The organism is Promicromonospora sp. NPDC023987 (assembly GCF_040639055.1).
In the GTDB taxonomy this organism is placed as follows: Bacteria; Actinomycetota; Actinomycetes; order Actinomycetales; family Cellulomonadaceae; genus Promicromonospora.
In genome coordinates this window covers 1-113895 of record NZ_JBEZZF010000009.1, presented here as the reverse complement: position 1 = coordinate 113895, position 113895 = coordinate 1, and the positions used below count along the sequence as shown (strand labels likewise).

The 113895-nt window shown below is 69.8% G+C and carries 102 protein-coding genes, 3 tRNA genes and 2 riboswitches (1 of these 107 only partly in view); of the genes, 38 read left to right on the top strand and 67 right to left on the bottom strand.

The window, feature by feature from the left end; all coding sequences use genetic code 11:
- The 4 genes in view from AB0F40_RS06925 to AB0F40_RS06910 are tightly spaced (at most 48 nt apart) and all read right to left on the bottom strand, a layout consistent with a single transcriptional unit that may run on beyond the window.
- On the bottom strand, window positions 1-570 hold the 5' portion of the coding sequence (locus AB0F40_RS06925; RefSeq protein WP_357465386.1) for a DinB family protein. It extends 54 nt beyond the left edge of the window; only the first 570 of its 624 coding nucleotides appear in the window; its start codon is at window positions 568-570; its stop codon lies off the left edge, out of view.
- A 29-nt stretch (window positions 571-599) separates the two neighbouring features.
- Entirely contained in the window at window positions 600-842 is a 243-nt protein-coding gene (locus AB0F40_RS06920; protein ID WP_357465385.1) for a hypothetical protein, read from the bottom strand.
- 48 nt (window positions 843-890) lie between these two features.
- Complete coding sequence (locus AB0F40_RS06915; protein ID WP_357465384.1) at window positions 891-1658, bottom strand: ABC transporter permease; 768 nt, start codon at window positions 1656-1658, stop codon at window positions 891-893.
- Window positions 1655-2620 carry an ATP-binding cassette domain-containing protein gene (locus AB0F40_RS06910; RefSeq protein WP_357465383.1) on the bottom strand — a complete coding sequence of 322 codons (966 nt, stop codon included), beginning with the start codon at window positions 2618-2620 and terminating at the stop codon, window positions 1655-1657. Before AB0F40_RS06910 ends, AB0F40_RS06915 begins: the two co-directional genes overlap by 4 nt.
- Before the next feature lie 131 nt (window positions 2621-2751).
- Here AB0F40_RS06910 and AB0F40_RS06905 point away from each other — a divergent pair, with 131 nt between their 5' ends.
- Both AB0F40_RS06905 and AB0F40_RS06900 read left to right on the top strand, forming a co-directional pair.
- Complete coding sequence (locus AB0F40_RS06905) at window positions 2752-3618, top strand: TetR/AcrR family transcriptional regulator (protein ID WP_357465382.1); 867 nt, start codon at window positions 2752-2754, stop codon at window positions 3616-3618.
- Between the two features lie 120 nt (window positions 3619-3738).
- On the top strand, window positions 3739-4383 hold the full coding sequence (locus AB0F40_RS06900) for a DNA-3-methyladenine glycosylase I (protein ID WP_357465381.1): 645 nt from the start codon (window positions 3739-3741) through the stop codon (window positions 4381-4383).
- A gap of 3 nt (window positions 4384-4386) precedes the next feature.
- On the opposite strand, the gene AB0F40_RS06895 is transcribed toward AB0F40_RS06900, so the two are convergent.
- Together AB0F40_RS06895 and AB0F40_RS06890 are read right to left on the bottom strand one after the other, a co-directional pair.
- Window positions 4387-5259, bottom strand: coding sequence for an LLM class F420-dependent oxidoreductase (locus AB0F40_RS06895; RefSeq protein WP_357465380.1), 873 nt, complete (start codon window positions 5257-5259; stop codon window positions 4387-4389).
- A 46-nt stretch (window positions 5260-5305) separates the two neighbouring features.
- The gene (locus AB0F40_RS06890; protein ID WP_357465379.1) at window positions 5306-5923 is read right to left on the bottom strand and encodes a TetR family transcriptional regulator; all 618 of its coding nucleotides are present in this window, start codon (window positions 5921-5923) and stop codon (window positions 5306-5308) included.
- A gap of 191 nt (window positions 5924-6114) precedes the next feature.
- Here AB0F40_RS06890 and AB0F40_RS06885 point away from each other — a divergent pair, with 191 nt between their 5' ends.
- Window positions 6115-7401, top strand: a complete 1287-nt coding sequence (locus tag AB0F40_RS06885) for an NYN domain-containing protein (RefSeq protein WP_357465378.1) — start codon at window positions 6115-6117, stop codon at window positions 7399-7401.
- Between the two features lie 47 nt (window positions 7402-7448).
- On the opposite strand, the gene AB0F40_RS06880 is transcribed toward AB0F40_RS06885, so the two are convergent.
- The 4 genes from AB0F40_RS06880 to AB0F40_RS06865 are packed head-to-tail and all read right to left on the bottom strand — an operon-like array spanning window position 7449 to window position 11789.
- Window positions 7449-8519, bottom strand: coding sequence for a phosphatase domain-containing protein (locus AB0F40_RS06880; RefSeq protein ID WP_357465377.1), 1071 nt, complete (start codon window positions 8517-8519; stop codon window positions 7449-7451).
- 15 nt (window positions 8520-8534) lie between these two features.
- On the bottom strand, window positions 8535-9446 hold the full coding sequence (locus AB0F40_RS06875; RefSeq protein WP_357465376.1) for a carbohydrate ABC transporter permease: 912 nt from the start codon (window positions 9444-9446) through the stop codon (window positions 8535-8537).
- A 1-nt stretch (window position 9447) separates the two neighbouring features.
- Complete coding sequence (locus tag AB0F40_RS06870; RefSeq protein ID WP_357465375.1) at window positions 9448-10416, bottom strand: sugar ABC transporter permease; 969 nt, start codon at window positions 10414-10416, stop codon at window positions 9448-9450.
- Window positions 10417-10430: 14 nt separating this feature from the next.
- Window positions 10431-11789 (bottom strand): extracellular solute-binding protein, encoded by a 1359-nt coding sequence (locus AB0F40_RS06865; protein ID WP_357465374.1) that lies wholly within the window; start codon window positions 11787-11789, stop codon window positions 10431-10433.
- Window positions 11790-11935: 146 nt separating this feature from the next.
- Between AB0F40_RS06865 and AB0F40_RS06860 the strand changes: the two genes are divergently transcribed.
- The 3 genes from AB0F40_RS06860 to AB0F40_RS06850 all read left to right on the top strand — a co-directional run bounded on the left by AB0F40_RS06860 (window position 11936) and on the right by AB0F40_RS06850 (window position 15773).
- Entirely contained in the window at window positions 11936-12973 is a 1038-nt protein-coding gene (locus AB0F40_RS06860) for a LacI family DNA-binding transcriptional regulator (RefSeq protein WP_357465373.1), read from the top strand.
- Between the two features lie 129 nt (window positions 12974-13102).
- On the top strand, window positions 13103-14977 hold the full coding sequence (locus AB0F40_RS06855; RefSeq protein WP_357465372.1) for a sugar-binding domain-containing protein: 1875 nt from the start codon (window positions 13103-13105) through the stop codon (window positions 14975-14977).
- Between the two features lie 151 nt (window positions 14978-15128).
- Window positions 15129-15773 (top strand): lysophospholipid acyltransferase family protein, encoded by a 645-nt coding sequence (locus tag AB0F40_RS06850; RefSeq protein ID WP_357465371.1) that lies wholly within the window; start codon window positions 15129-15131, stop codon window positions 15771-15773.
- Between the two features lie 111 nt (window positions 15774-15884).
- On the opposite strand, the gene AB0F40_RS06845 is transcribed toward AB0F40_RS06850, so the two are convergent.
- From AB0F40_RS06845 to AB0F40_RS06820, 6 genes are all read right to left on the bottom strand, one after another.
- Entirely contained in the window at window positions 15885-16829 is a 945-nt protein-coding gene (locus AB0F40_RS06845) for a methylenetetrahydrofolate reductase (protein ID WP_357465370.1), read from the bottom strand.
- Between the two features lie 4 nt (window positions 16830-16833).
- Window positions 16834-16949: riboswitch (SAM riboswitch) on the bottom strand.
- A gap of 82 nt (window positions 16950-17031) precedes the next feature.
- Window positions 17032-17955, bottom strand: coding sequence for a carbohydrate ABC transporter permease (locus AB0F40_RS06840; protein WP_357465369.1), 924 nt, complete (start codon window positions 17953-17955; stop codon window positions 17032-17034).
- Window positions 17955-18830 (bottom strand): sugar ABC transporter permease, encoded by an 876-nt coding sequence (locus AB0F40_RS06835; RefSeq protein ID WP_357465368.1) that lies wholly within the window; start codon window positions 18828-18830, stop codon window positions 17955-17957. Before AB0F40_RS06835 ends, AB0F40_RS06840 begins: the two co-directional genes overlap by 1 nt.
- 45 nt (window positions 18831-18875) lie before the next feature.
- Window positions 18876-20120: an extracellular solute-binding protein gene (locus AB0F40_RS06830; RefSeq protein ID WP_357465367.1), complete on the bottom strand. Its 1245-nt coding sequence runs from the start codon at window positions 20118-20120 to the stop codon at window positions 18876-18878.
- 202 nt (window positions 20121-20322) lie between these two features.
- Window positions 20323-20541, bottom strand: a complete 219-nt coding sequence (locus AB0F40_RS06825) for a hypothetical protein (RefSeq protein WP_253874006.1) — start codon at window positions 20539-20541, stop codon at window positions 20323-20325.
- A complete protein-coding gene (locus AB0F40_RS06820) occupies window positions 20538-24218 on the bottom strand; it encodes a phosphodiester glycosidase family protein (RefSeq protein WP_357465366.1) in 3681 nt (1226 codons plus the stop codon). Before AB0F40_RS06820 ends, AB0F40_RS06825 begins: the two co-directional genes overlap by 4 nt.
- Window positions 24219-24373: 155 nt before the next feature.
- On the opposite strand from AB0F40_RS06820, the gene AB0F40_RS06815 reads away from it, so the two are divergent.
- Window positions 24374-25195, top strand: coding sequence for a 2-phosphosulfolactate phosphatase (locus AB0F40_RS06815; RefSeq protein ID WP_357465365.1), 822 nt, complete (start codon window positions 24374-24376; stop codon window positions 25193-25195).
- Between the two features lie 18 nt (window positions 25196-25213).
- Here the strand turns inward: AB0F40_RS06815 and AB0F40_RS06810 are convergent, their stop codons facing one another.
- The 6 genes from AB0F40_RS06810 to AB0F40_RS06785 all read right to left on the bottom strand — a co-directional run bounded on the left by AB0F40_RS06810 (window position 25214) and on the right by AB0F40_RS06785 (window position 32559).
- A complete protein-coding gene (locus tag AB0F40_RS06810; protein ID WP_357465364.1) occupies window positions 25214-25639 on the bottom strand; it encodes a (deoxy)nucleoside triphosphate pyrophosphohydrolase in 426 nt (141 codons plus the stop codon).
- Between the two features lie 100 nt (window positions 25640-25739).
- Window positions 25740-25964, bottom strand: a complete 225-nt coding sequence (locus AB0F40_RS06805; protein ID WP_129789475.1) for a helix-turn-helix transcriptional regulator — start codon at window positions 25962-25964, stop codon at window positions 25740-25742.
- Window positions 25965-26165: 201 nt separating this feature from the next.
- Window positions 26166-26537 (bottom strand): glycine cleavage system protein GcvH, encoded by a 372-nt coding sequence (gene gcvH / locus AB0F40_RS06800; protein WP_357465363.1) that lies wholly within the window; start codon window positions 26535-26537, stop codon window positions 26166-26168.
- A gap of 54 nt (window positions 26538-26591) precedes the next feature.
- Window positions 26592-27761 carry a glycine cleavage system aminomethyltransferase GcvT gene (gene gcvT / locus AB0F40_RS06795; RefSeq protein WP_357465362.1) on the bottom strand — a complete coding sequence of 390 codons (1170 nt, stop codon included), beginning with the start codon at window positions 27759-27761 and terminating at the stop codon, window positions 26592-26594.
- Between the two features lie 87 nt (window positions 27762-27848).
- Window positions 27849-30818 (bottom strand): aminomethyl-transferring glycine dehydrogenase, encoded by a 2970-nt coding sequence (gene gcvP, locus AB0F40_RS06790; protein WP_357465361.1) that lies wholly within the window; start codon window positions 30816-30818, stop codon window positions 27849-27851.
- Window positions 30819-31062: 244 nt separating this feature from the next.
- Window positions 31063-31180: riboswitch (glycine riboswitch) on the bottom strand.
- Window positions 31181-31653: 473 nt separating this feature from the next.
- Window positions 31654-32559 (bottom strand): LysR family transcriptional regulator, encoded by a 906-nt coding sequence (locus AB0F40_RS06785; RefSeq protein ID WP_357465360.1) that lies wholly within the window; start codon window positions 32557-32559, stop codon window positions 31654-31656.
- Between the two features lie 189 nt (window positions 32560-32748).
- Between AB0F40_RS06785 and AB0F40_RS06780 the strand changes: the two genes are divergently transcribed.
- Window positions 32749-33132 carry a hypothetical protein gene (locus AB0F40_RS06780; protein ID WP_357465359.1) on the top strand — a complete coding sequence of 128 codons (384 nt, stop codon included), beginning with the start codon at window positions 32749-32751 and terminating at the stop codon, window positions 33130-33132.
- 123 nt (window positions 33133-33255) lie between these two features.
- Entirely contained in the window at window positions 33256-33666 is a 411-nt protein-coding gene (locus AB0F40_RS06775) for a VOC family protein (protein ID WP_357465358.1), read from the top strand.
- Between the two features lie 13 nt (window positions 33667-33679).
- Here AB0F40_RS06775 and AB0F40_RS06770 read toward each other — a convergent pair whose 3' ends face one another.
- Together AB0F40_RS06770 and AB0F40_RS06765 are read right to left on the bottom strand one after the other, a co-directional pair.
- Entirely contained in the window at window positions 33680-34516 is an 837-nt protein-coding gene (locus tag AB0F40_RS06770) for an endonuclease/exonuclease/phosphatase family protein (RefSeq protein WP_357465357.1), read from the bottom strand.
- 77 nt (window positions 34517-34593) lie between these two features.
- Complete coding sequence (locus AB0F40_RS06765) at window positions 34594-35280, bottom strand: PAS and ANTAR domain-containing protein (RefSeq protein WP_357465356.1); 687 nt, start codon at window positions 35278-35280, stop codon at window positions 34594-34596.
- A gap of 145 nt (window positions 35281-35425) precedes the next feature.
- On the opposite strand from AB0F40_RS06765, the gene AB0F40_RS06760 reads away from it, so the two are divergent.
- Window positions 35426-36286 carry an SDR family oxidoreductase gene (locus AB0F40_RS06760; protein WP_357465355.1) on the top strand — a complete coding sequence of 287 codons (861 nt, stop codon included), beginning with the start codon at window positions 35426-35428 and terminating at the stop codon, window positions 36284-36286.
- A 19-nt stretch (window positions 36287-36305) separates the two neighbouring features.
- Here AB0F40_RS06760 and AB0F40_RS06755 read toward each other — a convergent pair whose 3' ends face one another.
- Together AB0F40_RS06755 and AB0F40_RS06750 are read right to left on the bottom strand one after the other, a co-directional pair.
- Window positions 36306-38900: a PEP/pyruvate-binding domain-containing protein gene (locus tag AB0F40_RS06755; RefSeq protein ID WP_357465354.1), complete on the bottom strand. Its 2595-nt coding sequence runs from the start codon at window positions 38898-38900 to the stop codon at window positions 36306-36308.
- Window positions 38890-39657: a helix-turn-helix domain-containing protein gene (locus AB0F40_RS06750; RefSeq protein ID WP_357465353.1), complete on the bottom strand. Its 768-nt coding sequence runs from the start codon at window positions 39655-39657 to the stop codon at window positions 38890-38892. Before AB0F40_RS06750 ends, AB0F40_RS06755 begins: the two co-directional genes overlap by 11 nt.
- Before the next feature lie 200 nt (window positions 39658-39857).
- Between AB0F40_RS06750 and AB0F40_RS06745 the strand changes: the two genes are divergently transcribed.
- Together AB0F40_RS06745 and AB0F40_RS06740 are read left to right on the top strand one after the other, a co-directional pair.
- Complete coding sequence (locus AB0F40_RS06745; RefSeq protein ID WP_357465352.1) at window positions 39858-40388, top strand: SigE family RNA polymerase sigma factor; 531 nt, start codon at window positions 39858-39860, stop codon at window positions 40386-40388.
- Entirely contained in the window at window positions 40385-40756 is a 372-nt protein-coding gene (locus AB0F40_RS06740; RefSeq protein WP_357465351.1) for a hypothetical protein, read from the top strand. The genes AB0F40_RS06745 and AB0F40_RS06740 overlap by 4 nt, the downstream gene beginning before the upstream one ends.
- A gap of 124 nt (window positions 40757-40880) precedes the next feature.
- On the opposite strand, the gene AB0F40_RS06735 is transcribed toward AB0F40_RS06740, so the two are convergent.
- Window positions 40881-42428, bottom strand: a complete 1548-nt coding sequence (locus AB0F40_RS06735; RefSeq protein ID WP_357465350.1) for a hypothetical protein — start codon at window positions 42426-42428, stop codon at window positions 40881-40883.
- A gap of 165 nt (window positions 42429-42593) precedes the next feature.
- On the opposite strand from AB0F40_RS06735, the gene AB0F40_RS06730 reads away from it, so the two are divergent.
- Entirely contained in the window at window positions 42594-43058 is a 465-nt protein-coding gene (locus tag AB0F40_RS06730; protein WP_357465349.1) for a DUF6328 family protein, read from the top strand.
- A 30-nt stretch (window positions 43059-43088) separates the two neighbouring features.
- Here the strand turns inward: AB0F40_RS06730 and AB0F40_RS06725 are convergent, their stop codons facing one another.
- The gene (locus AB0F40_RS06725) at window positions 43089-44258 is read right to left on the bottom strand and encodes a pyridoxal phosphate-dependent aminotransferase (protein WP_357465348.1); all 1170 of its coding nucleotides are present in this window, start codon (window positions 44256-44258) and stop codon (window positions 43089-43091) included.
- 79 nt (window positions 44259-44337) lie between these two features.
- Here AB0F40_RS06725 and AB0F40_RS06720 point away from each other — a divergent pair, with 79 nt between their 5' ends.
- Window positions 44338-44979: a DUF1992 domain-containing protein gene (locus tag AB0F40_RS06720; protein ID WP_357465347.1), complete on the top strand. Its 642-nt coding sequence runs from the start codon at window positions 44338-44340 to the stop codon at window positions 44977-44979.
- Window positions 44980-44994: 15 nt separating this feature from the next.
- Here the strand turns inward: AB0F40_RS06720 and AB0F40_RS06715 are convergent, their stop codons facing one another.
- The 3 genes from AB0F40_RS06715 to AB0F40_RS06705 all read right to left on the bottom strand — a co-directional run bounded on the left by AB0F40_RS06715 (window position 44995) and on the right by AB0F40_RS06705 (window position 47546).
- On the bottom strand, window positions 44995-45288 hold the full coding sequence (locus AB0F40_RS06715) for a hypothetical protein (RefSeq protein ID WP_357465346.1): 294 nt from the start codon (window positions 45286-45288) through the stop codon (window positions 44995-44997).
- A gap of 111 nt (window positions 45289-45399) precedes the next feature.
- Window positions 45400-46614, bottom strand: a complete 1215-nt coding sequence (locus AB0F40_RS06710; RefSeq protein ID WP_357465345.1) for an alpha/beta hydrolase — start codon at window positions 46612-46614, stop codon at window positions 45400-45402.
- Entirely contained in the window at window positions 46611-47546 is a 936-nt protein-coding gene (locus AB0F40_RS06705) for an NAD(P)H-binding protein (protein ID WP_357465344.1), read from the bottom strand. The genes AB0F40_RS06710 and AB0F40_RS06705 overlap by 4 nt, the downstream gene beginning before the upstream one ends.
- Before the next feature lie 423 nt (window positions 47547-47969).
- Here AB0F40_RS06705 and AB0F40_RS06700 point away from each other — a divergent pair, with 423 nt between their 5' ends.
- Complete coding sequence (locus AB0F40_RS06700; RefSeq protein WP_357465343.1) at window positions 47970-48803, top strand: alpha/beta fold hydrolase; 834 nt, start codon at window positions 47970-47972, stop codon at window positions 48801-48803.
- Here the strand turns inward: AB0F40_RS06700 and AB0F40_RS06695 are convergent.
- Window positions 48781-49629 carry a class I SAM-dependent methyltransferase gene (locus AB0F40_RS06695; RefSeq protein WP_357465342.1) on the bottom strand — a complete coding sequence of 283 codons (849 nt, stop codon included), beginning with the start codon at window positions 49627-49629 and terminating at the stop codon, window positions 48781-48783. The genes AB0F40_RS06700 and AB0F40_RS06695 overlap by 23 nt on opposite strands.
- A gap of 72 nt (window positions 49630-49701) precedes the next feature.
- On the opposite strand from AB0F40_RS06695, the gene AB0F40_RS06690 reads away from it, so the two are divergent.
- The gene (locus tag AB0F40_RS06690; protein ID WP_357465341.1) at window positions 49702-50979 is read left to right on the top strand and encodes an anhydro-N-acetylmuramic acid kinase; all 1278 of its coding nucleotides are present in this window, start codon (window positions 49702-49704) and stop codon (window positions 50977-50979) included.
- Between the two features lie 9 nt (window positions 50980-50988).
- Here AB0F40_RS06690 and AB0F40_RS06685 read toward each other — a convergent pair whose 3' ends face one another.
- Together AB0F40_RS06685 and AB0F40_RS06680 are read right to left on the bottom strand one after the other, a co-directional pair.
- On the bottom strand, window positions 50989-52653 hold the full coding sequence (locus AB0F40_RS06685; RefSeq protein ID WP_357465340.1) for an RNA-binding domain-containing protein: 1665 nt from the start codon (window positions 52651-52653) through the stop codon (window positions 50989-50991).
- A gap of 127 nt (window positions 52654-52780) precedes the next feature.
- A tRNA-Leu gene (locus tag AB0F40_RS06680) sits at window positions 52781-52864 on the bottom strand.
- Window positions 52865-53102: 238 nt separating this feature from the next.
- On the opposite strand from AB0F40_RS06680, the gene AB0F40_RS06675 reads away from it, so the two are divergent.
- The 7 genes from AB0F40_RS06675 to pknB are packed head-to-tail and all read left to right on the top strand — an operon-like array spanning window position 53103 to window position 62752.
- The gene (locus tag AB0F40_RS06675; RefSeq protein WP_020017306.1) at window positions 53103-53819 is read left to right on the top strand and encodes a DUF3662 and FHA domain-containing protein; all 717 of its coding nucleotides are present in this window, start codon (window positions 53103-53105) and stop codon (window positions 53817-53819) included.
- Window positions 53820-53829: 10 nt separating this feature from the next.
- Window positions 53830-54321, top strand: a complete 492-nt coding sequence (locus AB0F40_RS06670; protein WP_357465339.1) for an FHA domain-containing protein — start codon at window positions 53830-53832, stop codon at window positions 54319-54321.
- 7 nt (window positions 54322-54328) lie between these two features.
- Complete coding sequence (locus AB0F40_RS06665; protein ID WP_357465338.1) at window positions 54329-55837, top strand: PP2C family serine/threonine-protein phosphatase; 1509 nt, start codon at window positions 54329-54331, stop codon at window positions 55835-55837.
- Window positions 55834-57315 (top strand): FtsW/RodA/SpoVE family cell cycle protein, encoded by a 1482-nt coding sequence (locus AB0F40_RS06660; RefSeq protein ID WP_357465337.1) that lies wholly within the window; start codon window positions 55834-55836, stop codon window positions 57313-57315. Before AB0F40_RS06665 ends, AB0F40_RS06660 begins: the two co-directional genes overlap by 4 nt.
- Window positions 57312-58847 (top strand): penicillin-binding protein 2, encoded by a 1536-nt coding sequence (locus AB0F40_RS06655; RefSeq protein WP_357465336.1) that lies wholly within the window; start codon window positions 57312-57314, stop codon window positions 58845-58847. The genes AB0F40_RS06660 and AB0F40_RS06655 overlap by 4 nt, the downstream gene beginning before the upstream one ends.
- Window positions 58844-60706: a protein kinase gene (locus AB0F40_RS06650; protein WP_357465335.1), complete on the top strand. Its 1863-nt coding sequence runs from the start codon at window positions 58844-58846 to the stop codon at window positions 60704-60706. The genes AB0F40_RS06655 and AB0F40_RS06650 overlap by 4 nt, the downstream gene beginning before the upstream one ends.
- Window positions 60707-62752, top strand: a complete 2046-nt coding sequence (gene pknB / locus AB0F40_RS06645; protein WP_357465334.1) for a Stk1 family PASTA domain-containing Ser/Thr kinase — start codon at window positions 60707-60709, stop codon at window positions 62750-62752.
- Window positions 62753-62806: 54 nt separating this feature from the next.
- Here pknB and AB0F40_RS06640 read toward each other — a convergent pair whose 3' ends face one another.
- Genes AB0F40_RS06640 through AB0F40_RS06625 form a run of 4 tightly spaced genes read right to left on the bottom strand, consistent with a single transcriptional unit; the run spans window position 62807 to window position 65300 of the window.
- Window positions 62807-63484 carry a gamma-glutamyl-gamma-aminobutyrate hydrolase family protein gene (locus AB0F40_RS06640; RefSeq protein ID WP_357465333.1) on the bottom strand — a complete coding sequence of 226 codons (678 nt, stop codon included), beginning with the start codon at window positions 63482-63484 and terminating at the stop codon, window positions 62807-62809.
- Window positions 63485-63493: 9 nt separating this feature from the next.
- Window positions 63494-63652: a hypothetical protein gene (locus tag AB0F40_RS06635; RefSeq protein WP_357465332.1), complete on the bottom strand. Its 159-nt coding sequence runs from the start codon at window positions 63650-63652 to the stop codon at window positions 63494-63496.
- Complete coding sequence (locus AB0F40_RS06630) at window positions 63652-64488, bottom strand: class E sortase (protein WP_357465331.1); 837 nt, start codon at window positions 64486-64488, stop codon at window positions 63652-63654. The genes AB0F40_RS06635 and AB0F40_RS06630 overlap by 1 nt, the downstream gene beginning before the upstream one ends.
- Window positions 64485-65300, bottom strand: a complete 816-nt coding sequence (locus AB0F40_RS06625) for a DUF881 domain-containing protein (protein ID WP_357465330.1) — start codon at window positions 65298-65300, stop codon at window positions 64485-64487. The genes AB0F40_RS06630 and AB0F40_RS06625 overlap by 4 nt, the downstream gene beginning before the upstream one ends.
- A 145-nt stretch (window positions 65301-65445) precedes the next feature.
- On the opposite strand from AB0F40_RS06625, the gene AB0F40_RS06620 reads away from it, so the two are divergent.
- Entirely contained in the window at window positions 65446-65718 is a 273-nt protein-coding gene (locus AB0F40_RS06620) for a cell division protein CrgA (protein WP_357465329.1), read from the top strand.
- 158 nt (window positions 65719-65876) lie between these two features.
- On the opposite strand, the gene AB0F40_RS06615 is transcribed toward AB0F40_RS06620, so the two are convergent.
- Both AB0F40_RS06615 and AB0F40_RS06610 read right to left on the bottom strand, forming a co-directional pair.
- Entirely contained in the window at window positions 65877-66758 is an 882-nt protein-coding gene (locus AB0F40_RS06615) for a rhomboid family intramembrane serine protease (RefSeq protein WP_357465328.1), read from the bottom strand.
- A gap of 82 nt (window positions 66759-66840) precedes the next feature.
- Window positions 66841-67380: a peptidylprolyl isomerase gene (locus AB0F40_RS06610; RefSeq protein WP_357465327.1), complete on the bottom strand. Its 540-nt coding sequence runs from the start codon at window positions 67378-67380 to the stop codon at window positions 66841-66843.
- 123 nt (window positions 67381-67503) lie between these two features.
- Here AB0F40_RS06610 and AB0F40_RS06605 point away from each other — a divergent pair, with 123 nt between their 5' ends.
- Window positions 67504-68508 carry a hypothetical protein gene (locus AB0F40_RS06605; protein ID WP_357465326.1) on the top strand — a complete coding sequence of 335 codons (1005 nt, stop codon included), beginning with the start codon at window positions 67504-67506 and terminating at the stop codon, window positions 68506-68508.
- Between the two features lie 84 nt (window positions 68509-68592).
- Here AB0F40_RS06605 and AB0F40_RS06600 read toward each other — a convergent pair whose 3' ends face one another.
- On the bottom strand, window positions 68593-69795 hold the full coding sequence (locus AB0F40_RS06600; RefSeq protein WP_357465325.1) for a beta-1,3-glucanase family protein: 1203 nt from the start codon (window positions 69793-69795) through the stop codon (window positions 68593-68595).
- A 395-nt stretch (window positions 69796-70190) separates the two neighbouring features.
- Between AB0F40_RS06600 and AB0F40_RS06595 the strand changes: the two genes are divergently transcribed.
- Complete coding sequence (locus AB0F40_RS06595) at window positions 70191-71051, top strand: GNAT family N-acetyltransferase (protein ID WP_357465324.1); 861 nt, start codon at window positions 70191-70193, stop codon at window positions 71049-71051.
- A 64-nt stretch (window positions 71052-71115) separates the two neighbouring features.
- Here AB0F40_RS06595 and AB0F40_RS06590 read toward each other — a convergent pair whose 3' ends face one another.
- Window positions 71116-71817, bottom strand: coding sequence for a VOC family protein (locus AB0F40_RS06590; RefSeq protein ID WP_357465323.1), 702 nt, complete (start codon window positions 71815-71817; stop codon window positions 71116-71118).
- 46 nt (window positions 71818-71863) lie between these two features.
- On the opposite strand from AB0F40_RS06590, the gene AB0F40_RS06585 reads away from it, so the two are divergent.
- Window positions 71864-72472 carry a PadR family transcriptional regulator gene (locus AB0F40_RS06585; RefSeq protein WP_357465322.1) on the top strand — a complete coding sequence of 203 codons (609 nt, stop codon included), beginning with the start codon at window positions 71864-71866 and terminating at the stop codon, window positions 72470-72472.
- A 65-nt stretch (window positions 72473-72537) separates the two neighbouring features.
- On the opposite strand, the gene AB0F40_RS06580 is transcribed toward AB0F40_RS06585, so the two are convergent.
- The 6 genes from AB0F40_RS06580 to gyrB form a co-directional block, all read right to left on the bottom strand.
- Window positions 72538-72610, bottom strand: a tRNA-Ala gene (locus AB0F40_RS06580).
- A gap of 12 nt (window positions 72611-72622) precedes the next feature.
- Window positions 72623-72742, bottom strand: a complete 120-nt coding sequence (locus AB0F40_RS06575) for a DLW-39 family protein (protein WP_253874143.1) — start codon at window positions 72740-72742, stop codon at window positions 72623-72625.
- A gap of 36 nt (window positions 72743-72778) precedes the next feature.
- Window positions 72779-72852: transfer RNA gene (locus AB0F40_RS06570), tRNA-Ile, on the bottom strand.
- A gap of 148 nt (window positions 72853-73000) precedes the next feature.
- Window positions 73001-74299 carry a DUF3566 domain-containing protein gene (locus AB0F40_RS06565; protein ID WP_357465321.1) on the bottom strand — a complete coding sequence of 433 codons (1299 nt, stop codon included), beginning with the start codon at window positions 74297-74299 and terminating at the stop codon, window positions 73001-73003.
- Window positions 74299-76938 (bottom strand): DNA gyrase subunit A, encoded by a 2640-nt coding sequence (gyrA, locus tag AB0F40_RS06560; RefSeq protein ID WP_357465393.1) that lies wholly within the window; start codon window positions 76936-76938, stop codon window positions 74299-74301. The genes AB0F40_RS06565 and gyrA overlap by 1 nt, the downstream gene beginning before the upstream one ends.
- Window positions 76939-77164: 226 nt before the next feature.
- On the bottom strand, window positions 77165-79246 hold the full coding sequence (gyrB, locus tag AB0F40_RS06555; RefSeq protein WP_357465320.1) for a DNA topoisomerase (ATP-hydrolyzing) subunit B: 2082 nt from the start codon (window positions 79244-79246) through the stop codon (window positions 77165-77167).
- Between the two features lie 570 nt (window positions 79247-79816).
- Here gyrB and AB0F40_RS06550 point away from each other — a divergent pair.
- Complete coding sequence (locus AB0F40_RS06550; protein ID WP_357465319.1) at window positions 79817-80440, top strand: PT domain-containing protein; 624 nt, start codon at window positions 79817-79819, stop codon at window positions 80438-80440.
- Between the two features lie 125 nt (window positions 80441-80565).
- On the opposite strand, the gene AB0F40_RS06545 is transcribed toward AB0F40_RS06550, so the two are convergent.
- The 5 genes from AB0F40_RS06545 to dnaA form a co-directional block, all read right to left on the bottom strand.
- Window positions 80566-81060 carry a DciA family protein gene (locus AB0F40_RS06545; RefSeq protein ID WP_357465318.1) on the bottom strand — a complete coding sequence of 165 codons (495 nt, stop codon included), beginning with the start codon at window positions 81058-81060 and terminating at the stop codon, window positions 80566-80568.
- Between the two features lie 40 nt (window positions 81061-81100).
- Window positions 81101-82339 (bottom strand): DNA replication/repair protein RecF, encoded by a 1239-nt coding sequence (gene recF, locus AB0F40_RS06540; protein ID WP_357465317.1) that lies wholly within the window; start codon window positions 82337-82339, stop codon window positions 81101-81103.
- A 26-nt stretch (window positions 82340-82365) separates the two neighbouring features.
- Window positions 82366-83262, bottom strand: coding sequence for a phosphogluconate dehydrogenase (NAD(+)-dependent, decarboxylating) (gnd, locus tag AB0F40_RS06535; RefSeq protein WP_357465316.1), 897 nt, complete (start codon window positions 83260-83262; stop codon window positions 82366-82368).
- Between the two features lie 132 nt (window positions 83263-83394).
- Window positions 83395-84525 (bottom strand): DNA polymerase III subunit beta, encoded by a 1131-nt coding sequence (dnaN, locus tag AB0F40_RS06530; RefSeq protein WP_357465315.1) that lies wholly within the window; start codon window positions 84523-84525, stop codon window positions 83395-83397.
- Between the two features lie 638 nt (window positions 84526-85163).
- A complete protein-coding gene (gene dnaA / locus AB0F40_RS06525) occupies window positions 85164-86600 on the bottom strand; it encodes a chromosomal replication initiator protein DnaA (protein WP_357465314.1) in 1437 nt (478 codons plus the stop codon).
- 430 nt (window positions 86601-87030) lie between these two features.
- Here dnaA and rpmH point away from each other — a divergent pair, with 430 nt between their 5' ends.
- From rpmH to rsmG, 6 genes are all read left to right on the top strand, one after another.
- The gene (gene rpmH, locus AB0F40_RS06520; RefSeq protein WP_108493057.1) at window positions 87031-87168 is read left to right on the top strand and encodes a 50S ribosomal protein L34; all 138 of its coding nucleotides are present in this window, start codon (window positions 87031-87033) and stop codon (window positions 87166-87168) included.
- A 3-nt stretch (window positions 87169-87171) separates the two neighbouring features.
- The gene (gene rnpA, locus AB0F40_RS06515; protein ID WP_357465313.1) at window positions 87172-87549 is read left to right on the top strand and encodes a ribonuclease P protein component; all 378 of its coding nucleotides are present in this window, start codon (window positions 87172-87174) and stop codon (window positions 87547-87549) included.
- The gene (gene yidD / locus AB0F40_RS06510) at window positions 87546-87854 is read left to right on the top strand and encodes a membrane protein insertion efficiency factor YidD (RefSeq protein ID WP_357465312.1); all 309 of its coding nucleotides are present in this window, start codon (window positions 87546-87548) and stop codon (window positions 87852-87854) included. Before rnpA ends, yidD begins: the two co-directional genes overlap by 4 nt.
- 82 nt (window positions 87855-87936) lie before the next feature.
- Entirely contained in the window at window positions 87937-89091 is a 1155-nt protein-coding gene (gene yidC / locus AB0F40_RS06505; RefSeq protein WP_357465311.1) for a membrane protein insertase YidC, read from the top strand.
- A gap of 12 nt (window positions 89092-89103) precedes the next feature.
- Window positions 89104-89658, top strand: coding sequence for a R3H domain-containing nucleic acid-binding protein (locus AB0F40_RS06500; protein ID WP_357465310.1), 555 nt, complete (start codon window positions 89104-89106; stop codon window positions 89656-89658).
- A 166-nt stretch (window positions 89659-89824) separates the two neighbouring features.
- Window positions 89825-90445, top strand: coding sequence for a 16S rRNA (guanine(527)-N(7))-methyltransferase RsmG (gene rsmG / locus AB0F40_RS06495; RefSeq protein WP_357465392.1), 621 nt, complete (start codon window positions 89825-89827; stop codon window positions 90443-90445).
- A gap of 664 nt (window positions 90446-91109) precedes the next feature.
- Here the strand turns inward: rsmG and AB0F40_RS06490 are convergent.
- The gene (locus AB0F40_RS06490; RefSeq protein WP_357465309.1) at window positions 91110-91373 is read right to left on the bottom strand and encodes a hypothetical protein; all 264 of its coding nucleotides are present in this window, start codon (window positions 91371-91373) and stop codon (window positions 91110-91112) included.
- A gap of 660 nt (window positions 91374-92033) precedes the next feature.
- Here AB0F40_RS06490 and AB0F40_RS06485 point away from each other — a divergent pair.
- On the top strand, window positions 92034-93236 hold the full coding sequence (locus tag AB0F40_RS06485; RefSeq protein ID WP_357465391.1) for an AAA family ATPase: 1203 nt from the start codon (window positions 92034-92036) through the stop codon (window positions 93234-93236).
- A gap of 97 nt (window positions 93237-93333) precedes the next feature.
- Window positions 93334-94608, top strand: coding sequence for a ParB/RepB/Spo0J family partition protein (locus AB0F40_RS06480; protein WP_357465308.1), 1275 nt, complete (start codon window positions 93334-93336; stop codon window positions 94606-94608).
- 85 nt (window positions 94609-94693) lie between these two features.
- On the opposite strand, the gene AB0F40_RS06475 is transcribed toward AB0F40_RS06480, so the two are convergent.
- The 8 genes from AB0F40_RS06475 to AB0F40_RS06440 all read right to left on the bottom strand — a co-directional run bounded on the left by AB0F40_RS06475 (window position 94694) and on the right by AB0F40_RS06440 (window position 105588).
- Complete coding sequence (locus AB0F40_RS06475; RefSeq protein WP_357465307.1) at window positions 94694-95731, bottom strand: D-alanine--D-alanine ligase; 1038 nt, start codon at window positions 95729-95731, stop codon at window positions 94694-94696.
- 46 nt (window positions 95732-95777) lie between these two features.
- Window positions 95778-97088, bottom strand: coding sequence for a PLP-dependent aminotransferase family protein (locus tag AB0F40_RS06470; protein ID WP_357465306.1), 1311 nt, complete (start codon window positions 97086-97088; stop codon window positions 95778-95780).
- 175 nt (window positions 97089-97263) lie between these two features.
- A complete protein-coding gene (gene trxA / locus AB0F40_RS06465; protein WP_357465305.1) occupies window positions 97264-97590 on the bottom strand; it encodes a thioredoxin in 327 nt (108 codons plus the stop codon).
- 70 nt (window positions 97591-97660) lie between these two features.
- Complete coding sequence (gene trxB, locus AB0F40_RS06460) at window positions 97661-98656, bottom strand: thioredoxin-disulfide reductase (RefSeq protein ID WP_357465304.1); 996 nt, start codon at window positions 98654-98656, stop codon at window positions 97661-97663.
- Window positions 98657-98840: 184 nt separating this feature from the next.
- Window positions 98841-100715, bottom strand: a complete 1875-nt coding sequence (locus AB0F40_RS06455; protein WP_357465303.1) for a hypothetical protein — start codon at window positions 100713-100715, stop codon at window positions 98841-98843.
- Between the two features lie 179 nt (window positions 100716-100894).
- Window positions 100895-102622 (bottom strand): murein biosynthesis integral membrane protein MurJ, encoded by a 1728-nt coding sequence (gene murJ, locus AB0F40_RS06450; RefSeq protein WP_357465302.1) that lies wholly within the window; start codon window positions 102620-102622, stop codon window positions 100895-100897.
- A gap of 84 nt (window positions 102623-102706) precedes the next feature.
- Window positions 102707-104956 (bottom strand): DUF6049 family protein, encoded by a 2250-nt coding sequence (locus tag AB0F40_RS06445; protein ID WP_357465301.1) that lies wholly within the window; start codon window positions 104954-104956, stop codon window positions 102707-102709.
- Entirely contained in the window at window positions 104953-105588 is a 636-nt protein-coding gene (locus AB0F40_RS06440) for an NUDIX hydrolase (RefSeq protein WP_357465300.1), read from the bottom strand. Before AB0F40_RS06440 ends, AB0F40_RS06445 begins: the two co-directional genes overlap by 4 nt.
- A 149-nt stretch (window positions 105589-105737) precedes the next feature.
- On the opposite strand from AB0F40_RS06440, the gene AB0F40_RS06435 reads away from it, so the two are divergent.
- Window positions 105738-107177: a CCA tRNA nucleotidyltransferase gene (locus AB0F40_RS06435; protein ID WP_357465299.1), complete on the top strand. Its 1440-nt coding sequence runs from the start codon at window positions 105738-105740 to the stop codon at window positions 107175-107177.
- A gap of 15 nt (window positions 107178-107192) precedes the next feature.
- Here the strand turns inward: AB0F40_RS06435 and AB0F40_RS06430 are convergent, their stop codons facing one another.
- Window positions 107193-108143, bottom strand: a complete 951-nt coding sequence (locus AB0F40_RS06430) for a ribose-phosphate pyrophosphokinase (protein ID WP_357465298.1) — start codon at window positions 108141-108143, stop codon at window positions 107193-107195.
- 53 nt (window positions 108144-108196) lie between these two features.
- On the opposite strand from AB0F40_RS06430, the gene AB0F40_RS06425 reads away from it, so the two are divergent.
- The gene (locus AB0F40_RS06425) at window positions 108197-109462 is read left to right on the top strand and encodes an SMI1/KNR4 family protein (RefSeq protein ID WP_357465297.1); all 1266 of its coding nucleotides are present in this window, start codon (window positions 108197-108199) and stop codon (window positions 109460-109462) included.
- Between the two features lie 336 nt (window positions 109463-109798).
- On the opposite strand, the gene AB0F40_RS06420 is transcribed toward AB0F40_RS06425, so the two are convergent.
- The 4 genes from AB0F40_RS06420 to AB0F40_RS06405 form a co-directional block, all read right to left on the bottom strand.
- Window positions 109799-111328 carry an MDR family MFS transporter gene (locus AB0F40_RS06420; RefSeq protein WP_357465296.1) on the bottom strand — a complete coding sequence of 510 codons (1530 nt, stop codon included), beginning with the start codon at window positions 111326-111328 and terminating at the stop codon, window positions 109799-109801.
- A 143-nt stretch (window positions 111329-111471) separates the two neighbouring features.
- Complete coding sequence (locus AB0F40_RS06415) at window positions 111472-112782, bottom strand: M23 family metallopeptidase (RefSeq protein WP_357465295.1); 1311 nt, start codon at window positions 112780-112782, stop codon at window positions 111472-111474.
- Entirely contained in the window at window positions 112779-113408 is a 630-nt protein-coding gene (locus AB0F40_RS06410) for a hypothetical protein (protein ID WP_357465294.1), read from the bottom strand. Before AB0F40_RS06410 ends, AB0F40_RS06415 begins: the two co-directional genes overlap by 4 nt.
- Window positions 113408-113895, bottom strand: a 488-nt coding sequence (locus AB0F40_RS06405; RefSeq protein WP_357465293.1) for a hypothetical protein, incomplete at its 5' end; no start/stop codon positions are given. The genes AB0F40_RS06405 and AB0F40_RS06410, both read right to left, overlap by 1 nt.

Sequence of the window (113895 nt, the reverse complement as noted above, 5' to 3'; positions counted from 1 at the left end):
CTCGCCGGCCTGCCAGTCCGGCATGTTGGTGTTGTCGGGCCGGAGGCCCACGGACCGGTCGGTCAGCTCGCGCAGGATGTCGGCGTGGCCCGCGTGCCTGGTGATGTCGTTGGCCACGTGCGTGATGATGCGGAACAGCGTGACCTCGCGGTTCCCCCACCAGGGCACGTGGCCGACCGTGTCCAACGGCAGCGTGTCGATGGTCTCGTCGCAGAACGCCCAGGCACGTCGGTAGAGTCCGACGACCGAGGCGATCGACTCGTCCGCGGTCGCGTACCAGTCCGCCTGCGGGTCTGCCTCCAGCGCCTGGTCGGACGGGAGCTCCTCCGGGGTGGGCCAATCCCGGCCGAAGCAGGTCCCGAAGTAGCCGATCTCGGTGCTGGCGCAGTGCTTCACCAGGCCCAGGAGATTGTTGCCGGAGGGCACGAGGGGCCAGCGTGCCTGCTTCTCCGTGAGGCCCTCGAGCTTCCAGACGAGGGCCTCACGGGTTTCGTTCAGGTACTGCTTCAGGACCTGCTTCTGCTCGAGCTCGTCCGGGTTGCCGGTCGTACTGCCAGTCGTCTGCGCCATAGGGACAGTGTGTCCCTCGCCACCGACATCTATCGAGCCCGTTGCGCCCGGGCGCGCTTCTTGGGCTTGCGCTGGAGCCACCACTCGGCGAACAGCAGGTTCACCACCCAGGAGAGCCATGCGGAGCTGACCGCAACCGCCCGGATCTCGGATGATGCGCCCGCAGCCACGGCCAGAGCTGCAGCACGGCGGCGCTCAGCATCACCGAACCCGTGAAGATGTGGATCACGAGCGCCGGGAGCCGGGGTGGTGGTCGTCGTGTCGGTCGCCATGTCTTACCTGCTTTCGTCAGGCCGGAAGGTCAGGACGGGTGTGCCACGTCAGCGCCGCGCACGGAACGCGAGGCCTGCCGCCGTCGCGAAGACGAGCCCGAGGCCCAGGCACCAGACGATGGCGAGCACACCGACGCCGACCGGGTCGGCGACGCCCGCGACGTCACCGGCGAGCAGGTTGCGCACCGTCTCGATCACCGGCGTCACCGGCTGGTGCTCCGCGAACCCGCGCAGCCAGCCCGGCAGGGTGTCCACGGGTACGAACGCGCTCGACACGTAGGGCAGGAACATCACGAAGAACGAGAAGCCGCTGGCGGCTTCTGGCGATCGGACCAGCACTCCCACCAGGGCGGCGAGCCAGGTGATCCACCCGACGAAGAGCAGGATCATGCCGACGGCGGCGAGCCACTCCAGGGCGGAGGCCTCCGGGCGGAAGCCCATCAGGATCGAGACGCCGAACACGATGGCGGTGGTGACGAGGTTCTTCGCGAGGCTCGCGACCACGTGTCCTGACAGCACGGTCCAGGCGGTGACGGGCATCGACCGGAGTCGTTCGACCATGCCGCTCGACATGTCGTGCTCGACGGCCGCGGCCGTGCTCGCGGCGCCGAACCCGGCCGCCAGCAGGATGACGCCCGGTGTCACGTAGTTGATGTAGCCGGTGCCGGTGTCCATGGCGCCGCCGAAGACGAGCACGAACATCAGCAGGATGATCACCGGCAGCACCACCGCGGTGATCATGGCGTCCAGGTCGCGCGAGACGAGGCGCAGGCCGCGGACCGTCATGGTCGAGATGTCTCTGAGCAGGTACGTCATGCCGCCGCCTCCGCCGGTCGTGCCGAGCGTTCCTGGCCGACGTGGCCGGTCAGGGCGAGGAAGACGTCGTCGAGGGTGGGTGCGCGCACCTCCCAGTGGTCGGGCGTCACCCCCGTTGCCTCGACCACGGACAGCACGGACCGCACGTGGGCGACCGAGCCGTCGGTGGGGACCCGCACCCGCGCGCCGTCGGCGGTGGCCGCGAGCGCCAGGGCGACCCTGTCGGCGTCGGACACGGTGGCGAAGGCGAGCTCGACGCCCGCCTCGCCTACCTCCCGCTTGAGCTGCGCGGGTGTGCCCTCCGCGACCACGCGGCCGCCGTCGACGAGCGCCACGCGCTGGGCGAGCCGGTCGGCCTCCTCCAGGTACTGGGTGGTGAGGAAGACGCTGGTGCCTTCGTCGACCACGCCGCGGACCACGTCCCAGAGCGCCTGCCGGGACCTCGGGTCGAGGCCGGTGGTCGGTTCGTCGAGGAACATGATCCGCGGCCGGGTCAGCAGGCCCGCCGCCAGGTCGAGCCTGCGCCGCATGCCCCCCGACCAGGTGCCGACCTGGCGGTGCGCCGCGTCGGCCAGGTCGAAGGCCGTGAGGAGCTCCGCGACGCGGTCCCGCACCATCCGGCGCGGGAGGTGCGCGAGGTGACCCATCATCGTCAGGTTCTCCGCCCCGGACTGCTTGTCGTCCACAGCGACCTGCTGACCTGTGAGGCTGATGATCTCGCGGACCCGCTGCGCCTCCCGCACCACGTCGAATCCGGCCACGGTGGCGCGGCCGGCGTCGGGCCGCAGCAGCGTGGCCAGGATCCGGACCGTGGTGGTCTTGCCCGCGCCGTTGGGGCCGAGCAGCGCGAGGACCGAACCTTCCTCGAGCTCCAGATCGAGCCCGTCCAGCACGGGCGGGCTCGTCGAGCCTCGTCTCGCGAAGGACTTGTGCAGGCCTTCGGCCGTGACGATCGCAGCCATGGTCTTCCCTCTTCCTCTACCGTTCCAGATACTGTTTATCTCCTACGCGTTTTAGTGTGGGACGTAAACAGTGTGCGGTCAAGAGAGTTTCCGGTCGGCCTGCGGCAGGGAACAGGGCAGGATGGGAGCCGATGAGTAACGACACCGCCCCCGAGCCGGCCCAGCAGCCGCCGGGCACCGGGCCGACGGCTGAGCTCCCCGCTGCCGTGCAGCGCCTGTGGGGAGATGCGGCGCCGCGGCGCCGCGGGCCCAAGCCCGCGCTGTCCGCCGCGCAGATCGTGCAGGCCGCGATGGACCTGGCCGACGCCGAGGGCCTCGCCGCCGTCTCGATGGCGCGCGTCGCGGAGGCCGTCGGGTACACGCCCATGGCCCTGTACCGGCACGTCGCCGGCAAGGACGAGCTGCTGGTCCTGATGTCGGACGCCGTGGCACGCGACCTGCCCGATATCCCGGCCGGCACAGACTGGCGCGCTGGGCTCGAGGCCTGGACGCGCGCGCAGATCGACATGGGGTTGGACCGGCCGTGGTTCCTGGACCTGCCGCTGTCCGCGGTGCTGCCAGGACCCAACCGGCTGCGCGGGCTGGACCAGGCCTTCGGGGTCCTGCGGCCGGTCGACCTGCCGGCCGACGAGAAGCTCGCGATCATCGGCCTGCTCGCCCAGCACGTCCTGGGCGAGGCCCGGGTGCACATCGAGTCCCACCGTGGTGCGGTCCAGCAGGTGCGGCGGGCCGCCGGGCTGCCCGAGGGGACGCCGGAGTCCGAGCTCGACCCCGCGGCGATCGAGGCGGCCGACCCCTACTCCGACTTCGAGACGGTGCTCGCCCGATACGCCGAACCCACGAGGTACCCCCATCTGTTCGAGGCATTCTCGACGTGGACGGGCCCGGTGGAGGTCTCACCCGTCGCGGACGACATCACGTTCGGCATCTCGGTCGTCCTCGACGGCGTCGAGGCCTACCTCAGGCGCCGTGGTGCGATCCCCGACGATGAGTCATGAGCCCCTCAGCACCGCGGCACAACGGTTCTGGCCCGACCACAGGCAGCGGTTATCGGACGTCGTGCACAGGTCGGCGGCCGGAACCCGTGGCGTGTCGGTGGCGTGCGTCAGAGTGGTGCCGTGACCACTGATCCCAGGGCAGACGACAAGACGGTGACGCCGGCGGCAGCTGCGGCCCTGCGTTGCTTCGGCGACGGAGATCCGCTCTATGCGGCGTACCACGACGACGAATGGGGTGTGCCCGTGCACGGCGAGGCAGCCCTGTTGGAACGCATAGCCCTCGAGGGGTTCCAGTCCGGGCTCTCCTGGATCACCGTGCTGCGCAAGCGTCCGGCGTTCCGCGAGGTCTTCGAGGGCTTCGACGCGGAGAGGGTGGCTGCCTTCGGCCCCGACGACGTCGAGCGGCTGCTCGCCGACGCCCGCATCATCCGGAACCGCATGAAGATCGAGGCGACCGTGGACAACGCTCGGGCCGTGGTCGCGCTGCACGACTCCGGCCGCACGCTCGACGAGCTGTTCTGGTCCTTCGCCCCCGATCCTGCCGTCCGCGAGCGCCCGGCCGCCTTCACCGACGTGCCGGGCTGGACCGCCGAGTCGAAGGCCATGAGCAAGGCGATGAAGCAGCAGGGGTTCCGGTTCATCGGCCCGACCACCGCCTATGCGGCGATGCAGGCGTGCGGCCTCGTGGACGACCACGTGGCCGGCTGCCCGGTGGTGCTCGACCGCGGCCGGGCGGTCCCGGTCACGCCCGGATCCGCTCCCTGAGCGTCACAGCTCCGCGCACGGCTCCACGACCGGGAGGACGGCGTCGCGGACCCACGCGGCGAGGGACGTGGCCGGCGGGCGCAGCATGACGGTGTCCACGCCGTGCTCGGCGAACCCGCGCATCTCCTCGACGAACGCCGCGGTGTCGCCCGGGCTGATCGGCGCACCGCGGTGCAGCATCGTGACGCGGATGTCGGCGGGGTCGCGTCCCACGTCGTCGCAGTGTCGCCGCAGCACGTCGAGCAGGTGCCGCAGCCGTTCGGGCGTCTCGGCGAACAGGTTGCACGCGTCCGCGTACTGCGCGACGAGCCGGAGGGTCCGCTGCTCCCCGGACCCGCCGATCATGATCTCGGGTCCTGACAGCGGCGGCGGCGAGCAGATCGTCTCGGCGAGCTGGTAGTGCTTGCCCTCGAAGGGGCCGTCGTTGTCCAGGTCGTACATCTGTCGCGCGATCCGGACCGTCTCCTCGAGCATCTCGAAGCGGTCCTTGAGCGGCGGGAACGGCACCCCGAGCGCCGCATGCTCCTTGTCGTACCAGGCTGCGCCGATGCCGTAGGTGGCCCGCCCGCCCGAGACCACGTCGAGCGAAGCGACGATCTTGGCCAGCAGGCCCGGATACCGATACGTCACGCCCGTGACCAGCGCGCCGAGCTGCACGTTCTCCGTCACGCCGGCCAGGTAGCCCAGCGTCGTGTACGCCTCCAGCATCGGGTCCGACGCCGGGAAGCCCTGGTGCTCCATCTGGAAGTAGTGGTCCATCACCGAGACCCATGCGACGCCGCCGTCGTCCGCGTACCGGGCGGCGTCCGCCAGCTCGGTCCGCATCCGGGCGGGCTCCATCGAGTCGAAACGCATGAGATGGGTGCCGATTCGCATGTCTCGATCCTCCTACGCCGTCGCGCGACGTCAAGTGCGCGCACCGTCAGACGCCGGGAACGGTCGACCCCTCCGTCAGCCCCAGGACCCGCGCGACGAGCCACGTGATCGAGTCGGCCGTCTCGCGCGGCGACGCCGACGGCTGCATGACGTGGCTCATCGAGGTGCGTACCACGATGTCGATCACTGCCGAGATCTGCTCCGGCTCCAACGGGATCTCGTACTGATCAGCCCGGTCCTGCACGACGGTCTTGACGGTGCCGAGCAAGGACTCTGAATGTGTGGTGAGCAAGGGCAGCAGCTCGGTGTCCGCACCGTGCGTGGCAGAGATGATGGCGCGCAGCAACGGGTTGCCCAGGGCGAACGCCAACGTGTTCTCCACGGCGGCGTGGACCCCCGACAGGAGGTCGTCGGGGTGGTCGTCGAAGCCCTCGGCGATCTTGAAGATGAACTTGGCCGACTCCGTCAGCACCATCGCCTCCGCGAGGTCCTCGCGGCTGCCCACGGCGTTGTAAACAGTCTGCCTGCTCACACCCGCGTCGGTCGCCAGGCGGCCCATCGTCACCTTCGACCACCCGTCGGCACAGGTGAGGCGGACCGCAGCAGCGATGATCCGACTCCGGCTGGAGATCGGGTCCTCGGCACCCGCGGTCACCTCTGTCATGTTCCAATCGTAGGCAACGGGCGGCCTCCAGGCCGGAGCAGCACGCCCGACACCACCGATTTCACCCTCTCCTGACACCGGTCGACGGCCTGGTCCTGGCGCTTCCCCGCCGTCGGACGGGCAGCGCCCCGCCGCCCTGGCGGTGGACGGACACAAAACCTGCGTCCTGGAAACCCCATAGGGTGGCGAGCATGGACCTCGAAGAACGCCTTGCTGTCTTCATCGACTACGAGAACCTGGCGCTGGGCGCCCGGGAGCACCTGGGCGGGATGCAGTTCGACTTCGGCCCGATCGCCGACGCCCTCGCGGTGCGCGGCCGGGTGGTCGCACGCCGTGCCTACGCGGACTGGTCGTACTTCGACGAGGACCGCCGCATGCTGACCCGGCACCAGGTCGAGCTGATCGAGATGACACAGCGGATGGGCGCTTCCCGCAAGAACGCCGCCGACATCAAGATGGTGGTCGACGCCATCGAGATGGCCTTCGAGCGCGACTACATCTCGACGTTCGTCATGTGCACGGGCGACAGCGACTTCTCGCCGCTCGTCCACAAGCTGCGCGAGCTGAACAAGCGCGTCATCGGCGTCGGAGTGGAGAAGTCGACGTCTCGGCTGCTGCCCGCCGCGTGCGACGAGTTCCTCTTCTACGACCGCCTCGAGGGCGTCGAGGTGCCCGACGAGGACCAGGGTGCGCCCGCCCCGAAGCGCGGCACCCGCTCGCGCAAGCCCGCGACGACGACGGAGCGTGCCTCCGCGCAGAAGGCGCCCACCACGTCGCGCCGCGCCAAGGCCGCCGAGGCGGTGGCGGAGGCCGTCGCAGAGCCCGCCGCCCCGGCCGCCACGACCGGGTCCGGTGCGGACGCGCCCGAGGCCAAGCCCGCCACCCGTCGTCGGAAGAAGGCCGAGCCCGCCCCCGCACCCGTCGACGTCGCGCCGGAGCCCGAGGTCGACGTGAGCGAGCAGGAGGACGAGGCGCCGGCGTCGAGCGATGCCCCCATGGAGGTGCGCGTGGCGCAGACCCTCGCCGACCTGCAGTCCTCGACGAGCGGCCCCGTGACCGCGTCGGCCCTCAAGCGGACGCTGCTGCGCAAGGATGCGACGTTCAGCGAGTCGGACTACGGGTTCCGCACGTTCGGCGAGTTCCTGCGGTTCCTCGCGGACCGCGGGTTCGTGGAGCTCGCGACGGGCCCGTCGACAGGCGACCCCGAGGTGTCGCTGCCGGAGCAGGGCGACACCGACGCTGCCTTCGTGCTGCTGCGAGCCGTGGTGCAAGAGTCCGGCGGCTCGGCCGCACTGTCCGGCCTGAAGAACGCCGTGCGCAAGAAGCGCCCGGACTTCTCGGAGAAGGCGCTCGGCTTCCGCGGGTTCCTGCAGTTCGCCAAGGCGGCAGAGGCCGCCGGCACCGTCGCTCTGGCGTGGGACGACGACGCCGACGACTACCTAATCACCTCCGGCTCAGGCGGAACAGGTACAGCCTGACCCGGCGATGGCGCAGGGTTTCGTAGGTCGAGCCTGTCGAGACCCGGTCAGTCGGTGAGCACACCGGGCACGGTGGCGAGCCCGCGGGTGAGCTCGGCCCCGTCCCGGCCCGTGACCGCCGGTACCTGAGGGATGTCGGAGCCGGCCACCGTGGGCCCAGGGGCCGGTAGGTTCCCGGCGAGCACCTGCTGCCCGCTGGTGAGCCGCCGGATGGCCACGACCCGCACGCGGTCCGGACGACGCCGGACGGCCTCCTCGTAGATCTCGACGTCGTGCTGGCCGTCGTCGCCGAAGAGCACCCAGCGCACGTGCGGGAACCACGACATCAGCAGCTCGAGACTGGCTTCCTTGTGCGCCGGGCCACGGCGGAACCATCCGGTGAGGGTCGGTCCCCAGTCGGTGAGGAGCAGGGGGCCCGACGGGTACGCGTGGCGCGAGAGGAACGCGCGCAGCGTGCCCGCGGTGTTCCACGCCCCCGTCGACAGGTAGAAGAAGCAGGCATCCGGGTGCTTCTGCTCCAGCGCCCTGTACAGCTCAGGCATACCCGGCACCGCCCGTCGGCTGCTGGAGTGCCGCACGAACGTGTTCCATGCCGCGAGCAGCGGCCGCGGCACCGCCGTCACCATCGTGGTGTCGTCGATGTCGCTGATCACCCCGAACCGTGTGTCCTCGTCGAGGATCAGGAGCGACGCGTCCGTGGGGCACGGGTCGGTCCCGTCGAGATGCGTCAGGACGGCCGACTGCCAGCCGGCGGCCAGCGGGGCTTCGGTGGGCACCTCGACGTCGACGTAGCCGGCGCGGTCGCTCGTCGCCACGGACGTGTGGCCGCCTACCTGGAGCCGGACGCTGCGCTGCGGCGCCGGCACGGTCAGGAAGTGGCGGAACCCGCGTCGGCCGGCGCGGACGGCGTCGCGGTTCGGCGCGACCGGCCCGGGCCGCGCGAGCAGGACCCGGGCGAGCACGCGCACCCGGTCCGGCGTCCCGTATCCGGTATAGGTCTCGATGCGAGGGCGCCAGCCGGCGCGAGAGAGCACCCACCCCGCCGCGGCGTAGAAGTGATCTTCCACCACCGCGGCGAGGTGCGGGCGCTGTGAGGGGTGCGGGGTCGGAGTAGCCACACCCGATTGTGGCTGCTACTGACCGCCCATGCCGGTCGTCGCCACGCCCTGCACGATGCGGCGCTGGAACAGCATGAACAGGATGAGCAGCGGCAACGCCGCGATCATGGCGGAGGCCATGTTCTGGGCGTACTGCACGCCGTAGGCGTCCTTCACCGTGGACAGGCCCACCGGCAGGGTCATGAACTGCGGGTCCGTCGTGATGATGAACGGCCACAGGAAGTTGTTCCACGCGCCGATGAACACGAAGATCGCCACGGCGACGAGGATCGACTTCGACAGCGGCACCACGATCGTCCAGAACAGTCGCCACGACCCGGCGCCGTCGATCCGGGCGGCGTCGAGCAGCTCCTGCGGGATCGCGTCGAAGAACCGCTTGAGGATGAACACCATCACGGGCGCCACGATCTGTGGGAGGACGATTCCCGCGAACGTGTCCACGAGCCCCATGACCTGCATCTGCTTGAACAGCGGCACGATGAGGATCTGCCCGGGCATCATGATCGACGCGAGGGTGAGCCACTGCATCAGCCCCCGGCCCTTGAACAGGGTCTGCGAGAACGCGAAGGCGGCCATCGCGGAGATCAACACGGTGAGCGACGTGACGAGCACGGCGACCACCAGGTTGTTCCACATCCACAGCAGCAGGTCGCTGTTGCCGAGCACCTTCTCGTAGGCCTCGAGCGTCCAGCCCATGGTCGGCAACAACGACGCGGGGAGAGCCGCCTCGGCCTCGTGCTTGAAGCTGGTGACGGCGCCCCAGACGATGGGCACGAGCCAGATCCCCGCGAGCACGACGAGCGCCGCGAGTGCCCCGGCCCGCGCCCAGGGCGACGGGCCGAGGGTCAGCTTGGTGAGGGCCTTATTCTCGGCCCGGTCCTGCAGCGCCTTCGTCCGGCGGACGTCGGTGAGGTCGGCGAGAGCCATCTCAGGCCTCCTTCTTCGTCGGCAGGAGCCGCACCAGCGTGAACACGAGGATCAGGGCGAAGAACACGTACGAGATCGCCGACGCGTACCCGAGCCGGTAGTTCGTGAACCCGGTGTCGTAGATGTACTCGAGGATCGGACGCGTGCTTCCGTTCGGCCCGCCCATGGTGAGCAGGTAGATCTGGTCGAAGACCTTGAGCGAGGCCAGGAGCTGCAGCACCAGGATGACGCCGGTGATCGGACGCAGCTGGGGCAGCGTGATGGAGAAGAGTCGCCGCCACCCGCCCGCGCCGTCGATCGTCGCCGCCTCGTACTGCTGGGCCGGGATGCCCTGCAACGCGGCGAGGTAGAGCAGGAAGTTGAAGCCGACGGTCCACCACACGGTGACCCCCGCGATGGAGAACATCGCGACGTTCTCGTCGGTGAGCCAGCCGAGGGGCTGCAGGCCAAGGCCTTTGATCCAGGTGTCGAGCAGACCGATGTCCGGCTGGAACATCCAGTTGCTGAGATGCCAGACCACGGCGCTGGTCAGCAGGTACGGCGCGAAGAACGACATGCGCCACACCCACTGTCCCGGCAGGCCCGTGTGGACGAGCACCGCCATCACGAGGGCCACCAGCACCAGGGGGATGGTGCTGAGGATCGTGAACCACACGGTGTTTCCCAGGGTCTGCCAGACCTGGGGGTCGCTGAAGGCCTCCGCGTAGTTCGCGAAGCCGATGAACTCGCTCCCGGTGCCCGTCAGGCTCTGGTTCGTGAAGCTCATCCACAGGCCGTAGATCGTCGGCACGACCAGGAAGAGTCCGGTGGCCACGGCGAACGGCGCGACGAACAGGTAGCCGGACTTGTCCCGCGAGCGCAGGGAGTCCTCAGAGGTCTTGGTGCGCGTGCCGGGCCGGCTCGCTGAGGTCCGCCGGTCGGGTGCTGCCCTCCCGGCGAGCGGGGTGACGCTGGCGTTCGAGACAGTCATCGTCGTCCTCTCGATCAGGCGGGGTCGGGCAGAGCGAGGAACCTGTCCATCTCGCTCAGCATTCGGGTCACGGCGGTACGCGGCGGCGCCTCGCCTGCCAGGGTGTCCGTCATCGCGTCGGCCATGCGGACCTGGAAGTCGCTACCGCCGCCCGTGAACCAGGCGTCAGGATCGAAGACGGCGACCTCGGCGGCGGCGGCGTAGTCGCGCTGCGGGGTGAGCTCCTGGTACGCGGGCTGCTCGACGATGGGCTGGTAGGCCGGGATGTGCCCGGCCGAGGCCCAGGTCAGGCCCTCCTTGAGGAGCCCGGCGAGGACTCGGTACGTCGCCTCGCGGGCGGCGGGGTCTGCTTGCTCCTGCCGGGGCAGCACGAACGCGTGCGAGTCGGCGTAGTTCGCCGGGGTGTCGAAGATCGCGGGGAACGGCGTGGCCCCGACGTCGGGCAGCGCGTCGCGGAACATCGGCAGGTCCCACTCACCGGCGAACATCATGCCCGTACGCTCCGACATGAAGCGGGCGGACGCGGCGTTGCCGTCCTGGTTCTTCGCGGCGACCGTGCCGTCCACCATGGCCTGCAGGAACTCGAAGACCTCGGCCGCGGCCTCTTCGTCGAGCTCCGCGGGGCGGCCCGGCGTGAGCTCGTAGCCGCCGCCGTTCTGGGAGTAGAGGCCCCAGAACATGCGCCAGCACCCGGCCGGGTCGCGCTGGTAGCCCCAGCCGACGCCGGTCTCTCCCGTGACCTCGGCCAGCGTACGACCGGCCGCGAGGAAGTTGTCCGCGCCCGCGAGGGCGTCCAGGTCGAGCTTGCCGTCCGCCGTCGCGAGGCCGGCCTCCTGGACGATCGTCGGGTTGTTGAACATGATGTACGGGTGGGTGTCCAGCGGCAGGGCATAGAGCTGCCCGTCGAACTGGGCCTTCTCCCACACCGCGGGTGCGAAGTGCTCCTGACCTACGCCCAGCTCAGCGAGCTTGTCGAGGTCGAACGGTTCGAGAAGCCCGCCGGGCGCATAGCCGGCGAGCCGGGACATGTGCATCACTGCCGCCTCGGGCGGCTTCCCGCCCGACGACGCCATCGCCAGCTTCGTGTAGTACGGCGGCCCCCAGGCGAGAGTCGTCGACTCGACGGCGATGTCCGGGTTGGCCGAGGCGACCACGCCCACCATCTCCTGCATGAGCGCACCGTCGCCGCCCGAGAAGAGGTCCCAGATCATGACCGCCGTCCGGCCGGATCCAGCGGCGTCCGGCGTGGCGCAGCCGGCGAGCGTCCCGCCCAGCGCGACACCGCCGGCGCCCACCAGGGCAGCTTTGAGCAGGTCACGGCGGCTCAGGCCTCCGGAACTCTCCGCACGGCTGCGGGTTCTCGACGCGATCACGGGACTGCCTTGCCCCGGGACGCCACGTCCTCGTAGCACGGTCATCATCGACCTCCAATGGTGCAACGTTGCGCTCCAACGTTGGATCACGATGGACTAGGCCGGGCGTCCCGTCAAGGGGCAATGGTGCGGAAGGAAGTGAAGGGTTGTCGGAACAAGCGGGCCGTCGAGTCGGTATCAAGGAGGTCGCTGCGGCGGCAGGGGTCTCCTGGAAGACCGTCTCCAACGTTGTCAACGAGACCGGCCGGGTCGGTGACGTGACCAGGGCGCGGGTGGAGGCGGTGATCGCCGAGCTGGGCTACCGGCCCAACCTCGCCGGGCGGCAGCTGCGGCGAGGCCGCACCAACACGCTCGCGCTCGCCGTGCCGTGGGTGCAGTCACCGTACTTCTCGGTGCTTGCCCACCAGATGATCGACGTCGGCAACTCACGCGGCTACCGGGTGCTCATCGAGGAGACCCGGTCCACGCGCGAGACCGAGCTCGAGGTCGCGCGGGGCTTCGACGTGCAGTCGATCGACGGGATCATCTTCTCGCCGCTGGAGCTCTTTCCGGCCGAGATCGACGAGGTGCGGGGCAGCGTGCCCCTGGTCCTGCTCGGTGAGCGCGCCGACCAGGACCCGGCGCGCGAACGCCGCACCGACCACGTGAGCATCGACAACGTCCGCGCGGCGGCGCAGGTCACGGAACACCTGCTGGTGTCCGGGCGGCGCAGGCTCGCGTTCCTCGGCGACGAGCCGCGGGGCGTCGCCCGCACCGGCGCCCCGCGCGTCCAGGGGTTCCGCGAGGCGCACGCGGCGGCCGGGATCGAGGTCGACGAGCGCTGGGTGCTCGGTGCGGCGGAGTTCTCGCGGAGCTCCGGTGCGGCGTCGGTCGAGGCGGTGCTGCCGCGCATCGGCCAGATCGACGGGCTCGTGTGCGCCAACGACGAGCTCGCGCTGGGAGCGCTGTACGCGCTGCGCCGCAACGGGGTGCGCGTCCCCGAGGATCTCGCCGTGACGGGTTGGGACAACACGGAGGACGGTCGCTTCTCGAACCCGTCGCTCACCACTGTCGCGCCCGACCTACGAGCGATCGCGGAGACGGCGGTGGACCGGGTCCTCGCCCAGCTCGAGGACTCGTCGATCGAGCCGGTCGACGCCGTCATGCCCCACCGCCTGCTGGTCCGGGAGAGCACCCGGGCCTGAGCCCCCGCGACGCCAAACCGGTGCCCCGCGGCGGGACACTGAGGCGTCTCCAGGTGATACAACGTTGCATTCCCATCGGAAGACGTGTTGAATCGCCGCGCACATGTCGTAGACGCAATGGAGCAGCTGATGACCTTCCTCGACCGCTTCTCGCCCGCGGGCGCTCCAACGGCCACCGCCGTGCCGCGCCCCGAGTACCCCCGCCCGCAGATGGCCAGGGACCGCTGGCTCAACCTCAACGGCACCTGGCAGTTCGAGATCGACTCGGGCGACTCCGGGCTCGAGCGCGGACTGGTCCAGCGGCCGCTCCAGAGCGAGATAGTCGTACCGTTCGCACCCGAGTCGGAGCTCTCCGGCATCGAGAACACCGACTTCCTCGAGGCCGTCTGGTACCGCCGCGAGGTCACCGTCCCCGCGGAGTGGTCCGCCGTCGGTGACGACCCGCACATCCTGCTGCACTTCGGCGCCGTGGACCACGACACCACGGTGTGGGTGGAGGGCACGGAGGTCGTGCGGCACCGCGGAGGGTTCACCCCCTTCACGGCCGACTTGCACGGGATCGCGGCCCCCGGCGACACGGTCACCGTCGTCGTGCGCGCCAGGGACACCCGGCACGAGCCGCAGGCCCGCGGCAAGCAGAGCAACCGCTACGCGAACTTCGAGTGCAACTACACCCGCACGACGGGCATCTGGCAGACCGTGTGGCTGGAGCCGGTGCCCGCGGCGCACCTGCGGCGCCCGCGGATCACGCCGGACCTGTCCAGCTCGGCGTTCGACGTCGTGGTGCCGCTGTCCGCGAACCGGCGCGGCCACACGGTGACGGTCACCGTGACCGACGCCGACGGTACGGTCGCGACCGCCACGGCACGCGCCGACCTGGACCTGGCGCCGGCGCTGCGCGTCGTCGTCCCCGCGGAGCGCCTGCGCACCTGGGGCCCTGGGGATCCGCACCTGTACGGCGTGGACATCGAGCTGCACGACGCCGACGGCACCGTCGTCGACTCCGTGCGCTCCTACGCGGGCCTGCGCTCGGTGTCGATCGACGGCAAGGCGATCCGGATCAACGGCGAGCCGGTCTTCCAGCGGCTCGTCCTGGACCAGGGCTACTGGCCCGAGTCGCTCATGACCGCGCCGTCGGACGCTGCGCTCGAGCGCGACATCGTGCTCGGCCTCGAGGCCGGCTTCAACGGCGCCCGACTGCACCAGAAGGTCTTCGAGGAGCGCTACCTGTTCCACGCCGACCGGCTCGGCTACCTCGTGTGGGGCGAGTTCGGCGACTGGGGCGTCAGCGGCTACGGCACGCCTGCGGACGGCCAGCGGCCGACGACGTCGTTCGTCGCCGAGTGGATGGAGGCGCTGCAGCGTGACCACTCGCACCCGTCGATCATCGGGTGGTGCCCGCTCAACGAGACTCACCAGGACCTGCACGACCGCATCACGCAGCTGGACGACGTCACCCGCAGCATGTGGCTCGCCACCAAGGTGGCCGACCCCTCACGGCCGGTGCTGGACGCCAGCGGCTACTCGCACCGGGTGCTCGAGACGGACGTCTGGGACTCGCACCTGTACGAGCAGGACCCGGCGAAGTTCGCGGAGCTGGTGGGCGGCCTCGCCGACGGGAAGCCCTACGGGAACGATCGGGACAATGGCACGCCGATCTCCCAGCCGTACGGCGGGCAGCCCTACTTCGTCAGCGAGTACGGCGGCATCTGGTGGAACCCCGAGACGGCGGCCGACGCCTCGGGCAGCTCGCCGGACTCGTGGGGCTACGGCCAGCGGGTCCGGGACGAGGAGGAGTTCCACGCTCGGTTCGCCGGCCTCACCGACGCGCTCCTGGACGACCCGCTGATGTTCGGCTACTGCTACACGCAGCTCACGGACGTCTTCCAGGAGGAGAACGGCGTGTACCGGTTCGACCGCAGCGAGAAGCTCGACGTCGACCGGGTCCGCGCCGTCCAGGTGCGTCCCGCAGCCTTCGAGAAGGGCAGCGACGAGACGTCCTGACGCCGCACCGCGAGCTGTCAGGCGGACAGGTCACCCGGGTGACCTGTCCGTCGGACAGCTCGCGGTCGCGTGGGCCCTTGCAGTCTCTTTAGTCTTTTTCACCACATATCACCCCGTCCACAGGGGCGCTTGAGGGGTGCACAATAGGCCGGTGACGTACCGGTTCCTCAAGCTCATCCTCTCGATCCTCGTGCTCGTGCTTCTGCGCCCGCGCGTCACTGGCCTGCAGAACATCCCGAAGCGCGGCGCCGTGATCCTGGCGAGCAACCACCTGTCGTTCATCGACTCGCTGCTCATCCCGATCATGGCGCCACGTCACGTCGCGTTCCTGGCCAAGGCGGAGTACTGGACGGGCAAGGGCATCAAGGGGCGCCTCTCCCGCTGGTTCTTCACCAAGATGGGCGACATCCCGGTGCAGCGGGACGACCCGCGGGCCGGGCAGCGCTCCCTCGAGGACGCGCTGGCGGTGCTGCAGCGGGGCGGTGCGTTCGGCATCTACCCCGAGGGCACGCGCTCGCGCGACGGCAAGCTGCACAAGGGCCACACCGGCGTCGCGTGGCTGGCGCTGACCGGCAAGGCCCCGGTCGTCCCGGTGGCGCTGCTCGGGACGGACAAGGTGAAGCCCATCGGCAAGATGCCGCGGTTCGCCCGGGTCGAACTGCACTTCGGCGTGCCGATCGACCCGTCACGCCAGATCGCGGCCGGCACCAAGCCCGCGCAGGCGCGGCGCGAACTCACCGAGCAGGTGATGCAGTCCATCCAGGCGATGAGCGGCCAGGAGCGCGCCGACACCTGACCCTGTGCCGACGCGTCCGGCTGCGGACTTCTTGTCGGCGTGCCCAGCGTGGCCCGTGGCCCGCCGAGCCGGTCGAGCCAGCCGACCAAACCAGCCGAACCGACCAACCGGTCACGCCGCCGCGCGGCCCGTCAGACCTACGCGTTCGAGCAGGTCGAGCGCCGGCCGGTGCTTGTTGAACGTGTAGACGTGCACGCCGGGTGCTCCGGCGTCGAGCACCTCGCGGGCGAGCGCCGCCGAGTACTGGAGGCCGTGCTCGTGCTGTGCCTCGGGGTCGACCGCGCCATCGGGCGCCGTGAGCCTGTCGAGATCACGCAGGAGGGCTGTCGGCGCGGCCACTCCCGTGAGCTCCTCGACGCGGCGCAGCCGGCGGGCCTCGGTGGTGGGCAGGATCCCGGCGAGGATCGGAATGGTGACGCCCGCCGAACGTGCCGCGTCGAGGAACCCCGTGTAGGACTCCGCCCGGTAGAAGAACTGGGTGATCGCGAAGCTCGCGCCGGCCTCCTGCTTCTCCAGCAGTCGCCGCACCTCCTGGTCGCGGGTGGTGCCGGCTCCGGGGTTGCCGTCGGGGAACGTCGCCACGGCGATGGTGAGCGGGCGGGTGGCGGCCCGCAGGGCGGCGCTGGCGTCGGCGGCGACGCGCCGCTGGTCCACCTGCGTGAGCAGCCGGACCAGGTCGACGCTGGAGCGCACCCCGTCCGGCGACGGACGCCAGTCGGGCTCGTCGCGCGGCGGGTCCCCACGCAGGGCGAGGAAGGACCGCACGCCTGCCTCGAGGAACTCGTCGATCACCTCGGACACGTCCTCGCGGGACGCACCAACGCAGGTCAGGTGGGCCACCGGGAGCACCGGCGTACCACGGAGCAGGGTGGCGAGCACCTCGCGGGACGTCGCCCGGTCGCCCCCCGCGGCGCCGTAGGTCACGGAGACGAAGTCCGGCCGTGCCGCCACGAGCCGCTGCGCCGTCTCCCAGAAGTTGGGCGCAGCCTCGGGCCGACGCGGTGGCATCAGCTCGAACGACACCGTGGGGCGGTGGGGGTATGCCTCGACAACCATGGTTGCTCCATCGAACCTGGCGTGAGCACCTTACGTCCACGCGCCACGGCTGCGGGGCAGGAAGTCTGCAGGTTGCTGCGGTGTCAGGGAGCCAGGACTCTCGACCGCTCTGGATGGGATCGCCACCATGCTAAGCGATTGTCCAGCACTGGGACAGATTTTGTCCGGCGGTCGAGACGCCCTGCTCCATCGTGCACCTGCGCTACTTCACCGACCCCGCCATCAGGCCGCCCACCAGCCGCTTCTCGATAGCCATGAACAGGATGATCACCGGGACGATCGCCACGATCGATACCCCGAACACGTAGTGCCACGAGGTCTCGTACTGGCCGACGAACTTGGTGAGCGCCACCGACAGCGGCTGGTTGCCCGGCGTCGACAGCAGCACCAGCGAGGCCGCGAACTCGTTCCAGGACGCGACGAACGTGAAGATGACTGCTGTCACTATGCCCGGCCAGACGAGCGGGAGGTTGATCTTCGTCAGGACGGCGAAGGTGCCGGCGCCGTCGATCTGTGCCGCCTCGTCGACCTCCTTGGGGATCGCCGCGAAGAAGCTGTGCATGATCCAGACCGCGAACGAGAGGTTGAACGCCGCGTTGACCAGGATCATGGCCGCCCACGTGTCGATGATCCCGATGGCGATGAACTCGCGGAACAGGCCGGAGGTGAGCACCGCCGGCTGGATCATCTGGGTGACGATCACGAGGAACAGGAAGACGAGCCGCCCCCGGAACCGGAACCTCGCCGTGTAGTACGCGGCAGGCAGCGCGACCGCGAGCACGAGCAGCGTGGCGCACAGCGAGATCACCAGGGTCGAGATCACGTTCTGCGCCAGCGGGGTCTCGGGCGTCGACCACATCGTGACGTAGTTCTCCCAGTGCCACTCCGTGGGGAAGTAGGTGGGATCGACCGACCTGATCTCGGCCTTCGTCTTCACCGAGCCGAAGAACATGATCAGGTACGGCAGCAGGAACACCACGACCACGACGAGCCCGGTGAACATGCGGAGCAGGACGGACCCGATGGGCACCTGGTCAGCGGTGTACTTCCGCACCCGCCGCCGGTTGTCCGACGGCGGACGGGTCGCCAGTCGCGGGGCCGTCCCCGATTCGGCGATCGCAGTCATCAGACCTCCTTGAGGGGGCGGACGACCCGCACGTACACGGCCACGATGACGATGACCACGAAGAACGCGATCACGGAGAGTGCACTGGCGAGGTCGATCTGCCGCTGGTTCTGCAGATACTTGAAGATCATGGTCATGATGGTGTCGGCGCTGTAGCCCGGGATGGATCCCGTCATGACCCGCAGGATCGGCAGCGAGTTGAACACGTTGATGATGTTGATCAGCACCGCCACCGACACCGCGCCCCGCAGCTGGGGCAGCACCACGCTGAAGTACGTACGCAGGCCCCCCGCGCCGTCGATGCGCGCCGCCTCGACGGTCTCGCCAGGGACGGACTGCAGCCCGGCGAGGATCGTGTAGGTGGTAAACGGCAGCGACACGAAGATCGCTACCACCATGGCCCACGCGAACGCCGTGACCGGGTGCCGGGTCCAGCCGTAGCCCTCGGGCGACGCGATGAGCCCGACGTCCACCAGGAACGAGTTGATGATGCCGAAGTACGGCTCGAGGCCGTAGTGCACCACCATCGTCGTCATCACGACGCTCGACGCCCACGGCACGATGACGGCCATGCGCACCAGACGACGCCCTGGGAACGACTTGTTCAGCAGCGCGGCGAGGGCGAGCGACCCCACCAGGGTGATGCCGACGACGCCGACCACCCACACGACGGTGCGTCCGAGGATCGGCCAGAAGTACTGGAAGCCGACCACCGTCGCGAAGTTCGCGAGACCTACACCCCCGTCGTCCAGCCCGCTCTGGCTGATGTCGCGCGTCGAGTTCCAAAACATGACGCCCACCGGGAACAGGACCACGGCCGCGATGAGTGCGACCGCGGGCCCGATCCACGGCAGGGCCTTCAACAGGTCCTTCACGAGGCTCCCCGCGCTTTCAGTTCAGCGTTGCGTGTGCGGCGAGCATCAGCCCGCGTCGACCTGCGCCTGGATCTCGGCGAGGGTGTCCTTCGCCGAGGAGTCGCCGGCGAGCTTTCCGAACAGCGCCTTGAACGCGGAGTCCGTGGCGTTCCAGTCCGGGTTGGTGCTCGGGTAGAACTGCGCGTCCGGCAGACCCTCGAGGAACGGGGCGAGCGCCTCGTCGTCGGCCAGCGGCTCCGAGCCGGACAGCGTGGTGGGGAGGAAGCCCTCCGCCTCGACCCACGGGACGTAGACGTCGGCCGAGTACAGGTAGTCGAAGAAGGCGGTGATGGCCTCCTGCTTGTCACCGTCGTTCTGGAACGCCATGAGGTGGTCGGCCACGCCCAGCGTGAACGGGCTGCCGTCCTTGGTGGGGATCGGGTGGATCGAGTACTCGAGCTCCGGGTTGTCGGACTCGATCTGGCCGACGCTCGGCGGCAGGCCGACCTGCATGCCGATCTTGCCCTGGACGAAGATGTCGAAGAGCGGGCTGCGGTCGGACGCACCGGCGTCGGCCTGCGTCGCACCCTCGTCGATCATCTTCTTGGCGAACTCGGCGCCCACGAGGTTCTCGGGGGTGTCGATGGTGATCTGCTCGGCGTCGCCGAACGTTCCGCCGCCGCCCCACAGCCACACAGCTGCCTCGGCCTGCGCCTCCTCGGAGCCGAGCGGCATGCCGTAGCCGGCCACACCGCCGCCGAGCTCCGAGACCTTCTTGGCCGACTCGAGCAGCTCGTCCCAGGTGGCGGGGACCTCGGCGCCCGCCTCCTCGAGGAGCGCGTCGTTGACGAACAGCGCACGGGACGACGCGATCCACGGCAGGCCGTAGGTGGTGCCGTCCACCTGGGCGTTCTCCAGGAACGTGGGCTGGAAGTCGGCGTAGGTCTCGTCGGAGGTGACGTCCTCGACCGGGTACAGCAGCTCTTCGGCGGCGAAGCCGGCGAACGGGCCGCCGTTGTAGATGTCCGGCGCGTCGCCGCCCTGGATCTTCGTCGCGATGACGGACTCGAGGTTGTCCCACGACTCGACCTGGAGGTTGACGTTGACGTCCGGGTTCGCTTCTTCGAAGCCGGTGATCACGTCTTCCCAGAGACCCTGGGTCGCGTCGGAGTAGCTGGGGACGAGCAGGTCGAGGGTGGCTCCGTCGCCGCTCTCTTCACCGCTCGACCCGCCGAACCCGCAGGCCGTCAGTCCCGTTGTCGCGGCAAGCGTGATCGCCATGATCCCGCCGAGCCTCTTGTACTGAGCCATTACCGTCCCTCTCCTTCGTGGTGGTGCAGGTCACGTTTGCACCTGCTCCCGAATCTGTCAACAGTTCTAACAAACCTGTGACCCAGGGGTGACATGGTGCTGCGAGGCCACCGCGAGAACCGGAAAAACGGCACCAAAAAGGGCCGCAGCGCGCGGCTGCGGCCCTTCTACGGGACGTCTGGAAACTGGTCGGCGAGGCCGCTCAGCGTTCGGTGGCGCCGATCATCGGCAGGCCGAACGACAGGCCGACGACGAGGATGCCGCCGACGAACAGATACGGCGACGACGCGTCGGCGCCGATGGAACCGATGGCCATCAGCGCGAACCCACCGATGAACAGTGCGAAGCACCCGAGCACCCGGACCAACAGAGTCGCCGTGGGCTCCTGCTTCTGCCTACGGGCCACCTCGAAATCACTCATGAGGCAAATCTACCGCCCTCTCGGCGTGCACTGACGGCCAGCTCGCCGACCAGCCCGTTGACCGTGACGGTCACGACGGCCTCACCGGCCCGCAGCGCCGTCAGCTCGTGCGTGTCCGGGTCGAGCGCGAACACCGCGCCGCGCGGGCAGCCGCGCAGAGCGGCGCGGCCGCTCCGCTCCGTGGTGCACACCCGCTCGCCACCCCAGGCCGAAGACACCGGCCACGCGACCGGCACCTCACGCGTCCCGTCCTGCGCGACGACGGCGCGCACGCCCGCCGACTCACCGACGTCGAGCGACCGGGGGCCGGAGACCGTGACCTGCTCGGCGCGCGTGTTGACCTCCCAGCTCAGCCACTGTCCCGGTGCCCGGACGCCCGACGCCGGACGGAGACCCAGCATCGACCAGCCGGTGAAACCGCCGTCGGACGGCGTGCTCGCCGGACTCTTGCCGGAGTTGCCGTTGATCAGGTAGGGGACGCCATCCTGTGTGCTCGCGTGGAAGACGCCGACGTGCGAGCCCACCGCGGCGATCGACTTGCCGGTCGTCTCCCGGAAGTCCTCGAACCAGCCGCGCAGCGTGTCGGCCTCGAGGCGATCGGTGAGCTGGCTGGCCTTGGTCGGCAGCGGGTCGTCCAGCGGATGGTGGGCGAACACCACGACGCCGGTGACCGAGCGGTCCGTGGCGGCGTCGTCCAGGGCGTCACGCAGCATCTGCACCTGCGCGAAGTCGGCGCCCAGGCGGCCGGCCGACGAGTCGAGCATGACCAGCCGCGTGGTCCCACCGGTGGTCGAGCCTGTCGAGACCCGGCCCGGCGTCGGCACGTCGAGCACCCGGGTCCGGTCACCGAACTCCTCCTCGAAGTTCGTGATCGAACCCCCCATGATCTCGTGGTTGCCGGGCACGTAGTACCAGGGGAAGTCCGCACCGGCGAGCTCCTCGGTGAGGATGCGCCGGGCGAGGTCGAAGTCCTCCGGCGCGGCCTCGTCGACCAGGTCGCCGTTGATGACCAGGAGGTCCGGGTCGTCGGCGACGATCTCGCGAAGGGCGTCGCGTGCGCCGGCCACCGCCCCGGACTCGGGGTCGCGTGCCACGAACTGGGCGTCCGACAGCACAGCCACCCGCAGCGGGGCCCCATCGGTGGCGCCGTCGGCGGCCACCGTCGGGTCCTCGACCCGGGGTGTCTCCGGGGCGTCCACGGCGGGCGGGACCTGCGCGGCGACCCGGGAGAACCTCAGGCCGCCGGAGTACTGCTCGCCCGCCGTCGTCTCCAGGGCGCGGATCCGCTGCAGCCGCAGGGGGAACGCGACGCCGTCGGGCACCGGGAAGGTGACCTGGCGCCATCCGGTCCAGGTGACCTCCGGACCGTCGAGCTGCGTGACCACACCGTCGCCCTGGCGCACCTGCAGCCGCAGCCAGGCCCCGTTGCCGTCGCCGTCCACCCACATGCTGACCGCGCGGGGTGAGCCGGGCAGCTCACGTCCGCCCGCCCCGGTCTCCGGCAGCACCGCGTACTGGCCGCGCGTCGCCGTGGACTGCGTGAAGTCGTACGTCATCCGCAGGCCGGCCGCACCGTCGTACCCGTCGACCGGGGTCACCGAGCCGCCGGGTGCTCGGGCGTGCGCCGACGTCCAGGAGGCGGCGTCGGCGAAGTCCGCGACCACGTCCTCCTCCAGGCTGACGGTCACCGCGACCTCGGTCGTCAGGTCCTCTCCGTCCGGGCCTGCCACCGACAGCTCGAAGGTGGTGCCGCCGACCGGCGCGAGCGCGCGGACCTCGAAGGACCCGTCGGCCACGGGCACGAGCTCGGCAACGGGGGTCTCAGCAGGCTCGGCCACCGAGACCGTGACGTCTCGCGCCTCGATCGGCGCGGCGAAGCCCCGGGCGTCGTAGCCGGTCAGCACCAGCGGCGCGGTCGCCTCGGCGTCGTCCAGCGCGATGACCGGGGTCTCCACGCCGGTCCGGACCAGTTCTCCGAGCACCTCGATCTCCGTGGTGCCGGTGGCGAGGCCGGAACGGCCGAGGGAGGCGGCCGTGACGACCGTGCTGCCGGGCTTCCGGCCGGTCACCACACCGTCACGCACCGACGCGACCGACCCGTTGCGCGTGCGCCACGAGGACGGCCCGGCGTCGACCGGGCCCATGGCGTCGTCGTACCCCTTGCCGACCAGGGTGCGGTGCAGACTGGGGAAGACCCGGTCGGCGTCGGCCGCGGGGACCGTGGTCCGTACGTCGAACGCCGCGACGCGGCCCGATCCGGCCGGCACGAACAGGCCGAGGCCGTTCGCGTCGGAGCGCTCGTAGCCGTCGGACGGGCTGTTCAGGATCGTGGTGTTCGTGTCGCCGGGCATGCGGGCGACCATCTCGGACGAGCCTCCGCCGTCGAGGTTGATCGCGTCGTCGGCGCCGAGCTGCGCCATGAGCTCGCCCAGCTCGTAGAGGTTCATGCCGGCGCTGTGGGACTGGCGGCCGTCGACCACCACGAAGTACGCACGGTTGCCGGTCTCGTCGAAGCCGACGGCGGTGCGCGGGTGCCGCAGCTCGACGTGGTCGCCCGTGGCGGACGTGACCTCGCCGTCCTCCAGGAGCGGGTCCTCAGGTCCGCCGCCGATGGCGACCGCGACGTCGCCCGCGTCCTCCCGCAGGCCGTAGGTGAGGTCGACGTGGTCGCCCGGCCTCAGGCTCGCAAGCGCCTCGGCCGCGGCGCCGGGCCGCGCCACGATGGCGCGCGTCCCGTCCGGCAGCTGCCCGTCGCCCGGCTGGCCGACGGCGGTGACGGTTCCCTCGGCATCGACCGTCACCTCGACGCCCTGCTCCCCCGCGGCCAACGGGCGTGTCCGGGTGAAGGTGCCCCAGCCGGCGTCGTACACGGCGACACCGCCGGCGGGCAGCGCGGTCACGTTGAGGCCGCTGACCGGCACCTGTTCCGTCGAGCCGCCGCCGGTCGAGCCGCCGCCGGTCGAGCCTGTCGAGACCTCCCAGCTCACGGAGCCCTCGAGAAAGAGCTGCGCGAGCCGTCCCACGCCGCGCTGCCCTGAGTCCGTCGAAGAAGCGGCGGACCCGAACACGACCGAGCGCTCCCGGCCGGGTGACGCGGACTTGAGCAGCGTGCCGTCGTCGACGGCCGCGCCGAGCGCCGCACCCGAGTTGTTGATGTCGAAGTAGTCGCCGTTCACCGCGGCGATCGCGCCGCGGGAGGCGGCCATCTCGGAGACGGTGGCGTTGCCCGCCACGTGGTCGGGGCCGACATAGCCGACCCGCACCTTTCCCGGCCGCGCTGCTCCGGCTCCTGACGGGCCGAGATCCGCGACCAGCACCTCGCCGCTGAGCCAGCCGTCCGCGCTCATCCGCGCGAACCGCGTGAGCTCCAGCCCGGGTGCGATGCGCTGTTCGTCCCGACGCGTGACGATGGCATTACCTTCGTCGTCGAGTGGGAGATGGGTGACATCTTGCGAAATTTTGACGGCCCGGCCGGTGTGCAGCGGACCTCTCGCAAACGGTGTCGGAGCCGTCAGCGCGGTGCCGCTGCGGGGTACGTCCTCGGGGCCGGGACCCGGTGCGGCAGCGGCATCGACTGCCGGCGCAACGAGCAGAGCCATGGTGATTACGCTGGTCAGCGCGTTGGTCAAGGTTCTGCGCAGCGTCGTCGCCGACGCCGTGGGCAGCACTCGTCGCATGCTTGTTCCTTCTGGGGGCTCGGGGGGAGCGTGCTGCGGCAGCGTTGCGCGGCGAGGTTATGACCCGGCGGCGGGGGTGTGAATAGTGAAGGAACCGCAATGATGTTCGCTGAGCGCGAAACATGGGCGAGTTCGGGTGACACTACGATGCGATCGTGGCAAACACGTCCCCCGCCTTCGACCAGCGACCCGCCCGTGTGCGCACGGACTGGGGTATCTCCGGCGCGCTCGCCCTGACCGCTACGGATGCGCGCTCGACGCTCGTGGTCGTCGTGGACGTGCTGACCTTCTCCACAACGGTCACCGTCGCGTGCGAGCAGGGTGCCGGGGTCTATCCGTTCCCGTACCACGACCCCGCCGGGGCGGCCCGCCTCGCGCGCACGATGCGCGCAGCTCTCGCCGGCCCGCGGTGGGAGGACGGCATCAGCATCTCCCCTGCGTCCCTGCAGGACCTCGACGCCGAACGCCTCGTGATCCCGTCGCCCAGCGCCGCCCAGATCTGCCACACCATCGCCAACCGCGGCGCCCTCATCGTCGCGGGCAGCCTGCGCAACGCGAAGGCCGTGGCCGGCCTTGCCGCGGCACACCTGGACGCGTCCGACAAGCACGACGTCGTGCTCGTCCCCGTGGGCGAGCGCTGGCCCGACGACACGTTGCGTCCCGCCCTCGAGGACTACCTCGCCGTCGGAGCCATCGCGGCGCGGCTCACCGCGATGCTGCCCACCGTCAGCCTCTCCCCCGAGACCGCGGCGACCATCACCCTGTGGAAGGGCACCCGGGACACCGTGGACTCCGTCGGTGGCACCGCGAGCGGTCGCGAGCTGCTCGATTCCGGGTTCGCCGACGATGTCACGATCGCCACCGAGGTGGACGTGACAGACGTGGTGCCGGTGCTGATGGACGGCGCGTTCGTGCCCCTCGGTCACCGGGTCGCCGCGGCTCGCAACCGCAGGGGCGTTCCCACGGGCGTGCGCTGACCGCCTGGCGAGGCAGAGCTAGCTCGGCGAGAGGCGCTGGGCCAGTGCCGTCACGATCTGGACGTCACCGTCCAGCCACGGCACGTCGTCCAGCTCGGCCGCCGTCAGCCAGCGCAGCTCGTCGTGGTCCTCCAGCGGTTCGGGAACACCCTGCCGCAACCGCGTGAACCACACGCGCATCCGGTGCTTGGTGGTGATCGGCCACGCGCCGCCGTCGGGCCCTGGTAGCTCGGCACCGACGGCCACCGTCACGCCGAGCTCCTCGACGAGCTCACGACGCAGCGCCGCCAGATGTTCCTCGCCCGGCTCCACCTTGCCGCCCGGGAACTCCCACCGACCGGCGAGCGCCGCCGGGGCCGAGCGGCGGGCGGCGAGCAGCCGGGTGGGATGGTCCAGGTCGTCCACGATCACCGCGGCGACCACGTCGATGAGGGTCTCCTGCATGCCGAGCAGTCTTCCACCCGGCGACCGACACCCGGCGACCGACACAGAACGACGACGGCACCTCTGGGGATGGGCGCCGTCGTCGTTGGACCTGTCTGTGTCAGTCAGCGATCTGGAACTCGTTCGCCTTGGCAATCGCCTCCGCACGTGAGGACACGCCGAGCTTGCGGTAGACACTACGAACCTGCGTCTTCACCGTGTTACGGGTGACGTACAGGCGTCGAGCAATCTGCTCGAGCGTGGCGTCCTCAGTGAGGTTCGCCAGGATTACCCGCTCGCGGCGGGTGAGGCTGGGTACACGGTGGTCAAGGGTCATCGCAGTCATGATCGGTTTCCTCCACACAGCGGCCGGTTCTGGGGTTCCGACCTACGGTTGCTGCTACGAGATAAAGCGCCCCGCACGGAGTTCATGACGCAGTTCTGGACGAAGTTTTTTACTGTTACCGTTCCGAGACCAAACCGCCCCGCAGATCCGCACGAGGCGGCCTGCGAGGCGGTCCGACGCCGGGTCCGAGAACGGCGGCGGTCAGCTCCCGGTGTGGGCTGCGTACTGGGCCGCGGTGAGCAGCTCGCCCGCGCCGGTGACCTCGACCTTGAAGAGCCAGCCCTTGCCGTACGGGTCCTGGTTCACGAGCTCGGGGTTGTCCACCGCCTCGGCGTTCACCTCGGTGATGGTGCCGCTCACCGGGGTGTACAGCTCGGAGACCGACTTGGTGGACTCGATCTCGCCCACCACGGCGCCCGCCTCGACGGTGGCTCCGACGTCGGGGAGCTCCAGGTAGACAACGTCACCGAGCGCTTCGGCCGCGACGTCGGTCACGCCGATGACGGCGGGCGTGGACTCGTCGAGCCATTCGTGCTCGGTCGTGTACTTGAGGTTCTCGGGAAAGTCGGCCATGACAGCTCCTTGCACGTTTCGGATGGGGATACCGGTGGCCGAGCCACCGTTGGTTCAGTTCTGGGGACGACGGTAGAACGGCATGGGCACCACCACGAACGGTTCGGCCCGGCCGCGCACGTCGACCGCGAGCTCCGAGCCCTCCGCCGACACCTCGGGCGTCACGTAGGCCATCGCGATCGGGTGGCCGAGCGTGGGCGACGGCGCGCCCGAGGTCACCCGGCCGACGACCGTGCCCGGTTCGGTGCCGGCACCCCGGCGCACGACGTCGTAGTCGGCGCGAGCGGGGCGCCGGCCCTCGCCGCGCAGCCCCACCAGCACACGAGCGGGCGCCGACTCCTTGCGGGCGGCCAGGGCGTCCCGGCCGACGAAGGGGAGCGGCGTGCCGTCGTCGGACACCTTGTCGAGGCGCACCACGCGCCCCATCCCCGCCTCGAAGGGCGTGGTCGTGGTGTCGAGCTCGTGGCCGTAGAGCGGCATGCCGGCCTCCAGGCGCAGCGAGTCGCGCGCGGAGAGGCCTGCCGGGACCAGCCCGAGAGGCTCGCCCGCGGTGAGCAGCGCACGCCACAGCGCGACCGCCTTGTCCGCGGAGACCCAGATCTCGAACCCGTCCTCGCCCGTGTACCCCGTGCGGCCCACCAGCACGGGCTCGCCCTCGAAGCGCATGCGCAGGCAGGCGTAGTACTTCAGGTCGGCGAACGCGGTGCCGCCCGAGATCTCGGCGTCCTCCACGAGGCCTGCGGTGGCGAGCATGATCTCGGCGGCCCGCGGACCCTGCACGGCGATCAGTGCCTGACCGGCCTGCACGTCCTTGAGCACCACGTCGAAGTCGGCAGTGCGCTCCTGGAGCTTCCCGAGGACGAGCTCCGCGTTGGCGGCGTTCGCGATGACCGAGTACTCTCCGGCGGCGAGGCGGTAGACGATCAGGTCGTCCAGCACGCTGCCGTCCTCGGCGCAGATCATCGAGTAGCGCGCGCCCATCTCGCGGACCTTGGAGATGTACCCGACGAGCGCGTGGTCGAGGAACGCGGCGGCGTCGGGCCCGGTCACCTTGATGTTGCCCATGTGCGACAGGTCGAACAGGCCGGCGGCCTCGCGCACCGCTCGGTGCTCGGCCAGGTCGGACGTGTACCGCAGCGGCATGAGCCAGCCGCCGAAGGGCGTCATCGAGGCGCCGAGCGCCACGTGCTCCTCGTGGAGCGGGGTCTTGCGGTCCTCACCCATCGAAAAATCCTCTCGTCTGCCCGTTGTCAGAAGGAGAGGTCACCGGGGCGACCTGTGTGTCTGACACGTGCGGGGTCGTCTGACGGCTCACTCGGCGTAGGACTCGATCGGCGGGCAGGAGCACACCAGGTTGCGGTCGCCCTTGGCCCCGTCGATGCGGCGCACCGGCGGCCAGTACTTGTTCGCGCGGAGCGACGCCACGGGGAACGCGGCCAGCTCGCGCGGGTACGGCTTGTCCCACTTGTCTGTCATGAGGGACGCCGCCGTGTGCGGTGCCCCGCGCAGCGGCGAGTCCTCGGCGCTCCAGCGGCCCGCGGCGACGGCGTCGATCTCGCCGCGGATGGCGATCATCGCGGTGATGAACCGGTCGAGCTCCGCCAGGTCCTCGGACTCCGTCGGCTCCACCATGAGCGTTCCCGGTACCGGGAACGCGAGGGTCGGCGCGTGGAAGCCGTAGTCCATGAGTCGCTTCGAGACGTCCTCCGCGGTCACACCCGTCTCTGCGGTGATCTTGCGGAGGTCGAGGATGCACTCGTGGGCGACCAGCCCGTTCGGACCCGTGTACAGCACGGGGAAGTACGGGTCGAGGCGCGAGGCCACGTAGTTCGCCGTCAGGACGGCGGCCTTGGTCGCCTCGGTCAGCCCGTCCGGCCCCATCAGGGCCACGTAGGCGTACGAGATCGGGAGGATGCCGGCGGAGCCGTACCGCGTCGAGGCCACGGGCGTGCCTGTCCCCCCGGCGGTCGAGCCTGTCGAGACCCCCGGCGTCGGGTCGCCCGGCAGGAACGGCACGAGGTGCTCCGCCACCGCGACCGGCCCCACACCGGGGCCGCCGCCCCCGTGCGGGATGCAGAACGTCTTGTGCAGGTTCAGGTGCGAGACATCGCCGCCGAACTCGCCCGGCCGTGCCAGGCCCACCAGGGCGTTCAGGTTCGCGCCGTCGATGTAGACCTGACCGCCGGCGTCGTGCACCAGGTCACAGACCTCGCGTACGTGCTCCTCGTACACGCCGTGCGTGGACGGGTAGGTGATCATGATCCCCGCAACCTGCTGCCCGTGCTTCTCGAGCTTGGCACGCAGGTCGTCCAGCAGGATCTCGCCGTCGTCCGCCGTCGCCACCACCACCACCCGCAGGCCCGCGAGCGCCGCCGACGCCGCGTTCGTGCCGTGCGCCGACGCCGGGATCAGCACGATGTCGCGCCCCTCGTCGCCGCGCGACGCGTGGTAGCCCTTGATCGCGAGCAGGCCGGCGAACTCGCCCTGGCTGCCCGCGTTGGGCTGGAGCGAGACCGCCGCGTAGCCGGTGATCTCGGCGAGCTGCTGCTCCAGTGCGGTGACCAGCTCCGTGTAGCCCTCTGTCTGGTCGACGGGGGCGTACGGGTGGATGTCCGCGAAGCCGGGCCAGGAGATGGCCTCCATCTCGGCGGTGGCGTTGAGCTTCATGGTGCAGGAGCCCAGCGGGATCATGGTGCGGTCCAGCGCGAGGTCCTTGTCGGAGAGCTTGCGCAGGTAGCGGAGCATGCTGGTCTCGGAGCGGTGTGTGTGGAAGATCGGGTGGGTGAGGTAGTTCGTTTCTCGCTTCAGTCCGGCGGGGAAGTCGGCGAACGCTCGCGCGGGAGCGTTCACGGGCGCCAGGGCGCCCTCCACTTCGGGAACAGATACTCCCGCGCGAGCATTCGCCGACTTCCCCGCCTCTGCGTTCGGCTCCAGACCCAGGGTGGTGAGGAGGGTGGTGGCGACCGTCTCGATATCGGACTGTGTCGTCGTCTCGTCGGTGGAGATCTGGATGTGGTTCTTGTCCGGGACGTAGAGGTTGTAGCCCGCCTCGGCTGCCGCGGCCGCTGCCTCCTTCGCCTTGCCGGGGACGTTCAGGCGGATCGTGTCGAAGAAGGTGTCGTGCTCGATCTCGACACCCGCCGCCGTCAGTGCTCCGGCCAGGTCTGCCGCGTGCTGGTGGACGCGGGTTGCTATTGCCTTGAGGCCCTCCGGGCCGTGGTAGACCGCGTACATGCTGGCGACGATGGCCAGCAGCGCCTGGGCGGTGCAGATGTTGCTCGTGGCCTTCTCGCGGCGGATGTGCTGCTCGCGGGTGGCCAGCGCCAGGCGGTAGCCGGAGGCGCCGTCGACGTCGATGGAGACACCGACGAGGCGGCCGGGCAGCTGGCGCTCCAGGCCCTTCTTGACCGCCATGTAGGCGGCGTGCGGACCGCCGTAGAACAGGGGGACGCCGAAGCGCTGCGCGGAGCCCACCGAGATGTCGGCGCCGAGCTCGCCCGGGCTCGCCAGGAGCGTCAGGGCGAGCAGGTCGGTGGCGATAGTGACGAGCGCGCCGGACTCCTTGGCCTCGGCGATCACACCGCGCGCGTCGATCACCCGGCCCGACGCGCCGGCCTGCTGCACCACGAGGCCGACCAAGGGACCCGCGGGCAGCTCGGCGGGCAGACCTGCGTGGAGGCCCTCGCTGAGGTCGGCCACCACCACCGGGAGGCCGATCGCCTCGGCGCGGCCCTGCGCCACGGCGAGCGACTGGCCGAACAGGTCGGCGTCCAGGACGACGTACCCCTCCTTGGCCTTCGACGCGCGCCACATCAGAGCGACGGCCTCGGCGACGGCGCTCGCCTCGTCGAGCAGAGAGGCGTTCGCGATCTCGAGCCCGGTGAGGTCCTCCACAGCGGTCTGGAAGTTGAGGAGTGCCTCGAGCCGGCCCTGGCTGATCTCCGGCTGGTACGGCGTGTAGGCCGTGTACCAGGCGGGTGACTCGAGCACGTTGCGGCGGATGACGGCGGGCGTGTGCGTGCCGTAGAAGCCCTGGCCGATCAACTGCGTCTTGACCTGGTTCTTCCCCGCGAGCTCACGCAGATGGGCGAGCACCTCGGGCTCCGTGCGGGCGGCCGGCAGGTTCAGCGGCGCCTGGCTGCGGATCGCCTTCGGGACCGCCCGGTCGACGAGGGTGTCCATGGTGTCGATGCCCAGCTGGTCCAGCATGGTGCTGACCTCGCGGCCGCGCGGGCCGAGATGCCGGTCGGCAAAGACGTCGGGATTGTGGGGCGTGCTCACGGCGGGCTCCTGGCTGTCCGAGGGCGTGGGGACGACTGCGGTCCCTCCCCGCTCTGTCATCGGACGCCCTGCCCGCTCGCGGGCGTGCGTCTACCTGAGAGTTTTGCCGGTCCGCCGTGATCCTGCCCGGAGGTCCGGGAGGGGATCGGGACGCGCCGACTTGCACCGTCGGTGGAGCCTCCGCACCTCGTGACCCTTCGACAGGCGCGGGGCAGAGCGGCGGCGGCTCGCTTTCCAGAGTTGCCTCACTGTGACGGTACGGGGGCCTGAGAGATTCCCGGGGAGGAAATTGCTCCTTCGGCGCCGGGTCTCGCAGCGTCTGTACGACGACGGCACGGGCCGGACTCTCCCGTCACGGTTCTGGCGGCACGGTCCTGGTGATCGAGCTGTCGACACCAGGACCGTTGAAGATCTTCAGTTATGCCCACATCGTAACGGCCAGGAGAGGGGCCCTGAGAAACGTCTTTCGCCGCCAGGGAGGCTCACGTGGCCTTTGCCCCGTACACCACGAGGCCACGTGCCCGCGCCTTGGCCGCAAGTTGCGCATCAAACGTTGCCAGGGGGAGCCCGAGCCGATCGGCAGTTGCGAGGACAACTGCGTCAGGCATGCGGAGGCCGAGCGCTCGTGCGGCAGTCATCTGGATCGCGGTCGGGCCGTCGCTAGGCGCGACCTCCGCGAAACCTGCGCGCCAGAGAATCTTCTCCAGACGCAGCACCTCCTCCAGTCCAGCGACCTTCGCGGTATCGGTGCAACACCGATTGGCCTCGGAACCTTTCCCGCCAATGCACCAGTGGGCGAGCGAGGCGGCACGGCCAGCGGGGACCTCGACGACGACTATCCGAGGTCGATGTCGCGGGCCGCCGCCACCATCTCGTCCACGACCGCCCGCACCGCCGGGCCGGGCTCGTGCCGGTTCTTCCGGTGCCGCACCACCATGCGCCGCGAGCCGAGACCGGCCAGCGCGACGACGGCGACGCCGTCGGGCACGTCTTGCTGCAGAGCCAGCGCCGGCAGCATCGCGATCCCCTGGCCGGCGGCGACGAGCGAGATGGCGGTGTCGAAGTCGTTGTAGGCGTGGCGCATGTCGAAGGCCGTGCCGAGCTGAGCGGCGAGGCGACCGACTGCGCGAGCCGCGGCCGAGCCGTCCTGCGGGCCCACCCACATGAGCCCGGCAAGGTCGTCGATGCGTTCAGGCTCGGGCAGGCTCGTCGGGACCACGATGCGCCACGGCTCGTCGAGCAGCGGGACGTCGTGGGCGCCGCGCGGAGCCGGGGCGTCGACCTCGACGTCGCGCTCCAGCACTATCGCGTCCAGGTCACCGGCCCGCAGGCGACGGATCGCCTCCGGCGGGTCGTACTCCTGCACGTCCACCTCGATGTGTGGGTGCCGCTCGGCGAGCGAGACGAGCATCGGCGCCACGACCGTACGGATGGCGGTCTGGATCGACCCGACCGAAACCCGCCCCGTGAGTTCACCGCCCAGGGCGGCCACGGCCTGACGCGCCTGGACCAGCTCCGACTCGATGCTCTCGGCCGCGTCGGCGAGCACCCGCCCGGCCGGCGTGAGGGTCACTCCGCGAGGACCGCGGTCCAGCACGTCGATGCCCTCCTCGGCCTCCAGGCGAGCGATCTGCTGCGAGACGGCCGAGGGCGTCACATGCAGTAGATCAGCCGCTGCGAGCACTCCGCCGGCGCGGTGTACGGCGAGGAGAAAAGCGAGTCTGCGCGGATCGGTGGGCATGTAGCAATGCTACATGCCGGAGTCACAAACATTCGATTGTGCTGAACGCGTTTCTGCCTCATGCTTGACTTTGGCGGCGGCCGGAGCGAACTCTCCCGACCTGACGCCCATACCCCCACATGGATTCCGATCTGGTCTCCACCGCATCCTCGAATCGTTTCGATCCGTCTTTTCCCCAGGAGTATTGCCATGACCTTCATGATGGTCATCACCGTCCTCGGCTGGTTCGGCGCCCTCGCCGGAATCGTGGCGTATGCCATGGTCAGCCGGGGTCGCTGGAGCGCCGATTCCCTCGCGTTCCAGGGCACCAACGTGCTGGCGGCGACCATCCTGATGACCGTGGCCGGGGCCAATGGCGCTTGGCCGTCCGCCGCTTCGAACACCGTGGTGATCGTGATCGGCGCGAACGCGGTCTTCACCGTGGTCCGCGGCCGGCTCCGCCGGTCGAAGGACGCACCGGTGCTGGCTGTCGTCGAGGACGCCGCACAGGACGCGCCAACGCCGGTCGCCGTCGCGGAGCCGGTCGCGCAGCCGGTCGCCGTAGCCCACCGGGCCTACGCCGAGGCAGCCTGACCCGCTCCGCCAGAATGACCATGCACCTGCTGCCAGCCGACGCCCCGGCCCGGCAGCAGGTGCATGGTCGTTTCGGCGCCGGGTTCCGTTGGCACCCGGCTCGGAACGTGGTGGGCTGTACTGATGACTCCGCGCATCCGACAGGTCGTGCTCGACACCACGGACGCTCGTGCCCTGGCCGAGTTCTATCGGGAGCTGTTCGGGCTCACCTACCGCCCCGGTGACGAACCGCCGCCGAACGGCGAGGCTGACCCGAACGGGAGCGACTGGCTGGTTCTCCAGAACGACGGTGGCGTACCCCTCGCGTTCCAGCAGGTCGACGAGCTCCCGAGATCGACCTGGCCGGAGCCCGGTGTGCCGCAACAGCTACATCTCGACACCACGGTGCCCGACGTCGCCGCGCTCAGGGAGGCCCGGGACCGCGCCTTGGCACTCGGTGCGACCCTGCGCCTCGACCGCTCCGACGACCCGGAGGAGCCGCTCTACGCCCTGGCGGACCCCATGGGTCACACGTTCTGCATCTTCGTCGCCTGACGGCCAGAGCTCGCTACCTCGCTGGCCGGGCGACCGTCAGGTCCACGACCAGAGCCCGGTGGTCCGAGACTCCTGTGTCGACCGATCGGCCCTCGGCGTCGGGTGCCGCGCCGCCGTCCCACAGGATGTGGTCGATCTGGAACCGCGGGTCGTGCCGGGGAAAGGTGTTCCCGGTCGCGAGGGGGCGCCATCCGGTGCGGCCGGCCGGCACAGAACCGCGCAGGTTGAAGTCGCCCAGCAGGACCAGCGGCCGGGGCAGTCCCGCGAGCCGACGCCGCAGGTGGTCCACCTGCCGTTCCGCGTGCCGTTCCCCCGGCGTGCCGCTGCGGTAGCCGGCGGCCCGCCGAGCCAGGCCCGCCACGCGGGTCGCTGCGGGGAACCGGTAGACGCTGAGGTGGGTGCACACGACGGTGAGCGGGCCCGTCGGCGCATCGACCTGTGCCGCGAGCGCCACGCGCGGCTCGTCCGTGCCGAGCTGGACCCGGCCCCAGACCCACGGGGTGGCGGGCGGCAGCAGCACCGTGTGCCAGCTCCGCACGGGATAGCGGGAGAGCAGGGCTATGCCGTAGCCGGGAGCGCCGGGACGTTCCCCCCGGCGGGCGCGACGTCGGACGCCGGGGTAGCGGAACGGACCAGCGAGCGCCGGCTGGAAGCGGTGGTCGGCCGCGCCCATCGCCTCGGCGCAGAGCCGCGCCTGGTCCGCTTCCCCGGACCGTGCCTGCCCGCGGTCGACCTCCTGCAGCCCGACGACGTCGGCGTCGAGCGCCGTGACGGCGTCGGCCAGGCGGCGGTTGTCGACGCGGCCGTCGGGGCCGAGGCCGTGCTGGACGTTGAACGTGGCGATGCGCACGTGCTGATCTTGCGCCCGATGCGGCCGGGGCCGCGACCGCACGGGTGACGTGCGGCGCGCTGGTCCGGCCCAGCAGCTCAGGCGTCGTCCGGTGGGACCGGGTTGTCGAGGAACTCGTCGATCGCCTCGCGCGTCGGGAACACCGTGACTCCCGGCCCGGCGAACAGGTGCACGAGCGTCTGGGCGATGTCCCGGACCGGGATGTTGGCCAGGTTCGAGGCCTGCCGAAGCAGTTCGAACGCCGGCTCCTCCTCGGTGCCGTAGACCACCATGAGCAGGCCCTTGGCCTGCTCGATCACCGCTCGTCGCTCCGCCGACGCCTGGATCGAGGCCGTCGCATCGCGTGCGGCCGCCTCCCGCTGGGACTCGGTGACGTCGATGAAGTAGCCGAACAGCTCGGTCACCCGGCCGGTCGCAGGATCGCGCCGTCCTTGGCCCGTGACGGCCAGCGTGCGCGTCTTCCCCTGGGCGTCGCGGATCCGGTGCACCGAGCTGAACGGCTGCCCGGTCTCGGCGGCACGGCGTAGGAGCCCGTCGACCCGCGCCCGGTCGTCGGGGTGCTTGTGGGACAGCATGAGCGGTGTGGTCGGCACGATCTGACCCGGGTCGAACCCGTGCATCACGTAGACCTCGTCCGACCATGCCCACTGACCCGTGGCCAGGTCGAGCCGATACCGCCCGACGGGCGGCCGGGCGCCTCCGGCGAGCACTTCCTCGAGCGTTTCGTCGAGCGGGGGCTCGCTGGGGGTTGTTGGGGAGGTCACGACGCTCCTTCCAGGACTGACACAGAACCGCTGCTCCGACAGTACGGGATATGCGACACGTCAGCGCTCGGGCTAGCGTGTTTTTCGAGGGTCGAGGAGAGGCCACCACGTCGGTCGGACACGCCACACGACGATGGAGGACAAGATGAGCCAGGACCAGCCGTTCCCACCGCAGCAGCAGGACCCGCCCGGAGCGACCGATCAGATGACCCCGACTCCGGATCACGGCGAGGCCAGCTACGTCGGCAGCGAGAAGCTCGTCGGCTACAAGACCCTGGTCACCGGCGGTGACTCCGGCATCGGACGCGCGGTGGCCATCGCCTTCGCCCGCGAGGGTGCCGACGTCGCCATCTCCTACCTCCCCGAGGAGGAGAAGGACGCGAGGGCGACCGCGGAGTGGGTCCGCAAGGCGGGCCGTAAGTGTGCGCTGCTCCCCGGGGACCTCAGGGACGAGGCGACCGCGCGCGGCGTCGTCCACCGGGCCGCCGGTGAGCTGGGCGGCCTCGATGTGCTGGTGAACAACGCGGGCTATCAGATGGCACGCCGAGGATCCATCGAGGACTTCACGACCGACGAGCTGGACCGCGTGCTCAAGACCAACCTGTACGCGCTGTTCTGGGTGACCCAGTCCGCGCTCTCGCACCTCGGCGAGGGCGCTGCCATCATCAACAACTCCTCGATCCAGGCGTACCAGCCGTCGAGCTCGCTCCTGGACTACGCGTCGACGAAGGCTGCCATCAACAACATCACGGTGAACCTCGCCGCTGAGCTGGGACCCCGTGGGATCCGGGTGAACGCCGTGGCTCCCGGCCCGATCTGGACGCCGTTGCAGCCGGCCACCCAGCCGGAGGAGAAGGTCGCGTCGTTCGGCTCGAACACGCCCTTGGGCCGCGCGGGGCAGCCCGCCGAGGTAGCCCCGGCGTTCGTGTTCCTCGCCTCCCCCGTGACGGCGTCGTACGTCTCCGGGACGGTGCTCGGTGTGACCGGCGGCAAGCCGGTGTTCTGACGGCGGGGCCGCCGGACGCTCAGCCGTTCCCGGCGCCCGCCGGCTCCAGGACCTCCACGGTCCCGTGCGCGCCGTCGACCCGGAGCAGGTCGCCCGTGCGCAACCGCATCGTCGCGTTACCGCACCCCACCACCGCGGGGATGCCCAGCTCACGAGCGACGATCGCGGCATGCGACAGCGGCGCGCCCACGTCCGTCACGACGGCGGCCGCGCGCGGGAAGAGCGGGGTCCAGCCCACGTTGGTGATCGAGGTGACCAGCACCTCGCCGGGCCGCAACGCGTCGCCGTCGTCCACCGTGCGCACCACGCGTGCGACGCCCTCGACCACTCCCGCCGCACCCGGGAAGCCGCGGACCTCGTCGCCGGCCTCGACCGCAAGGCCGTGCTCGTCGAACACGTCGGTGCGGCGCGCGGGGTCCGACGCCCACCGGACCGGGTCGAACCGGCCGCGGATCACCGCCGGGTAGGCGGGCAGGTCGCGGTACTGCTCGTAGGTCGCACGCCGGATCGCGATGCGCCCGCGCGGCACCTCGGCCCCGCCAAGCACGCCGACCAGCTCGTCGCTGTCCAGGTAGACGACATCGTCGCCCAGACCGGTGAGCTCGCCGGCCCGCAGCGCGAAGGTACGCAGCGCCCAGAACGTACGGACCACCTCGGACCGTGCGCTCTCGCGGTCGCGCGCGGTCGTGGACCAGCGGGCGAGCCGACGCCGCAGCGCCGCCGCCTTGCGCGGTGACCGCTCGTCGAGGCGCGCCCATGCGGCAGCCCGGACCTCGTCCTGCCGCGCCAGCAGGGTGTCGACGTCCGTCTCGGTCAGGCCGGCGAGCTGCCGGTCCAGCCAGCCCGGCTGCTCGGCGGGGCGGGGTTCCGAGACCTCGAACTCGTCCGCGCAGCGATGCCCGTACCGGCGCACGTAGGTCTCGCGGTCGATGTTGCCGCGCGCCACCTCACGCAGGCCGACCAGCGGCCCCATGCTGGCGAGACCCTGGCCCCCGGCGGACAGACCCGACGTCAGCGCCTCGGCATCGGCGTCGCCGAGCTTCTCCCGCAGGTCGCGGCGGAGCTTGAGCAACGCGTTGCCGTCCTGCTTGCCGGCGCCGCGCAGCATCCGGGAGCTCTCCACCAGGTACGGGGCGAGCTCCTCGCGCCAGAAGGCGGCCAGCTCTCCCACGTCGTCGATACGGGCAACGCGCTCGCGCAGCTCGGTGCCGCGCCGCTCGGCCGTCGCCAGGTAGCCCGGCAGGGCCCGCAGGTCGGCGGCGAGCGCCTTCTGATTGGCCCGGACCGCCGGGACGAGCATCTTGATCAGCGCCCACCGCCCGATCGGGATGACGGGGATGTCGACGTGGCCGGGGAGCTGACCGAAGACCTCGCGCTGCGCGGCGTCCGACAGCTTGGTCATGCCGAGGGCGCGGCCGACCGTCTCCGTCACGCTGAGGTTCATGTAGAAGCGGCCGCCGATGGTGCCGTACACCGGGTGTCCGAGCTCGGCCGATGCCATGGCATTGGCCATGAAGATCTGCACGAGCGACCAGGTCAGCGGCGTCATCACGCTCGGCAGCGCCTCGCCGAGGTTGGCGTTCGTCCACAGGTAGTCGCCGCGCAGGCTGTCGTTCCATACCTCGGTGACGGCATGCCGTCCGGCGGCGCCCGTGACGGGCCGTGCCTGGAGGATGAACGGTGACCCGTCGCGCAGCGCCCACTCGACGTCCATGGCCACCGCGTACAGCTCCTCGATGCGGGTCCCGAGCGTCGCGAGCCGGGCTGCCTGCTCGTCGGTGAGCGCCGGGCGGTCCCGCAGCTCGGGGGGCACGGGTTCGTTCCGGGTGCCGTCAGCCGTCCGCACGGTCCGCACCTCCTTGGTGCTCACGCCGGCCTCGACCGCGCCGCCGACGCGGGCCACCAGGTAGGTGTCCGGCGTGACCTGCCCGCCGACGACGGCCTCCCCCAGCCCCCACGCCGCGTTGATGAGCACCCGGTCGCGGGAGCCGGTCATCGGGTCGACCGTGAACAGGATGCCCGCGGCGTCGGCGTCGACGAGGTGCTGGACCACCACGGCGAGGGTCACGTCGGAGGCGGGGATGCCGTGCCTGGCCCGGTAGCCGATGGCACGCGCCGTCCACAGGGATCCCCAGCAGTCCCGGACGGCGCGCAGCAGGGCGTCCGCGCCACGGATGTTGAGGAAGGAGTCCTGCTGGCCGGCGAACGACATTCCGGGCAGGTCCTCGGCGGTGGCAGAGGACCGCACGGCGACCGGCGCGTCGGCCGGATCGCCGGCGGTGCGCAGCCGCGAGTACCCGGCCCGGACGGCGTCGGCCACCGCTGCCGGGACCTCCAGGGCTGCGAACACCTCGGCGATGCGGGCCGCCGCGGCCTCGTGGGTCTCGGGCCGGTCCGGGTCCACCGCCCCCATCGCGTCGATGATCGCGCGCTGCGGGGCGCCCACGACCGCCGCCCGGTACGCGCCCGTGCTGACGTGGAAGCCGCCAGGGACCGGCAGACCCGCGGCTGCCAACCGGGCCAGGGACGAGCCCTTGCCTCCGGTCAGCTCCAACCGGACCGCCGCCGGGTCCGCGAGGTCCAGCACGAACGGCTGATCGATCTCAGTGGTCATGGGGTTCGTCCTTCTCCGGCCGGAGGTCGTCGCCGAGCGACTCGCGCAGCTTGGCCCGCGCGATCTCGTAGGCGTGGTCGACGTACTCGTAGGTCGCGGTGGCGCAGGCGGCGAGCGCCGCCGCCGACGGCGTCCGGTCCGTCACGAGGAGACGCTCGAACGCGTCGTCGAGCAGCTCGCCCTGGCGCCCGTCCGGGACCCGGAAGGCCTGCGGCAGCATCCGCGTGGCCGCGACCGACCCGTACAGGACGGTGGCGAGGAGGGTCAGGTGGTCCTGTGCGGACAGGTCGGCACGCGCCATCCCGTGCTCGCGGAGCCGGTCCAGGTACTTCTGGAACGGCTCGACGATCTCGCCGGCGGTACCGCTGGTCCGTTTGCGTTGCACGAGCTTGCCCAGCACCTCGGAGTCCTGCGTCAGCGCCGCCTGGATCAGCGGGCGCCGGTCGATCTCACGTGCGAGGTGGCTGAACAGCCCCGGGAGGGTCGCCGCGGCCGGATCCTCCCGGAGCTGGCGGCGCACCGCGCTGACCATGTCCGCGCGGTCCCACCGCAGGAGCGCGGCGAACAGCTCTTCCCGGCTGCTCCAGTGCAGGTAGATGGTCCCCTTCGCGACACCGGCGCGGCGGGCGACGTCGTCGATCGTCATCTTGTCGTAGCCCCAGCGCAGGACGAGTTCGCTCGCGGCGTCGAGGATCCGCTCGGCACGCTCGATCCGGCGTCGGGTGGTCCCGTGCCGGCGGGTGATGTCTGCGCTCATGTGTCGCCTCCGTCCGGCTCTCGTGAACAGGTGACCAGATTCGTCCATCTGGTCAACTTTGAGGTTAGCCCCGTCCACCGGTGCGGTCAATCGCGTTGTTCGAGCCCTTCACCTGCGGATTCGGATTGCTTCCCCCGACGTGGAACCTTTCTCGCAGTCCCCCGCGTGGTGGGGGACATGACGAGGGAGAGCGCGCGACCGTGTCCGCCGAGGTGAGCGACGACCCGCTGGTCCGTGTCGTTGTGGCCCGGACCAAGGACCAGGAGTTCACGGCGTTCGTGCACGACGCCGGACCGTATCTCTACAAGACGGCTCTCCTCCTGTCCGGTGACCCGCACCGGGCCGAGGAGCTGGTGCAGGCGACCTTCGAGCGCTCCTACCGGTCCTGGCACAAGGCCCGCGACCGTGAGCCTCGCGCCTACGCTCGCCGGATCCTGCTCAACCTGCGCATCGACGGCTGGCGCCGAACCCGCCACGAGGTGGTGTCCGACGCGGTCCCCACCGGGTCGGTCACGGGACCCGCCGACGGCGTCGCCGTGCGTGACGAGGTGATGCGCGCGCTGTCCCTGCTGCCCCTCACGCAGCGCCGGGTGGTGGTGCTGCGCCACCTGCTCGACCTCTCCGAGGAACAGACCGCCCGCGAGCTCGGGATCGCCCTGGGGACCGTCAAGTCCGCCAACGCGCGCGGGATCGCCCGCCTGCGCGACATCTTCGAGGAGGGTGCGCGATGAGCATCGACGACACAGGCGTCCTGGCCCGCCTGAGGTCAGGGGCCGACACGGTCGAGGAACATCGGTTCGACGCGGACGAGGTACTGGCCGGGAGCCGGCGCGCGCTGCGACGTCGGCGGTCCTGGCAGGCCGCCGGAGCCTGCACGACGGCGGTCGCCGTGGCGTTCTCGCTGGCTCTCGCGGGACCGGTGCCCGTACCCGGGATGGGCGAGCTCGCAGTTCCGGGTGGCGCACAGCTGCGGGAGCTGGTGGGGCTTGACCAGACCCAGCCTGACGTTCCGGCGGACCCCGGGTCATCGGCGAGCTTGATGCCTGGCGCGCCGCGCGTGTCCGTCCCGGACAACGCCAAGCTCCCCACCTATGACTGAGGACACGCAGAAAGGTCCACCTCGACCATGCGGTTCAGCATGCATCCTCGTGAGAAAGCATGCGGAACCGCATGGTGGAGGCGGACCTTCGTTCGCCGGCTCGCTGGCCGGCCGGCTCACCGAGCTAGCCGACCGTGACGCGCACCGCGTCCCGCGACGGCGCCTGCAGCCTCGTGCCCGTGTACTTGGCGATCCACCGGCCCGAGCTGTTCGTCACGACCCGCGTCGAGTACGTACCCTCCGCACCGGTGGTCACCGTCTTCTTGTAGACGGGCGCCGCCGTACCCGCCGGGTCGAAGTACAGCTTGACGTCGGTGTTCGGTGCGGGCCGGTCCTGGGCTCCGCCCCCGCTCACGAGCTGCACCTTCCGCACCTCACCGCGCAGCCTGATGGTTCCCGCGTCAGGGATCGAAGTCTCGGACGCCGAGACGGTGGTGGTGCTGGCGCGCTTCACCACGATGGCCGTGACCGTGGGGTCCTGAACGAGCACGTCGTGCGTGCAGTTGCTCGCACCACTGGCGGCGTCGTTCTCCTCCCAGTCCGGTGCGGAGCAGGCCTTCATCGCGTCCCGGATGCCGATGTCGTAGACGCCGGCCGGAAGCGTCGGGTTGAAGGTGAGGGTCACGTGGCTCGTGCCGACCCCGGAGTGCACCAGCTCCTTCTGCACCTGGAACCCGTCCGGGAAGCTGCCCTCACCGCGCCGGCTCTCCGCGCTGACCCAGCCGGACTTCCCCCCGATGGCGAAACCGAGGCTGCCGACGTCGACCCGGCGCTGCACCGGGGCCAGGCCGACCACCACGTCGTGCGTCATCAGGTGGTCGCCCGCCGTGAAGCCGTTCTGGGTAGCGCTGACCGAACCCTGCCGCAGCCGGGTCTTGCGCTCGCGCTCCGCGGAGGTGATCGTCCACGCCGTGCGAGCGCCCGTGTCGGTCATCGGCATCTCCGCCCGCCACTTCCCGGACGCACCGGCCTTCTGCCGGGTCGTGAAGTAGCCGCGGTCGTCCGTCGTGAGGGTGGCCCGGAGTGCCTCCGGCGCGTCGCCCGTTGGGTCGAAGTAGACCTTGACCTGCTGTCCCGTCGCCGGCGCGTAGTCGCCCGACCCGAGGTTCCTCATGTTCGCGGCGCCGGAGACCGAGATGGTCGAGCCGGCCGGAGCGCTCGACGGCGACGTCCAGATCATGGGGATGCTCCGCTTTGCCCGGAACGGCACCAGGACAGGGTTCGCCGTGCGGATCGGCACGTTGACGACGCCGTCGTCGGTGGTGATGGCGAGCTCCGCGTCCACGCTGACCTGATAGACGCCCGGTACGGCGTCCGCGGACAGCGGCACGGTCGAGGTCCAGGTGTTGGCCGTACCGGACGCGGCGAACTGCGCGCCCACGAGGTCGCGGCCCTCCGGGTCGACCATCGTCATGCGCCCGGACCGCATCGCGGCGGACGTCCCGTTGTGCGTGATGCTGAGTGTGCCGGCGATGGACCCCTGCACGTCCGACCCGGGCGGGAGCGAGATCTTCGCGGTCACGACGACGTCGTCGACCCGCTTGGTCATCGCTGCCGAACCCGGCGAACCCACCGAGCTCGCTGAACCCGGCTCGGCGGCGACACTCGGAGTCGCGGCCACGCCCGTCACCATCAGTGTCGCGCCGAGCGCCATGCTCAGCGGCATTCGCATGATCGATCTCATCACTGCAGCCCCCTCGTCGCGGGGACGCGGACGCGTCCCGCCCCAGCGGCATGTTCCCCCGGTCGCAGGGGGCGGGCCACGGGAGACGGTGATCCGAGCGGGTGAATTTTGCTCCGACCGCCCGGACCGTCCGAATCGCGCCACAATGGGACCGTGGAGACCGATGGACGCAGCGAATCACCCGCCGAACGTGCCGACCGCAACTGGAACGAGCTCCTCCAGGAGCTCCGTGTCATGCAGACCGGTGTCCAGATCCTCACGGGATTTCTGCTCACGCTGCCGTTCCAGGCGCGGTTCGCCGATCTCGACACCTACCAGCGCACCGTCTACCTGGTTCTGGTCGTGACCTCGGTGACGGCCACCGCCCTCATCGTGGCGCCGGTGAGCGTGCACCGGTCCCTGTTCCGCAAGCAGATGAAGGCCCACATCGTCACCATCGGCGACCGGCTGACCCGCGTGGCCCTCGGGGTGCTCGGGCTGGTGATCACGGGCGCGACGCTGCTCGTCTTCGACGTCGTGGTGGGGCGGGTCGAGGGGATAGTGGTCAGCTCGTGCGTGCTCGTGCTGCTGGCCGTCGTGTGGGTGGTGCTGCCCGAGGTGCTGCGCCGCCGCAGCTGACAGGGCGCACCAGCGCCCACGCGCGCCCGGTCAGAGCGTCGCGTGCCAGGCCACTATGCGGTCGACGGCACGCGACACCGTTTCCAGGGAGGACGCGAACGACAAGCGCACCCATTCGTGCCCGTGCACTCCGTCGAAGTCCGTGCCGGGAGTGATCGCGACGTCAGCCTCGGCGAGCAGTCGCGCGCAGTAGGTGACGGAGTCCAGGCCGAACGCCGAGATGTTCCCGTACAGGTAGAACGCACCATCGGCCGGCGCGACGGGGCGCCAGCCGAGCTCGTCCAGCCGCTCCAGGAGCAGGGTGCGCGACGCCGCGTACCGTGCCACGTTCTCCGCCGCCGCCGCGTAGCCCTCGGGCGTGAACGCTGCGATGCCTGCCAGCTGCGCGAGCGCGGGCGGCGAGAGCGCCACGTTGCCGGCGAGGGCATCGACCGGCGCGGCCAGCTCGTCCGGCAGCACGAGCCAGCCGAGCCGCCAGCCGGTCATCGCCCAGTACTTCGAGAACGAGTTCACGACCACCGCGCCCTGGTCGGTGAACGTCGCCGCCGTCGCCTGCGCCACCTCGTCCGAGTAGGCGATGCCGTGGTAGATCTCGTCGCTGATCAGGCGCACGTCGTGGTCGGCGCACCACGCCGCGATCGCGGCCAGCTCAGCCGGCGTGATCATCGTGCCGGTCGGGTTCGCGGGCGAGGCGACCATGACGCCGTCGAGCCCTCCCCCGTAGTACGCCTCGTTGAGCTGGGACACCGTGGGCTGGTAGCGGGTCTCCGGGCCGCAGTCGAGCTCCACGACCTCGCAGCCCAGCGCCGACAGGATGTTCTTGTAGGCCGGGTAGCCGGGCCGGGCGAGGGCCACCCGGTCGCCGACGTCGAACGACGCGAGAAAGGCGAGCACGAACCCGCCGCTCGACCCCGTCGTGACGGCGATCCGCGCTGGGTCGACGTCGACGTCGTACCAGCGCTTGTAGTGGCCGGCGATCTCTGCGCGCAGCGCGGGAACACCCATCGCCTCGGTGTAGCCGAGGGTGCCGTCGCGGAGGAGCGCGATCGCTCGCTCGCGGACGACGTCGGATGCGCCGGTCGACGGCTCGCCCGCGCAGAGGTTGAGCACGTCCGCCCCGGTGGCGCGGCGTGCGTTCGCGGCGGCGAGCACCTCCATGACGGCGAACGGGGGCACGAGAGACCGGCGAGAGACCTTCATGCGGCCATCATGCCCGCATCCGGCGGGGACCGCGCCAACCGCCCTTCCGGGCCGCTTGTGAAAGTCGTAACATGGCTCCATGGCGCAGGGACCGCGCGACGACGCAGACAACGACCCGCTCCGCCGGGCCGCGCAGTATCGCGTGGACCGGGAGGCCGATGAGGACGGCGCCACGCAGGGCGCCGAGCCGGACGATCCGGAGACCGAGGACGTCACCGTCCAGCCCTCGACCGGCGGCATGAGCACCGAGGAGCGGTCCCGCTACGTCGACACGGTCGTCGACCAGGCGATGCGCCGCGGCGAGTTCGACGACCTGCCGCTGCAGGGCAAGCCGATCCCTGGCCTGACCGGCACGCACGACCCCGACTGGTGGGTCAAGGGCCTGATCGAGCGCGAGAACATCACCGGCGTCCTGCCCTCGGCCCAGCTTCGCAAGGACGACGCCGAGCTGGACGGCAAGCTCGACCTCGAGGCCATGGAGGAGCGCGTCCGGGAGATCGTCACGGACTTCAACGCCCGCGTGGTCGATGCCCGGCGTCAGCTCCAGGGCGGCCCCCCGATCGTCACGCGCACCCGCGATGTCGACGAGGAGGTGCGCAGCTGGCGGGCCCGCCGAGCGGAGCGAAGGGCGGCCCGGCGGGAGGCAGGCGTCGGCCCGACGCCGGCTACGCGACGTGAGCCGGCGACTTCGGCGGAACGGCCGTGGTGGAGGTTCTGGTGACGGGACCGCCGCGGGTCAGAACCCGTACGCGGTCACGATGACCACGGCGGTCATCAGCCAGTAGGGCACGGAACCGAGCGTGAACCCCAGTCCCGCTGCCACGGCCAGGCGGCCCCAGCCGGCACCGAACCGGCCGAACAGTGCTCCGGCAGCCATGGCGAGACAGCCCGCGATCGTCACCCCCTCGGCGGTTCCCTGCGAGATCAGCATCCCGAGGATGAACGCAGTGATCCCAGCGGTGGTCTCGCTGCGAGCGAGAAACGGCCCGCCCCGGCGCGCCCGGGGGTGGGTCTCCTGGTGCGTTGTCATGGCGCATCGCCCCTCGTGCCCGACGTCGGCGTGGGCACCTCCATTCCAGGATCTCACCATGACCCATTGGTCGCCAGGTGCCGCAGAACCGAGGAATCAGGCGGCTCGGCGCTACGCCTGGCCGAGTACGTAACCACGAAACCAGCGACCCGTCTCGCGCCACACGTGCTCGCGTGCGGGCTGCGCGGAGAGGGTCACGTCGTGCAGGCCACCGGCGATGCGCACCAGCGTGGTGAGCGAACCGACGTCGGGCACCCGGCGGGCGATCCCCACGACGTCCAGCACCGAGTCGGTGCTCTTCATGTCCTCGCTCCACCGGGTCGGGATGGTGCTGCGCGTGCTGAGCAGCACCAGCACGGGCACCTCGATACCGAGCCCGCGCGCCACCTGGTCCTGGCCACGAAAGATCGCCGCGAGCCAGCCCGGCGTGGCGCGCCACCCGGCATCGGGGCGCCAGGCGACGTCGTAGTCCCACTCGCCGTCGAACCGCGACGAGATCGAGCGCGCGTACAGGCCACGATCCAGGTTGACGAGCTGGCTGCGCGGCACGAGCGCCGACTGCACCCGGATGCCCGGCTCCATGATCTTGCGCACCGCCTCGCGGGGCTGGAACTCCAGCCACGGCGAGTTCAGCACGAGCGCCGCCACGCGTCCCTGGTTGCGCGCCGTCCACAGGCTGACGATGAGACCGCCGGTGGAGTGGCCCATGAGCACGAGCCTGCGCTCGGTCGCGGCGTCGCGACCGTGCCCCATGGCAGTGAGGGCGGCCTCGATCTCCTCGTCGTAGGTGGCGAGGCTGCGGATGTATCCCGGGGTCTGGCCCTCGCGCAGACTCCGGCCGTAACGTCGCAGGTCGAGGGCATGGAACCGCACACCTTGCGACTCCCAGAAGTCCGCGAGGTGGGTCTGGAAGAAGTAGTCGAGCCAGCCGTGCACGTACAGCAGGTCGACCCCTGCGTCGGGCACGGCGGTGCGTGGCTCGCCGTGCTCCGCCTCGTCGTCCACCGCATCGGGGTGCCGGCGCGCCGCCCCCCGCAGGTGCAGCCGCCGCCCCAGCTCCGACAGCTCGTCCCAGAGGCGCGCCACCTGCGGGTTCTCGGCGCCCACCCGGCGCATGCCCCGGCGCGGCCCGGCGTCGTCGGGCCGATCCGCCGAGGGCTCGTCCTGCGCGGACCGGGCGCGCCGCACCAGAGTTGCCACGACCTCGGGCTCGTCCTCGTCAGGTTGGAGGGGCAGCGTCAGGCGTTCGAAGCCCGGCAGCACATCGGGCTCCCACGCGGGCTCCGGCGTCGTTCCGTCGTCCAGACCCGGGGAGAGGCTCGTCATCTCACCGACGGTAGCCGCAGGTGCGCCCACTCCGTCGGATAGTCGTCGAGCCACGCCTCGAGCGACCGCGCCCGCCGCCCCGCGAGATGCCTGACGTCGGGGCTCACCCCGGCGAGCACACCCGCCGCGATCGCCTGGCACTGCGTGATCCAGTCCTCGACCTCGGCGGCGGTCGACCGGTAGAACAGCGAGCGCGCCTGGTCAACGGTCTGCGGTTCGTACCGGATGGCCCGCCCCGTGGCTGTCGACAGCGCCGCGGCCACCTCGTCGAGGCTCAGCGCTTCCGGCCCGGTCAGGTGGTAGATCCGGCTCGCGTGCCGGTTCGGGTCCTCGTCCAGGAGGACGGCGGTGGCGACGTCGGCCACGTCGTCGTGCGACACCGAGGCGACCCGGCCGTCCCCGGCGGGTGCACGAAGCACCGTGTCCGGCCAGGCCCCGCGGGACTCGTCGTAGACCGCGAAGGTCAGGGTGCGGTGGAACATCGCGATCCGCAGCATCGTCCACGTCAGGTCGGTTCCCCGCAGGTACTCCTCGGTGAGCCAGTCGTCGCGGGCGGCGGACGCCACGGCGTCAGGCCCCGCGCCTACCGACGAGACGTAGACGACGTGCCGCACGCCGGCGAGCACCGCTGCGTCGATGACCGCGCGATGTTTGGCCAGCCGCCCAGGACGCTCCTTGCCAGGCACCAGGAACACGGCATAGGCGCCGCCGAACGCGCTGGTCAGGGCCCTGGGACCCGGCTCGGACGGGACGACCACGATCTCCGTCTCCGGCAGCGACGCGCCACCGGGCAGCCGGGGCACCACGCCCTGGCCGGTGATCAGCAGGCGCTGATGACCACCCGCCGCTGCCACGCGGAAGGCGAGCCTGGATCCCAGGCGACCATCAGCCCCGGTGAGGACGACCAGCCGGCCCGGTGACGCGGAGGTCATTCCCACACCGTAATCGGCAGAACGCCACCGAGCCGGGCGTGGCGGGGTGAACCTTACGAAGGCGCGGAAAAGCCCGCGGGGCGACTTTCGTCAGCCGTGCTGGACGAGGCACGGCACCCGCGGGCTCCGGTGGTCGCGAAGTACTCGCCACCATGTCCCGTTGCGCCTGCACGGATCAGGTAGGCCCCGTGCTGAGCCGTCCGACCTGTGCGGGCGCGAAACGCTTACGCGTCACGCGACTAGCGCGCGACCACCTCATGGGTCCGATGTGAAATCACTACTCGGATCACCTCCCTTCTCATGTGCCAACGAACCTACGCCTCGAGCAGGCGGGCGCCCAGGTTTTTTCCTCGCGGCGAAATCCGGGAGTCTCGGCTACCCGCCCCAGCGACGACTTTCGGGACCCCGGTTCGTCTGCCCTGCATGACGACCATCACCGTCGACGCCTTCACGACGTCGGCAGACGGCACCCGGATCGCGTACGACCTGACCGGTCCGACCCCCGGTCTCGTGCCCGCGATCGTCGTGGTCGACGGTGTGCTCGCCCACCGTCTGCCCGTCACCCTCGCCGTGGCGTCGGAGCTGGGCGACCGGGCGACCACCCTGCGGTACGACCGGCGTGGTCGCGGCGCCAGCGGCGACACACCCCCGTACAGCGTGGAGCGGGAGATCGACGACATCGCCGCCCTGCTGGAGGTCACGGGCCCCGCGGCGCTGCTGGGCATCTCCTCCGGCGCGTTCCTCGCGCTGCGTGCGGCGGCGGACCTGGGCGACGGTGTCACCGGCGTGCTCTGCTACGAGCCCACGTACGACATCGCGAGCGGTGAGCCGCCCACGGACCCCCGGATGATCGCCGGCGTCGAGAACTGCATCGAGGCGGGCGATCCCGGCAGCGCCGTCGAGCTGTTCCTCGACGTGGTCGGCATGCCGTGCCGGCTCCTCCCGCGGATGCGGGAGTCGCCGTCGTGGGCCGACCTCGAGGCCATCGCTCCGACCATCGCCTACGACGGCCGGGTCCTCGCCGGGATCGCGCTGGGCCGGCGTGCCCTGATGGGCCGGTGGGACCTGATCACCCAACCGGTCGTCGTGGCCGACGGCGCGGCGAGCGCCGCGTCCGTCGCGGTCGCCGCGGAGTCGCTGGCCGCCGTGCTGCCCGCGGCGTGCCGGGTCACCCTGCCCGGGCACGGCGCGGACGTACCTCCGGAAGCGATGGCGGACGCCGTAGCCGGCCTCCTCAGAAGGGCCGGCGCGCCGTGACCAGGATGCGCGGCGCCTCGTCGACGAGCTCGTTGCCCGTCGCGAAGTGCATGTGCAGCGCGCGCAGCCCTGCCTCGTGCCGAGCGACGGCGGCCGGGCTGAGGTCGGCGAGGTCAGGCACCTGCCATGCCGCCATCCGGAGATACCAGAGCACGGAGGACAGGTCCTTGAACGTGCGCGTACCGGCGTACTCCGTGGCTTCCACGATCTCGAGACCGGAGGCGACGAGGCCGTCGGAGACGACGTCGAGCGTGACGGCGTCCGGGTCCCAGCCGAGCGGCACGCCCAGTGCCCGGTTGAGGACTATGCCGTCGCGCGTGTCCACCTGTTCGGTGAGGAACGTCCCACCCGGCTCCAGGACGCGGCCCACCTCGTTGGGTTCGATGGTGCTGAACCGGCTGAGGACGACGCTGTACTGGCCGTCGAAGAACGGCAGCAGCACATCACCCGTCCAGGACGGCTCGGCCCGGCGAACGTCGACGCCGAGCGGCTCCAGGCGGCGTCGGGCAGTGAGGAAGGCCGGGCCCGTCTCCGTGGCGGCCGAGCCCTTGGGGAGCGGACCGAGGCCCGCGAAGAAGTCACCGTTGCCGGTGCCGATGTCGAGCACGGCACCACGGGACCTGAGCACGGTCTCGCGGGCGAGAACGGGGTAGTCCCACCCCGGGGCGTCGATCGTGAGACGGTCGTCGACAGGGGCGTCGGCGAGACCGCCGGTGAAGAGCGCCGCGGGTGTCAAAGGAGTAGCAGGGGCGTTGCGCGCCCATTCGATGTGGTCCTCGAACGGCGCGTCCGGCGCCGGAGCTGGGGCGATCGAGACGTCGAGCATGGTGGAGATTGTGGCGCAAAGTGGGGCCCGGGGGGTAACACTGGCGCAAACACGACCGGAGGAGTCGGTCCGATGGGGAAACCGATACCCAGAAACCAACCATCACCTGCGCAGATATCACCTCCGCTGCGGGTGGTCGGGCTCATGTCCGGCACATCCCACGACGCCGTCGACGCCGCGGCGTGCGAGCTTCGGCTCGTGGGCGACACGCTGACGCTCACGCCGCTCGGGCACCTCTCCGTCCCCTTTCCGCCGGCCCTGCGGTCCGCGCTCGTGACAGCGCTGCCCCCGGCCGGCGCCACGATGGAAACCGTGTGCCGGCTCGACACAGGGATCGGGCAGGTCTTCGCCGACGTCGCCGCGCGCGCGGTCGCCGAGCTCTGTGCCGGCCGCGCCGACCTGGTCGCCTCGCACGGCCAGACCACTTTCCACTGGGTGTCCGACGGCGGGGCCGTGCTCGGGACCCTGCAGCTCGGTGAGCCGGCATGGATCGCCGAGGCCACCGGGCTACCGGTCGTCTCGGGCCTCCGCACCCGCGACGTCGCCGCGGGCGGGCAGGGCGCTCCCCTGGTCAGCCTGTTCGACGCCCTGTGGCTCGCCGGCCGGCCCGGCACCGCCGTCGCCCTCAACCTCGGCGGCATCGCGAACGTGACGGTGCTGCCCTCGACCACCCCGCCTTCGGTCGAGCCCGGCCCTCCGCTGGTCGAGCTTGTCGAGACCCCCCTCGCCTTCGACACCGGCCCGGCCTGCGCGCTGCTCGACGCCGCGACACGACACGTCACCGACGGCCGCCTCGCCTTCGACGCCGACGGTGCCCTCGCCGCAGGCGGCCGCGTGCTCCCCGACCTCCTGGACCGCCTGCTCAGCGACCCCTACTACGCGCGCCCAGCACCGAAGTCCACGGGCAAGGAGCATTTTCACCTGCGCTACCTGTTGGATCGCCTCGGTCCGACGCCGCCGGCGGCCGAAGACCTGCTCGCCACGCTCGTCGCACTCACCGCCCGCACCGTCGCCGACGCCGTGCGACACACCGCCACCGAGGTGGTCGCCTCCGGCGGCGGCACCCGCAACCCGGTGCTCATGGCCGCGCTGCGGGGGGAGCTGCCGGGCGTCGCCGTCCGGACCTCGGACGAGCTGGGCATACCGAGCCAGGCCAAGGAGGCGCTGGCGTTCGCCCTGTTGGGCTGGCACACGTGGCAGGGCCTGCCCGGCGTGCTGCCGTTCACCACGGGTGCGCGGCACGCGAGCGTGCTGGGCTCGGTGACGCCGGGCCTGGGTGGGCGGTTCCCGCCGGGTCGGGCTGCCGGCGTCGGGCAGCCGAGGAGACTGACGGTCGCGCACCGTGCGTGACAGGTCAGTTCATTCCACCGTCGCCGAGGAAGAAGCATCGAGTACGTACCGTGCTCCGCGCCGCTCGCCCACGAGAAAGAGCTGACCGTCGTCGACGAGATGCTTGAGAGTCGCCCGCGCCTGCTGGGGAGAGGTCTGGCACAGCAGTGCCGCCTGGCTTCGCGTGATGGAGCCGTAGGCGCCGACGTAGTCGAGAATCATCCGCTCCTGCTGGAAGGGGTCAGCACCCTTGACACGCACGTACGCGTTGCGATCCTGAGCGAGGTCGTAGAAACGTGCAGTCAGGTGGAACTTGCGACTGCGACCGTTTCCTCGAGCTTCCAGGATTCCGACCTCAGCCAGGTGGGTAGTGACCCTGCGCGTGGTCGTAGCGAGCATGGACAAGCTCTCAGCGACCTCTGCACTGGTGGCCGAGCCGAATGATTTCACCTCGTGGACAACTCGGAGCTCATCAAGGCTCAACGGGTGCTGACGCTCGTCTTCCCAGGTGAGCAGGAACCGCACCAGATCGAGGTCTGCGGTACCCAGAGGCACCGTCAAAACAACTGAGTCAGGTGTACTGCGCGAATAGTCGGGCGCGTCCCGGCCGGCCCGCAACTGTTGCTCGAACATGTCGTTGACACCCTTGCCCCTGCGCTCGACCAGACCGGTCCGCTTGAACAGAGCCGCGAGGATGGGGCTACGGGGTCGCGACTGATCGAGGATGTTGGTGATCGTGACGCCAGGCGGAAGGCCACCCGGGTTCGAGACGATGAATTCGCTGTCCGTGAGCTGTACAACCGTCGGTCCCAAGGCCGCGTAGTCCCTGTGTACGAGGGCATTGGCGACTGCCTCGCGTCGAGTCACCGAGGGGATGAGGGGCACCTCCACCCTGTGGATACCGACCATGAGCTCGGTAGCATCGTTGCGCTCGTCGATCAGTTTCGCCACCGTCTCCGCAACTCGCAGGAGAGGTCCGACGATCCGCTCGTTGCTCGTTGAGCCCTGAGTGCGGAGATCCTGGAAGAGGAACTCTGCGTTCGGCACCCACCGCCGTACGGAGTCCTCTCGCCCGAACGCCAGCACTGCTCCGAGGCTGACCGGCGCGCTCAGAGGTACCAGGCCGAGCGCCTTGAGGATGTCGGCGTCAGCAAGGTCGCCGAGACCGTCGCCGCTGGTTCTGCACAAGGCACGGAACCGGTCGAACTCGTGCGGGTCGAGGTCGCGCATCGTCGCATCCCGGGCAACAGCGGCGGCATAGTCCTGACCTCGCATCACCATGCCCATGCTGACGATCTCGTGGGCGGTCATCGGCAGACACTGCGGCTGCCCCGTCGTATCGATCACGCGCTTGGTATACAGGCCTTCCTTCGTGCCGACAGGGCCTGGGTCTGCACGGGGTACCTCGACCCGGATGACCTCGTGCCCGTCGACCTCGTGGAGCGTGACTCCGACCGGGAGGGCTGGTTCAGTGGTGTTCTGGATGAGTGCTGCTACGCGTTCCGGCTCAGTCGTCGCGCCGTGCCGGGGCCGGGCACCGACGACCGTCCCGTCATCATCGACGCCGACGAGCAGCACACCGCCCTCACCGTTGGCCAGGCATGCCACGGCCTTCGTAAGTTCTCGATCATTGACGTGCGTCTTGAACTCGGTCGTCAGGTTCTCTCCAGCCCTGACGAGCTCGTAGGTGTCCACACCGCCCATGGTATGCATACTTTTGAATCCGGCAACAGAACTGCATGCGGAATCATAACTTTTGATTCGGCCGCGTCCGGGCATGACGAAGGCCCCGACTCGATGAGCCGGGGCCTTCGTGACAACGTGCGCGAGGGGGGAGTTGAACCCCCACGCCCTTTCGGGCACACGGACCTGAACCGTGCGCGTCTGCCTATTCCGCCACTCGCGCGCTGCTGGTTGAGGCTAGCACGGCACAGAGGCCGACTCCGAATCCAATAACCGTGAAGTGGTTCACGTCCCATCGCAGGTCTAGTAGCGTGCGCATTCGCCCACACCTCTCTTCACCGCGCCACCTGAGGGAAGATCGGAGAAGATCCGCAGGACATCCACAGTATTGGAGTCTGCGGGCACCTACCGGTCTATACGATCTAGGTAGTCTGCCCGGCGCAGACTCGGAAGGAGGTGGCATGGGCGCCCTGGACCGCTTCGAGAAGAGCGTGGAGCGCATGATGAACAACGCGTTCGCCAAGGTGGGACGTGGCGAGGTGAAGCCGGTAGAACTGGCGAGCAGGCTGCGACGTGAGCTCGACGACCGTGCAGCGGTCGTCGGACGCGACCGTACCGTCGCGCCGAACGAGTTCACCATCGAGCTCGCTCCGGACGACTTCGCCCAGATCGAGGCGTGGGGTGCACAGACCCTCGCCGACGAGCTCGCGTCCAACATCACGGCGTACGCCGCGACGCAGCACTACGCGTTCGTCGGCCCGGTGAGCGTGACGTTCGACGAGCAGTACGAGCTGGTACCCGGCCGCTTCACGGTGCGGTCACGCAGCGTGCAGGGGAGCGTCGCCCCGGCGACGTCCGGCGCGCCGACCGGCCGGCACCCGCTCATCGACATCGATGGCCAGCGGTATCTGCTCACCGGCCCGGTGACCGTCATCGGTCGCGACGCCGAGGCGGACATCGTGGTGGACGACCCGGGCGTCTCCCGGCGTCACCTCGAGATCCGCGTGACGCCGGACGGCGTCGTGGCGACCGACATGGGCTCGACGAACGGCCTGTACGTGGAGGGCCATCAGGTCCCGGCCGCGACCCTGCTCGACGGCAACACGATGACCATCGGCCGTACCCGCATCATGTTCTGGACCGGTAGCGCATCCGGTGCAGACAACGAGGACTGGTGAAGATCCCGACATGAGCGAGCTGACGTTCACCCTGCTCCGGCTGGGCTACCTCGTGCTGCTGTGGGTGTTTGTGCTCTCCGCCGTCGCCGTGCTCCGGCGCGACCTCGCCGGACCACGTACCGCGAGCAGCCGACGGCGCCGACCGGAGCTCGCGGGGCCGGCCCCGTCGCCGGCCCCCGGTGGCGGCGCGTCCCGCGCTCCCCAGCGTGGCGGCCCCTCGCGGCTCGTCGTGGTGGCGGGACCGCTCACGGGCACCACCATCCCGCTCACGTCGTCCGGCGTACTGATCGGACGCGCGCCGAGCTGCACCCTCGTGCTCGACGACGACTACTCGTCGTCGCGCCACGCACGAATCTTCCCCCAGGGCGGCCAGTGGTTCGTGGAGGACCTCGGTTCCACGAACGGCACCTACATCGGCGAGGAGCGTGTGCAGGGGATCATCCCGCTCGCTCCGGGTGTAGGTGTGCAGATCGGACAGTCCGTCGTCGAGCTCCAGGGATGACCATCACGTGACCGTGACCTTGCGGTATGCCGCGCGTTCCGACGTCGGCCTCGTCCGCTCCAACAACCAGGACTCCGCCTACGCGGGGCCCAACCTCCTCGTCGTGGCCGACGGGATGGGCGGGCACGCGGGCGGGGACGTCGCGTCCGCGCTGACGATCGCGGCCCTGGTGGCTCTCGACCGGCCTGACCACAGCTCCGACCGATCGATGTCCGAGCTCGAGCGCTCCATCGACCGGGCACGGCAGGACCTCGTCGACGCGACGACGGCCGACCCGGACCTCGCTGGCATGGGCACCACCGTCACGGCGCTGCTCAAGTCCGGCAACACGCTGGCCATGGCCCACCTGGGCGACTCGCGCGCGTACCTCCTGCGCGACGGCACGCTCGCGCAGGTCACCGTGGACCACACCTTCGTGCAGCACCTGGTCGACACCGGCCGTATCACGCCCGACGAGGCGGAGAGCCACCCGCAGCGCAACGTCGTCATGCGGGTCCTCGGTGACTTCGACCTGGACCTCACGCCCGACCTGTCGATCCGCGAGGCCGTGCCCGGCGACCGCTGGATGCTCTGTTCCGACGGTCTGTCCGGGTTCGTGCCCGACGACGAGATCGCCGAGGTCCTCACCTCGGTCACCACCCCGCACGACGCCGTCGAGCGGCTCGTCTCGATGTCCATGCGGGCCGGCAGCACCGACAACATCACCGTCGTCGTGGCCGACGTCCTCGACGAGGCCGCCGCGGCCACGACCGCCGCCACCGTCACCCCTGAGATCGTCGGCTCGGCCGCCCTCGCCGGCGTGACCGCCGGCGGCGACCCGGTCTCGCCCACGTCCCTGCCGGGCTCCGACGTCGATGGCGACACCGTGACCAGCTTCACCAGGTCTACGGTCCCGGGGGGCGGCGAGCCCCTCACCTCGCCCATCGCGGTAAGCGTCCTGCCCGACGCCGTTGCGCAGGACGGCCTCGCCGACACGCTCGAGCAGGCCATGCTCGCGGGCGGGTCCGAGGAGGAGCAGTACCAGCCGGACATCCAGCCCGACGACGATCTGGACGAGGAGGCCGACGACGAGGAGACGCCGCGGAAGAAGCGCGTCTGGCTGACCGTGCTCGGTGCACTGCTGCTCGTCGTGGGCCTCGTGCTGGCGGGCTGGGGCGGCTTTCGCTGGACGCAGACCCAGTACTACGTCGGCGAGTCGGACGGCCAGGTCGCCGTGTTCCGCGGCATCCCGGCGACCGCCGGCCCCCTGACCTTCTCGACCCCGGTCGAGCTCACCGGAACCCGCGTCGACGAGCTGCCCGAGTTCGTCGCCAACCGCGTGAACGAGAGCATCCGGGCCACGTCGCTCGAGGATGCCAGGGGCCGGGCCGACCGCCTCATCGAGAACGCGGCCGAGGAGCCGGAGCCGACGTCGTCGCCCAGCTCCACGTCCACGCCCACGTCCACTCCCACGCCCACTTCGACCACGAGCGACGAGCCGGCTTCGAACGACTCCGGTCAGGAGAAGAACGGATGAGCGCGCTCCGCCCCGAGGAGAACGCCCCGTCCCGCGTGGCGGAAGCCATCCTGATCGTCGTAGCCCTCGCACTCGGCATGGGCGGCATGTGGATGGTCGGCTACTCGCTCGACGACAGCCTCCCAGAGGGTTTCTGGACCTACTCGATAGTGCTCGCCGCCCTGGCCTTCACCGCGCACATCGTGCTGCGGCTGCGTGCGCCCTACGCCGACCAGGTGATCCTGCCGTCGGTGGTCCTGCTGAACAGCGTGAGCATGGCGATGATCCTGCGGCAGGACCTCGTCGACATCGATGGTGCCAACGCGTCGCGCCACCTCATGTGGACCGCGCTGGGGATCGTCGTGTCCTGTGTGGTCATCTTCGTCATCAAGGACCACCGCAGCCTGCGTCGCCTGACGTACACGGCGATGATCGTCGGCATCGTCCTGGTGATCCTCCCGCTGATCCCCGGCCTCGGCCGCGAGATCAACGGCGCGCAGATCTGGATCTTCATCGGCCCCTTCTCGGCGCAGCCGGCCGAGTTCGCCAAGATCGCGTTCGCCGTCTTCTTCGCTGGCTACCTGGTCGCCAACCGCGACACTCTGGCGCTGGCCGGCAAGAAGTTCATGGGCCTCCAGCTCCCGCGTCTGCGCGACCTCGGCCCGATCCTCATCGTCTGGGCGGTGTCCCTCGCGGTCCTCATCGGCGAGAAGGACCTCGGCACGTCGCTCCTGTTCTTCGGCCTGTTCGTCGGCATGCTGTACCTCGCCACCGACCGGGTGGGCTGGATAGTCATCGGTCTCGTGATGTTCGCGGGCGGCGCTGTCGTTGCCTGGTCGATCTTCAGCCACGTGCAGCTCCGTGTGAACATCTGGCTGGATGCGCTCAACCCCGACCTCATGGACGGCCCGTCGTATCAGCTGGTCCAGGGCCTGTTCGCCATGTCCTACGGCGGCATGTTCGGTGCCGGCTGGGGCGAGGGCTACCCGCAGTACGTGCCGTTCGCCTTCTCCGACTTCATCTATGCCGCCCTCGGTGAGGAGCTCGGCCTCACCGGGCTGCTCGCGATCCTGCTCATCTACCTGGTGATCGTGCAGCGTGGCCTCCGGCACGCGGTCGGCGTGCGGGACGGCTTCGGCAAGCTGCTCGCCGGTGGCCTCGCGTTCGTCATGGCCCTGCAGCTCTTCGTGGTGGTCGGCGGCATCACCCGCATCATCCCGCTCACCGGCCTGACCTTGCCGTTCATGGCTCAGGGCGGCTCGTCCCTGCTCGCGAACTGGATAGTCATCGCCCTCATGCTGCGCATCTCCGATGCTGCCCGACGCCCGTCTGCCCTGCCGACCCGCGGCTCCCTGGCCGACCCGGCACCGGCCGTGGTGGGCGGCGGCGCCATCGAGGTGGGGGGCGGAAGCCCTGTCCAGGCGGAGACCGAGGCCGGTGTCGGCAGCGGCGGGACCCCTGACGACGCCACCCAGATCGTGCGGGGGGTGGACCGGTGAACGCGACCCTGCGCCGCCTGTCGACCGTCGTGCTGGTCATGTTCATGGCCCTCATGGTGTCCACCTCGTGGATCCAGTTCGTCGCCGCCGGCGACCTGAACGAACATCCGAGGAACGTGCGCGGCATCTACAGCGCCCTCGCACGTGACCGCGGCCCCATCGTGGTGAGCGGCGGCGAGGCGATCGCCACCTCCGTGCCGGTGGACGACAACTTCAAGTACCAGCGCACCTACTCCGAGGGCGACGCCGGCGCTGCCAATGTGTACGCGCCGGTCACCGGCTACTTCGCGATCAACGGCACGGTCACCGGGATGGAGCGGTACGCGAACAGCTACCTCGCGGGCGAGGACGACTCGCTGTGGCTCGACCGCCTGCAGAACCTCATCACCGGTGAGGAGGCGCAGGGCTCGTCGGTCGAGCTCACCATCGACCCCAAGGTGCAGAAGGCCGCCTGGGACGCCCTGGGTGACTACACCGGCGCGGCCGTGGCCCTGGACCCGAAGACCGGAGCTATCCTGGCGATGGTCTCCAAGCCGTCGTACGACCCGAACTCGCTCGCCGTGCACGACGCTGCGGAGGTCCAGGAGACCTCCGAGGAGCTGATCAACGCCAAGCCGCAGGTCAACTCCCTCGACGGTGAAGAGCGGTTCAGCCCCTACGGGCCAACCATCAACCGCACGATCAACGCCACATATCCGCCCGGGTCCACGTTCAAGCTGCTCACCACGGCCGCCGCCATCGAGTACAACGGGATCACCCCCGACACCTCGATCCCGGCGGAGGACGTCTACCAGCTTCCCGGTACGACCGGCGACGGTGGCAAGGTGCAGAACTACGGCGGCGCGAGCTGCGACCCCAGCGGTTCGATGCCGCTCAAGGACGCCCTGCGGATCTCCTGCAACACGGCCTTCCTCGCCCTGGCCAACGAGGTCGGCAAGGACGGCATGCAGCAGATGTTCCAGGACTTCGGCTTCACCGAGTCGATCGACATCCCGATGTCGACGTCGGTCGGCGCCTACCCGGGCCTGTCCGAGACTGCCACGGACGACTCGGCCGCCCGCATCGCCCTCTCCGGCATGGGCCAGGGTGACCTGCGCATGACGCCGCTCCAGGTCGCCATGATGTCGGCCGCCGTCGCGAACGACGGCGACCTCATGGAGCCCTACCTCATCCAGAGCGTGCGGGACAGCGACCTCGAGCTCGTCAGCCAGACCAAGCCGAGCCGCTACAAGAGCCCGTTCTCGTCGTCGACGGCCGACGCGATCACCGAGATGATGGTCGGCGTCGTCAACGACGGCTCCGGCAAGGGCGCACAGATCTCGGGCGTCGAGGTCGCGGGCAAGACCGGTACCGCAGAGGACGACCCGCGGTCGCCCACGCTGTGGTTCACGTCGTTCGCGCCGGCCGACGACCCGGAGGTCGCCGTGGCCGTGGTGCTGGAGAACGAGGGCCAGTCCACCGACGAGTCCACGGGCGGCGCTCTCGCCAGCCCGATCGCCGCGAAGATCATGCAGGCGGCGATCTCGAAATGAGGCCGGTCGAGGGTCTGTCGCTCGGTGAGCGCTACACGCTCGTGCGGCGCATCGCCATGGGCGGTATGGGCGAGGTCTGGGTGGCGCGCGACGAGAAGCTCGCGCGCGAGATCGCCGTGAAGGTGCTCCGCGAGGAGTACACGGGCAACGAGGACTTTCTTCGTCGCCTGCGCACGGAGGCCCGGAACTCGTCGACCCTCGTTCACCCCAACATCGCGCAGATGTTCGACTACGGCGAGGAGCGCGGCGCCGGCTACCTCGTCATGGAGCTCGTCCTGGGCGAGCCGCTCGCAGACCTGCTCGAGCGAGAGCCGGTGCTTCCGCCGGCGCGGCTCCTCCCGATCCTGGCGCAGACGGCCCGCGGCCTGCACGCCGCCCACCTCGCCGGCGTGGTGCACCGTGACGTGAAGCCCGGCAACATCCTGCTGGAGCACTCCGGCACCGTGAAGATCACCGACTTCGGTGTCTCGGTGGCGCAGAACCAGGTGCCCATGACTGCCACCGGCATGGTCATGGGCACCGCGCAGTATCTGTCACCCGAGCAGGCGGTCGGCCAGTCGGCCACCGGGGCGTCCGACATCTACGCGCTCGGAGTCGTCGCCTACGAAGCCACGGCCGGCCGTCGGCCGTTCACCGGCAGGACGCCGGTCGACATCGCGATCGCCCACGTCAACGCGCCGGTCCCCCTGCTGCCGACGTCGGTCCACCCCGGCCTCGCCGAGACCATCACGAAGATGCTGGAGAAGGACCCGGCGCAACGCATCGCCTCGGCGGACCAGCTCGCACGCCATCTCGACGTGCTCGCCGCGGAGATCGCGGAGGACCCGTTCGGCAGCTCACGCTTCGCGCGCCGTACCCGCCGCGACGGCCAGCCGGCCGGCCCGCAACGGGCCGGAAACGGCCGGAGCGGCGCGGTGCAGCCCGGGCCTTCCCACGCGCGCCGACCTGCACCGTTCGGGCAGAACAGCGGCGGGCGGCACACCACGGTCGCGAACGCGCAGTCCGCGCCACCCGGCCCCGCTCAGGGCACACCGTCCAGCGGTCATGGCTCGGGTACGCCTGCGGGCGGATACGGATCGGACACTCCCGCGGGTGGTCACGGTTCCGGCACTCCCGCGGGTGGCTACGGGTCCGGGCCCTTCGGCTCGGGCGCGTACGGATCCGACTCTGCCGGTTACGGCACGACGTCGGGCACCTATGGAACGGACGCCTACGGGCGTCCGTACTCGCCTGCGCCCGGCACGCCGAACGGTGCCCCGGGCTCAGGACCGTACGGTACGGACTCCGCCGGGTACGGCACGGACTCCGCCGGGTACGGCACGGACTCTTCCGGCTACGGCTCCGACTCGTCGGGGTACGGCACCACGTCGGGCACGTACGGCACGGACGCCTACGGCCGTCCCCACGGTTCGGGATACGTCCCGCCGCCGTCGGTCGGCGGAGCGAGCAACGGCGCGCCGAACGGCACGAGGTCCTACCCGTCACGCCGTGACGTGCACTCGACACGCCAGGACGGGCGAAGGGTCCCCCAGCAAGGGCGGTCCGGGGGGCACCCTGGGAAGAGACGGAACCTGTCGTCCGACGTACAACGTTGGGTGGGTGGGATCGAGGACCGAATCGGCGTCCGCGTGTCCTGGCCACTCGTCGCACTGGTCGCGCTGCTGCTGGCGGTGCTCATCATCACGCTGGTCACGGGAAACGGTGACAACAGCGCTCTGCGGGAGCCGTGGGGTTCCTCCGAAATCTACGCCGAAACGCTGAATCCCCCGGCAGCGGCCGCGCTTGCCGCTTCTGGGATGATGCTTTTCAACGAGCCGTATGCCTCGAGGCAGACGGCCACGACATCAAAGGACGTATGAGTGGTGGAGAACACGCCCCGCGTACTCGCCGGCCGTTATGAGGTCGGCGAGCTTGTCGGCCGTGGCGGCATGGCCGAGGTACACATCGGCCACGACACCCGTCTCGGTCGTACGGTGGCGATCAAGGTGCTGCGTTCCGACCTCGCTCGCGACCCGTCCTTCCTGGTGCGCTTCCGACGCGAGGCGCAGTCCGCCGCGGCCCTGAACCACCCTGCGGTCGTCGCCGTGTACGACACGGGGGAGGACATCCACCAGGACGCGTCCGGCCAGGACGTGCACGTGCCGTTCATCGTCATGGAGTACGTGGAGGGCCACACGGTCCGCGACATCCTGATCGACGGCGCCGCCGTGCCGATCGAGGAGGCCGTCGAGATCACCGTCGGCGTGCTGAGCGCGCTGGAGTACTCGCACCACGCGGGCATCGTGCACCGTGACATCAAGCCGGCGAACGTGATGATCACGCCGACGGGTGCGGTCAAGGTGATGGACTTCGGCATCGCGCGCGCCATGGCGGACTCCGCCGCGACGATGACGCAGACGCACGCCGTGATCGGCACCGCGCAGTACCTCTCCCCTGAGCAGGCCCGTGGAGAGCAGGTGGACACCCGCTCCGACCTGTACTCGACCGGCTGCATGCTGTTCGAGCTGCTCACGGGCCGTCCGCCGTTCCAGGGCGACTCGCCGGTGGCGGTCGCCTACCAGCACGTCGGCCAGGAGCCGCAACGCCCGTCGGAGGTCGCTACCGACGTCCCCGACGTGCTGGACCGCATCACGCTCAAGGCGCTGACCAAGGACCGCGAGCAGCGGTACAGCACGGCTGCCGAGTTCCGGCGCGACCTGGAGGCCGCGATGCGCGGCGGCCAGATCAGCGCACCGATGGTGGGCGCCATGATGGGCGCCACGCAGGTCTCCGGCCAGCCCGCCTACGGCGCCACGCAGGTCATGTCCCCGACCCAGGCCAACTGGGGCCCGGCCACGGCGCAGCAGAGCCCGGTCACGCCCGGCGGGGGATACCCCGGCCAGCCGACCCGCGGCGACCAGCAGGAGCCCGAGAAGAAGAGCAAGGCGCTCATGTGGTGGCTGCTCGGGATCGCCTTGGCGGCGGTCGCGGCCATCGCCATCGCCATGGCCATCGAGAACGCCGCCAACCAGGAGCCGACGACGGTGCAGGTGCCCACGATCTCGGAGGGCATGACCGCCGAAGAGGCTCGCAGTCAGATCGAGGCAGCCGGGCTGACGTTCGAGCAGGCCATCGACAAGGAGTCCGACCTCGAGGAGGGCCTGACCACGGGGAAGACCGACCCGGCGGCGAACCAGGAGGTCTCCGCGAACTCGGCGGTCACCGTCTTCGTGGCCGGCGCTCCTGGCCAGGTCACCATCCCGGACGTCAGCGGGTTGTCCGAGAGCGAGGCCCGGAGCCGGCTCGAGGAAGACAACCTCACAGTCGGCGGCACCGAGTCCGAGAACAGCCCGGACGTCGCAGAAGGCATGGTGACCAAGAGCGAGCCCAGCGCCGGGCAGACCGTGGAGGAGGGCGCTGAGGTCTCCCTGTATCTCTCGACCGGCAACACGACGATCCCGAACGTCGTCGGCCAGTCCAAGGAGGGTGCTGAAGCCCAGCTGGCGAACCTCGGTCTCGGCACCATCCAGTGGGACGAGGAGGAGACCGACGAGGTCCCGCCAGGCACGGTCGTCCGCACGGACCCCGAGGCCGGTGATGTGCCGCAGGGCCAGTCGGTCACCGTCTACCTCGCCAAGGCGCCGGCTCCCAAGGAGACGAAGGTGCCGACCGACCTCGTCGGCAAGACGCTAGAGGAAGCCCAGGTCGCCTGTACCGGTGTCAAGATCACGTGTGACAAGGCGTCCGAGGAGCCTTCGGACATCATCGCCGCTGGGCAGGTCATCAGGTCAGATCCGGCACCCGGTTCCACCGTCGAGGAGGGCGCCTACATCAGCCTCGTGATCTCGACCGGCCCGGCTGAGGGTAACGGCGAGGGTGAAGGCGGGGGCGGAGACGAGGGCGAAGGCGAGCCCATCTTCCCGTAGGCCGCTGCGCTGACCGGGAGACCGGTCAGCGCGGGACCGGCATGGCGTCGTTGGTCACGAGGTGACCAGCGGCGCCATTCCCTTTGCCCGCTCCACGGCGCCCTCGAGCCCACACGCCTCCAGCCAGTTCGCCAGCAGCCGGTGCCCACCCTCGGTGAGGACCGACTCCGGGTGGAACTGGACGCCGTGCAGCGGCAGCTCGCGGTGCTGCAGCCCCATGACGATGCCCGACTCCGTCACGCACGTGACCGCGAGCTCCGCCGGCACGCTGTCCGGCGTCACCGCGAGCGAGTGGTAGCGCGTGGCGGTGAACGACGCCGGCAGGCCGGCGAGCACCGTCGGCCGGTCGAGGCCGCCGTCCTGCGCGAACACCTGGCTCGTCTTGCCATGCATGAGCTCGGGCGCGTGGGTCACCGTGCCGCCGTACACCTCGGCGAGCGCCTGATGTCCCAGGCAGACGCCGAGCATCGGAGTCCGGGACCGGGCGCAGGCGCGGATCACCTCCTCGGAGGCACCCGCCTCCGCCGGCGTCCCCGGGCCGGGCGACACGAGCACGCCGTCGTACGGCACGGGGGAGCCGTCACCGTCGTCGTACCAGTAACGCCCGTCGGCGTCGGGGGAGGGCACGGCGTCGTTCCGGACCACTACGGTCCGGGCGCCGATCTGGTCGAGGTAGCCGACGATCGTGTAGACGAACGAGTCGTAGTTGTCGACGACGAGGATGCGCGTCATGCAGGAATGCTACGCGCCGACCGTCGTCTCGTTGAACGGCATGTAGTCGCTGAGCCACGGGAAGAACTCCGTGAAGCACACGGCGACCACGCCGAACACGAGCACGAGGCAGACCAGGAACTTGAACCAGCCAGGCCCGGGGATGACCCGCCACAGCAGCCCATACATCAGCCCATCAGCTCCTTCGGCTTGCCTTCGCCCACCGGCGACCAGTACTCGAGCTCGCCGTGCACGATGTACCGCTCGGTCGCGGAGAACATCGGGTGGCAGGAGGTCAGCGTGATGAACCGTTTGGTCAGCTCCGGCATGGGCTCGTCGCTGGTCACCCCGGGCACCGGAGCGATCACCTCGACGTTCTGCGGGTAGACGATCTTGGACTCCGTCACCTTGTAGACGTACCAGGTGTCCTTGGTGCGGACCACCAGGGCGTCGCCGTCCTTGAGCTCCGCGATCTGGTTGAAGGGCTTGCCGTACGTGGTGCGGTGCGCGGCGAGGGCGAAGTTGCCGAGGGCGCCCGGCATCGCCGTGTCGACGTAGTGGCCGATGCCGATGGTGTCGAGCACCGTCGCCTTGTCGGTGCCCTCCGCGACCGGCTTGACGTAGTCGTCGCCGAACCGCGGGACGTACATCTGCGCGAAGAGGCCCCCGGCCTCCGCGGGCTCCTCCAGGACCGGCGGCGGCCCGTGGTTCTCGACGGCGGCGGTCGGCCCCTGCGGAGCCGACTCCCAGTCCATCTCGGCGATGATCTCGCTCTGAGCCCGCGCACCTTCGACGTCGGTCCACCAGAGCTGCCACACCACGAAGAGCCCGAGCACCAGGCCGGCCGTGACGAGGAGCTCGCCCAGCACGCCGATCAGCCAGGCGACGGGCCGCATCGGTGCCGCCGGTCCGCGCTGCGGTCGCCGCGCGTTGCGCGGGCCCATGCCGGAGGGACCGCGCTGATACGCGATGGGGAAGACCTCCTGTGACAGCGGCACATTGTGGCGGGCCTGCGCGTGGGTCATCCAAAGACCTCCGTACCGTCGGGAACCGTCGCATGCTGCAGACCGCCGCCGTCGTACGCGGGGAGGTCCAGGTCGTCACTGCGTTGCACATCCCAGCCCAGATGTACCCAGTCGACGTACTCGAGATACCTCTGCACGCCCTCGGAGCTCATCAGCACCGACTCCATCTTCGCCGGGTCTCCGACTGCCGTCACCTCGTAGGGTGGTGAGAAGACCTTGCCGTGCAAAAGCAGGATGTTTCCCGAGCACCGGAAGGCGGACGTCGAGGTCACGCGCTCACCCTGCAGCGTCATCGCCTCGGCTCCGCCAGCCCACAGGGCGTTGATGACATGCTGCAGATCCTGCTGGTGCACCACGAGGTCGTCGGGCTGCGGTTCCACACCGCCCGGCCCCGCGCCCACCGTCGTCGACGGCGCGTCGTCGAGCGTCACCGTCAGCCCAGCACCGGTCACGGGCACCGAGCCGGACACCACACCCTCACGCTCCACCAGGTCACCGTCCTGTGTCGGAACGGTGGTACCGGCCCGCGCGCTGAGCGTCTCGATCTCACGGTCGAGCTCGCTGGTGCGCTCGCTGAGCTCGGCGACCCGTCCGGTCTCGGTGTCCACCAGCTGCGCGAGATCCTGTGGATCGCGGGTATCGGCGCCGCCGCCGTCGGCCAGCCGCGCACTCGCGCTGAACATGAGGCCGGCCAGCACGGCCACCGCGCCCACACTGAGCCAGGAGCGCCACCGTGCATGCGTCCGGGCGCGGAGGAGACCCGTCGCACCACCAACGGCGGACCGCGCGGGGGTCGGCTCTGCCTCGGTCACCGCGTCCCTCCTGCAACATTCGACAAACCCGCGGACGCGTCTGGTCACGACTCAGGCCTGTGGACCACTACGCTAGTCCACGAGCAAGCAGACGTCGGCTCGGCACACCCGTCGGGCAGACCACACCAGGACAGGAGCCCGCCTCGTGCCCGAGTCGAAGTCCCGCAACAAGAAGAAGGCCACGGCCAAGGCTGAGAAGTCCGAGGCCAAGGTCGGCCTGCCCGGAGCGGCGACCAACCCGCGTTGGCTCGCCCCGGTCATGCTGGGCCTGATGATCCTCGGCCTCGTCTGGATCGTGACGTTCTACCTCACGAGTTCCGACCTCGGCCTGCCGATCCCGCAGCTGGGGCAGTGGAACCTCGCGGTCGGCTTCGGCCTGATCATCGTCGGTTTCGGTCTCACGACCCGCTGGAAGTGACAGTGCCGCGGCCGCGCTGAGGCGGCCGCGGCACTGTGTACCCATTTATCCACAGCTGTGGGTAAAGCTGGGGAAAAGAGACTGGTGATACACCGCCAGGTCTGCAGATCGGCCCCGTTCCACGGGTTCGGCAGGCCCGCCGAGGTGGCGCCGGTGGTTCACAGCATGCCCAGCGAGCTGTAGCGCAGCACCGCCAGGCCCGCCAGAAGCGCGATGCCGACGAGCGGGACCACCCAGGCGACAGCGGCCCTGCGTTCCTTCGGCGCGTACGCGAACGCCGCGGCGACCAGGGCCCCCGTGACGAGCCCGCCCAGGTGCGCCTGCCAGGAGATGTTCGGCACGAAGAACCCGATCGCACCGTTGATCGCGAGCAGGACGAGCACCTGGCCCATGCTCCGGCCCAGTCGCCGCATCACGGGGAGCATTGCCCCGAACAGGCCGAAGACCATCCCGGACGCACCGACCACCGGCGTCACCCAGGCGTCCGACGTGGCCGGGTCGCCCGCGAGGAGCAGCACCGCGACCGAACCGCCTACGGCGGAGAGCAGGCACAGGACGCCGAAGCGCATCCGTCCGAGCAACGGCTCGAGGAACTGCCCGGTTATCCACAGGGCATACATGTTGAACAGGATGTGCAGCGGTGACGTGGAGTGCAGGAACGAGGCGGTGAGGAAGCGCCACGGCTCGATCAGCCCACCCCAGGGCCAGAACCACAGCGCCTCCGTCCACGCACCCGACGTCAGCAGCTGCAACAGCCAGCTCACGGCACAGACGGCGATGATCGTGAGCGTGACGACAGGACGACCGTTGACCGTGGCGCTGTCGGCCGAGCCACCGAAGACGGTCCGGACCCGAGGCGCCGTCCGCTTCGACTCCCGGACGCAGTCGACGCACTGCACGCCGACGGCCGCCGGCCGTTGACACTCGGGGCACGCCGGTCTGCCACAGCGCTGGCAGCGCACATAGGCCACCCGGTCAGGGTGGCGTGGGCAGACGGGAGCCTCGGCCTCGGTCGGCTCCTCGGCGGCCGGGTCGTTCATCGCGATACGTCCTCAGTCCCCTCGGTCCTCAGTACTCTCCGGTCGTGCTGGTCCAGCCGGAGCGGCGACCTGCCGCCGTCCCTCAGGGCTCGATGGTGACGGACGTGATCGTGATGTCCTCGACGGGGCGGTCGCCGGGACGCGTGCGCGTCTTGCCGACCTCGTCGACGATCAGACGTGACGCGTCGTCAGCCACCTTGCCGAAGATGGTGTGCTTGCCGTTCAGCCACGGGGTCTCCGCGGTGGTGAGGAAGAACTGCGACCCGTTGGTCCCCTCGACCTCGCCGGTGACCGGGTTGCGGCGCTTGCCGGCGTTGGCCATCGCGAGGATGTACTTCTCGTTGAACTGGAGCTCCGGGTGGATCTCGTCGTTGAACGTGTACCCCGGACCGCCGGTTCCCGTCCCGAGCGGGCAGCCGCCCTGGATCATGAAGTCGTCGATGACGCGGTGGAAGATCAGGCCGTCGTAGAACGGGTCCTTGCGCTCCTCACCCGTCCGCGGGTCCGTCCAGGCCTTCTCACCGGTCGCGAGGCCGACGAAGTTCTCGACAGTCTTGGGCGCGTGGTTCGGAAAGAGCTCGATTCGGATGTCACCGGAGGTGGTGTGCAGGATTGCGAACATGCATCAATCCTCCCACGGAGCGGCCCGCTGGCGCTGCATCGACTTCGCTCGCCCTCGCCAGCAACGGCAGGCGGTGGCAGAGTGGCACCTTGAGGAGTATCTGAACAGTTCGGGGGGAGCTTCATGACCCGCAAGAAGGTGACCGACTACGTGGACACCAGCAAGATCGACTCCGAGAAGGTCAGGGAGAGGGCCGCGGAGGCCTCGGCCCTGCTGTCCGACGTCAGCTCCAGGGCCGCGGTACAGGCCGAGGCCCTCGCCGCGCAGGCCAGGGGCCAGGCTTCGAGCGCCAAGGAATGGGCCCAGCCCCGCGTCAGCGACTTCATCGCCTGGCTGACCCCACGCGCCGAGAAGGCCTGGCAGGACAGCCTCCAGGCTGCCGCGCCCCAGGTCGAGAAGGTCGCGGGAAAGGCCGCGCCGCTCATCGACTCCGCACACGACAAGCTCGTGGACGACCTGCTTCCGAAGATGGTCGCCACGTTCAACGATGCCGCGTCCAACGCCGCGTCGGCGCAGGGCAAGGCCGCACTCGCGGAGTCCGTCGCCGCTGCGGCGGACAAGGCGAACAAGAAGGGCTCCAAGAAGGGCTGGCTGGTCGCACTGGCCGCCAGTGGCGCCGCGGTCGCCGGCTACGTGTTCTGGAAGCGCGCGCAGCCGCAGACCGACCCCTGGGCAGAGCCCTGGGAGCAGGGCACGGGAGCCGACTACACGGACGGCACCGCGCGGCACGCGTCCGGCGTCGGCTCGGCGGCCGGCTCCGCCGTCGCCAAGGGCAAGGAGGCGGGGGCCAAGGCCGCACAGACGGCCAAGGACCTCGGTGTCCGGGCCTACTCGGCGGCAAGCCCCGCGTTCGAGGCCGCCAAGGAGAAGGCCGCTCCGGTCTTCGACGCGGCGTGGTCGTCGGCCCAGAAGGCGAGCTCCGCCATGTCGGACGCCGCCCAGAAGGGGCGCAACGGCGATCAGGACCCCGTCGTCCCGACACCGGAGGTGGCAGGCACCGGTACGACTGCTGCGGCGCCCCCGGTGAGCCCTGACCTTGGCGAGCCGGCCCCCGTCGACGAGCCCGTGGTCGGCAAGGTTCCGCCCGCACAGCCCAAGCCAGCAGGGGAGAGCAAGCAGGAGGGCTGACCTCCGTCCCACTCCGAGCAGCACAGGAGGGCCCGGCCGCAGCGGCCGGGCTCTCCTGTGCTGCTCGGAGCGATCGACGTCGCGTCAGCCGCCGATCGGCGTTGCCGTCCCCGTGAACGGGTCCAGCTGGATGAAGGCCTCGGTCGGGTCGCCGTCGTGCACGAGCGACTCCTGGTTGACGACGTCGTCGAACGCGAAGGCGTACGCCTTGCCGTCAGCCATCTGCTCGTGGATGTGCTTGGCGTAGTAGTTGGTCACCGAGTCCTGGTAGAAGCCGGCGGGGTCCTGGGTCGGCTGCGTGGTGCTGTCGAGCAGGGAGGACCGGTTGAAGCCCGCGCAGAGCGTGCGAGCGATGGCGCCGACGTCGTCGTTCGGGGCTGCCAGGTCGCCGGCACACCCGAAGATCGACTCGCCCGACGGCTTGGGGAACGTCGCGATGACGGCACCGGAGGTGTCGGTGAACGTCATGGTGTCGCCCGAGACGGTGCCGAGGAACTTCGTGTCCGGCCGGTCGCCGTAGGGCACGACGGTCAGGGTCTCGCTGGAGTACTTGGTCCAGACCCGGTCGACGTAGTCGGACATGATGTTCGCGTCGATCTGGCCCGTGCCGACAGCGTGGCCGGGGGAGAGCACCCGCAGTACCGAGCCGTCCGGTGCGGTCTGCGCGAGACCGTCCCAGCCCTCCTGCTGGGACAGGGCCGAGACCACCTTGTCCCAGCCGTCCGGCTTGAGCATCCCGGTGTGCCGGAGCTCGCCGCTCGAGGAGCGCAGACCGGTCTGATATGGCGCGGAGAAGAAGTCGACCTGCGTGCTGTTGATCCACAGGCCGGAGTCGTTGAGCGTGTACTCCGTCCAGTTGAACAGGATGTCCCGGTTGGGATCGTCCGGGTTCTGGACGGCCGGCTGCACGAGCTGACCGTCGTTGACGATCTTGAAGTCCAGCTTGCTGCCGTACGAGAAATAGACCCGGCCCGACAGCTTGGGCATCTGGATCGTGACGTCCTGCCCGTCGGCCGGGCCCGCGATCGACGCGTCCGGCGCCGGCTCAGGGACGGTTCCCGCGTCCGGCCAGGCATGGAACGTGCCCTCGGCGTCCGCGTAGCCGAGCTGGCCGCCCGACTCGCCGAGGACATAGATGAACACCTGGTCACCACGGCCCGAGTCGTTGGTGATGGTGAGCGGGATGGTGTCGGGGACTGCTGTGGCCGTCGGCATGGCGACCGCTGCTGCCGACAAGGCTGTGGTCAGCGCGGCGGCGGTGCCGATGAGTTTCCTGGTCAGGGACACGCGGTGCTCCTCGGATCACGAAGGGCCGGTCAGTTTGGGTGGTGCTTGCCCCTCGCGTTCGAGGTTATGGAAGGGGTCCTGACTTGTCAGCACTTCACCCGTCATCCCGGGTGAAAAATGCCCAGAGCGGCCAAATATAGGGGAATCCCACAGTCCGGACGTACGTGTTTCCGCTGAGCCGGGCGGACCCGACCACGGAAACGACAGAAGCGCGGACGAATCCGGGCTTCTGTCGGGTGGTGGAGCCAGCGGGACTCGAACCCGCAACCCCCGCTGGGAGCGGGTTTCGACACTCGCTCGCAAGGCTGTCTTGAGTGGGCTGGTGTCAGCCCTGCCTAGAGTGACGGCCTGAAAATGGATCGCGAGCAGGTCGCGTGGGGAGGTTGGATGAGCTCATGGCGGTCATCATCAGCAAGCCCCGGACCGACGGCCTGAGCGAAGTCGTCGACGCGCTGCGCGAATGGCAGGACGACGCCGTGCCGGTGCAGCTGCACCCGGGGGACGTGGGCTGGTACTGGCGGTTCGGCGCGCAACAGACCGCCGAGGCCCTTCGGACGTGGAGCCGGGACGGACGGGTGCTCGCCGTCGGGCTGCTCGATGGCGCCAGAATACTGCGGCTGACGACGGCGCCCGACATGCGACGCGACGAGGAGCTGGCGCGGCAGCTGGTGACGGACCTCACGAGGCCCGAGCACGGAGTGCTCCCCGACGGAGCGGTGAACGTCGAGGCGCCGGACGGCGCCCTGGTGTACGACATGCTGGCGAACGAGGGCTGGGGCACCGACGCCCCGTTCACCCCGTTGCTGCGTGACCTCACCGATCCGGTCGAGGACGCCGGTGTGCGGGTCGAGGTCGTCGGCCCCGACCGGGTGAGCGAGCGCACGGCCGTGCAGCGAGCGTCCTTCGACGGCTCGACGTTCACCGACCAGCGATGGCATGCGATGGCGGCCGGCCCGCTGTACGCCGACGCACGATGCTTGCTCGCCTATGACGACGCGGGTGACGCAGTGGGAGCGATAACGGTGTGGTCGGCCGGTCCTGGAAAGCCAGGGCTGATCGAACCGTTGGGTGTGTACCCGCGCCATCGCGGTCACGGCTACGGCATAGCGCTCACCATCGCCGGGGCGGCGGCCCTGCGCGAGCTGGGTTCGTCGGGCGCCCTCGTCGTCACCTCCCGCCCTGCCGCCGTCACCACCTACATGTCGGCGGGTTTCGAACGCCTCCCTGAGCGCCTGGATCGGCGCCGGGCCGGGTAACGCACACCAGCGTCCACCGCACGGCGGTTCTATGGTCGCGGAGGAGAAGCGGCCAGAGCTGGGGCTAACCCACGAGGTCCTTCAGTGGCGCCAGGTCGTCGCGGACCGACTCCCGTTCCTCATCGGTGAGTTGCACCGCGGCGGCCCTTTCCAGCGCGGACGCCGCCGTCGTCTCGTCGCCGAGTCGCCAGGCCACGTCGCCGCGCATGGCGAGGAGACGTACGAGCTGTAAGGGCGTCGGCCGCTCGTCCTCGAGCCCGAGCGCCCGATCGATGATCTTCGCCGCGCCCACCAAGTCCTCCTTGGAGTCGGCGAAGAGCGCGGCGTTGTGCAGGGCCCGCGCGAAGGTCTCCTTGGGGGCGGGTCGGTGGTGCAGGTCCTCGCTGATGGGCTGCCCGACCCGGACGCAGTTGCCTCCGGGGTCGGTCATCAGGAACTGCCGCACGCCGTAGGACATGTCCTTGAGCGGCCCGATCCGCGGTATGCCCCGGCTCGGGATCTTGCCGTGCGCGGCTTTGAGCCCGGCCCGGAACGCCTTGTACAGCCCGTCCACGTCCTCGGTGAGGACGTAGCACGTGCTGTATGACTCGCTGGGCTCGTACTTCTTCATGCCGAAGAACTGCAGCACGATGCCGCCACGCTCGACGACCGCGAACGGATTGGGGCTCTTCTGCAGGAACGTCACCTCGAAACCGAGGGCCGTGTAGAAGTCGATGACGGGCTGAATGGTCTGACATGGGAGCAGGGGGATCGTCTTCTCGGCCATACCCGCTACACTAGTCAAACTTGATTAGAATGGAAAGGTCCTCCGCATGCCCGTCATTCACCTTCTCGTCCTGGGTGCCGTCCGCCAGCACGGCCGCGCGCACGGCTACCAGGTGCGCAACGACCTGGAGCAGTGGGGCGCGCACGAGTGGTCGAACGCGAAGCCCGGTTCGATCTACCACGCGCTCAAGCAGATGGCGAAGCAAGGACTGCTCCTGGCCCATGAGGTCGCTCCGTCCACGGCGGGTGGCCCGCCGCGGACCGAGTACGAGATCACGCAGCGGGGCGACGAGGAATTCCTTTCCCTCCTCCGCGAGGCTCTCGTCTCCTACGACCAGAAGATGGACACCCTCTCGTCCGGTGTCGGCTTCATCGTCTCCCTGCCGCGCGAGGAGGCCGTGGCGCTACTGAAGAAGCGGATCGAGGGCATCGAGGCGTGGCGCCGCAGCGTCACCGAGTACTACACCCCCGAGGACGGACCCGAGCAGCTCGGCCACATCGGCGAGATCATGCACCTCTGGGTGCACTCGGCGGACGCGGGTGCGGAGTGGACCCGCGGCCTGATCGAGCGCATCGAGGGCGGCGCGTACACCTTCGCTGGCGAAGGCGAGCCGGTCGCCGCCGTCGTCAGCGAGGACGAGGAGAACCGGAGATGAGTTCGTCGATGCCTCACGAGGAACGTCGAAGGCCGTTGACCAGCAGGTCAACGGCCTTCGCCAGGTGGAGCCAGCGGGACTCGAACCCGCAACCCCCTGCTTGCAAAGCAGGTGCGCTACCAATTGCGCCATGGCCCCGCTGAGGACCGCTCAGTCGATCGAGTCGGTGACCTCGGACCACAGATCGCGCCCTGCTGCGTCCTCACTGAGCTTGCGCCAGAGAACGTAGCCGGCGCCAGCAGCGAGCAGCACTATGAGCAGCTTCTTCACGAGTTCCTCCTGAGGAGCCTCTGCAAGGTCCGGGAGTGGGGCTAGGAGGACTTGAACCTCCGACCTCTTCCTTATCAGGGAAGCGCTCTAACCGTCTGAGCTATAGCCCCGGGCGAGCGTTCCGCACGCTCACGCGACACTGGAGATTACCCCAGGTAGGGACGATGTCCCAAACCGAAATCGTGGTCCGCGGTGTGACGTGCATCGAGTCGTGCGCGACAGCGCACGAGAACGCTCTGGGTGACGCCGAAAGAGGCGTCAGTCGTCGGTCAGCGTCATGTGCACGCCGCCGACGAGTGCTGCAGTGATGTTGTACAGGAACGCCATGATCGTGGCGATCGCCGTCAACAGGACAATGTTGCAGATGCTGATCAGGGTCGCGAGCGAGATCACGCGGGGGAACTCCACGAACTGCGTGAGGTTCACGTTGCTCTGGGGCCCGACGGCCTCCACCACGAACTCCTGCACCGTGGTGAACACGCCGAAGCTGTTCAGCACCGACCAGAACACGGCGGTCGCGACCACCGTCATGATCGCGATCGCGACGGCGAGCAGGAACGCCAGCTTCATGACGGACCACGGGTCCACCCGGGAGATGGCGAGACGCACGCGGCGGGGGCCTGCCGGGGCCGGACGCGCCGCCTCCGGCGTAGGGTCCGAAGCCGGCTGCGTGGGCGCCTGCGGCCCCGCTGCGGCTGCAGCCTGCGCGGCGGCCGGGGTCGCGGTGCCCCGCACGCCGGCAGCCGTGTAGTGCATCTCGGGACGTGCCGTGGCCTCGTTCGCCGGGGCGGACGTCCGCCCCTCGTCGTCAGGCATGATCGACGTCACCTTCTTGGCTGCGCTGCGGGCCGCGTCGAGGGCGGCCTGGGCTGCCTTCATCGCACCGGCCCGGACGCCGTCCGTACCGTCGGCGGCACCCGTCGGAGGAGCGGGCGGGGCGCCGGGCGCGGGCACCCTGTTCCAGGACTTTGCGCTCACATCAGGCTCCGGCGCGGGAGCACCCTGCGGAGTCGGAGCTGCCTTCGTGGCCGGAGCATCGGTCTTGTCCGACACGCGGCCGATGGCCGAGACCAGCCCCGGCGGCGCCTTGGGCTCGCTCTTCGCCGCCTCGGCCGGCTCCGCCGAACCGGGCTCCTGGTCGGGTCGACCCGCCTCGTACGCGGATCGCCAGACACCGCCGGTCGTCGGAACCCCCGAAGCGTTGTCCTCCGGGGCCGGCGGCACCGGGGCCTCCGCGCGCGGCGCGGCCGGCCCGGCCGTGCCCGGCCTGGCTACGGACGGCGACGGCGGCGGCGGCGCGGGGACGGTGACCGGCCCGGACACCGGGCTGGTGTTCTGGCCCGCGCCGGCGGAGCCGTTCGAGGCGGCACCGTTCGAGGCAGCGCCGGGCTCTGCGGCATCAACCTTCGACGTCGCGCTCGCCCCTGGCTGCGCGGTGTCGCCTGCTTCGGCCGGAGCCTGCTCCCCGGTCCCTTCCTTGCGAACCCGGGTGGTCTCCAGGTCTTCATCGAGCGCGGGCGACGCCGTGCGCACGGGCCCGCTCTTGTCACTGGTCATCAGCTGTCCTCGCGTCCGGTGCTGTCCTGCTCAGGGGTGCTCGGAACTTCATCAGGGTTCGAAATCTCTTCCACGGTAACCCGCTCTACGGAGTCACCGTCGGAGTTCTCGTCCGCAGCACCCGCAACATCGCCCGCATCTTCACGCTCCGCGTTGCGTGCGACGGCGATGATCCTGTCCCCCTTGTCCGGCTTTGCGAAGGTTACCCCCTGCGTGTTCCGCCCCGTGAGATTGACCTCGGCAACGGCGGAACGCACGATCTTGCCGCGCTCCATGATGACCAGCACTTCGTCGTCCGCGTAGGTGACGAGCGCGCCCACGAGATCGCCACGAGCCTCGACCAGGTTCGCGACCTTGATCCCGAGGCCGCCACGGCCCTGGATCCGGTACTCCGAGATGCGGGTGCGCTTCGCGAATCCGCCCTCGGTGACGACGAAGAGGTCCGCCCCGTCGATGACGACAGCGGCGGAGAGCAGCTCGTCCTCCTCCCGGAACTTCATCCCGGTGACACCAGAGGTGGCGCGGCCCAGCGGACGGATCGACTCGTCATCCGCGTGGAAGCGGATCGACTGCCCCTTGCGCGACACGAGGATGAGGTCGTCGTCGGCGTTCACGAGGCGGGCGGAGACCAGCTCGTCCGCGGCGCCGTCGGCGTCCTCGCGCAGGTTGATCGCGATGAGACCGCCCGAGCGCGGCGAGTTGTACTCGCTCAGGCGAGTCTTCTTCACGAGCCCGCGACGCGTGGCCAGGACCAGGTACTCCGCGGCCTCGTAGTCGGGGATGTCGAGCACCTGGGCGATCTTCTCGCCGGGCTGGAACGCCAGCAGGTTCGCGACGTGCTGACCCTTGGCGTCCCGGCTACCCTCGGGCAGCTCGTAGCCCTTGGCCCGGTAGACCCGGCCGAGGTTGGTGAAGAACAGCATCCAGTGGTGGGTCGTCGTCGTGAAGAAGTGGTCCACGATGTCGTCCTCACGGAGCTGTGTGCCGCGCACGCCCTTGCCCCCGCGCTTCTGCGAACGGTAGTTGTCCGTTCGCGTCCGCTTGGCGTAGCCGCCCCGCGTGATCGTGACGACCACGTCCTCCTCGGGGATGAGGTCCTCCATCGACATGTCACCGTCGTACGGGAGGATCGTGGTCCGCCGCTCGTCGCCCCACCGGTCGGTGACCTCGTTGAGCTCGTCGCCCACGATGGACCGCTGCCGCTCCGGCCGGGCGAGGATGTCCAGGTAGTCGTCGATCGCGGCCCGGAGCTTGGCGTGCTCGTCGAGGATCTTCTGTCGCTCGAGAGCCGCCAGACGGCGCAGCTGCAGCGCGAGGATGGCGTTCGCCTGCTGCTCGTCGATCGTGAGCAGCTCCATCAGCCCGGTCCGCGCCTCGTCGGCGTCGGGGGAGCGGCGGATCAGCGCGATGACCTCGTCGAGTGCGTCGAGGGCCTTGAGGTAGCCGTCGTAGATGTGGATCTGGTCCTGCGCCTCCTTGAGGAGGTACTCGGTGCGCCGGCGGACGACCTCGATCTGGTGCGTGGTCCAGTGCCGTACGAACGCGTCGATGCTCAGGGTGCGGGGCACCTCGTCGACCAGCGCGAGCATGTTGGCGCTGAAGTTCTCCTGCAGCTGCGTGTGCTTGTAGAGGTTGTTCAGCACCACCTTCGCCACTGCGTCGCGCTTGAGCACGATCACCAGGCGCTGTCCCGTACGGCCCGAGGTCTCGTCGCGGATGTCCGCGATGCCCTGGATACGGCCGTCGTTGACGAGGTCCGCGACCTTCTGGGCCAGGTTGTCCGGGTTCACCATGTACGGCAGCTCGGTGATCACGAGGCAGATCCGGTTCTGGATCTCCTCGACGTTGACCACAGCGCGCATCGTGACGGAGCCACGACCCGTGCGGTAGGCGTCCTCGATGCCCTTGTGGCCCAGGATCTGCGCGCCCGACGGGAAGTCCGGGCCCTTGATGCGCTGCAGGAGCGCCTCGAGCAGCTCCTCGCGCGTGGCCTCGGGGTTCGCGAGGTGCCAGCGAACGCCGTCGGCGACCTCGCGCAGGTTGTGCGGCGGGATGTTCGTGGCCATGCCGACAGCGATACCGGCCGAGCCGTTGACCAGCAGGTTCGGGATGCGCGCCGGAAGAACCACCGGCTCCTGCGTGCGGCCGTCGTAGTTGGGCCGGAAGTCGACGGTGCCCTTCTCGATATCGCGCACCATCTCCATGGCGAGCGGAGCCATCTTGCACTCGGTGTACCGGGGTGCGGCGGCAGGGTCGCTACCCGGCGAGCCGAAGTTGCCCTGGCCGGCAACCAGCGGGTACCGCAGCACCCAGTCCTGAACCAGGCGGACCAGGGTGTCGTAGATGGCCGTGTCACCGTGCGGGTGATACTTGCCCATGACATCGCCCACGACACGCGAGCACTTGGAGAACGCCCGGTCGGGGCGGTAGCCGCCGTCGTACATCGCGTAGATGACGCGTCGGTGCACCGGCTTGAGGCCGTCCCGCACGTCGGGCAGCGCGCGGCCCACGATCACGCTCATCGCGTAGTCGAGGTACGACCGCTGCATCTCCAGCTGCAGGTCCACCTGCTCGACGCGGCCGTGGTGCACCGCTACTCGCGCGTCCTCCACGGGGATGCCGTCGTCAGAGTTGTCCACGCCGGGGGTCTCGTCCGTCACCGTCTGTACTTCCTTTCCACGCCGGTGGGCGTGTCACTTCGTCTCCTGGGCCGCCATGTCGGTGCCCGGTGCCGCGCCCCGTGAGGTGCCGCGCCGGGAAGCCTCAAATGACTCGGCTCATGTTGATATCTTGCGGGGCTCGCAAGCTCGCTCCTCAGATATCTCTGCTCGTATTGATATCTTGCGGGGCTCGCAAGCTCGCTCCTCAGATATCAAGGAACCGCACGTCCTTGGCGTTGCGCTGGATGAAGGTGCGGCGGGACTCGACGTCCTCGCCCATGAGCACCGAGAAGATCTCGTCGGCCGCGGCCGCGTCGTCCATGGTCACCTGCAGAAGCGTCCGGTGGTCCGGGTCCATCGTGGTGTCCCAGAGCTCGGAGTAGTCCATCTCACCCAGGCCCTTGTAGCGCTGGATGCCGTTGTCCTTGGGGACCCGCTTGCCCTGCGCGGCACCGGCTTCGAGGAACGCGTCGCGCTCCCGGTCCGAGTACACGTAGTCGTGCGGGGCGTTGCTCCACTTGATCCGGTACAGCGGCGGCTGCGCGAGGTACACGTGACCGTGCTCGATGAGCGGACGCATGTACCGGAACAGCAGCGTGAGCAGCAGGGTGCAGATGTGCTGGCCGTCGACGTCGGCGTCGGCCATGAGCACGATCTTGTGGTACTTGAGCTTCGAGATGTCGAAGTCTTCGCCGATACCCGTGCCGAACGAGGTGATCAGCGCCTGCACCTCGGCGTTGGACAGCGCCTTGTCGAGCCGCGCGCGCTCCACGTTCAGGATCTTGCCGCGCAGCGGGAGGATCGCCTGGTTGTGCGGGTTGCGTCCGCGCACTGCCGAGCCGCCGGCCGAGTCACCCTCGACGACGTAGATCTCGCACTCGTCGGGGAACCGCGACTGGCAGTCGCGCAGCTTGCCCGGCATGCCCCCGCCGTTCAGGACGCCCTTGCGGCGGGTCGCCTCGCGCGCCTTGCGTGCCGCGATCCGGGCCTGCGAGGCCGAGATCGCCTTTCGGATGACGTCGCGCGCCTCGTTCGGGTGGGCGTCGAACCAGTCGATGAGCTGCTCGCGCACCACGCGCTGGACGAAGGTCTTGGCCTCCGTGTTCCCGAGCTTCGTCTTGGTCTGCCCCTCGAACTGCGGCTCGCCGAGCTTCACGGAGATGACGGCGGTGAGGCCCTCCCGGATGTCGTCACCCGTGAGGTTGTCGTCCTTCTCCTTGATGATCCCCTTGTCCCGCGCGTAGCTGTTGACCAGCGTGGTCATCGCAGCGCGGAACCCCTCCTCGTGCGTGCCGCCCTCGGTGGTGGAGATCGTGTTCGCGAACGTGTGCACGGACTCGCTGTAGGCGCTGGTCCACTGGAGAGCGACCTCGACGGCGATCTTGCGCTCCGTGTCCTCGCTCTCGAACGAGATCACGTCGGGGTGGATGAGCTCCACCCGCTTCGCGGAGTTGAGGTGGTTGACGTAGTCCATGAGGCCGTGCTCGTACTTGTACGTGACCGTCCGCCAGCTTCCCGGAGCCTGGTCCGGGTCCAGCGGCTGTCCGTCCGCGTCCGGCAGGATCTCGGTCCCGACGACGTCGTCCGCCGCGACTTCCGGCTCGGCCCCGGTGACCTCGTCGGTCGGGGAGGAGTGGCCCGCACGCTCGTCGGTGAGCGTGATCTTCAGGCCCTTGTTGAGGAACGCGTACTGCTGGAACCGGGCACGGAGCGTCTCGAAGTCGTACTCCGTGGTCTCGAAGATCGTCCCGTCTGCCCAGAACGTCTGCGTGGTACCGGTCTGCTCGTCGGGGCCGAGCGGCTCGAGCCGGTCGACACCGGTCACCGGGTTACCGCCCTCGGCATACTCCTGGCGCCAGTGGTAGCCGTCGCGGCGTACGTCCGAGACGAACTTGTGGCTCAGCGCGTTCACCACGGACATGCCGACGCCGTGCAGGCCGCCGGACACGGCGTAGCCGCCGCCACCGAACTTGCCGCCGGCATGCAGGATCGTCATGACGACCTCGAGCGTCGGCTTGCCCTCGGTCGGATGCATGGCTACCGGGATGCCTCGGCCGTCGTCTGTGACCCGCACGCCGCCGTCGGCCATGAGCCGCACGTCGATCTCCGTGGCGTGGCCCGCCAGGGCCTCGTCCACAGCGTTATCCACAATCTCGTACACAAGGTGGTGGAGCCCACGCTCACCGGTCGACCCGATATACATGCCCGGTCGCTTACGAACGGCCTCGAGACCTTCCAGGACTGTGATGTTCCCGGCGTCGTAGCCGCCGTCGATTCGCTCTGTCACGGGCGGGGTTGCTCCTCGTCTTTCAGGCACACGATGCGCACGACGACGGACGTACCAGCGGGGCTGCACGAGCGGCTCGGACCCTCAGGGTTCATGCCATGCTCGGGTGCTGACGTACGGTCCGACGGCTCGTCGGTGCTCAGCGTTCCGGGCCCTCGGGACGATCCCTGGGAACCCGGCGCGGTTGACCCCCTCATACTACCTTCTGAGCGGCGAAAACCCGGGATCCGGGGCGGTTTGTGGCCAGTCCTCCACAACCTTTCTCCACAGGGTGATTTTTGGGCTCCTGGAGGGGTTCCGGGAGTGCCCTCGGACCGCTGCTCCAGGGGTCTCCGGGCCGTCGGCGAGAGCGACCGTCCGGTGCTCGCCGGGCGGCTACCGCACACCCGTTCGGTACGCGGTGCCGGAACGCCACGAAACATCTTCGAATCGTCATGTCGACATCTGGCGAAGGTCAGTGAGTTTCCGGGCAGAAGGTGATATTTCTCTGATTTGTCGTTTTCTGCTCTAATAGCGCCGACCGGTCATATGCGCAACTTGGCGCACTGTCTCACTTCGAAGGGCTACAGAGTGAAGAAGCTTCTCGCCGGCGGAACTCTCGCCGTACTGGCGTTCGGCGGCATGATCGCCGGAGCCGCTCCCGCCTCGGCACACACTCCCGAGGTCAATGCCGACTGCGGTTGGGTCGATGTCAGCCTGCGGGCCTACCAGCAGGCCAAGGTCACGGTCGTCATCGACGACAAGATCGCCTACGAGGCCGAGTTCTCGGGCCAGTTCGCCCAGAAGTTCGACGGTCTCGCGCTCGACGCGCCGCACGAGTGGACCGTCACCGTCGACGCCTACGACGGACAGGACGGGGTCCAGTTCGACTGGTCCGAGTCCGGCTCCATCGAGCCCTGTGTCGAGGCCACCCCCACCCCGGAGCCCACGCCGAGCGAGCCCCCCGTCACGGAGCCCGAGCCGTCGGAGGAGCCCACGGTGGAGCCCACCGTCGAGCCGACGGACGAGGCATCGGCCGCGCCGATCGCCGAGCCGTCGGAGGAGCCCTCGGCCTCCCCCACGCCCGCGGCTGAGGAGCCCCCGGTGCTGGCCGCTACCGGTGCGACCGTCGGTGGCGCCATCGCGTTCGCCGCGCTGCTCGCCGCTGGTGGCGTCGCCCTCGTCTGGGCCCGCAAGCGCATGCAGAACGCGTGAGCAACTAGTTTCAGGCTGACGCTACGGCGCGGCTGATCAGAGAAGGGCTCCCCGGCTTCCGGCCGGCGAGCCCTTCTTGCTGTCTGCCGCACGGGACCGTGCACGGGCTGTCCACAGGCCGACGCTCAGCCCCAGGTGTCCCGCGGGCCCGGGCCACGCACCGAGCGAGGTCCTCTCCGGAACCCCGGGCCGGCCGGGCCGAGCACCGTGACCTCTTCGACCACGCCCTCCCCGATCTCCTCGGCCATGCGTCGTCGCAGCGTCGGAGCGAGCAGCCGCAGCTGCGTCGCCCAGGCTGTCGAGTCCGCGCGCACCACGAGCACCTTGTCCTCGAAGGTCTCCGGGGTGCAGTGGTCGGCGATCTCCGTGCCCACGACCTCGCGCCACCGGCCCATGACGCCACCCACGGAGACGTCCTCGGTCCAGCCCTTCTCGCGCAGGAGCCGACCGACCACGGCGCCCAGCAGCTGCGGGTCGCGCGCACCGGGACCCGCTCCGCTCGATCGCGGTTCGGCCAGGGGAGAGCGCCGCGAGGGCGCCCCGGGCCGCAGACCGCGGGCGCGGGCCGCTGCCTTTGCCCGGTTGAGCGCGGCACGCGCCACCTCGGAGGCGGGCGTCAAAGGAGGCTCAGAGTTATCCACAGGCCCCTGTGGAGAGTCGTCAGTCACGGGTCACCGTCCCGGGTTCCACGTGAAACCGTACGCCGTCCAAGCTGGCGGGGATGTCCTCCGGCACGGCCGCTGTCACCAGTACCTGGCGGGCCGGTAGCACCAGGTCTGCAAGCCGCTGGCGCCGTCGGACGTCCAGCTCGGCGAACACGTCGTCGAGGATCAGTACGGGATCGGCGTCGGTCCCCAGCTCGGGGTCCCAAAAGGTGGGTGAATCCGCCGAATTCTGCGGATCTCCGCCCAGGAGACGGAACGATGCGAGGCGCAGTGCGAGTGCGAAGGACCAGGATTCGCCGTGACTCGCATAGCCCTTTGCCGGCAGTCCGCCCAGCGTCAGTACGAGGTCGTCCCGGTGCGGGCCGACGAGGCTCACACCACGTTCCAGCTCCTGCGGCCGCGCCGTGACCAGGGCTTCAAGCAGCAGGTCCCGCAGGTGCCCAACGTCGGCAAAGTTATCCCCAGGCCCTGTGGACAACTCCGGTGGATGGTCGGACGACAGAACCGCGAGCGATGACCGATAGGTGATCTCCGCGTGCGCGTCAGCGTCGCTCACCTGCTCGTACGCGGCCGCGACGGCTGGACGCAGTGCATTGACGAGCTGGATCCGCAGAGACAGGATCTCCGCGCCCAGCTCGGCGAGCCGGGCGTCCCAGACGTCGAGGGTCGCGAGCTCGGCTGCCGCGGCACTCTCGGCTCGTGCCGAGCCGCCCGCCCGGCGGGATGCCCGCGCCGACTTGAGCAGTGCCGAGCGCTGCCGTAGTACCCGCTCGTAGTCGGAGAGCACTCCGGAGACCCTGGGCATCATCAGGACCAGCAGCTGGTCCATGAACCGCCGTCGCCCGTCCGGCTCTCCCTTGACCAGGGCGAGGTCCTCCGGAGCGAAGAGCACCGTGCGTAGCAACCCCAGCACGTCCCGTGCCCGCACGGCCTGCCCACGATTGATCCGTGCCCGGTTGGCCTTGCCCTGGGTGATCTCCAGCTCGACGGTGCTCGCCCGGTCACCTCGAACGACCCGCGTGCGCACGACGGCGCGGTCGGCACCTGACCGAATGAGCGGCGCGTCGGTGGCCACCCGGTGCGAACCGAGCGTCGCGACGTAGCCGATGGCCTCGACGAGGTTGGTCTTGCCCCGGCCGTTGCGCCCTACGAAGGCGTTGACCCCGGGCTCGAGCTCCACGTCGGCCGACGCATACGACCGGAAGTCCAGCAGGGAGAGGTGGGAGACGTACATCGGTAGGAGATCGTACGTCCCGCTCGCTACTCCGCCGACTTCACCGCGTGTCCGCCGAACTGCTGACGCAGCGCGGCCACCGCCTTCATGGCGGGCGACTGCTCCTGGCGGGAGGCGAACCGGGCGAACAGCGCGGCAGAGATGACGGGGAGCGGAACTGCCATGTCGATACCCTCGTCGACGGTCCACCGGCCTTCGCCGGAGTCGTCGACCCAGTCGTCCAGGAGCGCGAGCTTCGGGTCGTCCTCGAGCGCCTTGACCATGAGGTCCAGGAGCCAGGAGCGGACGACGGTGCCGCGGCTCCACGCCCTCATGGTGCCGTGCACGTCGGTGATGACGTCCGACTTCGCGGCCAGGAGCTCGTAGCCCTCGGCGTAGGCCTGCATGAGGCCGTACTCGATGCCGTTGTGGACCATCTTGGCGTAGTGGCCCGCGCCGACGCCACCGGCGTGCACGAAGCCCTGCTCACGAGGGCCCTCGGGGCGGAGGGCGTCGAACACCGGCATCACGGCCTCGACGTCAGCGTCTGCGCCGCCTGCCATCAGGCCGTATCCGTTGTCCAGGCCCCAGACACCGCCGCTCACGCCGACGTCGAGGTAGCCGATGCCCTTCTCCGCCAGCTCCGCGGCGCGCTCCTGGTCCTCGACGTAGTGCGAGTTGCCACCCTCGATGACGATGTCGCCCTCGGACAGGATGTCGGCGAGCTGGTCGAGCACACCACGTGTCGGCTCGCCCGCGGGAACCATGACCCAGACGACCCGCTTGTCCTGCGGGAGCGCAGCCGCCAGGTCCGCGAGCGTCGGGACGTCCGACACCTCGGGCCGCGGATCGAACCCGGTGACCTCGATGCCGCCGTTGCGCAGGCGGGACCGCATGTTGTTGCCCATCTTCCCCAGGCCGACGAGTCCGATGTGGGTGACCATGTGCGTACTTCCTCCGGGGTCGATCGACGGGTTCGCTCGTGGCGGCCGTCCTTGGCGCAGGCTGGCTGTCCAGACTGACGGTTGTCGGGCTGCGGATGCCGGGGGCCCGTCCGCTGGAGGGACCCCGGACCGTCAGCCGGTGAAACGGATCGGGACCAGCAGGTACCGGTAGGCGGAGTCGTCCTCGCCGTCCAGGCTGCCCTGACCGGTGAACTCGACCGGTTTGTTGGGGTGCGTGAACGACAGGCGAACGAAGTCGGTGCCCAGCGCGCCCAGCCCGTCGAGCAGGAACTGCGGGTTGAACGCGACAGCGATGTCCTCGCCCACCAGCACTGCCTCCAACGCCTCGGAGGCCTGTGCGTCGTCGCCGTGCCCGGCATCGAGCACGACCTGGCCCTCGCTGAACGACAGGCGGATCGGAGTGTTGCGCTCCGCGACCAGGCTCACTCGTTTCGCGGCCTCGATGAGGGGTGCGGTGGCGACCACCGCGTGGATCGGCGTGGAGTCCGGGAACAGGCGGCGGACGGCGGGGTAGTCGCCCTCGACGAGCTGGGAGGTGGTCTGTCGGCCGCCCGCCTCGAAACCCACAAGGTCGAGACCCTGGCCTGTGGACAACCCGAGGTTCACGAGGCCACCCGACCCGAGCGACTTGGCGACGTCGTTCAGCGTGCGTGCACGGATGAGCGCCACGGCGGAGAAGCCCGGCGTCGCCGGCGTCCAGGTGAGCTCACGGAGCGCAAGACGGTAGCGGTCCGTGGACAGAAGGGTGATGCGCTCGCCCTCGATCTCCACCCGGACACCGGTCAGCAGCGGCAGCGTGTCGTCTCGGCTGGCGGCGACGGTCACCTGTGCGACCGCGTGCGTGAACGCGTCGCCGGAGACCGTACCGCTGACCTCGGGCAGCCCGGGCAGCGCGGGGTACTCGTCCACAGGCATGGTGAGGAGGGTGAACCGGCTGGCGCCACAGGTGACGATCACCTTGTTGCCCTCTAGCGCCACGTCTACGGGCTTGTTGGGCAACGCGCGCGAGATCTCGGCCAGCAGACGGCCGGAGACCAGCACGGTGCCCGGCTCCGCAACCTCTGCGGGGATCTCGGAACGTGCAGACGTCTCGTAGTCGAAGCTGGCGAGATTGATCACGCCCTGTGCGTCGGCTTCGATCCGGACACCGGCAAGCACTGGAGCCGGTGGGCGCGTGGGGAGCGTGCGAGCGGTCCATGTCACGGCATCGGCGAGGACGTCGCGCTCGACCCTGAACTTCATGCCGTTGCATCTCCTCTTGTTCCTGGACTGTCGAGGGAAACCCTACGCGAGTTGGCGACCAGGTGGCACTCGATAGACGGCGCTTGTGGATGGACTTCTCGAGGCCTGTAGTACTAGTGTTCGAAGTGGTGCGCCGAGCGCCCGGACTGCCTGATGAAGGCGCGTGGACCCCCTCTTAGATATAGATGTCGTAGTAGTAGTCGGTGTTGTGGAAACTGGGGATATCCGGTCTTTGCGCAGGTCAGCAGCTATTTTCCCTTGTGGAGGGATTGTGGGCGCAGCTGTGCATGAACTAGGGGTCCCTGTGGAGGGCCGATTTTTACACACAGGCTGTCCACCGATTTGGGGGTCGTCGCCCACAGAAAATCGTGGTTCATCCACAGCCGTCCACAGCCTTGTCCCCAGGGGCAAAGGGGCAGGTCAGCGCGGCGAGCCTGGTTCTACACAGATCCTGTCCACAGCGCTGGGGACAGGCGGAGCAGAACGGCCTGAACCTGCGGATCTGCATGTGGATAGACCTGTGGAGGTGCGTATACGCAACACCCCCGTGCACGGGTGGGGCTGTGCACAGGGGTGTGGAGGAGTGTGGAAACGAGCGGTTTGCGTGATTTCGGCGCGGTGGGGAACTCGTCCTGAGGTCAGCCGCGCTGCTGCTGCTTGATCCGGCTCGTGAGTTCCGTGACCTGGTTGTAGGTCGAGCGGCGCTCCGCCATCTGGCCCGCGATCTTCTTGTTCGCGTGCATGACAGTGGTGTGGTCACGCCCGCCGAACTGCTGGCCGATCTTCGGCAGCGACAGGTCCGTCAGCTCGCGGCACAGATACATGGCGATCTGCCGGGCGGTCACCAGCACCCGGGAGCGTGAGGAGCCGCACAGGTCGTCGATGGTCAGGCCGAAGTACGCGGCGGTCTGTGCGATGACGACGGCCGGCGTGATCTCGGTGGTGTCGTCGTCATCGGTGATGAGGTCCTTGAGGACTATCTCCGCGAGAGCCAGGTCCACCTGCTGGCGGTTCAGGTTCGCGAACGCGGTGACCCGGATCAGGGCACCCTCGAGCTCCCTGATGTTCGTCGAGATGCGGGAGCCGATGTAGGAGAGGACATCGGCGGGAACGTCGAGGTGCTCGCTCGCAGCCTTCTTCCGCATGATCGCGATGCGCGTCTCGAGGTCGGGCGGCTGGACATCGGTGATGAGGCCCCACTCGAAGCGGGAGCGCAGCCTGTCCTCGAAGCCGTTGAGCTGCTTCGGCGGGACGTCGGACGTGATCACTACCTGCTTGTTGGCGTTGTGGAGCGCGTTGAACGTGTGGAAGAACTCCTCCATCGTCTGTTCCTTGCCCTGCAGGAACTGGATGTCGTCGATGAGGAGCACGTCGACGTCGCGGTAGCGGCGCTGGAACGCGCCGGCCTTGCCCTCGCCGATGCTGTTGATGAAGTCGTTGGTGAACTCTTCGGAGTTCACGTACCGCACCCGGATGTGTGGGTAGAGGTTGTGGACATAGTGCCCGATGGCGTGGAGCAGGTGAGTCTTGCCCAGCCCCGAGTCGCCGTAGATGAAGAGCGGGTTGTACGCCTTGGCGGGGGCCTCGGCCACTGCGACGGCGGCCGCGTGCGCGAAGCGGTTGGACGAGCCGATGACGAACGTCTCGAAGATGTACTTCGGGTTCAGCCGGGTGGGCTCGGCCGACGGCTTCGGGGCCGGCTGGGGCGCGATCGGCATCTGCGCTTGCTCGGGCTCCGGCGGTTCGTGCTCGAGGGAGAGAGTGGCCGGACCCGAGATCTGCGAGGGACCGGCAAGTGTCCGGCTGCTCAGCTCGGGATCCACGGTGATGCCGAACCGGACATCCCGGCCGAGCACCGATGACATGGCGGAGACGAGGTCATCGCGAACCGCCGTCTCCAGGTAGGTGCGGGTCTGCTCATGAGGGACGGCGATGAACACCATGTCGTCCAGCACTGCCATGGGCTTGGCGAGGCGGATGAAGGCGAGCTGCCGGGGGCTCATATCGGGCCGGGCCTCGAGCGCCGTCAGGGTCTGTGCCCAGACGTCGCCGATGTTCTCGTCCGGGTTGGCCACTGGCTTTCCTTCGTCTTGTGCGCTGGGTGATGCAACTGCTTGGGGGTGCCTTGGAGTCTGCCATGATGGGGCACCGTCCACACAGTTGTCCACAGGTTGTGGATGGCGCGGATCACCGCTGAACAAGTGGTACACGGGCCGGTCGACCGGGCCCGTGCGGGGCTCCGAGATCCGCCCGGTGTGGCGCGTCCGACACGCATGATCCCGCCCTTCCGGTTTGACCGGGAGGGCGCGCACGGCGTAACGTCATACAGCCGTTCCAGGTACTTCTGCGCGCCCACATACGGATTCGAGCCGCGTCTTCGACGTCGGCCACGACCAGTGGACCAGGCCCCGGGTCGGCTCGGCAGATCGCTGTACTGATCGGCCAACATTCACTGCATCGTCGAGGACAGACGGTGTGCCTACCCCGACGTTCTTGGAGTACCTCGTGAGCAAGCGGACCTTCCAGCCGAACACCCGCCGTCGTGCGAAGACCCACGGCTTCCGGCTGCGCATGCGCACCCGCGCCGGCCGCGCCATCCTGGCAGACCGCCGGCGCAAGGGTCGCGCCGAGCTCTCAGCCTGAGCCATGCTGCCCGCGGCGCACCGACTGCGCCGTTCCGTCGATTTTGAGCGGACGGTGCGCCGCGGCACGCGTGCAGGTCGATCGACCGTGGTAGTTCACCTCCTGGTACCGGACGAAAGTGTCCCGGACTCAGGATCGGGAACTCCACAGGTCGGTTTTGTCGTTTCCAAGGCTGTGGGCAACTCCGTGCAGCGCAATCTCGTGAAGCGTCGGCTACGCGCCGCCGCGTCCGAGCGGCTCTCGGCGTTGCCGAGTGCTGCCCGGGCTGTTGTGCGTGCGCTTCCGCCTTCCTCGTCAGCCACGTTCGCGGATCTTGAACGGGACCTCGACTCGTGCCTGCGCCGTGCCGTCGCACGGGCGACCGGAGACGGGAAGAGATGACCACCGTCCCCGCACCCGAGGGTGAGGCCCCGCCGCGTGAGCCCTCGCTGATCGGCCGGCTTCCGGTAACCCTCCTCGTGGGGATGGTCCGCTTCTACCAGGCGTTCATCAGCCCGATGAGCCCCCCCAGCTGTAAGTACTACCCGTCCTGCTCGCAGTACGCCCTGATCGCGTTCCGGCGTCATGGTGCTCTGCGCGGGCTGGGGCTCGCGCTGTGGCGCTTGCTGCGGTGCAACCCGTGGAGTCTCGGCGGTGTCGACGATGTGCCGCCCGCGCGCGGCGCACACACCCACACCGAGGGCTGACCGGCTCCGGCTCGTGGTGCCGTACGCGACACCCGCACCTCCCCGCAGACTTTGCGTCACCAACTCTGGAGCTTCTTGACCGATGGACTTCTTCGCATTTCTCTGGCCGATCGAATGGGTCGTCGCCTGGATCATCTACGGTTCGCACTGGCTCTTCACGACACTCGGGATGGCAGCCGGCCCGGGTACCGCCTGGGTGCTGTCGATCGTCGCCCTGGTGATCGTGATCCGGATCGTGCTCATCCCGCTCTTCTTCAAGCAGATCAAGGCTTCGCGCGGGATGCAGATGATCCAGCCCGAGCTGCAGGCCGTGCAGAAGAAGTACAAGGGCAAGACCGACCCCGCGTCCCGCGAGAACATGACGCGCGAGACCATGGAGCTCTACCGGAAGCACGGGACGAACCCGTTCGCCTCCTGTATGCCGATCCTGCTGCAGTCGCCGATCTTCTTCGCGCTGTTCCGCGTGCTGAACGGCCTGGAGCCCATCTCGACCGGTGACGGGGAGCCGATCGGCCCGATCACGCAGTCGGTCGCCGGCGACATCGAGTCGTCCACCCTCTTCGGCGCTCAGCTGAGCGACGTCTTCCTGCAGACCGACTCGTGGGTCTCCCGCGCTGTCGTCATCTTGCTGATCGTCGCGATGAGCGTCACGACCTTCACCACGCAGCGCCAGCTGACGATGAAGAACATGCCGCCGTCGGCCCTCGAGGGCCCGATGGCGCAGACGCAGAAGATCATGCTGTACATGCTGCCGCTGGTCTTCGCGATCTCCGGCGTGAACTTCCCGGTCGGTGTGCTGATCTACTGGACCGTCACCAACCTCTGGTCCATGGGCCAGCAGTACTACACGATCAAGCGTATGCCGACCCCTGGCTCCATCGCCGAGAAGCAGATGAAGGAGCGGCAGGCTGCGAAGGCAGCCAAGCGCGCCGCGAAGACGGGCGAGGTCATCGAGGACGAGACGCCCGTGGTCGAGCAGCCGAAGACCGGTCAGCGCGTGCAGCCCAAGCGCAAGGATCGGCAGAAGGGTGCCGTCCGCCCGGAGCCCACGCGTCCCGCCATCGCGCAGTCGGCGCCCCAGGACGCGCCCGACACGACGTCCGGCAAGCAGGCCGCGTCCAAGCCCAAGCCGTCCGGCACGACGTCGGGGAAGCAGCCCGGTTCGAAGCCGAAGCCGTCCGGCACGACGCCAGGGGCGACCCCGACGTCGTCGGGCAAGCGCAAGCAGAAGAAGTAGGAGGAAGACGCGATGAACGCGAGCACAGGTACGGCCGCGCCCGATCCCGTGGCCCCGGTCGTGGATCCGGAAGACCGGACCAAGCGCCTCGAGGAAGAGGGCGAGATCGCGGCTGACTATCTCGAGGAGTTCCTCGACATCGCCGACCTTGACGGCGACATCGACCTGGACATCAAGCACGACCGTGCCGCGGTCGAGGTGGTCGCGGACGACCCCAAGTCGCTCGCCCACCTCATCGGTGGTGACGGCGGGGTGCTCGACGCCATGCAGGAGCTCACCCGCCTTGCGGTCCAGACGCGCACGGGTGAGCGCAGCCGGCTGATGCTCGACATCGGTGGGTACCGCGCCGCACGCAGGGTCGAGCTCACGCGTATCGCCGAGGTCGCGGTCGAGCAGGTGCGCAGCTCTGGCGAAGAGGTCGAGCTCGACCCACTGAACGCCTTCGAGCGCAAGGTCGTGCACGACGCCGTCGCCGCCGCGGGCCTGGTCAGCGACTCGCGCGGTGTCGAGCCCGAGCGATACGTGGTGGTCCAGCCGGCGACGGACACTCCAGCGGTCACCGACTGACTCATCGGTCTCGGCCGACGGCCGGTGTGCGTCCCGCGGGCGTGCACCGGCCGTCGGTGTGTTTGGCTACTTTTCGACAGCGAGTGGAGGACGGGACGTGGAAGGTTCGGACGTGGCGGCGCAGGGGGACTCTGGCGCGAGCGCTGAGGTACAGGACGGCGAGACGCTGGGTGCGAGCGAGCCCGTCAAGGCGTATTTCGGCGACGCCTACGACGGCGTAGCGCACTACGCGGAGATGCTCCGTCGCCAGGGGGAGCTGCGTGGGCTGATCGGGCCCCGCGAGCTGCCCCGCATCTGGGAGCGTCACATCCTCAACTCCGCCGCGGTCGTGCCATACCTTCCGACGTCCGGCACTGTGGCGGACATCGGATCGGGCGCCGGGCTGCCCGGTGTGGTGATCGCAGCGATGCGCCCGGAGCTGGAAGTGATCCTCGTCGAGCCGATGGAGCGCCGGACGACCTGGCTCACGGAGGTCGTCACCGAGCTGGGGTTGACGAACGTCCAGGTGAAGCGCGGCCGCGCGGAGGAGTTCCATGGAGCCTTCGAGGTTGATGCTGTGACAGCTCGAGCCGTGGCGGCGCTCTCGAAGCTTGTCCGGTTGAGCATGCCGCTCGTCCGGGTGGGCGGCGAGATGGTGATCCTCAAGGGGCGAAGCGTCGCCGAGGAGTTCGCGCCGGCACGCAAGGTCTTCCACAAGTACGGCTCAGGCACCCCGGATGTTCTGGAAGGCGTCACTGTCGAGGGAGTGGAAGCCACGACGATCGTGCGGGTGCGACGCGGGAAGTAGTCGTCGCGGGGGACGATGTTTCACGTGGAACGGGAGCGGTCGCCTGCGGGCGGCCGCTCCCGTTCTTGGCTGCAAAGAACGAAACTGTCTGAGCGCATCGGTCTGGGCAGAGGGGAGTCGGTTCGTCGACGTCGGATGGAAATGGTTGGTCGACAAGGGTCGACCAGGACCTGGACCGGTCAGGTTCTGTGGGCGTGGTCGTTTCACGTGAAACAAGGCGAGCGGACCGGGCCCTGAGGTGGCACTTCCTGGCGCTGGGCCGGTCGGTGCGGGTTGGCGTGCCAAAGGGGGCGAGCGCGGTTTCACGTGAAACGCGCTCCATCGGAGACCGCGCCCTGCTTGCGGGAGGATTCGGTCAATAGCGGCGACAGCACGCTCTGACGGAGCCAAGCGGGAGGCCCTGGGCTCAAATGGCGTCAGGAAGAGGATCTGATCACTCTGGACCCGGCGTTTCGACACGCTTGAGCAGGCTTGCGACCTTAGCGTTACACGCGTGTGCTTCTTCAGACGAAAGTCCAAGCGAGTAGCGGCAGCGAAGTCTGCGGCGCCGGCTGCTGCTGCCGCGGCGCCCGACTCGTCCGCTGTGGAATCGGACTCCACGGTGAGGGAGTCCGCGATGGAGGTAGCCCGGTCGGCCGGGGCTACCTCGGACCAGGCGTCAGTGTCAGAGAAGGTGTCGGCAGTCGCCGTGCTCGCGGAACAGTCCGAGCCGGATGTCGCGGACGGGCCGGGGGAGGCGACGTCGGGTGGCACCGACGCAGGTCCGCAGGAGTCGCCGGCCGACGCCCAACCACCGTTCGGTCGCGCCGAGCCGGGTGACGAGCCGGGTGACATGCCGGGTGACATGCCGGGCGATATGGCGGGTCCCGAGGCGGGTGGCGAGCAGGAGCCGGTAGGGCCAGTTGTCGACACCACGTTCGGCGAGCATTCCGACGGTCCGGTCGACGGGCCCGATCCTGAGCTCGCGGCGGAGTCCGGTCAGGGTGCGCCTGGCCGGTCTGACCTCGTCGACACGAGCCTTCTTGTGGCGCGCGCTTCCGTGCCAGCGACTTCTGCCCCGGGCGCCTCCGAGACTGGCCTGCCGGGCGGTAGCGCGCCGAACGTACCGAAGTCGATCGCGACCGACCCGGTGCCGGCCGAGGAAGCGGATCAGGCTCCGTCGTCCGAGGACATGGCTCTGCCGCAGCCCGTGATGGTGAACGAGGGACCGCGTGACCAGGTGTGGGGCCAGGACCGGCCCGGGGTTGAGGGAGAAGACGTGGCTGCGCTGAGCCAGCTGATCGAGTCGGTGACGATGGATACTTCCGGAAAGGTCCAGCAGAGCTCCGACGTCACAGTGGCCGCCGCCACCGCCGAGGGGGCAACCACAGCGGACTCGCTGGAGTCACAGGAGCCACCGGACTCGCCGGACTCGCCGGAAGGCTCCAACGAGGCGACTGGCACGACGTTCGAGGACGACGATCCTGATCGGATGGAGGAGCTGCCGTCCGATCGGCCGGTCCCGGCCGACGCAATCCGGCGTGCGAGCGAGGCACTGGACGCGGCGGTCAACGCGGCTCCCGCAGTCATCGGGTCGGGTTCGCGGGTGATGGAGGACGAGTCAGTCGTCCTTGTCGACGCGGAACTCACACATTTCGGCGGAGAAACTGGGCCGGAGTCCGAGCCAGAAGTCACGGCCAGCGATTACAGTGTCCGCGTGACGGATCCGATTCCTGTGCAGAGCCTCTCCGCTCCCGGTGTTTCACGTGAAACGTCTGGGTCCGCGCAGACGCCCAATGGCACGCAGCAGCCCACGGGCGGCCCGCACGGTGGCGATGACGAGCGTCGGTCAGCCCTCATCGCAACCGTCCCGGCCGTTGACGACACGACTCCTGTCGCCGCCGAGCTTGCGATGGACGCTCGCCGGCGCATCGAGCTTCAAGGGCGCCGGTTCCCGCGCCCGCCGAAGACGCGCATCATCACGGTCGCGAACCAGAAGGGCGGCGTCGGCAAGACCACGACGACGGTGAACGTCGCTGCGGGGTTGGCGCAGTCCGGCCTGAACGTGCTGGTGATCGACAACGACCCGCAGGGAAATGCTTCGACGGCGCTCGGGATCGAGCACCGTGCGGGCACGCCGTCGGTCTATGAGGTGCTCGTGGAGGGGGAGTCTCTGGCCAGCACGGTCCAGCAGTGCCCCGACGTCCCGAACCTCTGGGGGGTGCCGGCGACCATCGACCTGTCCGGGTCCGAGATTGAGCTCGTCTCGCTCGTTTCACGTGAAACGAGACTCCGAAAGGCGATCGACAAGTACCTCGACGACCGCGTCGCTGCCGGCGAGGAGCGCATCGACTACGTCCTCATCGACTGCCCGCCGAGCCTCGGACTGCTGACGGTCAACGCGTTCGTGGCGGGCCGTGAAGTCTTCATCCCGATCCAGTGCGAGTACTACGCACTCGAGGGGCTGAGCCAGCTGCTGAAGACGATCGACCTGATCCGGTCCCACCTCAATCCGGAACTGCGTGTCTCGTCGATCTTGCTGACCATGTACGACGGCCGCACGAACCTCGCGCAGCAGGTGGCGGGGGAGGTCAGGTCTCACTTCCCGGCGGAGACGTTCAAGACGACCATCCCACGCTCGGTGCGTATCTCGGAGGCGCCGAGCTATGGCCAGACGGTGATGACCTACGACGCGACATCCACCGGCGCGCTGGCGTACCTTCAGGCATCCCGTGAACTGGCCGAGCGTGGTCAGGGCGGGTCGAGCCCCCGCCGCGCGATGCAGGCAGAGCCGGTCGGGGCGCAGGACTGATGGTCCGCAGTGACGGACGGGGCCGGTTGGGCACCGTGACGATGGAGACGAAGCCCGTCCGCGCTCGGCGCGTGACCGGCACCGACGAGGAGACACGATGAGTGCGAAGCGACGCGGGCTCGGGCGGGGCCTGGGCGCCCTGATCCCGACGGGTCCGGAGCTGGACGAGCAGGCCCCGGGCGCGGGACCGGGCGAGCCTGACGGCGCAGACAACGCACTCGGTGGATCGGTCGCGACGGTAGTCGAGGAGCGCCCGTCGCCGGCGCTCGACGTGACGGACGAGATTCCGGTGGCCACCGTCTCGGTCAGCACAGTCGCGATCGAGCCGGTCACGGAGAAGAAGACGGTCAAGAACTCCGGGCCTCGTCCCAGCACCGTGAAGTGGGACTCCGCTATCGCCAGCGGGCGCCTCTCGGTGGCCAACGAGGCGGCGGAGAGCGGTAGCGCCTCGGCACTTGACGACACCTTCTTCAGCCGCGAGGAGGGCGAGGCAGCCGACGTTTCACGTGAAACAGGAGAGCTCGTGCCCGTCCCGGGTGCCCGGTTCGCCGAGCTGCCCGTGACCGCGATCCGGCCGAACACCTGGCAGCCGCGGACCGTCTTCGACGAGGGCGACCTCGACGAGCTCGTCGAGTCGATCAAGGAGATCGGCGTGCTCCAGCCGATCGTCGTCCGCCCTGACAAGGAGCACCCCGGCGAGTACGAGCTCATCATGGGCGAGCGACGCTGGCGGGCGACGCAGGCTGCTGAGCTGGCGACCATACCGGCGATCGTCCGTGACACCGATGACGGCGACATGCTCCGCGACGCGCTGCTGGAGAACCTGCACCGCTCGGACCTGAACCCGCTCGAGGAAGCTGCGGCCTATCGCCAGCTCCTGGACGACTTCGGGTGCACGCACGAGGAGCTCGCGAATCGGATCGCCCGCAGTCGCCCGCAGATCTCGAACACCCTGCGGCTGCTACGTCTCCCCCCGCTGGTGCAGCGTCGCGTCGCCGCCGGAGTGCTCTCCGCCGGTCACGCTCGCGCACTGCTCGGTCTGAGTGACGGCGCGGAGATCGAGCGGCTCGCTCAGCGCATCGTGTCGGAAGGGCTCTCGGTCCGTGCGACCGAGGAGATCGTGATGCTGACGGAGTCCGACGGGGGCAACGGGAAGACCCGCAAGCCACCGCGCGCCGGTACCCGCAGCGAGGCGGTGGACGAGCTGGCAACCCGGCTCTCCGACCGGTTCGAGACCCGCGTCAAGGTGGCACTCGGAAAGACCAAGGGCCGGATGACCGTCGAGTTCGCCTCGGTCGAGGACCTCAACCGGATTCTCAACGTCATGGCTCCCGAGGAGCGCGGCCTGCTCAAGCCGCCGTCCGACGCCTGACGAGTACCCGCAACGAACGACGCCGGGCCGGCATCCCGAGGGATGCCGGCCCGGCGTCGTTTCACGTGGAACGGAGCTTAGCGCGCTACCGCGCGGCGACCAGCGCGGTGTCGACGATCGTGCGGTACAGCGCCGCGAGGTCGTGGCCGCTCGCCGCTACCGCCTGCGGTAGGAGCGACATCTCTGTCATGCCCGGCGCCACGTTCACCTCGAGGATGTGGGCCGTGCCCGTGGCGTCGAGGATCAGGTCCGTGCGGGACAGGTGCCGCAGGTGCAACGTCTCGTGTGCGCGGACGGCGGCGTCGGCCACCTGGGCGGACTGGTCCGCGGTGAGACGAGCGGGCGCGAAGAACTCCGTCTCGCCGGCGACGTAGCGGGCTGCGTAGTCGTACCCACCGTCCGCGACGATCTCCACGGCGGGCAGGGCCTCAGGCCCGCCAGGGCCGTCGATCACGCTGATCGCCAGCTCGACGCCGGTGATCGCCTGCTCGATGAGGGCGGTCTCACCGTAGGCGAAGCACTCCACCATCGCGCGAGGCAGGTCTTCGGCGCGGGTGACCACGGTGACGCCCAGCGCAGAGCCGCCTTCGGTCGGCTTGACGACCAGGGGGAGCCCGAGGCGCCGTACCATCGTGTCGAGCACCGGCTGCGCCCCGAGATCCCGGAACAGACTCTGGGGGAGGGTCACGTAGTCGGGCGTCGCGAGACCCGCCTCGAGCAGGGCGGCCTTGGAGATGGGCTTGTTCCACACGACGCGACTCGCCCGCGGGCCAGTGCCCACGTACGGCAGCCCGAGCATGTCGAGCACGTCGCGCACGGAGCCGTCCTCCCCGGAAGCGCCGTGCAGCAGTGGCCAGACGACGTCGGGCCGGGTCTCGCGCAGGAATGTCAGGAGATCAGCGTCGACGTCGTGGACGACGACCTCGAGGCCGGTGGACCGCAACGCCTCGGCGACGCGGCGCCCCGAACGGAGGGACACGTCCCGTTCGTGCGACAGGCCACCGGCGAGAACCACCACCAGGGGAGCGCCGTCCGTGGTGTGGCACCTCGCCGGTGCGGACGAAGAGCCGGCGGTGGTGGCGGACGGCGCCGGCGCGGACGGGGCGGGAGCGGAAGGGGTCATCGAGAGACTCACTCGGTCGAGGTCAACGGGTCAGCAGATCAGAACGTCACGCCAGGTCCGGCGCGGGACCCTCGACGTCGTCCGTGTCAGGGTCGGGCCGTGCGGAGGTGCCGAAGATCTGCACCAGCTCGGACTCGCTGTTCACGACGCCGGCCAGCCGGCGCACGCCCTCGCGGATCCGGGCCGGCGTGGGGAAGCAGAACGACAAGCGCATGTGGTTCGAGCCGCTGCCGTCGAAGTAGAAGGCGGTGCCAGGTACGTACGCGACCCGAGCGGTGACCGCGCGGGGCAGCATCGCCCGGGCGTCCAGACCGTCAGGCAGCCGCACCCACACGAAGAACCCGCCCTTCGGCACGTTCCATGAGGCACTGGGCAGGTGTTCGCCGAGCGCACCGACCAACGCGTCGCGTCGTCCGCGGTAGAGCTCTCGGTAGTCCTTGATCTGAGCCTTCCAGTCGCACGTCTCGAGGTAGGTCGCCACGGCGAGCTGTGAGGCGTTCGACGGCGAGAGGACTGCCGACTCACTGGCCAGCACGAGCTTGTCCCGCACGGCGTGCGGAGCGATCACGAACCCGACCCGGTACCCGGGAGCGAAAGTCTTGGAGAACGAGCCGAGGTACAGGACACCGTCGGTGTCGTAGGAGCGCAGTGCCGGCATCGGCTCGTCGTCGAACCCGAGCAGGCCGTACGGGTTGTCCTCGACGACGAGGACACCGTGCCGACGACAGATCTCCAGCACCTGTGGACGGCGCTCGGCCGACAGCGAGACGCCCGCCGGGTTCTGGAATGTCGGGACCGTGTAGAGGAACTTCACGCGACGGCCCGCACGCGTGAGCCGCGTCAGGGCCGCGTCGAGCTTCGCGGGGACGAGTCCGTCGGCGTCGAGCGGTACCTGGACGACGTCGGCCTGGTAGGACCGGAAGACGCCGAGCGCACCCACGTACGACGGCGCCTCGGTGAGCACCACGTCACCCGGGTCCACGAAGATGCGGGTCACCAGGTCGAGCGCGGACTGCGAACCGGTGGTGACGACGACGTCGTCGGGGTGGGCAGACACACCCTCGAGCGCGACGACCTGCGTGATGTGCTCGCGCAGGCTCTCCTCGCCCTGGCCCGAACCGTACTGCAGGGCAGTGGTGCCCTTGGTGGCGATGAGCCGCTGCATGGTGTCGGCGATGACGTCGAGCGGAAGCCCCTCGAGATACGGCATGCCACCTGCCAGCGACACGACCTCAGGACGGTTCGCGACCGCGAAGAGCGCTCGAATCTCCGAGGCCCGCATGCCGTGCGCTCGTGCCGCGTACGAACCGAACCACGGGTCGAGGCGGTTTCCGGCGGTGTCGGGAAGCTCGTTCACGCGGCCCAGTCTCGCACGCGGGCCGTGTGCGGCTCCGTGTCTGTTCGTGGCGAAACGGTGAGATGACGGGGCTCACGACGACGGAGAGCGCGTGCCCGGACCCCACCCGGTGACCTCACCAGGCGCGGATCCGGACACGCGCTCTCCCCAGCGGCACGGTCGCGGTGTGCGACCGTCAGACCGCGAGGACCTCTTCGATCTCCTCTGTCAGCGCACGCTTCGGACGGGCGCCGATGATCGACTTCACGACCTCACCGCCCTTGTAGACGTTGAGCGTCGGGATCGACACGATCCCGTAGTCCATGGCGGTCTGCCGGTTCTCGTCGGTGTCGATCTTGACGATCTTGATCTTGCCCTCGTACTCGTCCGAGAGCTCCTCGAGGATCGGCGCCACCATGCGGCACGGTCCGCACCAGGTGGCCCAGAAGTCGACGAATACGGGAATGTCAGAGTCGAGGACCTCGGTCTTGAAGGTGTCGTCGGTGACCTTTGTGGTGCTCATCCAGCATCTCCTTGTTCATGGCCTCGTACGGGGCCGAGCGGGGCGGGGCCGGTTGGAGCCGGCCGGAAGCTCAGTCGTTCAGCGAGTCGAGGAACGCCTGGGCGTCGAGCGCCGCGGAGCAGCCCGAGCCGGCGGCCGTGATCGCCTGGCGGTAGGTGTGGTCGACGGCATCGCCGCAGGCGAAGACGCCGGGGAGGTTGGTGCGAGTGCTGCGCCCCTCGACAAGGATGTAGCCGTTCTCGTCCAGGTCGACCTGGCCCTTGACCAGGTCGGTGCGGGGCTCGTGACCGATCGCGACGAAGAGGCCGGTCGCGTCCAGGTCCCGGATCTCGCCGGTGACGGTGTCGCGCAGGCTGATGCCCGCGACCTTGTTGTCACCCGTGATCCCGGCGATCTCGCTGTTCCACGCGAACTCGATCTTGGGGTCCGCGATGGCTCGCTCAGCCATGATCTTGGAGGCGCGCAGGCCGTCGCGGCGGTGCACGACCGTGACCTTGGAGGCGAACCGCGTGAGGAAGGTCGCCTCCTCCATCGCGGAGTCGCCACCGCCCACCACGGCGATGTCCTGGTCCCGGAAGAAGAAGCCGTCGCAGGTGGCGCACCACGAGACGCCGCGGCCGGAGAGCCGCTTCTCGTCCGAGAGACCCAGCTCGCGGTACGCGGAACCGGTGGCGAGGATGACGGAGCGGGCGCGGTAGGTGTCGCCGCCACCGGTCACGATCGTCTTGACGTCGCCCGTCAGCTCGACCTGCTCGGCGTCGTCCCAGACGACCTTCGCGCCGAACTTCTCGGCCTGCTCGCGCATGGCGTCCATCATGTCGGGACCCTGGATCCCTGTGGGGAAGCCGGGGAAGTTTTCCACCTCGGTGGTGTTCATCAGGGCGCCGCCGGCCGTGACCGAGCCCGCGACGACGACGGGCGCGAGGCCCGCACGCGCTGCGTAGATGGCTGCGGTATATCCCGCGGGGCCGGACCCCACGATGACGACGTCGAGCACGGGGGCGTCGGTTGTCCCGGCAGCCGGAGCGGTGGTCTGTTCGGTCAAGGCGATCTCCTCGAGTTCCATGGGCACACGCAACAACACGCGGGCGGGTCCCAGTGTTCCAGCCGATGTCGACCGCGGCGCGATCGCAGGCGTGAGTCTCGCCACATAATATCGACAGATGTCGATGTATGGGTGGTGGCGACGGAAGAACTAGGGGCGCGAAGTCAGCTGTCGACTCCGCGCCCCCAGTGCTACCTGTGCGTGACTAGCTCAGCACGACCTCGCTGAGCTCCAGCCGGAACCCGTCCGGAACTTGCGGCAGCTCGGTGATCCAGATGGTGAACGAGTTGCCCACCACCGGCTCGTCCAGCTCGAAGGTCGTCGTCTCCGCGAACGTGCCCTCGGCGAGCACCTCGCCGCCTGCGCCACCCTTGAGGATCTGCACCTTGCCGCCCGGGGTGTTGGTCAGCAGCTCCACCTTGGTGACCGGGGCCGGCTCCCGGAGCCGCAGCTCCATCCCCAGCGAGTCCTTGAACCCGCCGAAGGCCGCCTGCTGGTACGTGGTCGTGTAGTAGAAGGTGGCCGGGTCGGTGTCGTAGGCGCGTTCGACCGCCTCCGGGTGGTCGATCGTCTGACCGTCCAGGTCGAGCGTGCCCAGCAGGGCAGCCGAATCGATGACCGGCCGTGCCTCCGTCTCCGGGGGCGGTGACGGCGCGGTGCTGCCCTCCCCTTCGCTCTCGCCACCTGCGGAGGCGCTCACCGTCGGGGTCGGGGAGGCATCGGCGATGACTTCCGGCGTCGGCGAGAGGACGGCGTTGATGGCCCAGATCAGGCCGGCGACCACGGCGACACCGACGAGACCGAGCACGATCGGCGTCGGGTTCACGCCCCCGCGCTTGGGCGCGGGCTGGGTCGCGAACCCACCGTCCTGCTCGTGATAGCCGCCGTTGGGGTCATACCCGCCGGGGGCGTACTGCGGCGGGTACTGCTGCGGCGCGCCCTCCTGCGGGTACTGAGCCTGCGCGTACTGAGCCTGGTCATAACCGAGCTGGCCCTGTGCGACCGGTTGCCCGAACTGGTCGTAGCCGGACGGGGCGCCCTCCTGGGGAGGCGGCGGCACGGGGGAGTGCCCGCCGTACGCCTGCGGCTCGTAGGTGTACTCGTTCTGCGGCTCCGGGTAGCCGGCGGGCACGTTGCCCGCCCCCATCGCCATCGTCTCGTCATTGCGTGCGATCCGGCCGGTGACGGGGCGTCGTACGGGCGGTGTGCCCTCGCCCCCGAAAGCGTCGGCGATGGACTGCCGCCGCGGCCCCTCCGGCTCGGGCTGCACAAATCCAGGCAGCGATGCCACTACGGAAACCTCTCCCCACGGCGTCAGGGCCGTGGTCACGTCGTCGGGGTTCATCGGTCCGTCGGTGCTGCCGGGCGCGTTGAACGCTCTGCTCACCAGGGCATCGATGTCGGCGTCCACGTGGGGAACCAGCGTGGACAGCGGCGCCACAGCGCCGGAGTCGTCGAGCTGCGCGGGCAGCGGGATCAGGGTGTCCTTCGCGATCCAGTCGGCCTCGAGGTCCTGCCCCGGCCAGCGCGCTGTCATCGCGTAGTAGAGCAGGGCCACGAGGCCTTGGGCATCGAGCTGCGCGGGCTTGCCGTTGAGCGTGTCGCCGGAGGCGAGTCCGCCGTCGAGCCCCAGGCCAGTGACCCGCACCTCGTGGCCGTCCACCCGGACCGCCTCCGGACGCAGCGCGGTGTGGTGGACACCGCGAGCCCGGGCCACGCTCAGAGCGGAGGCAGCCTCGCCGACTATCGCCCGGGCCTGCTGCTCGTCCACCAGACCGCTCGAGACGATCTCGGTCAGCGTGGTGCCGGTGTGCGGTTCGGTGACGACGTACTTGCGACCGTCGGAGTCCGAGCCGGCATCGAGCACCCGGACCAGGCGCGGGTCGGTCACCAGCGCCGCGCGGCGGGCCGAGTCGAGCGCATCACCCGCATAAGGTCCGGTCACGAGGGTGACGCGCACCTCGCGGTCCAGGATCAGATCGCGCGCCTCCCAGGCGGTTGCCGCGGCAAGGTCGGTGGACACCTGCTGGCTCAGTCTGTATCTCTCGACCAGCACGTTGCCTGGCTCGACGGTGCTCACGCGGACCTCCTCGCTCGGTCGGGGGACAGTAGCAGGTGCGTGACCGCAAGGGTCAGGCACCGTCGCCATGCTACGCGGAACCGCTGACAAGCCGCCGAAATGTCGTCCCTCCGCAACCGAGATGCGGATCAACCGCCTGCTCCGCCGCCGCCACGATGAGGGCGGACGGCGGAGGGGGGTCAGCGCTTGAGTCGCGCGAGCAACGGGCCGAGCAGGCGGTCGAGCTCCCGGACCCGGAACAGGCGGAGCAGCAGCACGTAGACCACGAGCATGGCCAGGCCGCAGAGCGCCGTCACCCACAGACCACTGAGCATGGTGAGTACCCAGCCGCTCCCGAACGAGAGTGCGCCGAACCCGCCGACCAGCTGGTACACGCCCCAGCCGGCCAGCCCCGAGAGGGCGGCGGCGAGCAGGGTCTTGGCGTGGAGGGCGAGCACCCGTCCGCCGTCGAGCCGCCCGCCGAGCTTCTTCCTGAGGCCACCGGTGCGCAGGAGCACCGTGATCCAGTTGGACAGGGCGTAGGCCGCACCGGCGGCGATGACCCAGTACTGCGGCGCCAGCCAGATCTGTGCGGCGATCAGCCCGGCCACCAGTGCCGCCGTGGACGGCACGGTGATCCAGAAGACGGAGCGACCGTCCTCGTAGGCGTAGTAGACCCACTTCATGAGCGCCATGCCACCGAGCGGCACGAGGCCGAACGAGAGAGCGACCAGCACGGGCGCGATGAGGGCGGTGCCCTCCTCGCCCGCCGTCGGGACGATGAACGCCGTGGCCGGCGCAGCCAGCACCGTGAGCGCGGCGGTTGCGAACACGGTGAAGACGCCGACGGTGCGCAGGCCCAAGGACAGATCGGCCCGGACACGGTCGGTGTCGCCCTCCTGCGCCGCCTTGCTGATCCCGGTGAACAGCGCCGTCGCGATGGAGACCGTGACGAGGGAGTGCGGCAGCAGGTAGATCAGGAGCGCCTGGGTATAGGCAGCGTTACCGGCGAACTCGACGCCTGCCCCGCCGGACGCACCGGCCTCGGCCGCGACCCGGGTCAGGTAGAGAACGCCTGCCTGCTCCAGCACCACCGCGGCGAACGTCCAGATGGCCACCGACCCGGCCGAGCGCAGCCCGATGCCGCGCAGCCCGAGCCGGAAGTTCCAGCGGAAGCCCGAGCGCAGCAGCGGCACCAGCAGCACGAGCGCCTGCGCCACGATGCCGAGGGTGGCCGTGGCCGCCAGCAGGATCGTGCGTGGCGTGTCCCACTCGGCGAGATCGTTGATCCCGAGCTCCGGAGCGGTGCCGAACACCACGAGGAAGACGCCGAACCCGATGACGGAGACCACGTTGTTGGCCACGGGCGCCCACATGAACGGCCCGAACTGCTCGCGGGCGTTGAGCACCTGGCCCAGCAGCGTGTACAGGCCGTAGAAGAACAGCTGGGGGATGCACCAGTACGCGAACACGGTGCCCAGGGCGAGCTGCTCGGCGGTCCAGCCGTCGGTGTAGAGCATGACGACCCATGCCGAAGCGCCCGTCAGGATCGCGGTGATGGCGAGGATGCCGACTGCCGAGATCGTGAGCAGCTTGTCGATCCGCTCCTGCGCGTTGTGCGCGCGGAACGCCTTGACGATCTGGGGGACCAGTACGGCGTTCAGCATCCCGCCCGCGAGGATCGCGAACAGCACGTTGGGCAGCTTGTTCGCGACGTCGAACGCGTTCGCGACCGTGCCGGCGGAGCCGATCGCGGCCACGAGCATCATGTTGCGGACCAGGCCGCCGAGGCGCGAGGCCGCGGTGCCGGCCGCCATCACCAGCGAGTTGCGGCCCAGTCCGCTGGACGACGGCGGGGTGGCGGGCTCGCCCGGACCGCTCGCGGCCTCGGCGCTGGGGTCCGAGGCGGGATCGGTCGGTACGGTCACGGTGTTCTCCTGGGTCAAGCGACTACTCCCGTGGTCTGGGCCTTGCCCGGTGTGGTGCTGCCGACATGTACGGCGGCCGAAACATTACTCCGCCGGGACGGCCACGGAGCTCGCAGAGGTGGTCGGCGGTGGCTCCAGCGCCTCGGCCGATGTGCCGGTCGCCTCCTCGACGTCCTTGCTGGTGGCACGGTACGGGGACTTTCCGCGGCGCACCGTGCGCCAGATCCCGGCCAGGAACAGCAGCGCGACGAGGCTGGCGGCGATCCAGGTGCCGACCTCCTCCCAGCCCGCGCGGACGCGGACCTGGAACGACGAGTTGTCGGTGATCTTCGCGCCGGTGGGCGTCTGGATCCGTGCGGTGACCTCGACGTCGCCGGAGCCGATGGCGCGCACCGGCACCTGGACGTCCACCTCTTGACCCGCCGGGATCGTCGCCTCGCTATGGGCGTCGACGGTGAGTCGCGGATGGTCGGGGCGAAGCACCACGGTGACCGTCGCGTCCAGGTCGAGCCCGTTGCGGACGCGCACCGGGATCTTGCCGACGTCCGTGATGAAGTTGATGTCCTCGCGGGGCACGACCGTGACGGACTCGTGCGTCAGCTCGTTCGTGGTCTGCAGGACCTGCTGGACCGTCGACGACCTCCGCCCCGGGTCCTGGCGATGCGCGACCGACAGTGGTGCGATCAGGCGGACGACGCCCGGGCGCCAGATCTGTCCAGCCTCTTCGCCCGCGACGGAGGAGAAGGTGACGACGGCGTCGCGAGCACGCTCGAGCGCTGCCACATCGCTGGGGCTGATCTCCGCCTTGGCGGGCCGGTGCTTCGGCAGGGGAGCGCGGCCCTCGTTCTGTGCGTCCTGCTGAAAGAGCGTGTCGAGCGTCGTCGTGTCGACCCAGGGCGCCTTGTCGAGCGTGTCGAGGATCGAGATCGCCGACTCGGCTTCGGGCGTCCAGGTGCGAGGAGCCGCTATGAAGACCGTCGGCGGGTCGGCCGGCGTCTGGCTGACGATCGCGGCGGTGTCCGCGAGCAGACGTTGCGCACCTTCTGCTGCGGTGGAGGCTGTCGAGGCCTCCGCCGACGTGTCCGTGGTGCTCTCTGCCGACGCGGAGCCGGCCGCCGACAGATCGGTCGCCGACACGAAGGTCTGCGTCATCGTCCTGTCGGTGACCGCTGCGTGCGCTGTGCCCGACGGCGTCGCGACGTCCGCCCGGCCGGTCAGGGTGCCGTAGCCGTCGTACGCCAACCCGCCCGCGCCGACCACGACGTGCTGCCTGTCCATGGACACGGCGAGGTCGAGCGTCTGGAGATCGGGCACCACACCGTCCGCGGGCCATGCCAGGGTCCGGTCCCAGCTCTCGGGGACTGTCCAGTCGGGGATGCGGGGTGCGCGCACGAAGCTCCGCCGGCCCGTGGCGTACACCTCGGCGTGCGCGAGGGCGGCGAGGTCCAGGTCATGGTTGGGGAGCGTGTACGTGGCCGTCTGCTCGGCGGCGGCGACCATGCGCTCGGACCATTCCGTGAGCGCCGGGTCCTCCGACGTCGAAGCCCTGCCCATCACGTTGGGGTCGATCGCGAGCGACAGGTCGGTGTCCTCCGCGACTCGAAGCACGCCGTCGAGGCGCTGGCCCTCGGCGGCCTGCTGGGCGAGCTCGATCTCGGCCGCGTCCGGGTCGGACGGATCCGTCGCAGGGCTCGTCACGGCGGCCAGGACGCTGAGCTGCATGGGCGCGCGCTCGGTGCCGTCGGCGTCGTACATCAGGAACGTGCGGGCGACGCCGAGGCGGCCCGTGGCGTCGTTGACGCTCACCGCGAGCCGGCGTGGGCCGAATCCCTGCAGGGCGTGGAAGCCGGGGTCATAGGTGAACGAGACGTTCGTGGACGCGCCGGGCGCCAGCTTGGAGATCGACTCGTCGGTGGGCTCGCCGTAGACGGGGTCGAGCAGCTCGGCGTCGGACCATGCCGCGATCTGCTCGCGGGAGGTCAGTGCGAGGTAGTCGACGGTCAGCTGGGCCGTCGTTCCGGACACCGTGGCATCGGTGTTGTTGGTGATCCGTGCCCGGATGGTCACCTCGTCGCCACGCTTCGCGACGGGATGCGAGATCTTGATGATCGAGACGCCGAGCGGGCCCTTGTCGGAGGGGGCCGCAGGGACGTGCTCGGCCACGGCGTCGGCGGGCACAGGGGCCTGGCCGGCGGACGGGGCGGTGGCGGTCGCCGGGACGGCGGCTGACCCGACGAGCAGCACGGCCGCCAGGACCACGGCGCTCATCCTGCCGGTGCGGCGGGCGGCCCAGAGGCGGGCGGGACTGCGGGAGATGTCGGGGTGCTGCGTCATGGCAGGTCGGGGCGCTCCGTGGGGAAGGCGTCAGCGCGCAGCGCGTCCCGGAGGCTCCTCGACGAGACGAGGAGGTCCAGGGCGGCGGCGGCCAGCCGCTGCTCGTTCGGGTACGACAGGCGCTGGGAGAGCTCGTCGACCCTGACCCAGAGAGCGTCCTCGGCTTCGCCGTCCGGATCGTCCTCCACGGTCAGGCGACCGCCCTCCGCGCGCAAGAGGTAATGGTGCACCACCTTGTGGACTCGCCGGTCCTCACCGGTGAACCAGTAGTCGATCACGCCGAGCTCCGCTTGGATAGAGCCGCGGATCCCGGTCTCCTCGTGGATCTCGCGGATCGCCGCTTCCTGTGGCGTCTCCCGGCCTTCGAGGTGCCCCTTCGGCAGGCACCATTCCAGCCGGCCGGTGCGGTTCCTGCGCAGCAGCACTGCCGCGCTGAACTCCTCGGGACGTTCGGATCCGCCCCGCAGGACCAGGCCCCCGGCGGACGTCTCGTCCACGATGGGCAGGTGTGCCGGGCTGCTCGTCGAAGCGGCACGTCGGGCAGGATTCACCCGCAACGGCGCTCCGCCGGGTGGCGGAGGCACGTCCGGGCGACCGTCTGGACGGTCGCTCGCCGGAACAGGGGTGGACATGCCCCAACACTACCGACTGAGCACGGTTGGTCTGGTCAGGGGGTGTGGGCGGTTTCGGGCACGGCGTGCATCGGCGCGACTGATCGAAACCCGGGCGGTTCGATCTAGCGGTGCGTGTTGTCGTGTCACGTCTGGGACAATCTTGGGCTGTGTCTACCCCTGAGCAGGATCTGTTGCGACGCGCGCTCGGCGTGCTGACCGAGATGGCGCCCGCCGCGCTCGAGCTGGGCGACCAGTTTCGTGCCGCGGGGCACGAGCTCGCGCTGGTCGGCGGGCCGGTGCGGGATGCGTTCCTCGGCCGGACGAGCAACGACCTCGACTTCGCGACGTCCGCCTCGCCGAGCCAGACGCAGAAGATTCTCGCGCGCTGGGGCGACGCCAACTGGGACATCGGGCGGGAGTTCGGCACCATCGGGGCCCGCCGGGGGGACGTCGTCGTCGAGGTGACGACGTACCGGACCGACAAGTACGACCCGGCGTCCCGCAAGCCCCTCGTCGAGTTCGGCGACTCGCTCGAAGGCGACCTGTCGCGACGCGACTTCACCGTGAACGCGATGGCCGTGCGTGTGCCCGACCTGACGTTCGTGGACCCGTTCGACGGCCTGAGCGACCTCGCAGCCGGCGTGCTTCGTACCCCCATCGCGCCCGAGCGTTCGTTCGACGACGACCCGCTGCGCATGATGCGTGCCGCGCGGTTCGCCGCCCAGCTCTCGTTTCACGTGGAACAAGGGACGCTCGCCGCACTGGTCGCGATGGCCGAGCGGATAGAGATCGTGTCGGCGGAACGGGTGCAGGCGGAGATCACCAAGCTGCTCCTGAGCGACAACCCGCGCGCCGGCCTGGAGGTCCTGGTCGACACTGGCCTCGCCGAGCAGGTGCTGCCGGAGCTGCCGGCGCTCCAGCTCGAGATCGACGAGCACCACCGGCACAAGGACGTCTACCAGCACTCGCTCACGGTGCTGGAGCAGGCGATCGCGCAGGAGACCGGGCCCGACGGCGCGGTGCCGGCCCCAGACCTGGTGCTGCGCCTGGCGTCGCTGCTCCACGACATCGGCAAGCCCGCCACCCGCCGGTTCGAGCCCGGCGGCGGTGTGAGCTTCCACCACCACGAGGTGGTCGGAGCGAAGCTCACCGCCAAGCGGCTCAAGGCGCTCAAGTTCGAGAAGCAGGTGGTGAAGGACGTGTCGCGGCTCGTCGAGCTGCACCTGCGGTTCCACGGTTACGGCGACGGGGCATGGACCGACTCCGCGGTCCGCCGTTACGTGACCGACGCCGGTCCCCTCCTCGAGCGGCTGCACCGGCTCACCCGCGCCGACTCGACGACGCGCAACAAGCGGAAGGCGCAGCGGCTGTCGGACGCGTACACGGACCTGGAGAACCGGATCTCCGTGCTGCGTGAGCAGGAGGAGATCGACGCGATCCGCCCGGACCTGGACGGTACGCAGATCATGGCGATCCTCGGGATCTCGCCGTCGCGCGAGGTCGGTGAGGCGTACAAGCACCTGCTGAGCCTGCGCATGGAGAAGGGCCCGCTGGGTGCGGACGTGGCGACGGAGGAGCTGAAGAAGTGGTGGGCTGAGCGCGGCTGACGTCACCGCCCACAGTCAGACGTGGGTCGGGTCGAAGAGGGCGCTGACCGACTCGCCGCTGTGGATCCGGCGTACCGCTTCCGCGAACGCCGGTGCCACGCTGATCACCGTCAGCTTGTCGTGCGCTAGCAGCCCTGCCGACGGCACCGTGTTCGTGGTGACGATCTCGACGACGTCGGGATCGGCCGCGATGCGACGGACCGCGTCGTTGGCGAAGATTCCGTGCGTGCAGGCGATCCGCACGCTGCGTGCGCCGTGCTCACGGAGCAGGTCGAGGATGGCGATGATCGTGGAACCGTTGGCGATCTCGTCGTCGAGCACGATGATGTCGCGGCCCGTGACGTCGCCGATCAGGGACGTGATCTCGACCCGGTCGCCGTCGAACCGCTCCTTCGCGGCCGCGGCGACGGGTACACCGAGCATCTTGGCGAACGCCGAAGCGCTCTTCGCGTTGCCGAGGTCGGGGGACACCACAGTGGCCTTCGAGAGGTCGCTCGGCAGGAAGTGTGACGCCAGCTCGCGCAGCGCGTTGAGCTGGTCGGTCGGCACCCGGAAGAACGCGTGCACCTGCGGAGCGTGCAGCGTCATGGTGAGGATGCGGTTCACGCCTGCCGTCTCCAGCAGGTCCGCGACGAGGCGGCCGCCGAGCGAGATGCGCGGCGCGTCCTTCTTGTCCGAGCGGGCATACGCGAAGTGCGGCATGACGGCGGTGATCCGGCCGGCGGACGCGCCCTTGGCGGCGTCGACCATCAGCAGGAGCTCCATCAGGCTCTCCTGCGCCGGCCGCACCACGGACTGCACGAGGTAGATGTCGCGCTCCCGGCAGTTCTCCAAGAGCTGGACCTGCAGGCAGTCGTTCGCGAAGCGCTGGATCTTGATCGGACTCAACGCGACGTCGAGATCAGCGCACATCTCGTGAGCGAAGCGCTGACCCCCGGTACCAGCAAAGACCCGCACCTCGGCCATGGCTGGAAGTCTACGGAACGTCCAGCCCGCACGCCCAGCAGGGAGGCGGCATCATGTGGATCGTGCGCCTCACCGACTGGCAGACCTGGGAACCGTTCGTCGACGCGCTGCGTCGCTCCGCGCCGCCCTCGACTGAAGTCAGCGAGTTCGTCGGCACCGTCGGGCGGGGCGCGTGGCAAGGCAGATACCTGGACGACGGCGACGCCGACATCCGTCGCGACCACTACCGTGAGCTCGCCCGCGCGGCCGCACGGTCCGGTGACCGCGGTCCCAAGGCCGATCTCGACGATGCGTTGCGGGCGATCGCCGAACTCACGCCGGACGCCGAGCAGCTCGTGCGGGTCCGTGCCGCTGCCCGCTCCCACGACGATGCGGTCGAGCTGGTCGCGCTGCCGCCCGCCGTCGTCTCCGGGTCGTCCGCGCCGTTGCTCGAGGTGGTGCTGGAGCCTGGGGCACTTCCGAGGCAGTACCTGGAGCTGATCGAGCCGGTGCCGGGCGCCGCACCGGCGCCGTCGGCCGACCCGGACGCCGTGACGCGGGTGATCAGGGACCGGATGCCCGACGCCGTCGGTGCGGCTCCCGAGGCGATCGCCGCCGCAAGTGCCGGCCTGCCCGACGGCATCGACCTGCCGGAGGAGGTGCGTGCGCTGTACGCGGCGGCCGGGTCGGGCAGCCTGAAGCTGCCACCTGAGGAGGGCTTGTTCGGCGGATTCGAGATCGTGCCGCTGAACGACAGCCTCCTGCGCGAGGCGTTCCTGCCCGCCGCGCGTTTCGATACCTGGACCGCCGACGCTGCGACGTTCGCGAGCGAGGACCCCGCAGGCCGGGTGCAGGCGGCGATCGGTTCACCGCTCTGGTTCCCCGTCGGGTCCGACGGCGCGGGGAACGTCTACGCCGTCGATCTCGCGCCGGGCGTGAACGGGCACGTGGGGCAGGTGGTGCTGCTCGACCACGAGACGCGGGCCGGGGCCGTGTACCGGGCGGAGAGCCTGGCGGCGCTGCTCGTGGGGAGGCGGACGAGTCTCGACAAGCTCGGCCAGCGGGGTGGGGTCGACCGGCGGGGTGGGGAGCCTGAGCGGCAGGACGAGTTCCTGAACCTCGACCCTGCCGAATGGGTGGAGCGACTCGACGCGGGGACGGTGCCCAGCACCCTCAAGGCCGCCGGGCTGGTGCCCGACCGGACGCATCCACCGGCACTGACGGACGCCATTTCGGCGGCGAACCGGCTGCTCGACCTACGGGGTCTGGCGCCGATCGAGGTCACCCGCCTGACCCGCCCGGAGCACAAGAGCCTGCTCGGCCGCCTCTTCGATCGATAGTGCGGCACGTGGTGCTCGAATCCATTCCCGCTGTGAGGTGCACTGGTTCGAAGGGTGCCAGCAGACGTGAACTGTGTTCGGCTGGTGCCGGTCAATGCGGGCTGTGCTGAAGTGTTCGGCCTGGCTGAACTTCTCGGTGCAGCGGTGAACGTGATTCAGCAGACCTGGCCGGTGCCCGTCGAGTACACCTCGCCCCGGAGCGCCCCGGAGCGCCCCGGAGCCGCCCCGGAGCCGCCCCGGAGCGCCCCGCGTGGACCCGGGTACGACGGAGGGCAGGAACCCGCACCTGGATTCCTGCCCTCGTCGCGCTACGGCCCGATCGAGCCGGACAGCGGTTCAGTGACCCCCGTGGAACTCGCCGTCGTTCTCCGGCCGCTTGACGAGCGCCGCGAGGACGATGGTCACGACCATCACCCCTGCGCCGATCCCGAAGGCCAGACCAGCACCGCCGGTCATGGCCTCGGCGGGCGAGGACCCGGACTCGATCAACGCCTCCGACCGGATGGTCATGATGGCGATGAACAGCGCGGTGCCCGCGGCACCGGCGACCTGCTGCACGGTGTTGATCGTGGCCGAACCGTGCGAGTACTGGTGCGGCCGCAGCACCCCGAGCGCCGAGCTGAACAGCGGCGTGAACACGGAGGCCAGGCCGACCATCAGCACGATGTGCGCACCGAGAACGTAGAACAGCGAGGTCTCGGTCGTGAGGAACGCCAGCATGCCGACCGCGACCGTCACCAGCACGGTGCCGGGGACCATGATCGGGCGCGGGCCGACCCGGTCGTACAGGCGACCGATGACCGGACCCAGCAGACCCATCGCGACGCCACCGGGCAGCATGATCAGGCCGACGGTGAGGGGCGCCATCCCCAGGGCGTCCTGCAGCACGAGCGGCAGCATGACCATGGTGCCGAGCATCGCCATCATCGCGACTGCGATGATCGCGACGCCGAGGCGGAAGTTCGGCTGCAGGAACGTGCGCAGGTCGAGCAGTGCGGAATTGGTGCGCTGGCGTGCGACCTGCCGCCAGATGAAGAGGCCGAGCGTCATGAGCCCCACGCCCAGGGGGATCCACGGGTTGATCGGCGCACTGTGCTGCGCCGCCTCGCCCAGGCCGGACAGGCCCCAGACGACGCCACCGAACGCGACCAGCGCGAGCAGGAGCGACACGGGGTCGAGGTGGTGGTGGTCCTTCTCGGACACGTCGCGGATCCAGAGCATGCCCGCGACCAGCGCGAGCACCGCGATCGGCAGTACGACGCCGAACACCCAGCGCCAGCCGAGCGGGCCCACGATGGCTCCCGAGACTGTCGGCCCGAGGGCCGGCGCCAGTGCGATGACCAGCGTGACGTTACCCATGACGCGCCCGCGCATGTGCGCCGGAACGATGGTCATGACCGTCGTCATCATCAGCGGCATCATGATCGCGGTGCCGATGGCCTGTACCACTCGACCGGTCACCAGGAAAGCGAAGGTCGGCGAGATGATCGCCAGTGCGGTGCCCACCGTGAACAGCGACATCGCCAGCAGGTACGCACGGCGCGTGCCGAGCCGGTTGATGAGATACCCGGTGGCCGGGATGACGACGGCCATCGTCAGCAAGAACGCCGTGGTGAGCCACTGGCCGGTCGTCGCAGTGATGTTCAGGTCGGCCATGATCGGCTGCAGCGCCACGGACATCGTGGTCTCGTTCAGGATCACCGTGAACGCGCTCGCCATGAGCAGCGCAATCGCCCGGAAGTGGCCGGGGGCCAGCTTGTCGGTGCGCGACAGGACGGCTGCTCCGGGCGCTGCTTCGGTCGACGAAGGCCCGTTCGTGGGTGGATCGCTCAGCTGGTCGGGCGGGCCAATGGTGTCGGTACTCATGCGTTCCCTCTCGGTACGGTGCGCGCGGGCCGAGATCGGGAGCGACACTGCACACGACCTACGTCTAACGACGCCGGATCATCGTCGGGTATTCCCGGCGATGATCGCGACCTCTTTTTACCGACGTCTGCGGTGAGCAGAAATCATCGGTTCGCTTCCGCAGGCTCCATACCCGGCTCCGAACCGTCCTGCGCGTCCCCCGGAGCTACCGACTCCATCACTGGGGCCGCCACCCCGAGCGTCACGCCCTGCTGGGCCATGAAGGGCTCCGGGTCCACCGCCTGCCCGCTCACCCGCAGCTCGTAGTGCAGGTGGCAGCCCGACGACGTGCCCGCACCCGCCGGGTCGATCCGCGAGTCACCGCCCATGGACGCGATCTGCTGCCCTGCCTGCACCGTGTCGCCGACCCGAACCAGGTTGGTGCCGGTGAGCAGGTGACCGTAGGTCGAGTCGAGGCCGTTGCCATGCTCGATCCGGATCGTGTTGCCGGTGCCCCAGCCGGTCGCCCCGGAGATCACCACGCGCCCCGCCGCGGCCGCGAACACCTGGGTGCCGCACGACGCCGCGATGTCCTGGCCCAGGTGATACGTCGAGGCACCGGCGATACCCGTGCTGCGCGGCCCGAACCCCGACGCCTTGGACCCGACTGCCGGGTTGGCCCAGCCGCCGGTGCCGACGGCGGCGTTCCCGACCGAACCGCTCATGCAGGGTGCGCCGGCCGCAGCGCCTTGGATGGACTGGGAGAGCGCGGTGAGGTCCTGCTTGTCCGCCCCGCTGACGAGCTGCATCACCCGGAGGGCATCCTCCCAGTACTGCTGGTAGTGGTACGGGTCGGCGTTCCGCTGCGCCTTGTGCGCGGCGATGGTCGGCTCAAGCGTCTCCCAGCCGGTGACCGCGAGCAGCCGGTCGTAGAACCGGCCCGACGACTGCACGGGATCGAGACGCTCCTCTACCGTCCCGTACCACTTCTGCTCCTGGAACATGCCGATCGAGGAGGTCAGCGTCCCGTCAGGGTTGCGCACCCCGAACCGGTCGTCGCCGTAGTCGAGGTTGCGCATCCCGGACTCGCCCAGGGCTGTCATCACGGCGATGGCCTGCGCCCGGCCCGGAACGCCCCGCTCCTGGCCCACCTGCAGGATCACCGACGCGTTCTGCAGCTGCTCGCCAGTGAAGCCCCCGGCCGACGTGGCCTGGCCCTCGGCCGGCACCACGGACGCCGACAAGCTGCAGCCGTTCTGCGACTGGTTCTCGCTGACGGCGCCGCCCACCAGGACGACCATCGCGATCACCGCGGCCGGCACCGCCATGACGGCGGCGACCAGCACGCCGAGCACGAGCACCGCACGCCTGGTCGGGTCGTCCTTCCGCACGCCTCGGCCCGGCCGCCGGCCCCGGGACCGGACGGCCTGTGAGGCGACCCGCGTCGCCAGCTCGGCGGTGCCCCGGCCGCTCACGACCCCTCCGGCGGCCTGATCTGCTCGGCGAGCCAGGGGGCCGCGCCGTCGGCCCGGGTCAGGAGCACCGTGTAGCTGCCGATGTCCGTAGGCACCGCCACCTCGGCGAGCAAGGTGGACGTCTCGTCGGTGACCTTCGGCTCGCCGGTCACCGAGGTGACCGGCACGAGCCGCGGGTCGACGTCCTGATAGACGGGCTGCGCCTGCGGCGTGAGCAGCGGCTTCAGGCCGGACCACCAGTCGTCCGCGCTCTGGTCCGTCGCCGCGAACGCCGCGACGGTGGCACCGGCGGCGTCGCGCGCTGCCGTGCGGACGGTCTCGTCCCAGGCCGCCTCGACAGGTTCGCTGGGCGCCGTCTCGTCGAACTCGGGCTCGGCCGACACCTCGATCGCCGGGTCGCCGGCCGCCGGCTGCCCCTCGACCTCCTCGGTGGCCGGCGGCTGCCCGGCATCCGCCTCGGGAGCCGTACCCGCCGAACCGTCGAAGTCGTCCTGCGCCCCGGGCGCGAGGGCGCCCGCGCTCTCCTGCGTGGTGGGGTCCACGGGGCCGCCCTCGCGCGGCCAGCCGATCCAGGTGCCGATCGCGAGGACGACCACCGTGATCACCACGATGACTGCACGTTTCATCAGCGGCCCAGCCCTCGCATCTGACGGCGACCGGGGTTGTGCACGATCGCCGACGGCTGGGGCCCGCCGGCCTGCGGCGCCCCACCCTGTCGCGCCGCGTTGAGCGACTGGGCAAGCCGCGCGGCGCTCTGCGACCGCTCGCCCTGCCGGCCCAGGCCCCGTGCAGCCCCGAGCGCCTGCTTGGCCTGTCTGGCCTTGCGCACCACGCTGAGCGCCTTGGAGGCACCGACCGCGGCGCTGGACGTGCCACCGCTCGCGACCATGGATCCGGCCTGCAGGGCGACCGACGTCCCCGTGCGGCGGGCGCTGCCCAACCGGTCGCTGAGGCGCTCGCCGGCCGTCGGCGGCAGGTGCGGGCTGGGCTCGTTCGACGGCTTCTCGCCGACGTTCGAGCCCTCCGGCAGCGGCTCGGTGCCGGTGCGTCCGCCGTCGGGCGACCCGTCCTGGACCGTGCGCGCGGCCGTCGTCCAGGCGTTGCCGCGGCCGT

Coding starts and splice junctions, on each gene's coding strand:
- AB0F40_RS06445 (WP_357465301.1), bottom strand. CDS start 104,956: ATGACGCAGCACCCCGACATCTCCCGCAGTCCCGCCCGCCTCTGGGCC.
- AB0F40_RS06885 (WP_357465378.1), top strand. CDS start 6,115: ATGGACCTCGAAGAACGCCTTGCTGTCTTCATCGACTACGAGAACCTG.
- gnd (WP_357465316.1), bottom strand. CDS start 83,262: ATGGTCACCCACATCGGACTCGTCGGCCTGGGGAAGATGGGCAACAAC.
- AB0F40_RS06780 (WP_357465359.1), top strand. CDS start 32,749: ATGACCTTCATGATGGTCATCACCGTCCTCGGCTGGTTCGGCGCCCTC.
- AB0F40_RS06475 (WP_357465307.1), bottom strand. CDS start 95,731: ATGACCCCTTCCGCTCCCGCCCCGTCCGCGCCGGCGCCGTCCGCCACC.
- AB0F40_RS06750 (WP_357465353.1), bottom strand. CDS start 39,657: ATGAGCGCAGACATCACCCGCCGGCACGGGACCACCCGACGCCGGATC.
- AB0F40_RS06875 (WP_357465376.1), bottom strand. CDS start 9,446: ATGGCTCTCGCCGACCTCACCGACGTCCGCCGGACGAAGGCGCTGCAG.
- AB0F40_RS06870 (WP_357465375.1), bottom strand. CDS start 10,416: ATGACTGTCTCGAACGCCAGCGTCACCCCGCTCGCCGGGAGGGCAGCA.
- AB0F40_RS06610 (WP_357465327.1), bottom strand. CDS start 67,380: ATGTTCGCAATCCTGCACACCACCTCCGGTGACATCCGAATCGAGCTC.
- AB0F40_RS06490 (WP_357465309.1), bottom strand. CDS start 91,373: ATGCTCGCCGAACGTGGTGTCGACAACTGGCCCTACCGGCTCCTGCTC.
- AB0F40_RS06735 (WP_357465350.1), bottom strand. CDS start 42,428: ATGCGAATGCCGCTGAGCATGGCGCTCGGCGCGACACTGATGGTGACG.
- AB0F40_RS06755 (WP_357465354.1), bottom strand. CDS start 38,900: ATGACCACTGAGATCGATCAGCCGTTCGTGCTGGACCTCGCGGACCCG.
- AB0F40_RS06720 (WP_357465347.1), top strand. CDS start 44,338: ATGGCGCAGGGACCGCGCGACGACGCAGACAACGACCCGCTCCGCCGG.
- AB0F40_RS06805 (WP_129789475.1), bottom strand. CDS start 25,964: ATGACTGCGATGACCCTTGACCACCGTGTACCCAGCCTCACCCGCCGC.
- trxA (WP_357465305.1), bottom strand. CDS start 97,590: ATGAGCACCACAAAGGTCACCGACGACACCTTCAAGACCGAGGTCCTC.
- AB0F40_RS06590 (WP_357465323.1), bottom strand. CDS start 71,817: ATGGCCGAGAAGACGATCCCCCTGCTCCCATGTCAGACCATTCAGCCC.
- rnpA (WP_357465313.1), top strand. CDS start 87,172: ATGCTGCCCGCGGCGCACCGACTGCGCCGTTCCGTCGATTTTGAGCGG.
- AB0F40_RS06855 (WP_357465372.1), top strand. CDS start 13,103: ATGACCTTCCTCGACCGCTTCTCGCCCGCGGGCGCTCCAACGGCCACC.
- AB0F40_RS06630 (WP_357465331.1), bottom strand. CDS start 64,488: ATGACCCACGCGCAGGCCCGCCACAATGTGCCGCTGTCACAGGAGGTC.
- AB0F40_RS06820 (WP_357465366.1), bottom strand. CDS start 24,218: ATGCGACGAGTGCTGCCCACGGCGTCGGCGACGACGCTGCGCAGAACC.
- AB0F40_RS06565 (WP_357465321.1), bottom strand. CDS start 74,299: ATGACCAGTGACAAGAGCGGGCCCGTGCGCACGGCGTCGCCCGCGCTC.
- AB0F40_RS06675 (WP_020017306.1), top strand. CDS start 53,103: ATGGGCGCCCTGGACCGCTTCGAGAAGAGCGTGGAGCGCATGATGAAC.
- AB0F40_RS06595 (WP_357465324.1), top strand. CDS start 70,191: ATGGCGGTCATCATCAGCAAGCCCCGGACCGACGGCCTGAGCGAAGTC.
- AB0F40_RS06760 (WP_357465355.1), top strand. CDS start 35,426: ATGAGCCAGGACCAGCCGTTCCCACCGCAGCAGCAGGACCCGCCCGGA.
- AB0F40_RS06605 (WP_357465326.1), top strand. CDS start 67,504: ATGACCCGCAAGAAGGTGACCGACTACGTGGACACCAGCAAGATCGAC.
- AB0F40_RS06430 (WP_357465298.1), bottom strand. CDS start 108,143: ATGGCCGAGGTGCGGGTCTTTGCTGGTACCGGGGGTCAGCGCTTCGCT.
- AB0F40_RS06585 (WP_357465322.1), top strand. CDS start 71,864: ATGCCCGTCATTCACCTTCTCGTCCTGGGTGCCGTCCGCCAGCACGGC.
- AB0F40_RS06840 (WP_357465369.1), bottom strand. CDS start 17,955: ATGACTGCGATCGCCGAATCGGGGACGGCCCCGCGACTGGCGACCCGT.
- AB0F40_RS06825 (WP_253874006.1), bottom strand. CDS start 20,541: ATGAGTGATTTCGAGGTGGCCCGTAGGCAGAAGCAGGAGCCCACGGCG.
- AB0F40_RS06845 (WP_357465370.1), bottom strand. CDS start 16,829: ATGGTTGTCGAGGCATACCCCCACCGCCCCACGGTGTCGTTCGAGCTG.
- AB0F40_RS06485 (WP_357465391.1), top strand. CDS start 92,034: ATGGAGGACGAGTCAGTCGTCCTTGTCGACGCGGAACTCACACATTTC.
- AB0F40_RS06830 (WP_357465367.1), bottom strand. CDS start 20,120: ATGGCTCAGTACAAGAGGCTCGGCGGGATCATGGCGATCACGCTTGCC.
- AB0F40_RS06700 (WP_357465343.1), top strand. CDS start 47,970: ATGACGACCATCACCGTCGACGCCTTCACGACGTCGGCAGACGGCACC.
- AB0F40_RS06420 (WP_357465296.1), bottom strand. CDS start 111,328: ATGAGTACCGACACCATTGGCCCGCCCGACCAGCTGAGCGATCCACCC.
- AB0F40_RS06660 (WP_357465337.1), top strand. CDS start 55,834: ATGAGCGCGCTCCGCCCCGAGGAGAACGCCCCGTCCCGCGTGGCGGAA.
- AB0F40_RS06670 (WP_357465339.1), top strand. CDS start 53,830: ATGAGCGAGCTGACGTTCACCCTGCTCCGGCTGGGCTACCTCGTGCTG.
- yidC (WP_357465311.1), top strand. CDS start 87,937: ATGGACTTCTTCGCATTTCTCTGGCCGATCGAATGGGTCGTCGCCTGG.
- AB0F40_RS06915 (WP_357465384.1), bottom strand. CDS start 1,658: ATGACGTACCTGCTCAGAGACATCTCGACCATGACGGTCCGCGGCCTG.
- AB0F40_RS06640 (WP_357465333.1), bottom strand. CDS start 63,484: ATGACGCGCATCCTCGTCGTCGACAACTACGACTCGTTCGTCTACACG.
- AB0F40_RS06500 (WP_357465310.1), top strand. CDS start 89,104: ATGAACGCGAGCACAGGTACGGCCGCGCCCGATCCCGTGGCCCCGGTC.
- AB0F40_RS06410 (WP_357465294.1), bottom strand. CDS start 113,408: ATGAAACGTGCAGTCATCGTGGTGATCACGGTGGTCGTCCTCGCGATC.
- AB0F40_RS06890 (WP_357465379.1), bottom strand. CDS start 5,923: ATGACAGAGGTGACCGCGGGTGCCGAGGACCCGATCTCCAGCCGGAGT.
- AB0F40_RS06635 (WP_357465332.1), bottom strand. CDS start 63,652: ATGTATGGGCTGCTGTGGCGGGTCATCCCCGGGCCTGGCTGGTTCAAG.
- AB0F40_RS06615 (WP_357465328.1), bottom strand. CDS start 66,758: ATGAACGACCCGGCCGCCGAGGAGCCGACCGAGGCCGAGGCTCCCGTC.
- yidD (WP_357465312.1), top strand. CDS start 87,546: ATGACCACCGTCCCCGCACCCGAGGGTGAGGCCCCGCCGCGTGAGCCC.
- gcvH (WP_357465363.1), bottom strand. CDS start 26,537: ATGGCCGACTTTCCCGAGAACCTCAAGTACACGACCGAGCACGAATGG.
- AB0F40_RS06910 (WP_357465383.1), bottom strand. CDS start 2,620: ATGGCTGCGATCGTCACGGCCGAAGGCCTGCACAAGTCCTTCGCGAGA.
- AB0F40_RS06920 (WP_357465385.1), bottom strand. CDS start 842: ATGGCGACCGACACGACGACCACCACCCCGGCTCCCGGCGCTCGTGAT.
- recF (WP_357465317.1), bottom strand. CDS start 82,339: ATGTACGTCTCCCACCTCTCCCTGCTGGACTTCCGGTCGTATGCGTCG.
- AB0F40_RS06905 (WP_357465382.1), top strand. CDS start 2,752: ATGAGTAACGACACCGCCCCCGAGCCGGCCCAGCAGCCGCCGGGCACC.
- AB0F40_RS06695 (WP_357465342.1), bottom strand. CDS start 49,629: ATGCTCGACGTCTCGATCGCCCCAGCTCCGGCGCCGGACGCGCCGTTC.
- dnaN (WP_357465315.1), bottom strand. CDS start 84,525: ATGAAGTTCAGGGTCGAGCGCGACGTCCTCGCCGATGCCGTGACATGG.
- AB0F40_RS06705 (WP_357465344.1), bottom strand. CDS start 47,546: ATGACCTCCGCGTCACCGGGCCGGCTGGTCGTCCTCACCGGGGCTGAT.
- AB0F40_RS06650 (WP_357465335.1), top strand. CDS start 58,844: ATGAGGCCGGTCGAGGGTCTGTCGCTCGGTGAGCGCTACACGCTCGTG.
- AB0F40_RS06715 (WP_357465346.1), bottom strand. CDS start 45,288: ATGACAACGCACCAGGAGACCCACCCCCGGGCGCGCCGGGGCGGGCCG.
- trxB (WP_357465304.1), bottom strand. CDS start 98,656: ATGGAACTCGAGGAGATCGCCTTGACCGAACAGACCACCGCTCCGGCT.
- AB0F40_RS06480 (WP_357465308.1), top strand. CDS start 93,334: ATGAGTGCGAAGCGACGCGGGCTCGGGCGGGGCCTGGGCGCCCTGATC.
- gcvT (WP_357465362.1), bottom strand. CDS start 27,761: ATGGGTGAGGACCGCAAGACCCCGCTCCACGAGGAGCACGTGGCGCTC.
- AB0F40_RS06440 (WP_357465300.1), bottom strand. CDS start 105,588: ATGTCCACCCCTGTTCCGGCGAGCGACCGTCCAGACGGTCGCCCGGAC.
- AB0F40_RS06785 (WP_357465360.1), bottom strand. CDS start 32,559: ATGCCCACCGATCCGCGCAGACTCGCTTTTCTCCTCGCCGTACACCGC.
- AB0F40_RS06775 (WP_357465358.1), top strand. CDS start 33,256: ATGACTCCGCGCATCCGACAGGTCGTGCTCGACACCACGGACGCTCGT.
- AB0F40_RS06810 (WP_357465364.1), bottom strand. CDS start 25,639: ATGCAGGAGACCCTCATCGACGTGGTCGCCGCGGTGATCGTGGACGAC.
- AB0F40_RS06710 (WP_357465345.1), bottom strand. CDS start 46,614: ATGACGAGCCTCTCCCCGGGTCTGGACGACGGAACGACGCCGGAGCCC.
- AB0F40_RS06690 (WP_357465341.1), top strand. CDS start 49,702: ATGGGGAAACCGATACCCAGAAACCAACCATCACCTGCGCAGATATCA.
- AB0F40_RS06740 (WP_357465351.1), top strand. CDS start 40,385: ATGAGCATCGACGACACAGGCGTCCTGGCCCGCCTGAGGTCAGGGGCC.
- AB0F40_RS06425 (WP_357465297.1), top strand. CDS start 108,197: ATGTGGATCGTGCGCCTCACCGACTGGCAGACCTGGGAACCGTTCGTC.
- AB0F40_RS06895 (WP_357465380.1), bottom strand. CDS start 5,259: ATGCGAATCGGCACCCATCTCATGCGTTTCGACTCGATGGAGCCCGCC.
- AB0F40_RS06725 (WP_357465348.1), bottom strand. CDS start 44,258: ATGAAGGTCTCTCGCCGGTCTCTCGTGCCCCCGTTCGCCGTCATGGAG.